Origin of the sequence: Streptomyces sp. NPDC002564 (genome assembly GCF_042889645.1) — a bacterium.
Lineage (GTDB): Bacteria > Actinomycetota > Actinomycetes > Streptomycetales > Streptomycetaceae > Streptomyces.
Genome location: NZ_JBIARE010000002.1, coordinates 475,646 through 590,988, shown reverse-complemented (window position 1 = coordinate 590,988; position 115,343 = coordinate 475,646). Strand labels below are relative to the sequence as shown.

Sequence of the window (115,343 nt, the reverse complement as noted above, 5' to 3'; positions counted from 1 at the left end):
CTCCAGGTAGTAGTCGCGCTCCTCCTCGGGGATCTGGTTCGCCGGGCGGTCGTCGCCCTTCGCCCTGGGCACCCAGATGCGGCCGTCGTTGCGCAGCGACTCGCTCATCAGCGTGAGCTTGGACTGGTGGTCGCCGGTGCGCGGGATGCAGGTGGGGTGGATCTGGGTGAAGCAGGGGTTGGCGAAGTAGGCGCCGCGCCGGTGGGCCCGCCACACGGCGGTGGCGTTGGAGTTCATCGCGTTGGTCGACAGGTAGAAGACGTTGCCGTAGCCGCCGGAGGCGAGGACGACCGCGTCCGCGAAGTAGGTGTCGATCTTTCCCGTGACGAGGTCACGGGCGACGATGCCCCGTGCCCTGCCGTCCACCACGATGACGTCGAGCATCTCCGTGCGGGGATGCATCTCCACGTTCCCGGCGGCGATCTGCCGCGACAGCGCCTGATAGGCGCCGAGCAGCAGTTGCTGGCCCGTCTGTCCGCGCGCGTAGAAGGTCCTGGACACCTGGACGCCGCCGAACGAGCGGGTGTCCAGGAGTCCGCCGTACTCGCGGGCGAACGGCACGCCCTGCGCGACGCACTGGTCGATGATCTCGACGGAGATCTGTGCCAGGCGGTGCACGTTGGACTCGCGGGCGCGGAAGTCGCCGCCCTTGACGGTGTCGTAGAAGAGCCGGTGGATCGAGTCGCCGTCGTTGCGGTAGTTCTTCGCGGCGTTGATGCCGCCCTGGGCGGCGATGGAGTGGGCGCGGCGCGGCGAGTCCTGGTAGCAGAACTGCACGACGTGGTAGCCCTGTTCGGCGAGCGTGGCCCCGGCGGAGCCGCCGGCCAGGCCGGTGCCGACGACGATCACGGTGTGCTTGCGGCGGTTGGCGGGGTTGACCAGCTTCGCCTGGAAGCGGCGGGTGTCCCAGCGCTCGGCGATCGGTCCTGCGGGCGCCTTCTCGTCGACGAGCGGCTCGCCCGTCGCGTAGGCGGAGAACTCACTGGAGTAGGTCATGGGTCAGCTCACCAGTCCGGTCATGACGGCCACGGGTACGGAGACGAAGCCCACGGTCAGGACCAGGGCGAGGCCGTTGGCCAGAGGCTTGAGGACGCGGTCGCGGGCCGCGGTGCCCACGCCCAGGGTCTGCGCGGCGCTCCACAGTCCGTGCCGCACGTGGAGACCGACGGCGACCACGGCGACGATGTAGATGACGTTGCCGTACCAGGTCGAGAAGGTGTCGATGATGTTCTGGTAGGGCTTGAGGTGCTGGTAGTCGCCCGGGTGCACGGTGCCGGTCGTCAGGTCGAGGATGTGCCAGACGATGAACAGCGCGAGGATGACGCCGCCCCAGCGCATGGTGCGGGTGGCGAAGCTCGCCTCGCGCCGCTTGTGCACGTACTTGGTCGGGCGCGCCTTGATGTCGCGGCGGCTCAGCTGGTACGCGGAGACGGCGTGCGCGACCACCGCGGCGACGAGCACCACGCGGAACAGCCAGAGCGTCCACTCGTAGTGCATGAAGGGCTCGCCGAGCGTGCGGAGCCAGTGCGCGTAGTCGTTGATCTCCGCCGGGCCGAAGAAGATCTTCAGGTTCCCGATCATGTGCAGGAACAGGTAGAGCAGCATGATCAAGCCGCTCACCGCCATCACCGTCTTCTTGCCGATGGTGGAGTCCCACAGCGTGCGGGTCATGGACGGCCGTTTGTCCGTCCGCGTTGCCAGAGCCATGTCAGCGACGCTACGGCCGAAAGTCCCGATCGGTCCAAGAGATGGATCGGCTCATCTCCATAGCCTGCGTCTATCGGCCCACGTACGCTGCCCTTATGCAATTCCAGCAGCTGCACTACTTCGTCGCCGTCGCCGAGACCCGGCACTTCACGCGGGCGGCGGAGGAGGTCCACGTCTCCCAGCCCTCGCTGTCGCAGCAGATCAGGGCGCTGGAGAAGGAACTCGGCGCGGAGCTGTTCAGCCGGGCGCGCGGCAACATCACGCTGACCGACGCGGGCGAGGCGCTGCTGCCGCTGGCCCGCCGGATCCTCGCGGACGCGGACACCGCCCGCATCGAGGTGCAGGAGCTGGCGCAGCTGCGCCGCGGGCGGATCCGGCTGGGCGCCACGCCCAGCGTCTGCACGGGCCTGCTGCCCGAGGTGCTGCGCGCCTTCCACGACCGGCACCCCGGCATCCAGCTCCTCGTCGAGGAGGGCGGCTCGCACGACCTCGTGCGGGAACTGGCCCGCGGCGCCCTGGACCTGGCACTGGTCGTCCTGCCGCTGCCGAGCCCGTCCCCCGCCCTCACCACCGTCGAGCTGCTGCGCGAGGACCTGGTGGTGGTCTCCTCGCCCGACGCGCGGGGCCTGGGGCGCTCGGTCCGCATCGCGGACCTGCAGGGCGAGCGCCTCGTCATGTTCCGGCACGGCTACGACCTGCGGGAGCTGACCGTGTCGGCGTGCCGTGCCGAGGGCTTCGAGCCGGAGTTCGCGGTCGAGGGCGGCGAGATGGACGCGGTGCTCGGCTTCGTGCGCGCGGGCCTGGGGGTGGCCGTGGTCCCGCGCATGGTCGCCGAGCGCTCGGGCGCGGGGCTGCGGATGACGCCCCTGGCGCGGCCGAGCCTGCACCGCACCATCGCCCTGGCCCACCGCAGCGACGTGGCGCCGCCGAGGGCCGCGCGGGAACTCCAGCGGATGCTCCTGGAGCGCTGAGCCTTTGCCGGGTGTCACTTCCCCGCCCGGGGAGACCCCGCCCCGGCCCCGTGCCCGTCAACCTCGCCGAACGACCCGCCCCGACACCGGATCGCGCCCCGTCAGGCAGTAAATGCCCCCGGCCGGGTCCCGCATGACGAGCCAGTCGGCGCCGGGGGCGACGAAGGTCGCGCCGTGGCGCTCGTGCCCGGCGCGGGTGGCGGACGGGTCCGTGCAGGCCAGGTCCAGGTGGGCGGTGGCCGGGGCGGGAGCGGCCAGACGTTGCAGGAGGATGCGGACGGGCAGCTCGGCGGGCGGTGCGAGCACGTGGAACTCGGGGTGCGCGCCGGGCGCGGAGTCCCAGCCCGTGAGCGCCGTCCAGAACTCGGCCTCCGCGTCGAACGCCTCCGCGGGCAGGTCCAGGCACACCTGGTCCAGCCGGCTGACGGACCCGTCGGGGGCCGTGACCGGGGCGGGGCGGGACTGCTCGCCGGCCCAGGGGACCAGGCAGAACAGCACGCCCCCGGGCGAGCGCAGCACCTCGAGGCCGTCCTCGGCGTGGACCGGTGCGGCGCCCAGTGCCCGCGCCCCCGCGGTCGTCGTCGCGAGGTCGTCCACCGCCAGGTCCAGGTGCGCGCCGCCGGGCCCGTCCACGGCCTGCGCCTTCAGGTGGGCGTCGGCGGGCCCCTCGGGCAGCAGGGTCACGAACTCGCCCGCCGGGCCGCGCGGCGGGGACGGCCGGGACCCGGTGACCGCCGCCCAGAAGGCGCACGCCTCGGGGAAGCGGTCACGGGGCCGGTCGACGAAGGCGTACGCCCAACGGATCACGGTCAGCTCGTCGCGTCCGCGAGGGCCAGCTCGTGCAGCCGGTCGGGCGGGCCGGGACGGGCGTAGTACCAGCCCTGGGCCGTGTCGCAGCCGAGCTCGCGCAGCTGGTCCGCCTGGGCGCCCGTCTCGACGCCCTCCACCGTGACCGCGAGGTCGAGGCTGTGGGCGAGCGCGACGATGCCCTCGACGATCTTCAGGTCGACGGGGTCGGCCGGGAAGTGCTGCATGCCCTGGGTGAACGAGCGGTCGAGCTTGAGCACGCTCACCGGAAGACGGCGCAGGTTGGCGAGGTTGGAGTAGCCCGTGCCGAAGTCGTCGAGCGCGATGTCCACGCCCATCTCGGCCAGCCTGCGCAGCGGCTTGAGCAGGTCGTCGTCGGCTCCTATCAGCGCGGACTCGGTGACCTCCAGGCAGAGCGCGCCGGGTTCGAGGCCCTCGCGCTCCAGGATGTCGACCGTGTCGGACACCAGGCCGGGGTGGGTGAGCTGCATGGGCGAGAGGTTGACGTTGACCCGCAGCGGCCCGGCGTCGGTGTGCCGTGCCTCCCAGAGCCGGGCCTGGCGGACGGACTCCTCGAGGACCCAGCGGCCCAGCGGGACGATCAGGCCGGTGTGCTCGGCGAGCGGGATGAACCGGTCCGGGCCGATGACGCCGTGCTGCGGGTGCAGCCACCGCACGAGCGCCTCGGCGCCGCGCACGCTGCCGTCGCCGAGGTGGACGAGCGGCTGGTACTCGATGAAGAACTCGCCGCGCTCCAGGGCCGCGGGCAGTGCCGTGGTCAGCCCGTGCCGGGTGATGGCGCGCGCGTCGGCCTCGGGGTCGGCGAGCTCGTAACGGTTGCCGCCCGCGGACTTGGCGCGGTACATCGTGATGTCGGCGCTGCGCAGCACCTCCGCTGCGCCGCGCTCGCCCGCCGGGCCCTCCACGATGCCGATGCTGCCGCGCACGGTCAGCTCGCGGCCGTCGACGCGGATCGGGGTGGCGAGGACGTTCATGATGCGTCCGGCGAGCTCGTCCACCTCGGTCTCGGTGTCGGGTCCGGTGGTGAGCGCGACGAATTCGTCGCCGCCGAGCCGGGCCACCATCTCGCCGGGCGCGGTCGCGCAGGACTGCAGCCGGTCGGCGACCTCGACCAGGAGCCGGTCGCCCGCCGCGTGCCCGAGGCTGTCGTTGACGGTCTTGAAGCCGTCGAGGTCCAGGTAGCACAGCCCGAACCGGGCGCCCTCCCCCGCGGCGAGCGCCTTCTCCAGGCGCTCGAAGAACAGGGTGCGGTTGGGCAGCCCGGTGAGGGCGTCGTGCGTGGCCTCGTACCGCAGGCGCAGGTTGAGCAGCCGGCGCTCGGTGGTGTCCTCCATCAGCGCCAGCTGATACTGCGGGACGCCGTCCGCGTCGCGCAGCAGCGAGACCGTCAGGTTGGTCCACAGGACCGTGCCGTCGGGGCGGTAGAAGGCCTTCTCCACGCGGTAGTGCTCGCGCTCGCCGCGCACCAGCTCCTCGTAGAGCTTCCAGACGTGCGGGGAGTCGTCGGGGTGGGTCCAGTCCCCCACGTTGCGTCCGCGCAGCTGGTGCTCCAGACCGCCGAACATGCGGATCAGCGCGTCGTTGACCTCGAGGACCGTGCCGTCGAGGTCGGCGATGCCGATGCCGATCGCGGCGCCGTGGAAGACGGCGCGGAAGCGGGCCTCGCTGGCGTGCAGGGCCTCGGCGACGGCGCTGCGCGCGCTGAGCGCGGCGCGCGAGATCGCCTCCTGCTCGGCGAGGGTGCGCTCCCGCAGGGCCTGGGCGAAGCCCGCGGCCATGGCGTGCTGGATGCGCGCGGAGCGGGCCCGCAGCTCCTCGCGCGGCCCTTCACCGCCGCAGTACAGGACGAGGTAGGCGTCCACGCAGTCGAGCGTGCGGCTGAGCGCCTCGGGGTCGGTGCAGTGCGTGCCGATGAGCGCGGCGCCGACGGCCTGGCTCTCCGCCGCGTCGAAGACGCGCTCCTGGAGCGCCTCGTGCAACCGTCGGGCGAGGGGGACCAGTTGCTGTTCGAACTCGGGACGGGTCAGCGAGGTGGCCGTCACCGGGAAGATCGCGCGGCTCCAGATGGTGGCGAACCGGCGAAGTCTGTCCTCGGGTCCGTCCTGCTCCGCGCTCAACGCTTTCGTCCCACGCCCGCGAATCCCGAGAAGGAATAGGGATCCTCCTCCTCGGGCGCGGTGTCGGGCCGCCAGTGCGGCATCGGCACCAGGCCGGGTTCCACCATGTCGTACCCCTCGAAGAACCGCGCGATCTCGTCGCGCGAGCGCATGATCAGTGGATTGCGGATGTCCTTGTATACACCGACCGTCCGGCCGGCCTGCTCGGGGGGAACGGGGATCCCTTCGTACGAGGCGTGGCTGACGACGACGAGGCTGCCGGGCGCGGTTGCCTCCCGCAGTTCCGCCACCGCCGCGTATGGATCGTACGCGTCCTCGACGAAGTGCAGGACGGCGACAAGGAGAAGAGCGACCGGGCGGTCCAGGTCGAGGACCGAGACGACCTCCGAACTGCCCAGAATGTCCCGCGGTTTGCGCAGGTCACCGGTGACGGCCGCGGTCCCTTCGGTGCCCTCGAGAACCGCTCGACTGTGCGCGACGGCGACCGGATCGTGGTCCACGTACACCACCCGGGCACCGGGGCTGGCCTGCTGCGCCACCTCGTGGACATTGCCGAACGTCGGGATTCCGGAACCGATGTCGAGGAACTGGGTGATGCCCTGCTCGACGGCGTGCCCCACCGCGCGCCGCATGAAGGCGCGGTTCGCCTGCATGACCTTGGGGAGCCCCGGCATGAACTCCATGGCCTTGCGGGCCGCCTCCCGGTCCACCTCGAAGTTGTGCGAGCCGCCCAGGTAGTAGTCGTAGATGCGGGACACGCTGGGCATCGAGATGTCGATGCCGAGCGGTGCCCAGGCGGGACGCTCCATCAAGACTCCAAGGCGTTGGGGGGTGGCGCAGACGATCCGGTGTTCGAGGGTGAGGCTACTGATCGTCCGCCAAGGGAGCGAGTCAAAACGGAAATTGGCCGTCCGTTCTCGGTCACTGCCTTTGGCAAGTGCCGTGCCGCCCACCGTGCGGCGGCCCGCCTCCCCCCTGTGGTATGGGGGGAGACGGGCCGTTTCGTCCCTACGCCGTCCGGGCTACTTGGCGGCGCCCACCGGCTTGCCCTGCGGGCTCGCGGCGTACCAAGTGCCGCCCACCCCCTGACCGTTGGTGTCACCGGGCTTCTTGTCGCCGGCGAAGGTGTACAGGGGCCAGCAGTCGATCGTCTGCTGCTTCTTGCCGTCCGGCCGGTCGAAGACCACGAAGCCCTTCTCGAGGATGCCCTTCGTGTCGTTCTTGGCCACCGGCTCCACGACCGGCCACTTGTCGAGACAGGCCCCGGTGCACGCCGACTTCATCGGCCAGGCGGAGTCCTTGGTGAAGCGGTAGACGGTCATGCCGTTCTTGTCGACGACGATCTCGCCGAGCTGGGGGTCCTTGCGGGTGGACAGACCGGCCGGGTCGACGGGGGCGGTGTCCGCGGCGGCGGCCGAGGCCTTCTTGCCGTCGGGAGCGGCGGCGTACCAAGTGCCGCCCACACCCTGGCCCTTGGCGTCGCCGGGCTTGGCGTCCTGGGCGTAGCGGTACATCGGCCAGCCGTCGAGGGTGAGCTGCTTGGTGCCGTCGGCGGTGGTGACCTCGCCGAGCAGGGACTCGTCGACACCGGGCGGCGCCTCGGCGCCGTCGGCGGCGACGGCGGGCCAGGCCTTCAGACAGGCGGCGTCGCAGTTCGACTTGGGCGGCTGGGCGGTGTCCTTGTCGAAGCGGTAGAGGGTGAAGCCCGCGCTGTCGGTGACGACCTTGCCGAGCTTCTTGCTGTCCCACACGGCGAGTTGCCCGGCGGGCTTCGCCTTGGCGCCCGCGCCCTTGTCGGCGGCGCCGGAGTCCGTGCCGTAGCCGTCGTCGGCGCCGTAGTCGTCGCTCTTGGCGGGCGCCTGGTTGCCCACGTTCTGGCCGTTCGGGGACTGGTCGCCCTTCTCCTGTCCGCAGGCCGTCGTCAGCGCCAGCAGGGCCGCGGCCGTCGCTACGAGCGAGGCGCTCCGCCAGGCCCGGGGGGATCCCCCACTTGGATGAAGCATTCCTGACTCCTAGCTGTCCGCGGAGGTGCCGTGGCGCCCGTTTGCGTCACGCATGGCCCTAGGTACGGGTGCGGGCCGCCGCCGCGTTCAACCGCCCGCCAAGATTCTTTGCGCTCGGCGGACGGGGGCGGGGAGCGGGGAGCGCGCCGTCAAACCTCGTCAGGGGCGCTTCCTCCCTTCGGGTCAATCGGGAGCATCTCCGGCGTGCCGGGCGTGCGCGCGGCCGATGATCCCGGTCGTGCACGGAACTCCGCGGGGCATATCGCCCCTAGTCACACGCGTGTTGACGCTGGTCGCCCTCGCCTTGCTGGTGGGCGCGTCGGCGGCGGGATCGGCCTCCGCCGACGCCTGCGCGTACGCCTCGATCGACGGGGGCGGCGACGCGGTGGCCGTGGCGGGCGGCGGCGCAGGCTGCCCCACCCCTCACCCGAAGCCACCATCGCCCAAGCCGCCGAAGCCGAAGCCGCCCAAACCGTCGCCCACGCCCCCACCACCGAAACCGACCCCGACCCCGCCGCCGAAGCCCAGACCGCCCGCGCCGAAGCCCCCCGCTCCGGAGCCGCCCCCGCCGCCGGCCCCCGCGCCGCCCGAGCCCACCGTCCGCCCCACACCTCCGCCGCCTCCCCCGCCCACGCCCGTCGTCAGGACGGTGCCGAAGCCCGACCCGAAGCCCACCCCGAAACCCAAGCCGTCCGTCCGTCCCCGGGTCGTGCCGACTCCCGTCAGCTATCCGGAGTACGAGACGCCGACCCGCAAGCGGCCGCCCCGCAGCGGCCCGTCCCTCGTCTCGCTCACCCTGCTCATCACGGCACCCGCGGTGCTGGCCGTCGCCGCGCTCCGTCCGCGCTGACCGTCGGAGGTCTCCATGTCGGAATGGCTTGTTCTCACCCTCGCGATGGTGGCGGCGTGCGGTGTCGTGCTCGTGGTGACGCTGTTGCGCCACCGCAGGACCGGCGCGGACTACGACGCGTCGGAGACGCCCGACGTCATCGAGTACATGACGATGATGATCGGCGTCGTGTACGCCATCGTCCTCGGCCTGGCCATCGCGGGTGTCTGGGAGGCGCGCGGCTCCGCCCAGGAGCACGTACGGCTCGAGGCCCAGGCGCTGCACGAGGTCTCGGAGCGGGCGCGGGTGTATCCGGAAGATGTCAGGGAGCGTATTCGCGCCGACGTCCACAGTTATGTCAGCCATGTCGTCACCACCGAGTGGGACACCATGAAGTCGAAGAACGAACTCACCGACCGTGGTGCGGAGTTGCTGGCGGTGGTCCGGCACGACGTGACGGACTACGAGCCGAAGTCGGACTTCGAGGCGCAGGCGTACCAGCCGCTGGTCGACGCGGTGGCGGCGGCGGACGACGCGCGCAGCGCCCGCGGGGACAGCGTGGGGGCGACCATGCCGGGTGTGGTCTGGTTCGGCCTGATCACCGGCGGGCTCGTCACCATCGGCATGATCTTCGCGCTGCAGATCCGCCGGACCCCACGGGAACTGATCCTGGCCGGGCTCTTCTCCGCGCTGTTCGCCTTCCTGCTCTTCCTCATCTGGGACTTCGACGCGCCCTACAGCCGCGGCGTCGCGGCGACGGCGGAACCCTTCCGGGCACTGTTCCCCGGACTGGGCGGCTGAGCTCCCCCGAAGAAGAAGAGGCCCCGTGGCGCGGGGAGCCGGTCAGCTCCTCGTGCCGCGGTCGCCGAACCGCAGCCGCCACGGCGTGACGGCCGACTCGGCCTGCACCCGCAGGCTCAGCTTCGACTCGCCGTGCACCCGTTCCTCGAAGGTGATCGGCACCTCGACGATCCGCAGGCCGCGGCGGATCGCGCGGTGGTTCATCTCGACCTGGAAGGAGTAGCCGTTGCTGCGCACCGAGGGCAGGTCGATCGCCGCGAGCGCCGTGCCGCGCCAGGCCTTGAACCCGGCCGTGGCGTCCTTGACGCCGAGCCGCAGGATGGCGTTGACGTAGAAGTTCGCCCAGGCGGAGAGCGCCTTGCGGTGCCAGGCCCACTCGGTGGCGAGCGCGCCGCCGGGCACATAGCGCGAGCCGAGGACGACGGCCACGTCGTCGTCCCCGAGCAGGGTGCGCACCATGAGCGGCAGCGTGTCCGCCGGGTGGGAGAGGTCGGCGTCCATCTGCACCACCACGTCCGCGCCGTCGGCCAGCGCCCGGGTCATCCCGGCGACGTAGGCGCGGCCCAGGCCGTCCTTCTCGGTGCGGTGCAGCACCGAGACCGTCCCCGCCGACTTGACGGCGATGGTGTCCGCGAGGTCACCGGTGCCGTCGGGTGAGCCGTCGTCGACCACGAGCACGTGCAGGTTCGCCAGTCCGAGGTCCGCGAGCAGCCCGACGAGGAGCGGCAGGTTCTCGCGTTCGTTGTACGTGGGGACGACCACCACGACCTTCGGGGACGTCGCACCGCCCTGCCGGGACGCCTGTTCCACGTTCACTCCCCCGTGCGATCGCCCTGCGGTGGGGCACCACAGTACGGCTTACTTGGCCGCGAACCGCGCTGCGCGGCGGAGCCGGACGGCGCACTCTGGTGCCATGACCTGGCAGACACCGATCGTCGTCCATCCGCCCGCCGCCGACGGCGGGCGGCGGGTCACGCTGCGCGGGCAGGACGTCGGCGCCGCGCACGACGACCGGGAGTTGGCGGACCTGCTGCGGAGCGCGGGGCTCGGCGAGGCCGACATCGCGCTGGACGACCCGCACCTCGTCGAGTGGCGCGGCGCACCGCACGGGTGGCCGACCACCTAGGGTCGCCCGATTTGCCACTTTTCATGTGATTGCTATGGTTTTTGGTGAGCGGGCAGATGGTGCGTTCAAGTCCACCCAGCTCCACTGCACGGGGCTGTAGCTCAAGGCAGAGCGGCCCGCTCACCTGACCTCCACCGGGGGCCGGCCCGCAGGCCGGCCCCCGGTCCGTGTCACCCGGAACCGGTCCGTGTGGCACGGCACCGAACGGAACGGGGACGCGCGTGGAGCGGGTGCCGATGGCCACCGGGCCGCTGGACTGGTCGCTGGTCGACGGAGCGGTGCCGCTCGTCGTCCAGATCCTCGGCAGCATCGCCCTCGCCGCCCTGCTCTTCTCCCGCGACCGCCGCTGGTGGACCCGCCTGCTCCCGCTGGCCGTGGTCCTGGCCGCGCTGCTGACCCTGTTGGTCAAGCTGACCGTCGACGACTGGTGGCAGCCGTTCCCCGACCAGCTCCCGGGCGATGTCGTGGTGTGGATCGGCGTCGCGCTCCTCGGCCTGTGCCTGGCGCTGTTCCGCCTGCCGACGCTGCGCTGGCGCGGTCGCCTCGGCGCCCTCCTGGCGGGCGCGCTCGTCGTGGTGCTCGGCGCGAGCGAGATCAACGTCCACTACGACAACTACCCGACCCTGCGGACCATGCTCGGCCCCCAGGACACCGTCAGCCTCAAGGACGCCACGGGCAAGAAGGAACCGACCCTCGACGTGCCCGAGGGCAAGGCGCTGTCCCAGGTGTGGAAGCCGCCGCCGGGGCTGCCCGCCAAGGGCACGGTCTCCACCGCCTCGATCCCGGGCACGAAGTCCGGCTTCAAGGCGCGTGACGCGTACGTCTACCTGCCCCCGGCCTACCGCGCCTCGCCCCGGCCGCTGCTGCCCGTCCTCGTCCTGATGGCGGGCCAGCCCGGCGCCCCGCAGGACTGGATCACCTCCGGTCAGCTGCCGGACATGATGGACGACTTCGCCGCGGGGCACGCCGGGCTCGCGCCGATCGTCCTGGTGGTCGACCCGCTGGGCTCCTCCTTCGACAACCCGCTGTGCATGGACTCGCGGCTCGGCAAGGTGCAGACGTACCTCGCCGAGGACGTCCCGGCCTGGGCGGCCGGCCATCTGCAGACGGCCCGGGGCCGCGCGCACTGGGCGGTGTCCGGGCTGTCCAACGGCGGCACCTGCTCCCTGCAACTGGCGGTGAACGCGCCGCGGCGCTTCGGCTCCTTCGTCGACATCTCCGGGCAGGACGAGCCGACGCTCGGGAGCCGGAAGAAGACGGTGGACGCGGCGTTCGGCGGGGACGAGGCCGCGTTCGAGAAGGTCAACCCGGTGGACGTGATGGCGCGGGAGAAGTTCCCGGACACCGCCGGGGTGTTCGTCGCGGGTACGGACGACTCGACGTACCGCCCCCAGGCCCGCACGGTGTACGCGGCGGCGAAGAAGGCCGGGATGAGCGTCGAGCTCGTCCAGCTGCCGGGCGGGCACAGCTGGCAGGTGTGGCGGCCCGGCCTGGAGAAGCAGCTCCCGTGGCTGGCGTCGCACACCGGCCTGACGCCCTGACGGCCCGTCGGCCGCACCCCGGCACACGGCCGCGGCGCCGCTTTCGCCCCTGACACGCCGTCCGGCTCCGGCACCGGCGCCGCGCCGTGCGGTTCCCCTGTCCGGCCCACACGATTGCCCCGTTCGCGCGACACGGATCGCGCGGCCCCGGGTCCGTACTTAGCGTTTCGGGCATCGAGGTGCATTTCAGGCGCCAGCGGAAGAAGGTCCGCAGCTGCTCCTCGGGGACCCGGAGGATCCATCATGCACGCGATACGCGTCGCCTCGGCCGCCCTGCTCACCGCTTCCGCCCTCGCCCTGACGGCCCCGACCGCGTCGGCGTCCTACCGGGGCGAGGAGAACGTGACCGCGTTCGGCTTCAGCATCGCCCCCACGACGATCGCCGCGGGCGGCCAGGTCACCCTGAACGTCGACGGCTGCGACGGCGACACCAAGGTCACCTCGGGCGTCTTCGACGACACCACGATCCCCAAGGGGCAGAAGTCCGCGACCGCCCACGTGTTCTGGGACGCGAAACCAGGGGCCATGTACGAGGTGACGTTCACCTGCAACGGCAGCAACCCCGGCAGCGACAAGACCGACCTCACCATCGCCACCGGCCGCCCCGACAACGACTCGGGCCACCACCCCGTCCACAAGGGCGTCAAGGCAGGCATCGGCGGCAGCCTCGGCGGGCTCGACCTGCAGGAGATCGCGCTGGGCGGCGCGCTGATCCTCGGCACGCTCGGCGCCGCCTACTACAAGACGCGCCGCCGCACCGGCGAGGACAACTCCTGACCGACGCCGGACGCGCCGCGCCCCCGGGACGTCTCCAGGTCCCGGGGGTGCGGCGCCGTCACGTGCGAGGCGGGTCGGGGCGGGGCGGAAGGGGGGGTCGCACCGGCCCGACGGGAGCCTCAGATCCGGTTCTCGGACCGGCGGCGCATCCAGAAGACACCGCCGCCGACCAGCGCGGCCGCGACCAGGGCGCCGCCGATCGCCATGTCGGTGCTGGTCGCGCCGGACGTCGTGGCGCCGCCGAGACCACCGCGCACGCCGCCGTGGATGACCGTGAAGGCCGCCGGGCGGGTCAGCGTCTTGCCGCCGCAGTGGGCGGTGATGTCGTAGGCGCCCGGGGTGGCGTGGGAGTGGATGACCGCGGTGGCACTCGCCGTGGTGCCGCCGTTGATGGTCTTCAGGTTCGTGTCGGGGAAGGCGGGCGAGGTCACCTTGCTGCCCGGGGCCTGGCAGGACGATCCGTCGACGGTGACCGTGAGGTGGCCGCCCCTCGGGATCACGCTGGGCATCGCCACGATGTTGGTCGGGTCGGCCCACGCGGACGCGGTCGGGGCGGCGAGCCCGACGACCCCGGCGGCCGCGGCGGCGACCGCGAGGGCACGAGTGGTCCGCATACGAGAAGTACGCATGGCAATCCTCCGCGGAAGACGCCCCGGGGATACCGTCCCCGGTCGATCGGCGAGAGCGCCTCCCAGACTAACCCTCAGATGCCGTGCGCGGCCCCGCATTTCGGCGCTCGGCCGTACCGGTGAGACGACACGCCGAAGCGCGTCCGCGCAACCCGACATCACCGCAGGTCACGGACCGTCAGAAATTTCCTGTCGGCGGCGACCCGGATGGCTCACCCCGGCCCGGGCGCCACCCGTTCGCTCCCGCCCTTTCGCACGCCGCGCGCCCCGCGCTTAGCGTGCTGGTACGCGCAACGGACGCGGCACGCCCGCCGCGTCTGAGAGGGGATAGAGAATGTCTTCGTCCCATCCGGCCGACGATTTCGAATTCCAGGAACTCCAGGAGGAGAAGCAGAAGAAGCGCGCCCCGTGGGGTGCGATGGCGCTTGTCCTGCTGACCGGTCTCGCACTGATCCGGAATGGTTCCGGGGAATTCGACGTGGGTCCGCCGCAGCCCGCGTCCGCCGCAGCCGCGGACCGCGCGCCCGCCGCGGGCCGGAGCGCGCCCGCGCCGCTGACGTTCTCCCCCGCCGAGCGCGTGCGCATCAAGGGCATTCAAGTGGACGCCCCCGTCATGCAGGTGGGACTGGACGCGGAGGGCTGGGTGGACGCCCCGCCGCCGGACGACCCGAACCTCGCGGGCTGGTTCACCGGCGCCGCGTCGCCCGGCGAGAAGGGCACCGCCGTGGTCGTCGGTCACGTGGACAACCAGCAGGGCCCCGCCGTCTTCTACGGCCTCGGTTCGCTGAAGAAGGGAAATCACGTCGAGGTCAGGCGAAAGGACCAGAAGACGGCGATCTTCCAGATCTACGGAATCGAGGTCTTCGACAAGGAGAATTTCCCCGGCGAGCGCGTGTACGGGAACGGCGGAACTCCTGAATTGCGGGTCATCACCTGTGGCGGCGGATTCTCGAAGCAGTCCGGCTACGACGGGAACGTGGTCGTCTTCGCCCGCCTGGTCGCCGTGCGCTGACACACGGGACCAGGGGGCGCGGCGGGCGGCCCCCGCTCAGGCCATGGCGGGGCTCGGCAGCGTGATGCGGTATCCGGAGTCGAGCAGCTCCGGGAGGTAGGTGTGCAGCGCGGCGACGCTGCCCGAGCGGTCGCCGCCCGCGTCGTGCGAGAGCACCACGACGCCCGGACCCGCGCCGGCGCGCACCCGTCGCACGATGGTCTCGGCGCCGGGTTCGGTCCAGTCGAGGGTGTCGACGGTCCAGGCGAGCGGTTCCATGCCGAGCTCGGCGCCCAGCTGGAAGGCGTTGCGGTTCCATGCGCCGTAGGGGGCGCGGAACCAGGACGGCGCCTCGCCGGTCGCGTCCTCGATGACGTCGCAGGTCCGCTCGATCTGCGCGCGCATGAGGGTCCGGTTCATGCGGGGCAGCAGCGGGTGGTCCCAGGTGTGGTTGCCGATCAGGTGCCCGTCGTCGGCCATCTCGCGCAGCAGGTCCTTGTTGTCGACGGCCATCTCGCCGCAGACGAAGAACATCGCGCGGACGTCGTGCCGGCGCAGCGTGCGCAGGATGTCCGGGGTGTAGCGGGGGTCGGGCCCGTCGTCGAAGGTCAGGACCATCGACCGGTCCCGGCCCGCCATGCGCAGGATCGGCGCGGTGCGCACCCGGGGCAGGGCGCGTGCGGCGCGCTGGGGGCCCGCTCCCGCGAAGGGCTGCAGGCGGTACGCCGAGGGCTTGAGGGGACGCGCGGCGGCCTGCGGGCCCCCGGCGGGCGCTCCCACGCTGCCGGAGGGGCCCGGGGCCGCCGGTCCTCCCGTGCCCATGCAGCCCGCCGTCGCGCCCAGGCCGAGCACCGCGGCGGCACGGAGCAGAACTCGACGCCCTGGAGTCAGCTGATCATCTTTCATGACTAATGCGTCGCATGGCCGAAGGCCCGCGCGGAACACCAACACCGCCACGGCCCCCGAAAGCACCCGATCAGACGCGGCGGACGAGCGGGAAGGGCAGGGTCTCCCGGATGGTGAGCCCGGTGAGGAACATGACGAGCCGGTCGACACCGATGCCGAGGCCTCCGGTGGGCGGCATCGCGTACTCCAGGGCGTCCAGGAAGTCCTCGTCGAGCTCCATGGCCTCCGGGTCTCCCCCGGCGGCCAGCAGCGACTGCGCGGTGAGGCGGCGGCGCTGCTCGACGGGGTCGGTCAACTCCGAGTAGGCGGTGCCCAGTTCCGTACCGAAGGCGACGAGGTCCCAGCGCTCGGCGAGCCGCGGGTCGGTGCGGTGCTGGCGGGTGAGCGGGGAGACGTCGGTCGGGAAGTCCTTGTAGAAGGTGGGCAGTGTCGTCTTCTCCTCGACGAGCCGCTCGTACATCTCCAGGACGACGTCGCCGCGGCCGTCGTCCGGTGTGAACGGGACGCCGGCCAGGTCGCAGAGCCGGTGCAGCGCCCGCAGCGGGGTGTCCGCGTCGACCTCCTCGCCGAGCGCTTCGGAGAGCGCGCCGTACACGGTCTTGACCGGCCAGGGCCCGGAGATGTCGTGCTCGACGAGCCGTCCGTCGGCGTCGGCCTTGCGGGCCACGGGTGCACCGAAGGCGGCGGTCGCGGCGCCCTGGATGAGGTCGCGGGTGAGGTCGAGCATCACGTCGTAGTCGGCGAAGGCCTGGTAGGCCTCCAGCATCGTGAACTCGGGGTTGTGCTTGTAGGAGACGCCTTCGTTGCGGAAGGTGCGGCCCATTTCGAAGACCTTCTCCATGCCGCCGACGCAGAGCCGCTTCAGATAGAGCTCGGGGGCGATGCGCAGATAGAGGTCGAGGTCGTAGGCGTTGATGTGGGTGGTGAAGGGCCGGGCGTTGGCGCCGCCGTGGATCTGCTGGAGCATCGGCGTCTCGACCTCCAGATAGCCCCGGTCGAGGAGCCCTTGGCGCAGGGCTTGTACGGCGGTGGAGCGGGCCCGCACCACGTCGCGGGCGCCGGGGCTCGCGACCAGGTCGAGGTAGCGGCGGCGGACCTTGGCCTCGGGGTCGGTCAGGCCGCGCCGCTTGTCGGGCAGCGGGCGCAGGCACTTGCCGGTGAGCCGCCAGTCGGTGACGAACACGGTGAGTTCGCCCCGGTCGCTGGTGCCGACGGTGCCGGTGGCCGTGATGTGGTCGCCGATGTCCGTGTCGGCGGTGAAGCGGTCCAGGACGGCGGGGCCCGAGACGTCGCGGGCGAAGGCCAGCTGCAGGTCGCCCGACCAGTCGCGCAGGACGGCGAAGACGATGCCGCCGAAGTCGCGCACGAGCATGACGCGGCCCGCCACGGTGACGGGGGTGCCGGCCATGTCCCGGGTGATGGCGGCCAGTTCGTGGGTGCGCGGGGGCAGGCCCACCGGGTAGGGGTCGGTGCCCTCGGCGCGCAGCCGGTCCAGGGTGCGGTGCCGGATGCGGATCTGTTCGGGCAGGCCCGCCGTCGGGTCGGCGTCGGCCGCGTCGCCCTGGCCCGCGAGACCGAGTGCGGCGATCGGGGGCAGCCCCTCGGTGGTGGCGGGCTGGGTGACGCCGCGGGCGACGTGGCCCTTGCCCCAGAGCTTGCGCAGGGAGGGCACGGAGACGAAGCCCTCGGCGATGCCGGAGGCCAGGCTGATCCGGGCCAGCGCCCCGCTGTCGCCGTAGCAGATGAAGCGCGGGTACCACTCGGGGTGGTACTTGGCGTTCGAGCGGTACAGGGCCTCCAGCTGCCACCACTTGGAGAAGAACAGGAGCAGCTTGCGCCACAGCCGCAGCACCGGCCCCGCGCCGATCCGGCCGCCCTCCTCGAAGACCGAGCGGAACACGGCGAAGTTCAGCGAGATGCGCCGCACGCCGGACTTGGGCGCGGCGGCGCACAGCTCGGCGACCATGAACTCCATGACGCCGTTCGGCGCGCTGCGGTCACGGCGCATCAGGTCCAGGGAGATGCCGTCCTTGCCCCAGGGGACCAGGGAGAGCAGCGCGAGCAGCCTGCCGTCGGCGTCCAGGGCCTCGACGAGCAGGCAGTCGCCGTCCTCCGGGTCGCCGAGCCGGTCCAGCGCCATCGAGAAGCCCCGCTCGGTCTCGGTGTCCCGCCAGGCGTCGGCCTTGTCGATGATCGCCTCCATCTCCTCGTCCGTGAGGGTGGAGTGTCGGCGGATGCGGGCGGTGGCCCCGGTGCGGCGGACGCGGTTGACGGCCTGGCGGGTGACGCGCATGTCGCGGCCGTCCAGGTCGAAGTCGGCGACGTGCAGGATCGCCTCGTCGCCGAGCTGCAGCGCGCCGAGTCCTGCCCGGGCGTACGCGGTGGCGCCGTCCTCGGACGCGCCCATCACGGCGGGCTGCCAGGCGTAGCGCCGGGCCACGTCCAGCCAGGCGCCGATGGCGTGCGGCCAGGCCTCGCGGTCGCCGACGGGGTCGCCGCTGGCCAGGCAGACGCCGGCCTCGACGCGGTAGGTGACGGCGGCCTTGCCGCTGGGCGAGAAGACGACGGCCTTGTCGCGCCGGGTCGCGAAGTAGCCGAGCGAGTCCTGCGCGCCGTACGCCCCGAGGAGCGCCCGGATGCGCGGCTCCTCGTCGCCGTGCAGCGCCGCCTCCATGCGCTGCGACCGGAAGAGGGTGGCGGCGGCGTTGAGGAGGGCGAGGGCGCCGAAGAGGCCGAGGAAGAAGAACAGGGGGCGGGGCGGCGCTCCGTCGAAGTAGTCGCCGCCGTGGATCAGCCCGCCGCACACCCGGTTGGCCGCCCACAGCAGCCGCTCCGTGCGCGGCAGCGTGCCGGGGAACAGCTCCACCAGGCCCCAGCCGAGCAGGATCGCGACGGCGAGCCCGGCGACGAGGACCGCGACGGCCCGGCGCACGGCGCCGCGCCGGGAGTCCGCGGAGAACTCCTTGCGGGCGAGGATCAGCAGGACGAAGGCGGCGGCGCAGACGATGAAGGAGGGCAGCGACTCGGCCCAGAAGCCGAGGGCCGCGCCGAGCACGTCGAAGGCGAGCAGCAGGCCCAGGTAGCTGACCACCAGCCACCAGGCGACCTTCTTGCGGGCGGCGGTGGCGGCGGCGAGCAGGAAGAGGAAGACGGCGTAGGCGAGGTTCGCGCTGACCGGCACGGTGACGAGGTCCAGGAAGCGGATCACCGGCAGGAGCAGGCGGCGCAGCGGGGCGATGACCGCGAGGATCGCGCAGAAGACGCCGAGCACACCGAAGAAGGCGGCGAAGCCCTCCGGGACCCGGCCGAGGAAGCCGCTCCTGGTGCGGATCTGCCCGCTGGCCTCTGGCTCCGCCGTGCTGACCGTCATGGGCACGACTCTAGGAAGAGGTGCGGCGGGGCGCGCGTCGAGCGGGGCGGGCCGGGGGCACGGTCCGCCCGGGACACAGGCGGTACGGCTGCCTCCGCTAACCTCTCGGCGTGAGCGCAGACCAGTCCCCAGCATTCGAACGCGGCACCGACGGGCCGAAGGTCATCGTCGTCGGAGTCGATGGCTCCGATTCGTCCCTCCGGGCGGCGGCATATGCCGGAGGCCTGGCGAGGAGACAGCGGGCGCTGCTCGCCGTCGTCTACATCCAGCCGGTGATGGCGGCGGGTGCCGCGTTCGGTGCCCCGGTGGCCGAGACCACCGACCAGATCGCGGAGGGGCTGATCGCGGAGATCCGGTCGGCGACCGAGCGGGTGAAGGACATATTCGACGTCCGGTGGGAGTTCCACACGTTCCGCGGCGACCCCTACACCGGCCTGGTCGCCGCCGCCGACGACCTGAAGGCCGACGCGGTCGTGGTCGGCGCGTCCGAACAGGCGGGGCACCGCATCGTCGGTTCGGTCGCCGTGCGCCTGGTCAAGGCGGGCCGGTGGCCGGTCACGGTGGTTCCGTGACCGGCCACCGTGACCCTGACCCGACCTGACCCGACCTGCAAGAACCGCGAGAACCCCCGGACGCCCGGGGTGTGGCGCCTTCCGTCGCGGCCCCGGCTGGGCCATCATGATCCGCCATCAGCCGACTGCCGCAGGCGAAGAAGGTGGAGCTCATGCCGGGACTCCGGATGGGGCAGGGCGTACTGCGCCGCAAGCCCATCGAGGACATCGAGGAGAAAGAGGGCGGGGCGGGCGGCGGACTCGCCAAGTCGCTCGGCCTCTGGCAGCTGACGGCCATCGGGGTCGGCGGCATCATCGGCGCCGGCATCTTCAGCCTGGCCGGCGCCGTCGCCAACGGCACGGCGGGCCCCGCGGTGCTCGTCTCCTTCCTGATCGCGGGGGTCGCGAGCGCGGCCGCCGCCTTCTCGTACGCCGAGTTCGCGGGCATGATCCCGAAGGCCGGCTCGGCGTACACCTACGGCTATGTGGTGCTCGGCGAGCTGACCGGCTGGTTCATCGGCTGGGACCTGCTCCTGGAGTACACCGCGATCGTCGCCGTCGTCGCGATCGGCATCTCCGGCTACTTCGGCTTCCTGGTCGAGGAGATGGGCGCCGAGCTGCCGAACTGGATGATGGGCGCGCCCGGCACCGGTGACGGGCACAAGGTCGACCTGTTCGCCGCGGTGCTGTGCCTGTTCATCGCGTACCTGCTCACCCTCGGCATCAAGAACGCCGCGCGCTTCGAGATGATCGTGGTCGTGCTGAAGGTGATCGTGGTGCTGATCGTGATCGCGGTCGGCTTCTTCCACATCGAGACCGGCAACTACGACCCGTTCTTCCCCTACGGGGTCAGCGGCGCCTTCACGGGGGCGGCGACCGTCTTCTTCGCCGTGTTCGGCTACGACGCCATGTCGACCGCCGCCGAGGAGTCCAAGGACGCGCAGCGGCACATGCCGAAGGCCATCCTCTACTCCCTGGCGATCTCGATGGTCCTGTACGTCCTCGCCTGCCTGGTCCTCACCGGCATGCAGAGCTACAAGGACGTCGACCCGGAGAGCGGCTTCTCCTCGGCGTTCAAGTCGGTGGGGCTCGGCGGCCTCGCGGACGTCATCGCGGTGGGCGCGATCATCGGCATCCTCACCGTGATGTTCACGTTCATGCTGGGCTGCACGCGCGTGTGGTTCTCGATGAGCCGGGACGGCCTCCTTCCCAAGTGGTTCGCCAAGACCCACCCGACGCGGCACGTGCCGACCCGCGTGACGTGGATCGTCGGGGTCGCGTCGGCCGCCATCGCCGGGTTCCTGCCGATCGGCGAGGCGGCCGAACTGACCAACATCGGCATCCTGCTGGCGTTCGTCGTGGTGTGCGTCGCGGTCATCGTGCTGCGCTACAAGCGCCCCGAGCTGCCGCGCACCTTCCGCTGCCCGGGGATGCCGGTGGTGCCCGCGCTGGGCGTGGTCTTCTCCATCTGGCTGATCACGTTCCTGCAGTGGCAGACCTGGGTGCGGTTCGCGGTGTGGTTCCTGATCGGCCTCGGCGTCTACTTCGGGTATTCGTACCGGAAGTCGGAGCTCGCCAAGGCCGACCGGACCACCGGGTCCTGACGTCCGTCCGGGCCGGGTTCAGGAGCTCCGCTCGATCGACTTCTGGAACTCGCGGGCCATCTGCTCCAGGCCCTTGTTCTTCCACTCGGCCCAGAACGGCTTCCACTCGGAGAGCTTCTTGCGCCCGCTCACGATGTCGTTGACCAGGTCGGTCGCCTCGGTGGACATGCGCCCGTAGTGCTGGGTGTACGCGTCCGAGTAGTGGCCGACCGTGGGGTTGCGGACCGCGGTCTCCAGGAGCTGCCGCTCGGCGGCGTACACGTCCTTGACGTCCTGGGCCCGGTCCGTGCCGGGGAAGGTCGACGCGATGAGCGCGAAGGGCGCGGTCGTCGCCGTCTGCAGTCCGCTGTAGAGGCCCTCGACCTGCTGCTTGCCCTGCTTGGTGCGGTCCGGGAAGCCGTTCTTGTCGTAGGTGAAGTCCTCGCCCTCGGTGCCGTACTCCAGGAACTCGCGCTCCTTGCTGCCGAAGGGGGCGGCGAGGTAGTCCAGGACGCGCAGCAGCATCCGCACCCGCTTCTCGTCGCCCTTCTTGATGGCGGTGTAGCCGATGGTGCCCAGGTGGTAGTGGTGGGTGGGCTTCTTGCCGCCCGCGCCGAAGGGGATCAGGATCTCGGCGGCGAGGCCCGGGTCCTGGACCCGGATCTCCTTGCGCGCGTTGTACGGATTGGCGTGCACGGTGGCGCCGATGGTGCCCTGCGCCATCTTGATGTACGCGTCGGCCATCTTGGGGTTGCCCGGGTAGAAGACGCCGGCCTTCTTCAGCTTCAGGACGAAGTCGAGCGCCGCCTCGTACTCGTCGGTGTCCTGGAACCAGGTGAGCGAACCGTCCTTGTTCTGGCGCCACTTGTTCGGTGCGCCGAAACACTGGCTGAGCACGCTCGCGGCGTTGACGTAGATCGGTTCGAGCGCCCAGACCTTGCCGCCGGTGACCTCCTTGCACTTGGCGAGGAACTCCTCGGGGCTGCTCGACCGGATGCCGTCCGCCTTGTCCCAGACCCGCGGGTTGCCCGCGTAGACCTGGCCGAACGCGGGATAGGGCACGGGGGCGCCCCAGATCTTGCCGTTGACGACCGCCGTCTTCCAGTGCGCCGGGGTCATCGCGGCGAGGTTCGGGTACTTCCTGACCGCGTCGCCCGATACGAACTCGGTGATGTCCGCGCACTTCGCCTCCAGGAGCTCGGCGACGTGCTGGATGCCCTGGTTGGGGGGTATCCACAGCAGGTCGGGCAGGTCGCCGCCGGCGATCGTCGCCGAGAACTTCTCCTCGTAGCCGGGGTCGGTGCCGAGGATCGCCGTCAGGTCGACGCCCAGCTCCTCGTCGAGCCGCTTCCAGTACGCGTTGGAGCCCTTGGGCGTCGGCGGCTGCGTCCAGATCTCCGTCAGCATGGTGATCTTCGAGCCGTCGCCGGGGGTCTTCGCGACGCTGCGGACCAGGTCCTTCGGGTAGGAGAGGAAGCCCGCCGAGAGGCCCTTCGCGTTCGGCGCGAGGTCGGGCTTGATCCTGGTGAAGGGGATGTGCGAGGGCAGCTTCACCTTCGAGGAGGCCGCCTCGCCCGTCTTCTTCGCGGACGAGCCGCAGCCGGTCAGGGAGGTGGCGGCCGCGCCCGCGGCGACGGCGGTGGAGAGGCTGAGGAAGCTGCGTCGGGACATGCCAGGCATGGGAATTCTCCGCGGATGAGGTCGTGTGGGGAGGGGTCAGCCCTTGATGGCGCCGGTGAGCACGCCCTTGGTGAAGTACTTCTGCAGGAAGGGGAAGAGCGCGAGGATCGGCAGCAGCGCGAGCATGACGACGGCCATGGACAGGGACTGCTGCGGCGGCATGTGCGCGATGCCGAGCTGATCGCTCGTCATGGACTTGTTCTGGACGACGTAGGTGCGCAGGACCAGCTGGATGGGCCACTTGCCGGAGTCGTTGAGGTACAGCATCGCGTTGAAGAACGCGTTCCAGTACGTCACCGCGTAGAAGAGGCCGACGACGGCGACGACGCCCTTGGAGAGCGGGAGCACGATGCGGGTGAGGATGCGCCAGTCCCCCGCGCCGTCGATGCGGGCGGCCTGGTAGAGCTCGTCCGGGATGTTCATGAAGAACGCCCGCAGGACGACGAGGTTGAAGGCGTTGATCAGCACCGGCAGGATCAACGACCAGTAGGAGTCGAGGAGTCCGAGCTCCTTGACCACGACGTACATCGGAACCATGCCCGGCGCGAAGAGCAGCGTGAACAGGACGAGCAGCAGCACCGGCTTGCTGCCCGGGACACCGCGCTTGCTCAGCGCGTACGCCAGGGCGATCGTCGTCAGGAGCGACAGCGCCGTGCCGACCACGGTGATCAGGACGCTGACGACCACGGCGCGGGAGACGATGCCGCCGGACAGGATCGTGCGGTACGCCTCCAGCGTCGGCTCCGAGGGGAAGAGCACGAAGCCGCCGGACTCGGTGATCTCCTTGCGGGAGGCGAGGCTGGTGGAGAGCACCGTGAGAAAGGGCAGGACCATCACGGCGCAGATCACGGTGATGACGACGGCCTTGGCCGCGGAGCCGATCCTGGTGGGCGGCTCCTCCCAGGCGGGGCGCTCCTCGCGGGGCCGCTGGGTGCGCAGGGGGAATCCGAAGCTGCTCATTTGCTGTACACCCCGTGCTCTCCGAAGGCGTGGGCGACCTTGTTGGCGCCCCAGATCATCAAGGCCCCGACGACGCCCTTGACCAGGCCGGCCGCGGCGCCGACGCCCCAGTCGCCGTAGACGACGCCGTGGTAGTAGATGTAGGTGTCGAGGACCTCCGCCGCGCGGGCGCCGACCGCGTCGCGCTGCAGCAGGAACTGCTCGAAGCCGACGGAGAGCACGTCACCGAGGCGGAGCACGAGCAGCATGATGGTGACGCCGCGCACGGCGGGCAGCGTCACGTGCCACATGCGGCGCCAGCGTCCCGCGCCGTCCACGGCCGCCGATTCGTACAGGCTCTGGTCGACGTTGGCGAGCGCGGCCAGGTAGATGATCATCCCCCAGCCGATGTCCTTCCAGATCACCTGGCCCGTGATCAACAGCGGGAAGGTGCCGGGGTCGCTCATCACGTCGAGGGCCGACATGCCGTGGTCGCGCAGATAGTTGCTGAACAGGCCCGCGCCACCGAGGACTTGCTGGAAGAGGGCGACGACAAGGACCCAGGAGATGAAGTGCGGCAGGTACACGATGCTCTGCACGAACTTCTTGATGCGCGGGCTGACCAGGCTGTTGATGAGGAGCGCCAGGGCCAGCGGGGCCGGGAAGAAGAAGATCAGCTGGAGCGCGGCGAAGGCGAGGGTGTTGCGGACCGACTCCCAGAACGCCGGATCGGCGAACAGCTCCTGGAAGTTGGCGAGGCCGACCAGCGGGCTCTCCTTGAAGCCGATGAAGGGCTGGTAGTCCTGGAAGGCGATGATGTTGCCCAGCATCGGCACGTAGAAGAAGCCGATGAAGAAGAGCACACCGGGCGCCATGAGGGCGAGCATCACCCAGTTCTGGCGCAGTCGGACCCGGAGCGGCGCGCGCATGCGCAGCGGTCGGCCGGGGCCCGACGAGGGGGAGTTCGGCGTCGTCTTCGACACGGACACGGGCGGTGACGCGGCCTGCGGCCTGCGTCGCGTTGCAGGGGATGTCACTCGTTCTCCCTGGCCTGGCGGCACGACGGAATGGGAAACCGGCAGCGGGCCTCGGGGCACGTCCCGGGGAGGACGTAATTAAGAAGCCAACTTTCCGAAAGTGAGCCACATCATGGAAGGGCAGCTCGCGCCCGTCAACCACCTGTGAGTCCTAAGGGGTTGGACTTTTCTGCGCGGCGCGGTCGGTGTGTTCCATCTGTTCCAGCTGGTCCAGTGCGAGGCGGGCTGCCCCGATTGCGGTCGATTCCTCACCGAGCACGGAGGTGCGCACCTCGGGTGCGTTCGGGCAGAGTTCGGCGAGGCGCCGCGCGAACGGCTCGCTCAGCAGCGCGCCCGCGCGGGAGATGCCGCCGCCCAGCACGACCGCGCGCGGGTCGAGCACGGCGACATGGCGGGTGAGGCTGTCGGCGAGGCACTCGGCGAAGGCCCGCAGCGTGTAGCGGGCGCCGCCGTCGCCCGCGGCCGCGGCGGTGACGACCGCGCGCGCCGCGTTCTCCCTGGTGGGCCGGTCGGCGCCCTGATGCCCCGCGTACCAGTCGAGAAGTCGCTGGTAGGAGCGTTCCCAGCCGTCACCCGCGACCATTTCGCCCGCCGCCCCGCGGTGGCCGCGGTGCAGTTCGCCGCGCAGCCACAGGCCGATGCCGAGGCGGTTGCCGACGTACAGGTAGACGCAGTCGCGCACGTCGACGGAGATCCCGCCGGTGCACTCGGCGAGGGTGGCCAGCTGGATGTCATTGCCCACGACCACGGGCCCCGGGGCGGCCCCGGAGAGCTCCTGGGCGAGGTCGAGACCGGTCCACTCGGGCAGCGAGTCGCTCTGGGCGACGCGTCCGCCGGTGTCGACCATGCCGCTGGTGCCGACGCCGGTGGCGAGCGGGCGCACCGCGGCGACGTCGGGCCCGGCCAGGCATCCCGTGATGGCGGCGCGGACGGCGGCGAGGCGTTCGCGCGCCGGGAGTTCGGGCGTGACGGCGACGCGCCGGGCGGCGACCGTGCGGCCGAGCAGGTCGGCGGCGAGCACGAGGATCTTGTGGGCGCCGATGTCGACGCCGAGCACGTGTCCGGCCTCGGCGCGGAAGCGGAACCTGCGGGCCGGCCTGCCGACGCTGCCGCTGCCCGGGGACAGCTCGACCAGGCGGCCCTCGCGCAGGAGTTGCGCGGTCAGGTCCTGGGCCGTGGGGCGCGAGACGCCGATCAGCGCGGCCAGCTCGGGCACGGTGATCTCGTCGCGTTCGCGCAGCACACGCAGGGCGGCCGCCGCGTTCAGCCGGCGCAGCAGTGACGGATCGCCACTCAACGGGTCGCCGCTCATGGGTCCCTCCCCCTTGACAGCAAGATCGGTTGCTCTCAGGGTGACCCGGAGCGATTGAGAAACTTACCTAATAAACAGCGCCCTTGGGGGAGCAACAGATGGGTGAGACAGAACCGCGGGCCGGTCATCCCGAGCTGGAGTGCGGCGTCGGGATCTGGGACCACGACGTCTACGGACATCATCGCCTGCTGGTGGACGTCAGGGCCGCGGTTCCCGCGGTGGCGACGGAACTGCCGTGGCGGCGCCAGGACTTGAGCCCGGGCTCGGGCACGGGCGAGGTGGACGTGATCGTCCTCGCCCCGTCCGGTCTGCGGGTGCACAACACCGTGACCGTGGAGGCGACCGAGGAGCGCGGGCGCATCGCCTTCGAGCCGTTGGAGGGCCCCGGCGCCTACGCCGTGCACTACCTGCCGTTCGCGCACACCGGCAAGCCGTACTACCCGCAGGCCGTCTACCGTCCGCCGACCAGGACCGCCGACCCGGGCTGGGCGCACCGCTGCGGTCTGGACGGGGCCGGGCTCGACGGGTCCGTGCACCGCGGGACGAGCGGCGGCTGGGACCGGCTCCCGCGCGCCGAGGCGTTCCGCTACGAGGCGGCGAGCGCGGTCGACTCGTTCGCGCCGATGGGCTTCGCGGCCACCGCCGCCGAGTGCCGGGAGCTGCACCGCGCCCACGAGGGCGAGCGGTTCCTGCTCTTCGGCGAGGACCGCGCGCATCCGCTGGGCCGCTACGGGAAGCTGCCCGCGCGCTGGGCCCGCGCCACCGCCGGGGCTCCGCTGACCGGCACGGCGGACCGCGGCGAGTTCTACGCGGTGCAGGTCGGCGTGTACGCGCTCGCCGACCTCACCGACGTCCGCGCCGAGGTGCGCGGCCTGCCGTTCTCCGTGCGGTCCCTGAGCACCGGCGGCGTCGACGCGCGCGGGGACGCCTTCCGGCGGCACGTCGAGGTCACCGAGGGCGGGGTGACCGCCCTGTGGTTCGGCGTGGACGTGCCCGAGCAGGCCCGGCCGGGCCGCTACGACGGGGAGATCGCCGTCCGCGCGCAGGGGGCCGCGGAGCAGGTGCTGCCGCTGCGGCTCACCGTCGGCGACGGCGTCGTCGCGGACCACGGCGCCGGGGAGCCGGAGCGGCTCGCCCGGCTCCGCTGGCTCGACTCGACGCTGGCCCAGGACGACGAAGTGGTCCCGCCGTTCACGCCCGTACGGGCCGACGGGCACCGGCTGACGCTCCTCGGCCGCACCGTCGACCTCGGCCCGGACGGGCTGCCGCACCAGCTGACCAGCACCTTCACCCCGTCCGTGACCCGGGCCGACGGACCCGGGCGGCCGCTGCTCGCCGCCCCGGTCGCCTTCGACGTCGGGCGCCCCCTGGAGTACGGCCCGCTCACCCACGACCAGCCGGGCCCCGCACGCGTGCGCTGGTCGACGACGGCCACCGGGGCGGACCTGCGCCTGGCCGTCGAGGGCGCGCTGGAGGCCGACGGCTTCCTCGTCGTGCGGGCGACCGTCGAGGCCACCGCCGACACCGAGCTCGACGTGACCCTGGACCTGCCGCTGCGCGCGGAGGTCGCCCGGTACGTGATGGGCCTCGGCCTGACGGGCCGCGCCTGCCCGGACACGTACGACTGGACCTGGCAGACCCCCACCCGCAACCAGGACGCCTGCTGGCTCGGCGACCCCGCTGCCGGGCTCCAGTTGTCGCTGCGCGACGAGCACTACGCGCGGCCGCTCAACACCAACTACTACCGCGAGAAGCCCCTGGTCACGCCCCGGTCCTGGGCGGGCGACGGGGACGGCGGGGTGCGGCTGCGCACGGCAGGCGGGGTGCGCGCGCTGACCGCGTTCAGCGGGCCGGTGCGGCTGGGGGCGGGCGAGAGCCGTCGCTTCGAGTTCCGGCTGCTGCTCACCCCCTTCAAGCCCCTGGACCCCGCGCGCCATCTCGGCGAGCGCTACTTCCACGCGTACGCCGCGCCGGAGGAGATCGCCGACTACGGCGCGAACGTGGTCAACCTGCACCACGCGACGCCGCCCAACCCGTACATCAACGACCCGCTGCTGGCCGCCCGGACGCTGCGCGCCTACACGGACGAGGCACACCGGCTCGGCGTCCGCGTGAAGGTGTACGACACGGTGCGTGAACTCACCCGGCACACGCCGGAGTTGCCGGTGCTCGCGGGGCTCGGGGACGAGATCTTCGCGCCGGGGCCCGGTGGCGGGCACGCCTGGCTGCGCGAGCACCTGGGCACCGGCTACGTGCCGGGCTGGGCGGCGACCGACGTCGGTGACGTCGCCGTCGTGACGTCCGGCGACTCGCGCTGGCACAACTCCTACGTGTGCGGCATCGAGCGGCTGCGCCGGGTGGTCGGCGTCGACGGGCTCTACCTCGACGACGTGGCGTACGACCGGACCACCATGAAGCGGGTCCGCAAGGTGCTCGCCGCCTCCGAACGGGGGGCGCCGCTGGTCGACCTGCACTCGTGCAACCAGTTCCGGGAGGCCGACGGGTTCGCCTCCAGCGCCAACCTCTACGCGGAGCTGCTGCCCTACGTCGACCGGCTGTGGCTGGGCGAGCTCTTCGACTACGACGGGACGGGCGGGGCCGACGGGCGCACGGACGGCGCCGATCCCGCCTACTGGCTCATCGAGATCTCCGGTGTCCCCTTCGGGGTGCTGGGCGAGATGCTGGAGGGCGGCGGCAATCCGTGGCGCGGGCTGGTCTTCGGCATGACCGCGCGTGCCCCGATGACCGACGTGCGGCCGCTGTGGCGGGCCTTCGACCTGCTGCGGCTGCCCGAGGCGGAGATGACGGGCTGGTGGGCGGGCGAGCCGCCGGTGCGGACCGGGCGGGACGACGTGCTCGCGACGACGTGGCACGGGCCCGGCGGCACGGCGACGGCACTCGCGTCCTGGGCCGCCGGGCCCGCCGAGGTCGTCCTGAGCACCTCGGCGGGGCCGGTCGCGGCGTACGCGCCCGCGATCGAGGGGTTCCAGCCGGAGCGGTCGTTCGCCGCGGGCGAGCCGGTCCCGGTGGCGCGGGGACGCGGCTGGCTGCTGCGGATCGGGACGCCCGGGGAGCCGCCTACTTCCCCATGACCAGGCCGTCCTTGGCGGCGCCCCGGCTCAGCACGACACGCCGGATGCGGTCGCGCACGTCGCTCACCTCGGCGCTGCGGTCGATCGCCCGGTTGAGGTTGACGACGCGGCCGGAGTCCGTGTCGAACCACATGGGCAGGAACTCGGCCTTCTTGACCTCCCACCGGGCGCCGGGGCGCGCGGGCGGGGCGAAGGTGAAGCGGCCGATGGTGCCCTGGTTGCCGCGCGGGTCGTGCGCACCGTCGTGGTTGATCATGTCGCCGGCGATCTGGTCGCCCATGCCGTAGATGACCCAGGTGCCGTTCACCTTCTCGTAGGCCTGCGGCACGTGGGCGTGCGTGCCCAGCAGGATGTCGATGTCCGGGCGCCCGGCCGTGCGGGACGACGTGAGCTGCTTGCCGAGGCTCAGCTGCTGCCGGTCGGGGCCGTCCTGCCACTCGGTGCCCCAGTGCAGGCTGACGACCACCACGTCGGCGCCGGCCTTCCGGGCGGCCCGGGCGTCCGCGACGATCTTGCCGCGGTCGATGAGGTCGACCGACCAGGGCTTGCCCTTCGGCAGGGGGTAGCCGTTGGTGCCATAGGTGTACGCGAGCTGCGCGACCTTCGCGCCGCCCGCGCGCAGCCACGCGGGTGTCCTGTCCTCGGCGGCGGTGCGGGCCGAGCCCGCGTGCTTGACGCCCGCCTTGTCGAGGGCGTCCAGGGTGCGGCGCACTCCGTCCGCGCCGTCGTCCAGAGTGTGGTTGGAGGCGGTGGAGCACGCGTCGTAGCCGGTCGACCTCAGGGCACGGGCCACCTGGGGCGGGGACTTGAAGCTGGGGTAGCCGGTGTAGTCGCCGTTCGCGCCGTAGACCGTCTCCATGTGGCAGATCGCCAGGTCGGCCTTGGAGACGACGGGCTTGGCGCCGGACAGCATCGGCCCGAAGTCGTAGCCGTCGCCGCCCGCGTCCGCGTTGGCCTTGCGGATGATCGACGCGTGCGGCAGGACGTCGCCGGACGCGACGAGCGTGAAGCCGCGCCGCTCGGCGCCGCCGGCCGCGGAGTGGGCGGGCGCCGGGCCGCGGTGCGGCTGCGCCTGCTTACGGCCCGGCTCCTTGTCGGTGGACGCCTGCTGGGGCGAGCAGGCCGCGGCGCCCGCGACACCGGCGAGCAGGAGGGCCGCCGCCGCGACCGTCGCGGGGCGCGGACGCGCAGCCCGACGTGGGGCCCGACGTGGGGTGACCGGGGTGGACGGGGTGGATGTGTGCCGTGTGTTCCGTGCGCTCTGCGACATGACCGGACTCCGTGGCTGGGGGCGATATTCGGCCAGATGAATCCACATCCGGAGCTAACGGCAAATCAAGGACCATTGCCGCCAAGGTCCCTGAAACGGCGTCAAACACGTGACACTGTGACGCGAACAACACGGGGCCGCTCACCTGCGCTGAAACCGTGGGCCGGGTCAAGGCTCCGTAAAGCGCCTTGCTCGCGACCCCCTTCGGGTAATCGGCTGTTCCTCACCGTGTGCCGGACAGGGGGGCCAGAGGCCGGTGACGCGCACGGACCGGAGGAAGGCGGAGCGGATGCGACACGGAAGCAGAGGGAACACGGACGACCCCCGGGACGGCGAACTGGCCGTCCCCATGGCGTGGTTGTACGCCGAGTACATCGCCGACGAACTGCTGCGCACCGGCGATCTGATGCCGCCCACGTCCTTCGAGTACCGGGCCGGCCGGGACGCGCTCGCGCTGACGATCTTCCTGTCGGACAGCGAGGGCGAGCTGTCCGGGATCCGGGTCATCTCGCAGCTGGAGACCTGGCTGACCCTCACCGCGTACAGCCAGCCGTGGCAGGACTGGGTCCGGGAGCGGATGGAGCTCCTCACGAAGGAGGCCGCGGCCGTCGCGGGACCCGCCCCCGACCTGGAGCTCGCCGATCGCGCGTGGCGCTGGCTGCAGGAGACCGAGCTGCTCGCACCCGACCTGGACGCGGTGCCCGGCCGCGCGGGACAGGACGAGGAGGACGAGCCGAAGGTGTGGACCCCGGCGTGGCGGCTCGGGCTGCCGCTGGGTCACCTGGCGATCCACCTGTTCTGACACCGGCTCCGACCCCCTCCAGTCCCCCCTTCCCTCACGTTCCGTTCCGACAGCCGTTCGACCCGCTCCGGCCGGCTCCCCCTCGCCCCGTCCCTCTTGAGTGTTTCGGCGGTCCCGTGCGTACCGGAGGACGTACAGCACCTCGCACCGACACGGAACGGCAAGGGACGTCATGAGGCCCCTGGAGCGGCATCGCGACGCGGGCGCCTACGCGCTCGGCGTCCTCGACGAGGCGGACGTCTTCCGCTTCGAGGATCACCTGGCGGGCTGCCCCGACTGCCTGCTCGCCCTGGACGAACTACACGTACCGGCATGCCAGTTGACGCTCTACGGGCGGGCGACACCGCCGTCCGTGGAGCCGTGTCCCCCGGCGGCCGACGGGCTCCTGGAGCGCCTGCTGCGGGAGGCGGGGCGGCTGCGCGGCGCCCGGCGCGGACGGCGGCTCGGCGCCCTGGCCGTCGCGGCGGCGCTGGCCGTCGGCGCCCCCGCCGCGGCGCTCCTGACGGCACCCGCGCCCGGCCCGGTGCGGATCAGCGCGCGGGACGCGCACAGCGGGGTGTCCGCCACCCTCACCGCGAAGGACCGCGCATGGGGCACGGAGATCGGGCTCACGGTCCGCGACGAGGCCGCCGGCGGGCGGGTCTGCGAGCTGGTCGCGGTCGGCGCGGACGGCTCCGAGCAGACCGTGACGACCTGGCGGGTGCCGCCGCACGCCGTGCGGACCGGGGGCGCCGCCGCCCTGCGGACCGCGCAGACCGTGCGCTACGAGGTGCGCACCGCCGCGGGTACGCCGCTGCTGACGCTGCGCCGCCGCTGAGCGCCCGCGGCGCACGGGGACCGGCGGATCCGCGGGCCGCTACTTCAGCAGCCGTGACATCCGCCGGTCCGCGAGCGGCTTCCCGCCCGTCTGGCAGGTCGGGCAGTACTGCAACGACGAGTCGGCGAAGGACACCTCCCTGATGGTGTCGCCGCACACCGGGCACGGCTCACCGGTGCGGCCGTGCACGCGCAGACCGCTCTTCTTCTCGGCCTTGAGGCGGCCCGCCGCGACCCCGCGCGAACGCTCCACCGCCTCGGTCAACGTAGCCAGCAGCGCCACATGCAGCCCATGGACTTCCTCCTTCGTCAGGCTCGACGTGAGCCGGAACGGGGACATCCGCGCCGCGTGCAGGATCTCGTCGCTGTACGCGTTGCCGATGCCCGCGATCAGACTCTGGTCGCGCAGTGCCCCCTTGATCTGCCGCCGTTCGCCCGCCAGCAGGCGCGCGAACCGCTCCTCGTCGAAGTCGGCGGCCAGCGGGTCCGGGCCCAGCCGTGCGATGCCCGGGATCTCCCCGGGTGCCTCGGTGACGTACACCGCGAGCCGCTTCTGCGTGCCCGCCTCCGTGAGGTCGAAGCCCTCGCCGGTCGCCAGGGCCACGCGCAGCGCGAGCGGGCCCTTGCCGGGGCGAGGGGCGCCGTCGGGGAGCCGGTCGTGCCAGCGCAGCCAGCCCGCGCGGGCCAGATGGGTGACCAGGTGCGTTCCGTCGGCGTCGATGTCCAGGAACTTGCCGTACCGCTCGACGGCGGTGACGGTGCGGCCCTCCAGGGCGGCGAGCGGGGGCTCGTACGTCTTGAGGACGCTGATGGCGGTGGGCAGCACCCGGACGATCTCCCGTCCCACCAGATGGTCCGTCAGGAAATCGCGCAGCGCCGCCACTTCGGGCAGTTCGGGCATGGCTTTCCCTCACTCCCTGCCTTCTCGGGCGGACTCCCGGGCGGGTACGACGAACTCGCACCACACGCACTTGCCGCTGCCGCGCGCGTCCACGCCCCACACGTCCGCGAGCCGGTCCACCAGGAGCAGGCCGCGGCCCGACACCCCCGACTCGCCCGCGTCCCGGCGGCGCGGCAGGGCGCTCGACGAGTCCTCGACGTCGACGCGCAGCCGCCGGTCGGTGCCGCTGAGCACCCGCAGGGTCACGATCGCGGAGCCGTCGGTGTGCATCAGCGCGTTGGTGATCATCTCGTCGGCGACGAGCTCGATCTCGTCGGCGCGCTCGCCCGCGCCCCAGGCCCGCACCGCGGCCCGGATCATGTGCCGGGCCTCGGCGAGCGCCTCCGGGTCGCTCGGCGCCACGTGCTGCTGGAGGCGGCCGCCGGACTGGGGGGCGTCGATCATGCGGCGGCGCATCAGGAGCAGCGCCGCGTCGTCGTCCCCGCCCCGGCCGTCGACGACACCGCACAGCCGGTCGGCGAGCTTCTGCAGGTCACGGGGGCCGACGGCGGCGATCTCGGACAGGGCGCGCATGCCGTCGTCGAGGTCGGCGCCCGGCTCCTCGACGAGGCCGTCGGTGCAGAGCAACAGGGTCTGCCCCGGGTCGAGTTCGAGTGTCGTGACCGGGTAGTCGAGGCGCCCGAACTCGGCGGAGAGGCCCAGCGGCAGGCCGCCGTCGACCGGTACCCGGCGGCAGGAGCCGTCGGTGAGCTGCAGGAGCGGGTCGAGGTGGCCGGCCCGTACGAACTGCACCACGCCGGTCGACAGGTCGGCCTCCGCGTACAGGCAGGTCGCGAAGCGGTCGGTGTCCAGCTCGTGCAGGAAGCTGGAGGCCCGCGCCATCACGGTGGCGGGGGTGTGGCCCTCGGCCGCGTAGGCGCGCAGGACGATGCGGAGCTGGCCCATGACGGCGGCGGCGTGCGTGTCGTGGCCCTGGACGTCGCCGATGACGGCGCCGACGCGGCCGCCGGGCAGCGGGATCACGTCGTACCAGTCGCCGCCGATGTCCCGGCCGAGGGCCGCCGCGCGGTAGCGGACGGCGATCTCCGCGCCGGGCACGCCGGGGATGGAGCGCGGCAGCATGGCCTGCTGGAGGCCCTGGGCGAGGTCCTTCTCCTGCTCGTAGAACATCGCGCGCTGCAGGCTCTGCGCGATGCTGCTGCTCAGCGCTACCAGGACGTTGCGCTCCTCGTCGGTGAAGCCGGTCTTGTCCTGGTAGAGCAGGCCGAGCACGCCGATGGGGCGGGCCTGCGCGATCAGCGGCAGGTAGGCGGCCGCGGTGATGCCGAGCTCGTCGATGTGCGGCCAGAGCGTCGGATAGGACTCGGCGAAGTCGTCCGCGGTCTCGATGTAGCGCGGCGCGAGGGTGCGCACGACCTCGCTCATCGGGTAGGCCTCGTCGACGCCCGTCACCCGGGTGCCGGGCACGAAGCTGCCCGCGGGCCCCTCCGCGACCAGCCGGATCCGCCCGGCCTCGACGAGGCCCATCACCAGGTTGGCGGCGCCCAGGTGCGCGAGGCCGTGGGTGTCGCGCAGCACGTCGATGACGTCGCGGACCGTGCGGGCGTGCGCCAGCGCGGCCGTGGTGCCCTGCACGATGCTGGTGGTGCGCCGCCGCTCGGCCTCCTCGTCGGCCCGCTCGCGCAGCGCGGCGGGGCTGTCGCCGAGTTCCTGGGTGGCGTCCCTGACGAGGCCCACGATGCGGCGCGGGCGGCCCGTGGCGTCCCGCTGGATGCACCCCTGGGTGTGCGTCCAGCGCAGCGTGCCGCTGCGGCAGCGGATGCGGAAGTACGCGCCGTACGTCTCGCTGCCGTCCTTCAGGGCGTGCGAGACGGCCTGGTCCAGACGGTGCGCCTCGACGGTGGGCACGCGGAAGGCGAGGGTCTCGGGGCGGTCGTCGTACTCCTCGGGGCGGACGTCGAAGACCTCGTGGGCGGTGGCGTCCATCCGCATCCGGCCCGTGTCCAGGTCCCAGTCGAAGCGGCCCATGCGCAGCGCGGCCCCGTACAGCGCGAGGAAACAGCCGACCGGCTCCCCGGCCGGCTCTCCACAGCGGCAGTTCCCCGCCGGGTCGTGCTCCATGGGCCCACGCTAGGCGGAGCCCCCGGAGCCCGCATGTGGGGAACGCGGCGGGGCGGCGGCGCGGGGCCGTCCAACCGCGGGCCGTGCCCACTTGGACGGCCGCGCGGGACCGGGCCCCCGCCGCCGCGGGGACCCGGTGGCCGCCGGGCAGGCGCTAGGCCGTCTCCGCGACCTTGCTCTGCACCCGCATGGCCACCTCCGTCCACCGCTCGGCGCTCTCGGCGGCGAGGTAGGCGACGACGCCCCGGCAGTGCGGCGGGACCTGGTCGATGATCCGGTCCCACTCCTCCATGCTGATCGTGTGCAGGTTGAGCAGCCGCAGCAGGGTGCGGCCGATCTCGCTGAAGCGCAGTGCCGGGTCGGCCTTGAGCCGCTTGACGGCGGCGGCCCGGTCCTGCGCCGCGTCCCGGTCGGGCACGGCCGAGGGCCGGCCGACGCGCGGGGCGACGGTATCCTCCCGGTCGGCCTGCCGGCCGCGCCGCGGCACGGGGTCCTCGCCGCGCATCATGCGGTTGCGCACGTCCCGCACCGTCTCCGGGGAGATGGCGGCGACGCGTGCCACCTGGCGGAGCGAGAGGGCGGGGTTCTGCGCGATCAGCTCGCTGGCCAGGCGGCGCCCCTCGGCGCCGTTGATCGGCCGGACCCGGCCGTCGTGCCCGATCCGGCTCTCCTCGCCCGCACGGCCGCCCGGCGCCCGTCTGCGGAGGTCCGCGACGGTGCCCGGGGCGATGCCGCTGACCGAGGCGATCATCCGGTCCGACCACTGCGGGTGCGAGGCGATGATGCGGGCGGCAGCCCGCTTGCGGTCCGCCGTGGTCAGCGGCAGGCCGTGGGTGACGTTCGACTCGACGGCGAGCACGAAGGCGTCGTCCGCCGCCCCGTCGAAGTACCGGACCGGGATCTTGGTCCGGCCCTGGAGCTCCGCCGCGCGGAGCCGGTGCAGTCCGTCGATGACGCGCATCGTCGGACGGTGGACGGTGATGGGCGGCAGCGGGGTCTGGACCACCGCCAGTGCCTGGACGTGCTCCGGATCGACTCCGGAGGTCCGTGGCGAGTCGGCGGTCGAGAGCGAACCGATCTCGACCTCGACGACCATGTGCCGGTCCATGTCCCCGATGTGCCGGTCCATGTCCCCGATGCCGTCGAGGTCGCCGAGGTCTTCGGCGTTCGTGGTGTTCCTGGCGGGTGCGCTCTCTCCGGTGTCTTCGATTGTCTGGGCGTCCGCGGGTGAGGCTGTCTGTGCGTCCGCGGGTGCGGCTGTCTGTGCGTCCGCGGGTACGACGGCGGGTGCGTCCGCGTACCCGGGTAATGCCTCTGCGTGCCCCGGTGTTGCCAACTCGACTCCCCCTCAAGCTCTGTTGTCCCCCGTGCGCGCGTCCCGGCACACCGACGGCCTCGCGCCGCACCGCGTGCCCCTCCGCCGCCGTCGGCCGGCTCCCGTCCTGCGGCGTCTGTCGGAGGAGGTCCGCGGCGGTGTGCGTCACGTACGCGTTCGCCCTTGGTCGAGGGCCCCTGAAGTGAATGCGTTGCGCGCTCTTCGGGTGTGCTCTCCCGGATCGCGGCGAAAGGTGCGGCGCGCGGGTGTGCGCCTCTCGCCGTCTTTGACGGCCGCGATGAATCCGGGACGAACATCTCGTCGGATCGCGGGAATTCACCCGTACCCATTATCCCGGTTTCCGGGCCGGCCCGGCCGTCAAGGGATTTCCCCCGGCCGGGCATGTTCACCTTAACAACGCGTTTTCGGCCCTGGTACCCCTCACTAGTGGCGCGCCACCGGTTCCGCCACCCCTATTCACCCCTACCGGCCCGCACACCGGCGACGGAGCGCGCGAGGGTGCGCCCCATCAGCGGCGACAGGTCGGCGACCGCGTCCGCCACCTCGCCGATCTCCGCCCGGGTCAGGGCCTGGTCGCCGTCGCAGAGCGCCGTGCCCGGCTCGGGGTGCACGTCGATCATCACCCCGTCCGCGCCGACCGCGAGGGCGGCCCGGGTGAGCGGCAGGACGAGGTCGCGACGGCCGCCGGAGTGCGAGGGGTCCACGATCACCGGGAGGTGGGAGAGCCGCTGCACGACCGGGACGGCGCTGATGTCCAGCGTGTTGCGGGTGGCGGTCTCGAAGGTGCGGATGCCGCGCTCGCACAGCACGATGTCGAGGTTGCCGCGCTGCGCCATGTACTCCGCGGCCATCAGCCACTCCTCGACGGTGGCGCCGAAGCCGCGCTTGAGGAGCACCGGCCGGCCGGCCGCCCCGACCGCCTGGAGCAGGGCGAAGTTGTGCATGTTGCGAGTGCCGATCTGCAGCATGTCGGCGTAGCGGGCGACCAGTTCGACGCTGCCCGGGTCGATGACCTCGGTGACCACGGGAAGTCCGGTCTCGGCCCGGACGTCGGCGAGGATGCGCAGTCCGTCCTCGCCGAGTCCCTGGTACGCGTACGGCGACGTGCGCGGCTTGAACGCGCCGCCCCGCAGCAGCGCGGCCCCCGCGGCCTGCGCGAGCCGTGCGGCGGCCAGGGTCTGCGAGGCGGTCTCCACCGCGCAGGGGCCCGCGACGACGGTCAGGGTGCCGGGGCCGATGGGCACGCCCCCGACGGTCACCACGGAGCGGTCGAGGTGGTGCTCCCTGCTGACGAGCTTGTACGGCACGGAGATGCGCACCACGTCGAGGACGCCGCGCAGGTGCGACAGGTTCAGGGCGCCGAACGCCGCCACGTCCCCCACCAGACCCACGATCGTGCGCGTCACACCCCGGCTGACGAAGGCGTCCCCGCCCGCCGTGCGCACCAGACCGACCACTGCGTCCACATCGTCCTGCGTGGCCTCCGGGGCCATCACGACAACCACGGGTTCCTCCCGTCCACGGACCCGGCTCGGCGGGACCTCTCGCACGTACGTGGAATCCCGTCGGACGGCGGCGGAATGCGCACTGAATTCCTCGCGCGCCGCGCCACCGTGCCGGAGGCGATCTTTCCGCGGTCCGTTCCGGAATGGGCACCGGATTCGCGCCGGACGCGCATCGGGGCGTGTCCGGCGGCCGTCGGGAAAACACGTCGGGCGACCACGGTAGGAGCGCCGGGACTTTTCCTCAACGAAGGCCCGCGTTCTTGTCCAACTGCGCAATGCCCGGGGAATCTTCGTGCGCCGCGGCTTCGTGCGGGACGTCTTTCGCCCGGGATCGGCGACGCGGAGCGCGGTGCGTGAGTGCGTGAGTGCGTGAGTGCGTCAGATCCGGTAGCCGCCCCGGGGAACGGTCTCGATCAGGGGCGGGGGGCCGAGCTTGGGCCGCAGGCGGTTGATCGTCGCCTTGACGGTGGTGGTGAACGGGTCCGTCGCCTCGTCCCACACCCGCTCCAGGAGTTCCTCGGCCGGGACGACCCGGCCCTGGGCCCCGAGCAGGTACTCCAGGACCGCGAACTCCTTGGGCGTGAGCGCCAGTCGCGCCCCGGCGCGCGAGGCGACCCGCTGCGCCGGGTCCAGACTCAGGTCGCCGCGGACCAGGACCGGGGGCAGCGCCGCCTGCGAGCGGCGGGCGAGCGCACGGATGCGGGCCACCAGCTCGGCGTAGGCGAACGGCTTGGGCAGGTAGTCGTCGGCGCCCAGGCCGAAGCCCGCGACGCGTGCGGCGATCGTGCCGGAGGCGGTGAGCATCAGCACGCGGGCGTGCGCGGGCCGTTCGGCGAGTCTGCGGCAGACCTCGTCGCCGGGGACGCCGGGCAGGTCCCGGTCGAGCACGACCACGTCGTAGTCGACCACCGCGGCGCGTTCGAGGGCGTCGGCGCCGTCCAGGACGACGTCGACCGCCATGCCTTCCCTGCGCAGCACCCGTGCCACCGAGTGCGCGAGCTCGGCGTGGTCCTCGACCACCAGGACCCTCATGGCCGGGGCACGGCCGGGCGCGGCGCGGCCGTCGGACGGGAGCGGGGGCGAGGGCGGTGGTGGTGGCGGGAACGGGAGCGGGAACGGGAGCGGGGGAAACCGATCATGCGTCCACGGTGCACGAATCGTCGTCACGCACCGGTCACAGCCCCTTTCCTGTGAGCCGGTCACAGATCTTCGGACCGCGGTGTGACCGGCCCCCGCGTAGAAACGGAACCGTGCCACCGCACATGCCGTCCAGGGCTTCGTGACGAGGAGATGCCGGCCGTGCTCAGCATCGGGGAGACGGACACATGACCGACGTCCGCGTGCTCCCCGCGCCCGCCGGGGCGGTGCCCCTCCACCGCCCGGGGCGGCACCGGCACCTAGCTCACGTGCAGCCGGTCGCAGGCGTCGTGCGCCGAGGGGCTCTCCCGGTCCCCCGGCCCGGTCCGGGGGCCGAGCTTCGCGGCGAGGTCCGCGCGGCGCTGGACGGCGAGCTTGCGGTAGGCACGCGTCAGGTGCTGCTCGACGGTGCTGACCGTGATGCAGAGCTTGTCGGCGATCTGGCGGTTGGTGTGGCCGCGGACGGCGAGCGTGGCCACCCGCAGCTCGGCGTTGCTGAGCTCGTCGGGATGCCGGCGGTTCCCGGTCGTCCACGGCTGCTCGGCGGGATGCGGACGGTCCGTGTCGGCCGCGAGCGGCCCGCTGGGCACCGGCACGCCGCACTCCCCCGCCAGCTGCTGGGCCTTGCGGGCCAGCGCCCGCGCCTGGCCGACCTTGCCGAGCTCGCGCTGCGCGCGGGCCGACTCGGCGGTGGCGCGGACCAGTTCGAGCCGGTGACCGCGCTCGCGCAGGATGTCCATGGCCTCGGCGAGCAGCGGCATCCGGTGGGCCGGGGCCAGGGTGCCGGCGAGGACCCGCAGCGAGACGGCGCGCACGCAGCTCTTCGTCCGCCCCGCCAGGACCAGTTGTTCCTCGGCGAGCGCCCGGGCCCTGCCGTCGTCGCCCAGCGAGAGGTGCGCCTCGGCCGCGTCGGTGCGCCAGGGCACCAGGGCGGGCAGGTCGAAGTCCCAGCGTCGCATCAGGTCCCCGCAGGTGAGGAAGTCGTCGAGCGCGGCGTAGGGGCGTCCGGCCGCGAGGTAGTAGTGGCCGCGCGCCCGCAGGTAGACCAGCCCGTCGGAGGTCTGGAACGACGCGTCGGGGACGGGCACGCTCAGCTCGGCGGCCGCCTCGTCGAGCCGGCCGAGGACCGTCTTGGTGAACAGGGCGCTGGCCACGGGCGAGGCCACGGCCACGCCCCAGCCGTCCGCGGGGACCAGGGCCAGCGCGGTGCGCGCCGACTCCTGCGCGGCGAGCAGCGCGCCCGCCCTGAGCTCGATGCGGGCCTTGGCCGCCGCGAGCTGTGCCTGCCACATAGGGGCGTGCCGCTCGGCGGCCTCCCCGAGCAGGGTCGCGCACCAGAACGCCGCCGCCTCCGGGCGGTCGGCGAGGACCAGCGAGTTCAGCGCGACCAGGAGCGGGATCACGGTGCCCTCGTCCAGGCGGGAGCTCTGCAGTATCTGCTCGGCCCGCACCACCACGTCCTCGTTCGCCCCGTCGAGGAGCGCCTTCACCAGGGTCGCCGCCCGCTGATGGGGGCTGCGGCCCAGGGCCTCGGCGTTCCGGACGGCCGCATGTTCGGGCGTGGCGTGTTCGGGCGTGGCGTGCTCGGGACTCCCGCCGGGGCAGCTGCGGGACACGGCGGGCAGCCCCGGATAGGCGTACGTCAGCCAGCGGCGCGGGCAGTCGTGCCGGACCTCGGCGCCGAACCGCGCGGCCGGCCCGGCGTCCCTGCGCTCGACGGCGCGGAGCACGTCGAGGGCGCGGTCCGCCTGGCCGAGCCAGAGGAGCTGGCCGACGAGTTCGTCGGCGTCCCGGGTGCCGAGCCGCCCGTCCAGGGTGGCGGCCGTGAGCTCGGGCAGGTGCTGGGCGACGGCGGCCGGATTGACGCGCCAGCCCGCCCGGGTCAGCGCCGCCCTGATCTCCAGGGACCGGCGTGCGTCGGTGCTGGTGTCGCGGGCGACCCGCAGGCAGTTCAGGGCGAGGTCGACCTCGTCGTCGGCCAGCGCGCGCTCGGCGGCGGCGACGAGCGTGCGCTGCGCCCAGGGCGCGTCGACCGTCCCGGCGGCGAGCAGGTGCTGGACGACGACGGTGGCGGCCGCGCCGTGCTCGTGCAGGACCTGGGCGCAGCGGGCCTCCACCCGGGCGCGGTCGGCGGGTTCCAGGCTCCTGAGCACGGCGGCCCGCCCCGCTTCGTGGCGGAACCAGCCGGCGTCGAGGAGGCCCGCCCCGTTCAGGGCGCGCAGGCTGCGCAGGAGCGACTCCCGGCCGGTGCCGAGGACCTCCATCAGCTCGGCGAGCGACATGTCGGGACCGGCCACCGCAAGGGCCCAGGCGGTGCGCCGGGTGGCGAGATCGCTGCGGTACAGGCAGGTCGCGACGGCCTGGACGAAGGCGTCGCCGGGCACCGGTCCGGGGCGGGACGCGGTGTCGGTGCCCGCGGCCCGGTGGTCCTCGATCAGGGCGCGGGTCAGCAGCGGGCTGCCGCCGCCCAGGTGGTGGAGGTCCGCGACGAGCTTGCGCGTCCGCCACCTCGGATCACCGAATAAGGAGATCATCTCTGCGACGTCCCGGCGCTGGAGCGGGCCGAGCCTGATATTTCGGCAGCCGGGCAGCCGCAGCAATTCGACGCGCAATCGCGTATTGCCGGTCAGGAAGCCGCTGTTCTCGCCCAGCACGACCAGAATGCGGCCGACCGTCAGCCGCCTGGCGAGGTACAGGAGACATTCCAGTGAGTCTCCGTCGGCGTGGTGCACATCGTCGACACTGAGCACCACTGGTTTTTCCCGGGACTTTTCGAGCACAATGCCACACAGGTCGGGAATCTCGTTCATCGCGACGCCCGGCGGTTCCCCGGCCGCCCGCCGGGACCGGGCCGAGTCCGCGGCGAGCGCGACGAGCCGGGCGGCGCGCCGTGCCTCCGGGCCCGGCAGCCCGGCTCCGAGCAGCAGTTGCCCCATCACCCCGAGCGGCAGGTCGCTCTCCGCATCCGAGGCTGTGGCCTGCAGATACAGTGCGTCCGCTGTTTCCACGCGCGCCCCGAAGGCGCGCAGCAGCGCGGTCTTGCCACTGGCCACCGCACCACTGACCAGAATGACCCCACCCTGCCCCTCCGCGCACGCGTCGAGCAGGTGCTCCATGATCGAGAGTTCTTCACCACGTTCCACCAAGTTCATGAGCCGACTTCTCCCCCGCGGCTGACGGCTGATCATCGAACGGCCGGAAGACCGGCTGGATCAATTGCCTCGACTTGACCGGCCACCCGACGGACGACTCTGCCATATCTGAAAATCAACCACCAGCGCCATTTGACTCAATGCCACCCCATTACCGTCGCGAATGCGCCATATCCGAGACAATCGGACGCACCCGCTCCATATCATTCGGAAACACTTGCGCATTTGCCTGATGACTGAACTCGGCGGCATTTAAGAACGCGCTTGCCCTCCGGGGAAAGGACGGGCGGGGTGAAAGGGACGGCAGCGACGGGAGGGCCGGGGAACGATTGGCCCGTTCCGCACGGGCCGTTCCCGCGCCGCCTGTCCGGTTCGGCCCCTCAGCTGTCGAAGGAGCCGGGATCACTGTCCGAGAGGGGGTTCTCGGACAGATTCGGGTCGTCGGGCACGGTGCTGTCCGGTTCCTGCTCCTGCGTGGTCAGGTCCGGCGAGGACGGCAGGTCCGTCGACGGCGGCGGGCAGCCCGGCGGCAGCGGCGAAGCGGGGTCCGTCGGCGTGCCGGAGGGGCAGCCGCTCGACGAGGCACCCGGGTCCTGGTCGGGGCTCGTGGGCGTCCGCGGAGTGTCGCCGGAGTCCGTCCCGTCGGGCTCCGAGATGTCGGGGTCCACCGGATCGGTGGGCGACACGCTGGTGGGCGGCGTGGACGTGGAGGGCGTCCTGGTGGTCGGCGTCGGCGTCGAAGGGGTCGGCGTGGACGGCGACGGCTTCGGCGGGGGCGGCGGCACCGGCGGCTTGGTCCGCCGGTCCTGGTCCGCGTCGCCGTCGCCGATCTTCCGCTCGATCCAGGTGTTGTTGACGATGTTGATGATCGTGATGTTGGTGATCGGCCGCGGCGCGGGGGTCACCACCACGACCGTCGTCGGCCGGTAGTCGCGCCACGGCTGCCCGTTGTGCCGGGGCGTGCCCTTGAGGGCGACCGGCGGCTTGAGCGGGTTCCCGCACGCGCAGCGCACGCGCGGCAGGCCCCGGTCGTCCACCAGGACGGCCGTGCCGGCCTGGAGGACGGACTGGAAGCTGGTCGCCGAGCCGCCGCGGAAGCCGTGGTTGGTGACGCGGGTGTCCGCCCGCAGGACGACGGGGGTCAGCCCGCGCAGGAAGCCCGGCACCGACGCCTCGTCGATCCCGGAGGCCTGCGCGAAGGCGCGCTCCTTGGTCCGGTCACCGGTCAGGAACCGCACCTGCCGGTCGACGTCGCAGCTGCCGACGGCGTGCGTGCCCCCGTACAGGCCAGGGGTGCCGCCCGAGAGGGAGCGGGTGCCCTGCGGCGTCGCGGAACCGGAGGGCGCCGGCTGCGGCGAACGGGTGACGGGCGGCGGTGCCGCGTCGCTCTTCGCGGTCGAGTCGGTGAAGGGGTCGGGGCCCTGGGCGGCGACCGGCTGCATGAACAGTTCGCCGTCGCCGCCGGCCGTCTTCCGGTCGCCGTCGCCGGAGCAGCCCGCGACTGCGAGGGCCGCGGATATCGCGAAGACGAACGCGTGGGTCCTGGTGAGTGCGCGCACCGGTTCTCCCGCCGTTGCCGTGCCGTGCGCCCCCGGTTGCCGGGAGGCGTGCCGTCATTGTCTGCAGGGCGCCCGGCGGGCCCGCAAACGGAAGGCGCGCGCGGGACGAACCCGCGAATGCGGGTGACCTGCGGTACGAAGGGCCTGCTCAGCGGCACAATGGACGCGTGCAGTGGTTCACCTCGGACGCGTACTGGCTCAGTCGGCTGATCTTCCAGCGGGCGCTCGCCGCGCTGTACGTGACGGCGTTCCTCGGGGCGGCCCTGCAGTTCCGGGCGCTCATCGGCGGGCGCGGGATCCTGCCGGTGCCGCGGTACGTGGCACGGGTGCCGTTCCGGCGGGCACCGAGCCTCTTCCAGCTCCACTACTCGGACCGGTTCTTCGCGCTCTGCGCCTGGACGGGCTGTGCGGTGGCGCTGGCGCTGCTCGCCGGCGTGGACGGCCTGCTGCCGCTGTGGGGCGCGATGCTGCTGTGGCTGGTCCCCTGGGCGCTGTACCTGTCCATCGTGAACGTGGGCCAGGCCTGGTACGGCTTCGGCTGGGAGTCGCTGCTCCTGGAGGTGGGGTTCCTCGCGGTGTTCCTCGGCAACGACCGGGTCGCGCCGCCCGTGCTCGTCCTGTTCCTGCTGCGCTGGGTGCTCTTCCGGGTGGAGTTCGGTGCCGGGCTGATCAAGATGCGCGGCGACGCGTGCTGGCGCAGGCTCACCTGCCTGGACTTCCACCACGAGACACAGCCCCTGCCGGGTCCGCTGAGCTGGTTCTTCCACCATCTGCCCCGGCCCGTGCACCGGCTGGAGGCCGCGGCCAACCACGTCACCCAACTCGTCGTTCCCGTACTGCTGTTCACCCCGCCGCCGGTGGCGACGGGCGCGGCCTCCCTGATGATCGTCACCCAGCTGTGGCTCGTCCTCTCCGGCAACTTCTCCTGGCTGAACTGGCTCACGACCGTGCTCGCGGTGTCCGCCCTCGACCTCTCCGCCCGGCACCCGGCCCCCGCCTTCGGGAACACACCCCTCTGGTACGAGGTGGTGGTCGCCGTCGTCGTCGCGGCCCTGCTCGCGCTCAGCGTGCGCCCAGTACGCAACCTGCTGTCCCGGCGCCAGGTCATGAACCGCGCCTTCGACCCGCTGCACCTGGTCAACTCCTACGGCGCGTTCGGCAGCGTGAGCCGCGTCCGTCAGGAGATCGTCGTCGAGGGCACCGCCGATCCCGTGCCGCGGGAGGAATCCGACTGGCGGGCCTACGAGTTCCGGGGCAAGCCCGGTGACGTACGGCGGTGGCCGCGCCAGTTCGCCCCCTACCACCTGCGCCTCGACTGGATGATGTGGTTCGCGGCCCTCTCCCCCGCCTACGCCCGGTCGTGGTTCGGCCCGCTGGTGGAGCGGCTGCTCGACGGCGACCGCGACACACTGCGGCTGCTGCGCCACGTCCCCTTCCCGCCGGACGAGCCGCCCGTACACATCCGGGCCAGGGTGTACCGCTACCGGTACACGACCTGGCGGGAGCTGCGTGCGACGGGCGCCTGCTGGGAGCGCACCTACGTCCGTGAGTTCCTGCCGCCGACCGGGCTCGCCCCGCCCGCGCGGGAGCCGTAGCCGTAGCTCAGAGGCCGTAGACGCGCCGGGCCGTGCCGCCGAAGACCTCCCGCCGTTCGCCGGGCGCCAGTCCGCCGGTCAACAGCCGTGCCGCGTCGAGGACTTCGGCGTACCGGGCCGCGAGCGTGCTGACCGGCCAGTCGGAGCCGAACATCAGGCGCCGGGGGCCGAAGGCGTCCAGGACGGTGTCCGCGTAGGGGCGCAGGTCGTCCACCGTCCACGTGGCGTGGTCGGCCTCGGTGACCATTCCGGAGAGCTTGCAGACGGTGTTGGGGCGGGCGGCCAGCGCACGGACCGCCGACGCCCAGGGTTTGCGGGCGCCGGTCACGATGGGCGGCTTGCCCAGGTGGTCGAGGACGAAGGTGAGGCCGGGCAGCTCGGCCGCGATCCGGGCGCAGGCGGGCAGTTGGTGGGGCAGGACGACCAGGTCGTGGGCGAGACCGGCGGCGGCGAGCGCGGCCAGGCCCCTGCGGACGTCGGGGCGCAGCAGCCACTCCGGGTCCGGTTCGCCCTGTACCTGGTGGCGGATGCCCACCAGGTGTTTCCCGCCCGGGAGTTCACGCAGGGCGGCCAGGGTGTCGGCGACGTCCGGGCGGGTGAGGTCCGTCCAGCCGACGACGCCCGCGACGAGGTCGCTTCCGGCGGCGAGGGCCAGCAGCTCCGGAGTCTCCTGCGGGACGGTCACGGTCTGGACGACGACGGTCGCGCCGACGCCCGCCGCGCGGAGCTCGGGCGCGAGGTCGGCGAGCGAGAAGTTCCTGCGGATCGGCGCGAGCTCCGCGCCGGTGATCCACTCCTGGTCGCGCACGGAGAGGTCCCACACGTGGTGGTGGGCGTCGACGACGAGGGGCCGGTCCGCGGCGGCGCCCTCCCGTGCCGCCGCCGTCACGGCAGCTCCCACACGACGGGCAGGCCGGCGCCCGCGCCCTCGGCGGAGTAGTCGTGCACGACGTCGAGGAGCTCCGCCATCCGGGCCTGCCAGGCGATGTTGACCGGGAGCCGGTCCAGCTCGGCGAGCATCCGGGCGTAGTCCTCGCACTCCAGGACGTGGAAGAGGTCGGTGCCGCTGCGCCAGATCGTCCAGGAGGTGGCGCCCGCGGCGCGGATGGCGGCGGTCAGTTCGGCCGGGACCTCCCGGTGTGCCGCGTCGTACGCCTCGACGCGGTCGGCGCGGACCGTGGTGTGCAGGGCGATTCTCACGGTCGGTCCCTTCCCGGCACGGGGCCGGTCATGTCGTCCCGTATGTCTCTGGGGGCGGGGACCCGCGCGTCACCGGGCAGCGGGACGCCTTCGGGGAGCAGGCCCCTCTCCCGAATCTCCTGCCAGAACCCGGCGGGCACCGGGGCCGCGAACTGTGCGGCGGCGTCGGTGACCTGCTCGGGGGCGTGGATGCCGACCAGCACGCTGGCGACGGCCGCATGGCCGAAGGGGAAGGCGAGGGCGGCGGCCCGCAGCGTGGTGCCGTGACGCTCGGCGACCGCGGCCAGGGCGCGGGCGCGGGCCAGGAGCTCGGGCGGCGCCTCGGTGTAGTCGAACCGCGCGCCGGGTCGCGGGTCCGCGAGCAGCCCGGAGTTGAAGACGCCGCCGATGACGACCGACGCGCCCCGCGCGCTCGCCGCGGGCAGCAGCTCGGCGAGGGCCCGGTGGTCGAGGAGCGTGTAGCGGCCCGCGCAGAGCACGGCGTCGACGTCGGTGTCGCGCACGAAGCGGGTGAGCATCTCCGCCTGGTTCATGCCCGCGCCGATCGCCCCGACCACGCCCTCCGAGCGCAGCTTCTCCAGCGCCGGGTAGCCCTCGCGGAAGGCCTCCTCGCCGTGGTCGTCGGGGTCGTGCAGGAAGACGACGTCGACGCGGTCGACGCCCAGGCGGGTCAGGCTGGCGTCGAGGGAGCGGCGCACGCCGTCCGCGCTGAAGTCCCATACCCTGCGGTGGGTGCGCGGCACGGCGAACCCCCCGTCGGCGAGGTCGTCGCCGGACACCTCGGCCACCGGCTCCAGGATCCTGCCGACCTTCGTCGAAAGGACGTACGAGGAGCGGTCCCGGCCGCGCAGCGCCTCGCCGAGGCGGCGCTCGGACAGTCCCAGGCCGTAGTGGGGTGCGGTGTCGAAGTAGCGGATGCCCGCGGTCCAGGCGTGGTCCAGGGCCGTGGCGGCCTGGTCGTCGGTGATCGGCGAGTAGAGGTTGCCGATGCCGGCGGCGCCGAAGGACAGCTCGGTCACCTCGACGCCGCCGGAGCCGAGGCGGCGGCGTGCCGGGGCGCTCACCGGCCCACCGGCCGCAGGCGCAGGCCCTGCATGCCGCCGTCGACGGCGAGCGCGGTGCCGGTGGTGGCGCCGGACAGGGGGCCGGCCAGGTAGGCGACGGCGCCCGCGACCTCGTCGGCGGTGACGAGGCGGCCGGTGGGCTGGCGGGCGGCCAGCGCGGCCCGTTCGGCGGCGGGGTCCGGGGCGGCGTCCAGGAGGCGGCCGACCCACGGGGTGTCGACGGTGCCGGGGTTGACGCAGTTGACGCGCACCCCTTCGCGTACGTGGTCGGCGGCCATCGCGAGGGTGAGGGAGAGGACCGCGCCCTTGGACGCCGCGTACAGGGCGCGCTGCGGCAGCCCGGCGGTCGCGGCGATGGAGCAGGTGTTGACGATCGCCGCGTGCGCGGAGGCGCGCAGGTGGGGCAGGGCGGCGCGGGTGGTGCGGACGATGCCGAGGACGTTGACGTCCAGGACGGTGTGCCACTGGGCGTCGTCGTTGTCCTCGACGGTGCCCTGGGCGCCGATGCCCGCGTTGTTGACCAGGACGTCGAGGCCGCCGAGGTCGGCGGTGGCCGCCGCGACGGCGGCCCGTACGGACGCGTCGTCGGTGACGTCGGCGGTGTACGCGTGCAGGGGATCGTCGACGTCACTCGGGTCGAGGTCGAGGACGGCGACCCGGGCGCCGCGTTCGGCGAGGAGTTCCGCGGTGGCCCGGCCGATGCCGGACGCGCCCCCGGTGACCAGGGCCGTGAGTCCTGCGAAGTCCTGCGCGACGGTCATGCCGCGGCTCCCTTCTCGTGCGTCGGGTGGGCGAGGTCGGCGGCCCAGAAGGTGCCGTCGGGGTAGGTGAACTCGGCGACGGACTCGGCCCGCATGGTCGCCGAGAAGCCCGGTGCGGTGGGCGCCAGGTAGTGGCCGGCGCGCATCACGACCGGGTCGTTGAAGTGCTCGTGGAGGTGGTCGACGTACTCGATGACGCGGTTCTCGGTGGTGCCCGCGAGGGCCACGTAGTCGAACATCGACAGGTGCTGGACGAGTTCGCACAGGCCGACGCCGCCCGCGTGCGGGCAGACGGGGACGCCGAACTTGGCGGCGAGCAGCAGGATCGCGAGGTTCTCGTTGACACCGCCGACCCGTGCCGCGTCGATCTGCAGGATGTCGATGGCGCCCGCCTGGAGGAGCTGTTTGAAGACGATGCGGTTCTGCACGTGCTCGCCGGTGGCGACCTTGACCGGGGTGACGGACGTGCGGATCGCGGCGTGGCCGAGGACGTCGTCGGGGCTGGTGGGCTCCTCCACCCAGTAGGGGTCGAACTCGGCGAGCGCGCGCGTCCACTCGACGGCCTCGTCGACGTTCCAGCGCTGGTTGGCGTCGATGGCCATGCGGATGTCGGGGCCGATCGCCTCGCGCGCGGTGCGGCAGCGGCGGATGTCGTCGGCGAGGTCCGCGCCGACCTTCAGCTTGATCTGGGTGAAGCCGTCGGCGACGGCCTGACGGGCGAGGCGGGTGAGCTTCTCGTCGCTGTAGCCGAGCCAGCCGGGCGAGGTGGTGTAGCCGGGGAAGCCGTGTTCCCCGAGCCGGGCCGTGCGCTCGGCGGCGCCCGCCCGTCCGGCGCGCAGCAGGCCGAGGGCCTCGTCGGGGGTGAGGGCGTCGGCGATGTAGCGGAAGTCGACCTGGGAGACGAGCCATTCGGGGGTGGCGTCGGCGAGCAGTCGCCACAGGGGTGTGCGGGCCCGCTTCGCCGCGAGGTCCCAGACGGCGTTGACCACCGCGCCGATCGCCATGTGCATCACGCCCTTCTCGGGGCCGAGCCAGCGCAGCTGGCTGTCGCCGATCAGGGCCCGGTTGACGGTGCCGGGGTCGGCGCAGAGCTCGTCGACCGTGCGGCCGACGACGTGGTGGCGCAGCGACTGGATGGCGGCGACCTGGACGTCGTTGCCGCGGCCGATGGTGAAGGTGAAGCCGTGTCCCTCCAGGCCGTCGCCCGCGTCGGTGCGCAGCACCACGTAGGCGGCGGAGTAGTCGGGGTCCGGGTTCATCGCGTCGGACCCGTCGAGCTCCCGTGAGGTCGGGAACCGGATGTCGAAGGTGTCGACCGCGGTGATGCGGGCGGGGGTCGGGGACACAGGAGGCCTTTCCGGAGAGGGGCGGGGAAGCGGCGGACCGTTGCGGGTCAGTCCTGTGCCCGGCCGGTGGTGACGCGCGCGATCATCAGGGCGACCAGGATGATGCCGCCGTAGATGGCCTGGATCCAGAAGGACGGCACCTGGGCGAGGGTGAGCAGGTTCTGGACGACGCCGAGGAGCAGGACGCCGGTGAGGGCGCCGACCATGGTGCCCTTGCCGCCGTCGAGGCTGATGCCGCCGATGACCGCGGCGGCGAACACCGTGAAGATCATGTTCTGGCCCTGGTTGGCGTTGATGGCGCCGACGTAGCCGGTCTGCATCAGGCCGCCGACCGAGGCGAGCACCCCGGCGGCCACGAACACGCCGAGCATGACGCGTTCGACGCGGATGCCTGCGGCGCGCGCCGCGTCCGGGTTGCCGCCGATCGCGTACAGGGCGCGGCCCACGCGGTGGTACTTGAGGATGAATCCGGCGGTGCCGAAGGCGGCCGCGGCGAGCCACACGGACAGGGGGATGCTCAGGAAGGTGGAGGTGGCCAGGGTGTAGAAGGCGTCGGGCATGCCGAAGAGGGTCTTGCCCTCGGTGGCGCCGACGAGCAGGCCGCGCAGCACGATCAGCATGGCGAGCGTGACGATGAACGCGTTGAGCTTGAGCTTGACGACGAGGATGCCGTTGAAGGCGCCGATGGCCGCGCCGACGAGCAGGATGGCGACGATGCCGGCCGCGGCGGGCAGGTCGGTGCCGAATCCGGCCTCGGCGGCGGGCAGGACGAGCAGGGCGCCGACGGCGGGCGCGATGCCGACGACCGACTCCAGGGACAGGTCGAACTTGCCGGTGATCAGAACGAGCGACTCGGCGAGGACGACCATCGCGAGGGCCGCGGAGGCGCCGAGGATGGAGATGAGGTTGCGCTCGGTCAGGAACGAGTCGTTGACCAGCGCGCCGAGCAGGATGAGCAGCAACAGGGCTGGTACGAGGGCGAGTTCACGGGCGCGGCGCAGCGCGATGCCCTTCGCTCCGCGCGCCCGGGCGGGGTGCTGTGGTGCGCCGGTCTTGACGGCCTGCCGGGCCGAGGGGGCCCTGGTGTCAGCCACGGTTCTCTCCTTGTTCTGCGGCCGCGGGCCGGTGGGGGTCTGTCGCGTGGTTCCCCGTGCGCTCGCCGGGGCCGGTCCGGCCGACGCCTTCCACCGACGCGATCAGGTCGTGGTCGGTCCATCCCGCCGCGTGCTCCGCGACGATCCGGCCGTGGAAGAGGACGAGGACGCGGTCGCAGCGGCGCAGGTCGTCCAGTTCGTCGGAGACGACGAGCACGGCGGTGCCGTCCTCGCGGGCGTGGTCCATGCGGGCGAGGAGGGACTCCTTGGACTTCACGTCGACGCCCGCGGTCGGGTTGATGAGGACGAGGAGACGGGGGTCGGAGGCGAGGGCGCGGGCCATCACGACCTTCTGGGCGTTGCCGCCGGACAGGTCCGAGACGGGCTGGTCGGGGCCTTCGGCGTGGATGTCCAGGCGGGCGATGAGGTCATCGGCGAAGCGGCGCCTGGTGTCGGTGCCGATGAAGCCGTGCCGGCCGAGCCGGTCGAGGACGCTCATGGTGGCGTTGTCGCCGATGCTCATGCCGAAGACGAGGCCCTGGCCGTGCCGGTCGCGCGGCACGCAGCCGACCCCGGCGCGCAGGGCCGCGGTGACGTCGCCGAACGGCAGGGGCCTGCCGTCCAGGTGGGCGGTGCCCGCGGTCGGCGTGTGCAGTCCGGCGAAGCTCTCGGCGAGGTTGATCTTGCCGCTGCCGCTGGATCCGGCGAGGCCGACGACCTCGCCCGTGCGGACGGTCAGGTCGATGTCGGCGTACGACGGGCTGGTCAGGCCCTTGACGTCCAGCATGACCGGGGCGTCGGCGGGGACCCCGGAGCGCGCCACGGCCCGTTCGGCCTCGGCCTGTTCGGCGATGACCTCGCCGGCCATGGCCGCCACGAGGGCGCCGCGCGGCAGGTCGGCGACGGGGGCGCTGGTGATCCAGCGGGCGTCGCGCAGCACGGTGACGGTCTGGCACACCTCGTACACCTCCTGGAGGTGGTGCGAGATGAAGAGGAAGGTGACGCCGGACTCCTGCAGGGCGCGCATCCGGGTGAAGAGGCGCTCGATCTCCCGGTTGTCGAGCTGTGCGGTCGGTTCGTCGAGCACGATGAAGCGCGCTCCGAAGCTCAGCGCCCGGGCGATCTCGACCATTTGGCGGTCCTCGACCGTGAGGTCGGCGGTGCGCGCCTCGGGGTCGACGCGCACGTCCCAGGTGTCGAGGACCCCGGCGGCCTCGGTGCGCAGTCTGCGCCAGCTGATGATGCCGCCGCGGCCCTCGGGCTGCCGGTTGATGAAGAGGTTCTCGGCGACGGTCAGTTCGGGGACGACGGTGGGCTTCTGGTAGACACAGGCCACCTTGCGGCGCCAGGCGTCGCGGTCGGCGAGGGGCGGCGCGGGTTCGCCGTCGAAGCGGACCGTCCCGGCGTCGGGCGCCTGGAGCCCGGTGAGGACGGTGACGAGGGTGGACTTGCCCGCGCCGTTGCGGCCGACGAGGGCGTGGGACTCGCCGGGCAGGACGGTCAGGCGGCCGTCCCGCAGTGCGACGGTGGGTCCGTAGCGTTTGACGATGCCGGACGCCTCGACGAGCGGGGGCGTCCCGGGCCGGCCGGTGGGGGGCGTGGTCGTCGGCATGCTCATTTGACCGTGTTGCCCCACAGCTTGGTGTCGTCGACGTTCTCCTTGGTGACCAGCGGGGCGGGCAGCTGGTCCTCCAGGATGCCGCTGGGCAGCTCGACGATCTCGGAGTCGTGGTCGGTGGGACCGGGCTTGAACTTCTTCCCGTTCATCGCGGCCTTGATGTAGTACATGCCGTACTTGGCGTAGGCGTCGGCGGGCTGCGAGACGGTGGCGTCGATCCGGCCCTTGCGGATCGCGTCGAACTCCTGCGGGATGCCGTCGTTGGAGATGACGGTGATGTGGCCCTTCCGGCCCGCCGTCTTGAGCAGTCCCTTCGACTTGAGGGTCTGCAGGGTGGGCGCGAGGTAGACGCCGCCCGCCTGCAGGTAGATCCCCTTGATGTCGGGGTTCGAGTTGAGCAGGGTGTCGAGCTTGGCCGCGGCCGTGTCGGACTCCCACTTGGCGGGGATCTCCAGGACCTTCAGCGCGGGGTACTTCTTCTTCACGCAGTCGCGGAAGGCCTTGGAGCGCTCGCGGCCGTTGACGGAGGCGAGGTCGCCCATGACCTGCACGACCTTGCCGGTCCTGACCTGTTTCCCCAGGTAGTCGCAGGCCTTCTCGCCGTACGCGACGTTGTTCGCGCGGACGACCATGGCGACCTTGCCCTTCTCGGGCGCGACGTCGACGGCGACCACGGGGACGCCCTTGCGCTCGGCCTGGTCGAGTCCGGCGGATATCGCGGCGCTGTCGAGCGGGGCGACGACGAGGCCCTTCACGCCCTGGTTGAGCTGGTTGTTGATGTCGGTGATCTGCTGCGAGGGGTCGCTGTTGGAGTTGACGGTCTTCATCGCGTCGACGTCCTCGGACGTGGCCATCTTCGGCACGTAGTCGTTGTACGACTGCCAGAACGGCGAGGTCAGCAGGGGCAGGACCACCCCGACCTTGCCCTCTCCGCCTCCTTCGCCGCCGGGTGCCGCGGTGTCCTTCGTGCTCCCGCACGCGGCGAGCACGAGGGATGCGCAGGCGGCCGCGGCCGCGCCGCGCACCGCCCGCGAGGTCCGCGTCCTGCTGGGCCTGTTGCGCACTTTCCTGCCGGCCATCTGACGGCTCCTCATCGATGGAGAGCGAACGGATCGGGGGTGATCAAGCGGTTTCCAGGACCTGCTGACGCGAATATTTATCAGACCACTTGCGGCCCACAACACCCCTCGTCGTCGACTTTTCGCGGTTTCCGGCCGTAGTGGTCGGACCACATCTCTGACTAGACTGCGGCGCACCCGGCCAGTGGAGGAGCGTTACGTGGACCAGCCAGAGCAGTCCGCCCCGCAGAAGGGCACCGTGACGCAGCGGGCCATCGAGCAGATCAAGGCGATGATCGGCGAGGGCCGCCTCGAACCGGGCCAGCGCCTGCCCACGGAGCGGGACCTGGCCGTGCGACTGGGCATCTCGCGCAGCTCGATGCGGGAGGCGATCCGCGCGCTGACCGTGCTCGGCGTCCTGGAGGCGCGGCACGGCTCGGGCATCTACGTCACGCAGTTGGAGGCCGGGGATCTCCTGGAGACCTTCGGGGTGGTGGCGGACCTGTCGCGCGGCCCGCGCCTGGTCGAGCTCCTGGAGGTGCGGCGGGTCCTGGAGTCCACCGCCACCGCGCTGGCGGCCGCGCGGATCACTCCGGACCAACTGGCCGACGTCGAGAAGCACTTGGCGGCCATGAGCGCCACCGACGACCCGGAGGAGATCCTCTCCCACGACCTGGCGTTCCACCGCACGATCGCGTTCGCCGCGGGCAACGACACGATGGCCGCGATCCTGGAGGGCCTGTCCTCGCGCACGTTCCGCGCCCGGGTCTGGCGCGGCTACCAGGAGGAGGGCGCCTTCGAACGCACCCGCCGCGAGCACGCCCGCATCCACCGCGCACTGGTGGCCCGCGACCCGGAGGCGGCCCGTGCCGCCGCGGCGGCGCACGTCGGCGAGGTCGAGGAATGGCTGCGCGCGCAGTTGGACGGGTGAGGCGTACGGGGCCTTGCGGGTGTACGGGACCTCGCGGGTGTACCGGCGAGGAGACGTAGGCAACGTACTTCAGCGGATGAGCCGGGGACGTCGGGCGGCGGTGACGGGAACGAAATAAGGGCGACGCGTCCGGGGCGGGTCTGACACCATCCCCGCGTGATCACCGACCCGCGCGCCGCCTCACCCCTGACCGCCGCCGTCCACAACAACGTCGCCTGGTGCGACGCCGTCTGCCGCTCCCACGGGACGCCCGGCGAGATCAAGGCGGGGGTGTGGGCCAGCCCGCGCCGCACTCCCCCGCTCTACCCCGACGCCGTGACGCTCTCCCCGGACGTGGTGCCCGAGGACGTACCGGGCCGCATCGATCTCACGTCGTCCGGCGCGAGCGTCAAGGACAGCTTCGGCTCGCTCGACCTCTCCGCGGCCGGCTTCGACGCCCTCTTCACGGCACAGTGGATCCACCGCCCGGCGACGGGCGGCGCACCCGGCGCGGAGGGCTGGCGGCCCGTCGGGGCCGAGCGGCTGTCCGCCTGGGAGAGCGCCTGGAGCGGCGGGGCGGAGAGCGAGGGCCTCTTCCGGCCCGTGCTGCTCGACGACGGCGCGGTCTTCCTCGCGGACACGTCCGCGGGGCGGATCACGGCGGGTGCCGTCGCCTACCCCGCCGCCTCGGTGATCGGCGTCTCCAACCTCTTCACGGCCGACGCCGGCCCGGACGCCGCCTGGCGCTCCTGTCTGGCCGCCACCGACCGGCTGTGGCCGGGCGTGCCCGTCGTCGGGTACGAGCACGGCGACGACCTGGCGGCCGCGCTCCGCCAGGGGTTCGCGCCCGTCGGCCCGCTGCGCGTGTGGCTGCGGGCCGACGGGTGAGGGCGGCGGGGGCCGCACCGCGCGGCGTCAGCCCCGCGTGAACCGCAGCGTGACCAGCTCGAACGGGCGCAGCGTCACCGTGACCGCGTCCGCCGCGAGCTCCGGTGCCGCCACCCCGTCGAGGGGCCGCTCCAGCAGGTCGGTCACGGCGACCGAGGCCGCCGTGAACCCGGCCGTCAGGGTGGGCTTGGCCCGCCCGCCGCGCGACTCGTGGAAGCGGACCACCACGTCCCCGCTGCCGTCGTCGGCGAGCTTGACCGCCGTGACCACCACGGCGTCGTCGTCCACCGTCACCAGCGGCGCCACGTCGGCGCCGCCGGTCACCCGGCGCTCGGGCAGGTTGATGCGGTAGCCCTCGCGCACCGCGTCGCCGATCGCCGCACCCGGCGCCAGGGCGTGCCGGAAGCGGTGCACGCCCTGGTCCGTCTCCGGGTCGGGGAAGCGCGGGGCGCGCAGCAGGGAGACCCGGACCGTGGTGGTCGTGCCGGAGTCCTCGGTACGGACCGTGCGCGTCACGTCGTGGCCGTACGTCGAGTCGTTGACCAGCGCGACGCCCCAGCCCGGCTCCTCGATGTGCACGAAGCGGTGGTTGCACGCCTCGAACTTGGCGGCTTCCCAGCTCGTGTTGGTGTGCGTGGCGCGGTAGAAGTGCCCGAACTGGGTCTCCGACGCGTAGCGCTCCGCGTGGATGTCCAGCGGGAAGGCCAGCTTGAGGAACTTCTCCGTCTCGTGCCAGTCGACCTCGGTGTCGATGTCCAGGCGCCGGGTTCCGGGGCTGAGCGAGAGCACCTGGGTGAGCCGGGAGGCGCCGAAGGTGCGCACGACCCGGACCGACGCGCCCTCGCCCGCCTCGACCGTGTCCGCCGTCACGAGGTCGGTGACGGTGTTGCGGTAGAACTCGTCGACGTCCCACGCGTCCCACATGTTCGGGAAGTCGGCGTGGATCTGCGGCAGGTTCGCCGCCTGCCCCGGTGCCACGGTCTCCCGCCCCGCCACCAGGTCGTACGCGGACACGACCAGGCCGCGCCCGTCGATCTCGACCCGCAGCAGGCCGTTGTCGAGGACGAAACCGCCCCCGGCGCGGGTCGCGATCGCCGCCTGGCCCTCGACCACCGCGCTCCGGGCGCCGCCCGCGGGGACGCCGTCGCGGGTGTGCGGCGTGGAGTTGAAGACCAGCGCGCCGGAGCCCTCGCCGGCCAGGGCGCGCTGCGCCGCGCCGATGATGCCGTCCAGTTCCCGGGCGAGCGCCGCGTAGGTCGCGCGGGCCTCGCGGTGCACCCAGGCGATCGACGAGCCCGGCAGGATGTCGTGGAACTGGTGGAGCAGCACCGTCTTCCAGATGCGGTCCAACTGCTCGTAGGGGTAGACGAATTCCGTGCCGCGCACGGCGGCGGTCGCGGCCCACAGCTCCGCCTCGCGCAGCAGGTGCTCGCTGCGGCGGTTGCCCTGCTTGGTGCCCGCCTGGCTGGTGAGCGTGGCGCGGTGCAGCTCCAGGTAGAGCTCGCCGACCCAGACGGGCGGGTTCGGGTACTCGGCCTCGGCCTTCTCGAAGAACTGCTCGGGTGTCTCCCAGCGGACGGTCGCCGAGCCCTCCAGGTCGTGCAGGCGGGCGGCCTTGGCGATCATCTCGCGGGTGGTGCCGCCACCGCCGTCGCCCCAGCCGGTGGGCGCGAGGGAGTGCCGGGCGACGCCCTTGTCCTTGAAGTTCTTCGCCGCGTGGGCGATCTCGCTGCCCTTCATCGAGCAGTTGTACGTGTCGACGGGCGGGAAGTGCGTGAAGATGCGGGTGCCGTCGATGCCTTCCCAGTTGAAGGTGTGGTGCGGGAAGCGGTTGGTCTGCGACCAGGAGATCTTCTGGGTGAGCAGCCACTTGGAGCCGGCCGCCTTGATGATCTGCGGCAGTCCGGCGGCGAACCCGAAGGTGTCGGGCAGCCATGCCTCGTCGTTCTCCACGCCGAACTCGTCGAGGAAGAACCGCTTGCCGTGCACGAACTGACGGGCCATCGCCTCCGAACCCGGCATGTTCGTGTCCGACTCGACCCACATGCCGCCCGCCGGCACGAACCGCCCGTCGGCGACGGCCTTCTTGACCTTCGCCCACACCTCGGGGCGGTGCTCCTTGATCCACGCCCACTGCTGGGCCTGCGACATGGCGAAGACGAAGTCGGGCTCGTCCTCGATGAGCGCGGTCATGTTGGACGTCGTCCGCGCCACCTTGCGCACCGTCTCGCGCAGCGGCCACAGCCAGGCGGAGTCGATGTGGGCGTGGCCGACGGCGCTGATGCGGTGCGCGGAGGGCTCGGCGGGGGTGCTGAGCACGCCCGCCAGGAGCGCGCGTGCCGCCGCGGCGGTGCCGCCCACGTCCTGGAGGTCGACGGCGTCCAGGGCGCGGCCGACGGCGCGCACGATGTCGTAGCGCCGCCCAGAGTTCTCCGGCAGCTCCTGCATGAGCTCGCCGAGGACCTCCAGGTCGATGACGAGCTGCCACACCGTCTCGTCGAAGACGGCGAGGTCCATGCGCTCCAGCGTGTACTGGGGTTCGCCGCCCGCGGTCTCCTTGTCGCCCAGCTGCGTGGGCAGGAAGGGGTGGTAGTCGAGGATGACCGGGTTGGACGCGGCCTCGACGTGCAGCCGTACCTCCTCGCCGCCCTCGGCGGGGGCGGCGATCCGCACCCACTGGTTGCGCGGGTTGAGGCCCTTCACGGGCGTGCCGTCGGGGCGGTAGACGAGGCCCTCGCACTGGAATCCGGGCATGTTCTCGTCGAAGCCGAGGTCGAGGATCGCCTCGACGGTCCGGCCCGCCCACTCCTTGGGCACGGTCCCGGTCACCCGGAACCAACTGGTCCCCCAGGGCGCGCCCCAGCGCTCGCCGACCGCGGTGGGCGAGGGCTCGGCGGCGAGCCCTTCACTCACCGGAACGGGCTCGCCGGGCGCGTTCCACACGGCCACGTCGAGCGGCACGGAAGCGGGGTACACGGCGGGCCTGATGCGCTCGTCCAGAACGCGCTTGAGGCGGGCTTCGACCAGGGTGCGGTCGTCATGCATGAGGGTTCTCCCGATTGGATCGATCGATGGGACACATCCGGCCCCTCCGGCCTCGGAGGAACCGGGCACACATTTGGCCCCTCCGGCGTTTGAGGAGCGGGGTCCGGGGCGGAGCCCCGTGGCGGTCGGCCGTCGGAGCGCCCACCCGACACGCGGAGCCCCGTGGCGGTCAGCCGCCGGAGCGCCTACCCGACATCCCGCGGCAGCAATACGTCGCGAATGCCCCGCGCAGCAAGATGCCCCGCATCGGACGCCCGGCTCGCGAGGACGGCCGTCGGCCGCACCCCGTCCGCCGCGAGCCGGGCGAACGCCTCGAAGACCACCCCGCCGGGGGCACACTCGGACCGCCGCCCGGGAGCGTCGTCCACGACCACCGCCGTGGTCCGGACCGCCGGCGCGTACGCCCGCCCGCGCCACTCCTCCGCGATCCGGGCGATCGCCGCCCCCGCGGGCTTGACCTTGCCGTCGTTGGTGAGCAGACCGAGGCTGTACTCCAGCTCGGGGAAGTCCGCGAGGTCGCGCGAGACGTCGTGGGAGCACCACCACGTCACGCCCCACACGTCCTGGCAGTCGAGCGCCGCCGCGACGGTGTCCTCGGTGAAGGCCGCCGCGTGCTCGGCGGGGATCAGGGGCGCGGGCGCGCCGACCTCCTGGAGCCAGATCGGCCGCCGGGGGTCGTCCGCCCAGGCCCTGGACAGTTCGATCATGTACGCCGCATGGCCGCGGGTGGCCGCCCCGGTCCGCCCGTGCCGCTGGGCCGTGCCGTTGAACACCCAGGAGTGCACGGCGGTCACGGCGCCGAGCCGGGCGGCCTGCGCCGGGGTGAACGGCTGGTCGTCCTGGTACCAGGCGGCGTCGTACTCCGCGTGCAGGTGCAGCTTGCCGGGGGCGCCCTCCGCGCACGCGGCGAGGACGGTGCGCAGCCAGGTCTCGGCCTGCTCCGGGGTGATCCGGTCGGGGTCGGGGTGCGGGCCCGCCGAGAACTGGTTGATCTCGTTGCCGATGGTCATGCCGATGAAGTTCGGCCGGTCGGCGAGGGCCGCGGCGAGGGTGCGCAGGTACTCGGCCTGTCCGGACACCACGTCGGGGTCGGTGAAGATGTTGCGGCGGTGCCAGGTCTGCGTCCACGCGGGCAGGAAGTCGAAGCTGGACAGGTGCCCCTGGAGGCCGTCGACGTTGACGTCGAGGCCGCGTTCGGCGGCCGCGTCGGCGAGCTGGACCAGCTGGTCGACGGCGCGCGGGCGGATCAGGGTGCGGTTGGGCTGGAAGTACGGCCAGATCGGGAAGACGCGGATGTGGTCGAGGCCCAGCGCGGCGATCGCGTCGAGGTCGGCGCGTACGGCGTCGAGGTCGAAGTCGAGCCAGTGGTGGAACCACCCTTGGGCGGGCGTGTAGTTGGCGCCGAAGCGCGGGGTGCCCGGGGTCGGGCCCGGGGGCGTGGGGGAAGGCGATGCGGAAGGCAAGTGCGGATCCTGGTTCTGGAGAGTTCGGGTGGGCCGCTCAGCCCTTGACGGCGCCCTCGCCGACCCCGCGGAAGAAGTACCGCTGCAGACAGGCGAAGAGGACGATCAGCGGGAGCACGGCGATGACCGTGCCGGCCGCGACGAGGCGCTCGTCGTTGGCGAACGTGCCGTGCAGGTAGTTGAGGCCGATGGTGAGGGTGAACCGGTTCGGGTCGCTGAGCACGATCAGGGGCCACAGGAAGTCGTCCCAGGCGCCCATGAAGGCGAAGATCGCGACGACCGCGAGGGTGCCCTTGACCGCGGGCAGCGCGATCCGCAGGAACCGCTGCCAGACGTTCGCGCCGTCGACGAACGCGGCTTCCTCGATCTCGTAGGGCACGTTGAGGAAGGCGTTGCGCATCAGCAGGACGTTGAGCGCGGAGACGCAGCCTGGCAGCAGGACACCGATGAGGGTGTTGTTCAGGCCGAGCTCACGCATGGTGGTGAACTGGGCGATGATGATGCCCTCGACGGGCACCAGCATGGCGAGGATGAAGACGACGGTGGCCGCCTTGCGGCCCCGGTAGCGCAGCCGGGCGAGGGCGTATCCGGCGAGCGTCGCGCCGACGCAGTTGGTGACGACGTTGGCGGCGGCGACCTTCAGGGAGTTGAGCGCGTAGTCCCAGACGGGGATGGTGTCGGCGACCCGCTCGTAGTTGTGGAAGGTCGGGTCGGAGGGCAGGAACTTCGGCGGGGAGCTGAAGATGTCCTCGTGCGGCCCCTTCAGGGACGTGGAAAGCTGCCAGAGGAACGGGCCGATCATCAGCGCGAGGACGGCGAGCAGGAGTCCGTAGCGCAGCACGATCTCCCACACGGGCATCCGGCGGCCGTTCCCGTCGGTGGGCCGCCCGCGGCGGCCGGTCCTGGCGCGGCCGCCGCGCTCGGGGCGCACGGCGTCCCGGCCGCGGGTCCCGCTCTCGGTGGTGCTCACGAGGCGTCCTCCTTCCGGTCCGCCCGCAGCACGAGCAGCATCAGTGCGACGGTGACGACGAAGACGACGACCGAGATGGCCGAGGCGTAGCCGACCCGTCCGGTCAGTCCGGTGCCGACGCGCTGCACCAGCATCACGAGCGTGGTGTCCTCGCCCGCCGGGCCGCCGGTGGGGCCCGCCATCAGATAGACCTCGGAGAACACCTTGAAGGCGGCGACCGAGGAGAGTGCGCCGACCAGGACCATCGTGGAGCGCACGGCGGGCACGGTGACGGTGAGGAAGCGGCGGAACGCCCCCGCGCCGTCGACCGCTGCCGCCTCGTGGAGCTCACGCGGCACGTTGGCGAGCGCCGCGAGATAGATGATCATGTAGTAGCCGAGGCCCTTCCAGACCGTCACGGCCATGGCGCTGAACAGCAGCAGCCACTGGTCGCTGAGGAAGCCGACCTTGCCGACGCCCACCGCTTCCAGGACGGCGTTCACCAGGCCCCGCTCGTCCAGCATCCACACCCAGATCAGGCCCACCACGACGATGGAGGCGACGACCGGGGTGTAGAAGGCGGACCGGAAGAAGGTGATGCCGGGGATGTGCTTCTGGACGAGCATCGCGAGCAGCAGGGGCAGCAGCACGAGCGCGGGGACGACCACGAGGACGTAGATCGTGCTGTTGCGCAGGCCGATCCAGAACATGTCGTCGTGCAGCAGCTCACGGAAGTTGGCCAGGCCCACGTACTCGCCGGGCAGCAGCGTCCGCTTGTCGGTGAAGGCGTTGTTGAGCGTGCTGAGGAACGGATAGAGGATGAAGACGGCGACGATCACCAGTCCGGGTGCGGCGAACAGCCATGGGCTGGTGGGGAGTTGGCGTCTGATCGTGGCCGCGCGGCCCCGGCCGCCCGCCGCCGCGACGGGGGCGGCGGGGGCGTCCGGGCTGCTCGGGGCTCGGTTGCTCGTGGTGCTTTTCATGGCTGACGTTCCCTGGTCATGACTCTCGGCCCGGCGCCCGGCGCTCAGCTCTGCTGGAGCAGTCGGTCACAGTTCTTGACAGCGTTGTCAAGCGCTTCCTTCGGGCTTTCCTTGCCCTGCAGCGCCCGTGCGACGGCGTTGCGCAGCTCGACCTTCATCTGCTCGCTGAACAGGACCGGGGTGTAGTTGACCGCGGTCTTGATGGACTGGGCGGCGGCGACCCGGACCCGGGTCTCCTCCTTGCCGTCCTGCTCGGTGAAGTACGGGTCGTCCAGGGAGCCCTGGGTGCTGGGGAAGATCGCGACCTTCTTGGCGAACTCCATCTGGTGCCGGGCGTCGGTGACGAAGTGCGCGAAGGCGACGGCGGCGGGGGTCTGCTTGGTGCGGGCGTTCACCATCACGCCCATCACGTACATGTTGTCCTTGCCGGTGTTGCTGATCTGCGGGGTGATGCCGATGTTCTTGTAGAGCTTCGGCGCGTCCTTCTTGAACTTCTCCAGGTCCAGCGCGCTGCCCGGGTTCATGGCGACGGCCTCGGTGAGGAACTTCTTGCCCGTGGACTCCGGGGTGGCGGTCAGCGCCTGCCCGTCGAGCGCCTTCGCGTCGTACAACGTCTTGTACTTGGTGAGGAGTTCGACACCCTTGGCGTCGTTGAAGGTGAAGCCGGTGCCCTCCTTGTTCATCAACGGGACGCCGTAGCGGCCGAAGTCCTCGATGGTGGGGACGTTGGCGAGCGTGGCGACCTTGCCGTCGCTCTTCTTCGCCAGCGCCAGGGCGTCGTCGAAGAGCTGGCCGTAGGTCTTCGGGGGCTTGCTCCCGTCGAGGCCGGCGTCCTTGAAGAGGCGCTTGTTGTAGAAGAGCGGCCCGGTGTTGAGGTACCAGGGGAAGGCGTACGTGCCGTCCGTGCCCGGTATCTGGTGGCTCTTCCAGGCGCCGGGGAGGTACTCCTTCTCGTACTTGCCGGCCGCCTTGCCGAGGTCGAGGGCGATGCCCGCCTTGGCGAGCGGCGCGACCAGGTCGGGCGAGACGTTGACGACGTCCGGCAGCGTGCCGGCGGCGGCGTCGGCGCTGATCTTGTCGGCGTAGCCCTCACCGGGCTGGTCGACCCAGTTGACCTTCGTGCCGGGGTACTTCTTCTCGAACTCGTCGACCAGGCCCTCGAAGTAGGGCTTGAAGTTGGCCTTCAGGTTCCAGGTCTGGAAGGTGATCTTGCCTTCGATCTTGCCCGACGCGTCCGGGGAACCGCTGTCGTCACCTCCGTCGCCACAGGCGCTCAGCGGCAGCAGGACGGCGAGGACGGCGCCTGCGGCGACCGCTCTGCGGGGGATACGGGAGATACGCACGGTGAAACGGCTCCTTTGCTCGGCCCAGCGTGAGACGGCGGTGACTGCAACCGTCCGAGTCGGGCAATCCACGCCGAGGCAGACCCTGCATGGAACGGTGGAGCAAAGTCAATGGATTCGGGGAAAAGAATGCGAAGATCGGTCGATCGTCCGACCAACACCGCAGGTCAGAAGCGCCTGTTGGCAGGGTTGCGGCAGATGACTAATGCGCTTTAGAGTCTGACAGCTCAAGCGCATTAGTATCCGGGAGCCAGGAAAGGGGCAACGGGTGCAAGGCAAGCGGTCACCGGCGCGCCGGCCGACCATGAAGGACATCGCGCGCCGCGCCGGGGTCTCCGAGAGCGCCGTCTCCTTCGCGCTCAACGACCGGCCCGGCGTCTCCGCCATCACCCGCGACCGCGTCCGCCGGGTCGCCGAGCAGTTGGGCTGGCGGCCCAGTACGGCCGCGCGTGCCCTGTCCGGCGAGGGCTCGGCGACGGTCGGCCTGGTCGTGGCCCGCCCCGCGGCGACCCTGGGCGTCGACTCGTTCTTCCTGCAGCTCATCTCGGGCATCCAGGAGGTCCTCGCGGAGCGGCACTTGGGCCTGCTCTTCCAGGTGGTGGAGGACGTGGACGCCGAGTGCGCGGTCTATCGCCGCTGGTGGGCCGAGCACCGGGTGGACGGCGTCCTGGTGGTGGACCCGCGCACGGACGACCCGCGGCCGGCGCTCCTCGACGAGCTGGGCCTTCCGGCGGTGGTGACGGGCGGTGTGCCGGACCCGGACGCCGGACACCCCGGGCTCTCCACGGTGTGGGCGGACGACGCGGGCGCGATGGCGACGGTCGTGGGCCATCTGCACGCCCTCGGGCACCGCCGCATCGTGCACATCGCGGGCCTGGAGGGTCTCGCCCACACCGAGCGCCGCATCCGCACGCTCCGCGTGGAGGCGGAGGGCCGGGGCCTGTCGGGGGTGCGTTCGGTGACGACGGACTACTCGGACGCGGAGGGCGCCGCCGTGACCCGGCGCGTCCTGGAGTCCGCGGACCCGCCGACGGCGCTCGTGTACGACAACGACGTGATGGCCGTCGCCGGGGTCGCCGCCGCCACCTCCCTGGGCTACGCGGTCCCCCAGGACGTGTCCGTCGTCGCCTGGGAGGACTCGGCGCTGTGCCGCATGGTGCACCCGTGGCTGACGGCCCTGTCCCGCGACACGGTGTCGTTCGGCCGCACGGCCGCCCGCGAACTCCTCGCCCTCCTCGACGACGGCCCCGCGGCGACGGTCCAGGTACCGCTGCCACGGCTGATCGAACGGGAGAGCACCGGCCCGGTCAGGGGCTGAAACGGGTCCCCGACCGGGCCGTGCGGCGGGTCGCGGAGATCGCGGGCTTCGAGTGCTTCGAGTGCTTCGAGTGCTTCGGCTCAGCCTTCGTGGGCTCCGGGTCCGTCCTCGGGTGTGCTGCCCGGGGGTGCGGGAGGCCACGGGAGGGTCGCGAGGATCGGCAGCAGGGATTCCTCCTCGTAGTCGAGGTGTGCGGTCAACTCGTCGGACATTGCTTCCAGTTCGGCGCGGAATCGGGTCGGTTCCGCTTCCCCGACGTGTGCGAGGAGCCCGGCCAGTCGACCCTGGATGCGGGCGATGGTGCGGTGTTCCTCGGCGAGCCGGTCGAAGGTGTCGCGCAGCTCGGGGTGGTAGCCCGCCATCGTCGGGAAGAGGTGCGCGTCCTCGCCGGTGTGGTGGAACTCCAGCGCGTCGCAGAACGCCAGGCAGTGCTGGCGGATCTGCAGGCCGAGGCCCGGCTGCGGAGGCGCCCCCGGCCCCCGGTGGGCAGCGAGCCCGGCGAAGTACGCGTCGGTCTCCGCGCGCACGTGCCGCAGCTGGCCGCGCAGCCAGCGGTGGACCTGGATCATCTTGTCCGCGAAGTTCGCGGGCTGCGCGGGGATGTCCGCCTCGTGCGCGGGCCGTTCCAGGACGACGACCGGCAGGAGCCTGCCGGTCCCCGCCTGGTAGTCGCCGTATCCGGGCTCGGTGTCGACCACCCGCCCGAAGAGCCGGTCGCGGCGCTCCCCCTCGGCGGGGACGGCGACGGCCTCGAACTCCTCGGTGCCGAGCTCCACGGTCACCGTGGGGTGGGCGAGGACGTTGTGGTACCAGTCGGGGTGGTGCGGCCCGCCGAGGTTCGACCCGACGACGAGCAGCAGGTCGCCGTCGCGGACGAAGCCGAGCGGGGTCGTGTGCCGCTTGCCCGACCGGGCGCCGGTGGTGGTGAGCAGCAGCAGGTCGCCGCCCTCGAAGGGGCCGCCGACCTGTCCGCCGCGGGCTCGGAACTCGTCGATGACGGACTGGTTGAAGGGTGTGGGCATGACGGTGTCGGATCTCCGTACGGGGTGTTCGGGACCGCGCCGGGCGCGGTGAAGGAAGGGGAGGGCGCGGCGAGAGGTGTGGCCGGGGCGCACGAGGGCACCGAGGATCCGCGGTGCGCGCAGGCCGTACGACGGACGCGCACGGACGCACGGAGCGGACGCGCACGCATAGGCGCATGGGTGCACGGACGCACGGACGCACGGACGCACGGACGCACGGATCAGGCGAAGGCCTCGGGAGCCCTGACGGGTGAACTCACCGAACTCACTGACTCACTGGCTCACTGAACTCACGACGTATTCATCGGCGTCGTCCTCGAGTGAAGGTGCTCGCCCGGACCGCCGACCTGCCCACTGCTCTTTGGTCGGCGCCACGCGGCACGAGCACCATTACAGTCACCCGCTCCCCCTCATGTCAACGCGGCTCTACTCGTCCCGACGCGGGTCCGGCGTCACCTGCGACCGGTAGAGCCCGAACCGCGCGATCCGCACCGTGCGCCGCGATCGCGTCACCCGCACCCGCCACCGCCGCGCCGTCACCGGGGCGGCGAGCGTCAGGACGCGGCTCGCGCCCACCGTGTCGACCTCGGTCACGGTCCGCCAGGCGTCGCCGACCCGGGCCTCGACGACCGCGTGCTCCAGTTGCTGGCCGTGCCGGATGTCCTCGGCGAGCCGGATGCGGTCGACCTCGCGCGCCCGCCCGAGGTCGACGGTGACCGTACCGGCCGCACGGTCGTGCCGCGGGCCCCGGCCCGCGGCGAGGTCGGCGGGCAGCTCGCGCCGGATCCGCTCGCGGAACGCGCGCAGCCGTGCCACATCGGCGTCCGGCAGGAGACCGCGCCGGTCCGGCGGGATGTTCAGGAGCAGCACCGAGTTGCGTCCGACCGAGCGGAACCAGATGTCGGTCAACTCGTCGACGGTCTTGGGCTGTTCGTCGTCGTGATGGAACCAGCCGGGCCGGATGGACACGTCGCACTCGGCCGGCCACCACTGCAGGTACTGGGCGACCGTGCGGGCCTCGGCGAGTGCTTCGCGGCTGCCCTGGTCGGGTGCGTCGTAGGCGAGGGCGTAGTCGACGCTGCCGTTCCCGGAGTCCTTGACGGGGACGACGCTCCACTCGTTCTCGCGGGCCAGCCCGCCCTCGTTGCCGACCCAGCGCACGTCGGGGCCGCGCACGGCCATCGTGGCGGCCGGGGCGAGCGCGCGGATCAGCGCGTACCAGCTGTCCCAGTCGTACGTCTCCACCTTGTCCGGCGGGATGCGTCCCTGGGCCCCGTCGAACCACACCTCGTCGACGGGGCCGTACTCGGTGAGGACTTCGTAGAGCTGGTTGAGCATGTGGGCGCCGTAGTCGGTGGCGTCGAGCGTGAAGGTGCGGGGTTCGCGGCCCGCCCGGTCGTCGTCGGGCCCCAGGGTGGGGATGGTGCGGGCGGCACGCTTGCTGCCGTTGGCGTAGACACCGTCGAGGTACTGGTTCTCGTCGGCGGGCGAGATGTAGACGCCGACCTTGATGCCGTACCGGCGCAGCGAGTCGGCGAAGGCGCGCAGCACGTCGCCCTTGCCGTCGCGCCAGCTGCTGCCGGCCACGCTGTGCCCGGTGTAGCGCGAGGGGTAGAGGACGAAGCCGTCGTGGTGCTTGACGGTGAGGATGGCGAGCCGGAAGCCGCCGTCACGCAGGGCGCGGGCCCACTGGTCGGTGTCGAGTTCGTGGGGCTGGAAGACGTCCGGGTCCTCGTCGCCGGTGCCCCATTCGAGGCCGGTGAAGGTGTTGACCCCGAAGTGCAGGAAGGCGGTCTGCTCCAGCTTCTGCCAGGCGATCTGCCGTGCGGTGGGCCGGACTTGGGAGGCCTTGTCGACGAGGGTGGCCGGTGTGTCGCCGGGGTCGACGCGGATGCGGTACGGGGGCTCCGCGCCGCCGGGCCGGGTGGCGGCCGTCGCGGTGGGCGGGGTGAGTGAGGTGCTCGACGCGGCGACGGCCGTGGTGACGGCGGCGGCCATGAAGAGGCGTCTGCTGACGGTCATGGGGGCCGATCTCCTTCGTGGGGGCGTGGCACGGTCAGGCGTCGGGGGTCAATGCCCAGACGGTGGGGGTGCGTTGGTCGGCCGGGTACTGGACGAGCCGTCCGTCCTGCGTGACGTGGGCGGCCATGCGGGTGATCGCGTTGGTGAGGCGGTGGCCGCCCCGCACCTCGGTGAGCTGCCACCGCTGCAGGGTGTTCTTCGCGTCGCAGGCCTCTTCGGTGACGGAACTGCCGGGCTGCAGCGGCACGTTGAGCGTCAGCTTGCCGCTGCGCGTCTCCAGGCATCGTCCGCTCGTCGTGGACGTGAGCGTCGCGTAGCCGTCGGGGGTGTGCCCGATCCGGATGCCGCGGGGTCCGGCGCGGCCCGAGGTGTCGCGCAGGGTGTACGTCCCGTCGGGGACGGAGACCTCCGTCAGGTCGTGCAGCCCGGGTGCGGGGCCGACGGCGCGGGCCCGGGAGGTGAACGCCTCGTACGTCGGGTCGGGGTGCGCGGCGCCCCAGGTGACCTGGGCGATGTGGGCGAGGGGTGGTGCCGTCGCGGCGGCGACCTCGTTCTCGGTCTCGCCGCGGCCGTCGTCGGGCCAGAGGCTGATCTTCGCGCCGGTGATGCCGTCGCGCGACGCGAGCTTCTCGCCCTCGAAGGTGCGCGGGTCCCACCGCTGCTCGTACAGCTTCTCGGTGTCGGTGTGGAAGCCGCCCCGTACGAGGTAGAGGGAGTAGGCCGCGTTCATGACCGGGTGGCCCTGCGCGATGAGCCGGCTGGGTTTCGTCGGCACGTCGAGCCAGTGCTCGACGGTCGTGCCGGGAGCGACGGGCACGGTGTTGTCGCCGGTCAGGCCGTCGTTCCAGATGCGCAGGTGCTTGCCCTTGCCCGTCACGTGCGCGTGCACGCGGTTCACGAAGTCGATGAACGCGTCCTGCGGGGTGGCGTTCTTCCCGTACTTCTTCTTCGCGTACGCGAGGACGTGCGGGTACTTCGCGAAGTCGGAGCCGAGCATGTACTCGTCGGCGCCCATGTGCCAGGTGCGTGCCGGGAAGACCTCGGCGTACTCGTCGACGAGGCTCGTGTAGTAGGCGAAGGACGCGTCCTTGGTGATGTCGAGGCGGGACGGCTGCGGCTTCCCGTCGGAGTCGGTGAGCTGGAGGTCGGGGCGGTTCTCCAGCCACGGGTCCATGTGGCCGGGGGAGTTGATCTCCGGGACGATCGTGACGTGGTACTTCTCGCCGAGCGCGACCAGGCGGCGCAGCTCGCTCTTGGTGTAGTAGCCCCAGGAGTTGGCCTCGGGGTGGCGGTCGCTCTTCACCTTGAGCTCCAGGAGGAGCTGGTTCTGCTTCCGGTAGGCCATGTCGCGCACGAGGTTCTCCAGCCACGGCGTGGAGATGTGGACGTAGCAGGCGCACACACCGACGCCGCGCTCCTCGTAGCGCGGCACGTCGACGGTCCGTCCGGCCGGGACGCGGTCGCCCCGGGCGAGGAGCTGGAGGAGGGTCCGGGTGCCGTAGAAGGCGCCGGCCTCGCGGGCCCCGGTGATCTCCAGGCGGCGGCCGGCCCGGAGCTCGTACCCCTCGCGCCCGAGCGGCTCGCGCGCCCGGTCGACGTCGATGACGATGTCCCCGGCGTGGGCGGCCCCGCGGGACAGGACCGGGCGGCCCTTCCCGGCCGCCCGCAGGTCCTCGGCGAGCGTGTGGGCGACGCGGCGCGAGGCGGGGTCGCGGGCGATGATCCGGGATCCGGGCCCGTAGCGGTAGCTTCCGGTCGCGGGCGTCCAGTCGGTGAGCGCGGGGACGGTCAGCGGGACGTCGGGGGTCCTCGCCGGTGCGGCGGCCCCGGCGACCGGGACCGCGGCCGCGAGCAGCAGGAGGGCGGAGACGATTCCCCGCACCCTGGCCGGCCACGGCCCGCGGGACGGCCGGTGCGCAGAGGAGGGCGGGTCCGGGGCGAGCGAACGCAGTTCGGTCATGAGGTCCGATGATTCAAGCGCCCCATGAGGGTGTCAATGCATCGCACCCGACGAGGACTTGGACATTTGCGCCGCTGATTCTCCCCGTCCCGGCCGGGTCCTCCACCGACCCCTCGGATGACTCCCGGACGAACCCCGCCGCCGTCCCGGCCGAAGCGACGACGGAACACACCCGTGCCCCCTGCCACCGGGAGGGGCAGGGGGCACGGGGGCGAAGCGGACCGGTTCGGTACCGCCGCGGCACCGGGCGGGCGCCGGGTCAGTCGATACCGGGGAGGATGTGCGGCTCGGCGAGGTCGTCCTCGTAGCCGGCCAGGCGGATCGGGGCCGCCTTGGCCCAGGCCTCCAGGTTGCGGAGCTTCTGGGGCCGGGCGGCCCGTTCACCGCCGCGTTCCGCCGGTCGCTTCTCGTGCTTCGTCAGATCTGGTGTCACCGCGCACTCCTTTGTGTCGCGTAACGGGAAGGTCAGGGGCAGTTCGGTCGCGGTGGCGCCGGTCTCTGGCGGGACCGCGGCCGTGGTCGCCGGCCTGTCCCGGGGCGGCCGAGGGAGGTTTGTGGCTCCCCGATGGCTGCCCGTTCGCCTTAGATTAACCAAATGAGCAGAGCCTCGCTCGATGGGGCTTGGAGGCTGGGGGCTGATTCCGGACAATGAAGGACCAGACGGGCCATGACGGAGAGACACCACGCGTGGCATTGGTGACGGGCGCCTCGCGTGGGATCGGGTTCGCGACCGCCGGAGCCCTCGCCCGGGCCGGGCACCGCCTCGTCGTCACCGCGCGTGACGAGGGCGGGGTCGCGGCCGCCGTGGCGGCACTGCGCGCGACTGGCGCGAAAGCGGTGGGCCGGGCGGGCGACGTCTCAGCACCCGGACATCTGGAGGCGTGCGTGGACCTCGCCGTGCGCGAGTACGGGCGGCTGGACGTCGTGGTCAACAACGCCGCGACGAACGTGCCCTACGGCCCGCTGATGGACGTCGACCCCGACCAGTGGCGCACGGCCTTCGCCGTGAACGTCGACGCGGCCCTGCGCCTGACCCAACTCGCCTGGCGCGCCGGCCTGGCGGAGCACGGCGGAGCGGTCGTCAACATCTGCACGGAGGGCGCCGGACACGTGGGACCGAACGTCGGCGCGTACGGCACGAGCAAGGCCGCGCTGCTGCACCTGACCGCCCAGCTGGCGGGCGAACTCGCCCCGTCGGTGCGGGTCAACTCCGTCTCCCCCGGCCTGGTCCGCACGGAGATGGCCCGCTTCGTCTGGGCGGGGGCCGAGGAGCAGGTGGCCGCCGGACTGCCGCTGGGGCGCATCGGGGAGCCGGAGGACGTGGCGCGTGCCGTGTGCTGGCTGGTCTCCGACGCCGCCGCGTGGATCACCGGCGCGGACCTCGTCGTCGACGGCGGCACGCGGGTACGGGCGGCGGCGACGGGCGGGGGCCCGTCGTACGCGGTGCACGAGCGCCTGCGTACGACGGGCCCCGAAGCCCGCTGAGGCCTGTCGGCCCCCGCTCCTACCACTTGCCGGGTTCGTAGTCCTTCAGGAAGATCCCGTACAGGTCGTCGCCCGCCTCGCCGCGCACGACCGGGTCGTAGACGCGGGCGGCGCCGTCGATCAGGTCGAGCGGGGCGTGGAAGCCCTCCTCGGCCAGCCGCAGCTTGTCGTAGTGCGGGCGCTCGTCGGTGATCCAGCCGGTGTCCACCGACGTCATCAGGATGCCGTCGCTCTGGAACATCTCCTGGGCGCTGGTCCGCGTCACCATGTTCATCGCGGCCTTCGCCGCGTTCGTGTTCGGGTGGCCCGCGCCCTTGTAGCCGCGGCCGAAGACGCCCTCCATCGCCGAGACGTTCACGACGTAGGCCCGGCCGCTCGACGCCTTCTTCGCGGCGTCGGCCATGGCCGTGCGCAGCGCGCTGATCAGGATGAACGGCGAGGTGTAGTTGCACAGCTGGGTCTCGAGGAGCTCCACCGGGGAGATCTGCTCGATGGTCTGCACCCAGGTGTTGCTGTCGACCACGTCCGGGACCAGGCCGCCCGCGTCGATGGCGGTGCCGTCGAGGTGCCGGGCGACGCTCGCGTTGCCCGCGACGAGCGCGAGGTCGGCGACCTTCTGCGCGTCCAGGCCGCTGGTGCCCAGCGGCAGTGCCGCGAGCCCGTCGACCGCGCCCGAGTTGAAGGCGCCGATGACGGAGTGGGCGGGCAGCTCGCCCGCGGGCAGCGGCGCGCCCTCGCCGTCGACCAGAGCCGCGTAGGCGGACGGCAGCCGGCGCACGGTCTGCGTCGCGTTGTTGATCAGGATGTCGAGCGGGCCCGCGGCGGCGACCTGCTCGGCGAGGGCCACCGACTGCGCCGGGTCGCGCAGGTCGATGCCGACGACCTCCAGGCGGTGCAGCCAGTCCGCGGAGTCGTCCATCGCCTTGAAGCGGCGGATGGCGTCCTTGGGGAACCGGGTGGTGATCGTCGTGTGGGCGCCGTCGCGCAGCAGCCGCAGCGCAATGTACATGCCGATCTTGGCGCGGCCGCCGGTGAGCAGGGCGCGCTTGCCGGTGAGGTCGGCGCGGGCGTCGCGCTTCTCGCGGTTCAGCCGGGCGCAGTCCGGACAGAGCTGGTGGTAGAAGTAGTCGACTTCCACGTACCGGGTCTTGCAGGTGTAGCAGGAGCGCGGGCGCTGGAGTATCCCCGCGATCCGGCCCTCCTGGGTCTGCGAGGACGGCAGCAGGCCCTCGGTCTCGTCGTCGATGCGCTGCGCGGAGCCGGTGGCGGTGGCCTCGGTGACGGCCTTGTCGTGGGCCGTCTTGGCGGCGCGGCGCTCCTGGCGGCGGCGCTGCTTCACGGTGCGGTAGATCCCGGCGGTGGCACGGCGCACGGCGATCGCGTCCGGGTGGTCGACGTCGAGCTTGTCCAGCTCGTCGAGCACGCTCAGACAGACGGCGAGACGGTCCGGGTCGATGCCGGGCCCGTGGGTCACGGCCCCCTCGTGGCTTTCGTCTGTCACCGTCATCGCCGCTGTCCTCGTGTCATTCCGTGCCACGGCGCATCTGGTCGTCCGCGGAAGCTCCAAAAGCGGAAGTTTACGTAGCGCCGGCCCCGGTCACCAAACCCGTCTCCCGCGCGCACACCGCCACCAGCCCGTCGAGCTCGTCCCGCAGGCTCCGGGCCAGGAGCTCCAGGTCCGGCACGGCGGTGGCGTCCGCGATCAGGCCGTAGTGCACCCGGCCCCGGTAGGTGGAGACGGCGACGGCCAGGGACTGGCCCCGGGCGAGCGGCGCGAAGGGGTAGACCTCGGTGAGCCGGCAGCCGCCGAGCCGCAGTCCGATGCCGGGCAGCGGGACGCTGGTGACCAGGATGTCGAAGAGCAGCCGGGCGGCCTGCGCGACGACGGGCCCGCCGATCAGGTGGCCCAGCGGGGGCAGGTGCTCGGCGAGCAGCGCCACGGCGCCCGCCCCGCGCTCGGGGCCCGCGTCCTTGTTGCGGTCCATGGCGGCGCGCACGCCGCGCAGCCGGATCAGGGGGTCCTCGTCGCCGACGGGGAGGCGGACCAGATAGCCGGAGAGCCGGTTGCCCGGCGGCTGGGCGGTGCGGGGGCGGCGGCGCGAGACGGGGATGAGGGCGCGCGGCTCGACGCCCTCGCTGCAGTCGCCGCGCTCGTCGAGCCAGCGGCGCAGGGCGCCGGCGACCACGGCGATCAGGACGTCGTTGACGGTGCCGCCCACGGCCTTGCGCACCTGGTGGATGTCGTCCAGGTCGAGGACGGCGCCCGCGGTGCGGCGGGTGCCGGTGGCGGCCGCGGTGAGCGCGGCGCAGGAGCGTACGCCGAGGGCCGCGCGGGCGACGGAGGTGCCGATGCCGAGGGCCTGGCCGAGCTCGGCGACCGTGCCGCGCACGCGTCCGGGAAGCGTGCGCGGGTCCAGGGCGGCCCACGGGGGGACGGCGGGAGCCTGCGGGCGCGGCCGGGACGGGGGCAGGTCGACGGGGTCGAGGAGGGCCGCGCCGAGCGTCAGGGCGCGCAGTCCGTCGGCGAGCGCGTGGTGGAACTTGAAGAGCACGGCGAAGGACGTGCCGTCGGCGCCGGGCAGCACGTGCGCCTCCCACGGGGGCAGGTCGCGGTCGAGCCGACGTGCCATCAGCTTCCCGGCCTCGGCGTGGAAGTCGGCGACGGGCGCCGCGAGCCGCACGTGCTCCAGCGGGTCGAACGCGGACACGGGCACGCGCGTCGCGCCGCCGACGGGCAGCAGGACGGACCGTATGCGCATGCGAAGCCCGGGCACGGCCGTCGCACGGGCGGCGAGCAGCTCGGCGGCGCGGTCGGCGGCGTCGGGCCCGTCGGCCTCGAAGACGCCGAGGGCGCCCAGATGCATGGGGTGTTCGGCGGTCTCCATGTTCCAGAAGGCCAGATCGAGAGGTACGAGCAGGTCGGAGCTCTGAGCAGACGATGAAGTCACGGACTCGCTCTCGCGTCGACGACGATGCGGGGGATGACGAACGAGCAGTCAACCGCTCCGGGCAACTACGGTCAAGTACGATCAAGCTACGCTGAGTTAACAACGGATTAAGACCCACGGCCCCGGAAGCGGCGGGACCGGTGCGCCTCATGTGGTGCAGAAGTGAACGGCCCCGCGCACCGCACGGCCGGGTCGCCCCGCGGTGTCCCCTTCCGCCGGATATCGGCACGCCTTCAATGAACCTGCACATCGAATGTGCACTCCGGTCACGCCATTCGCCCCCGTCTCTCGGTGAATTTCCGTGCAGCGACCATCGGACATGCTCATCGGCGGCGGAGTGTCCGATTTGTTGGCGGATTTGTCGACGGGAATGCCGAGGCTCTCCGCTTTCCTTCTGTGAAGCTTGTGAAGGAGCTGCCACCGACCCGTGAACCCGACTGCACGCAGCGGTGATTCACGTCAGCACCGCTCATGGACGAGCACTTCACCGATTGGATGTACGTGCTGCGAACGTGATTTGATCCTGGCTCCGCGGAATTCGAATCCCCAGGTTCCGCGGAACTGGAAACACCTCTGCAATATTCATGAGAAGGGCAGCTCACACCATGAACAACGTCCCCCAGGTCGAGACCCTCGAGATTTCCGACGCCGACCTCGACAACGTCTCCGGCGGCCTCGTCGCGGGCGTGACGAGCAACGTCACCAGCACCGTCGACTCCATCGCCCCCGTCTCGGGCGTCGTCGGCGGCGTCGTGGACACGGTCGAGGGTGCCACCGGCCTCAACACCGGCGCCGTCACGGGCCTGGCCTCCGGCCTGACCGCCGGTCTCTGAGCCTCCCGCTCATCAAGACGCCGTGACGCGTGAGCCCCGGAACCGCACGGTTCCGGGGCTCACGGACGCCACAGACCTGACGCGGTGGCGTCCCCGGCACAGTGAGGAAAGCGTTCCGTGCAGTTCCGCCAGCAGGCCCTGTCCAAGATGCAGTCGCCCGAGGAACTGGACCTGCCGGTGCGCTACGCCCGTCCCCAGGGCATCCTCGTCCTCGCCGTCACCCTCGCCGTGCTGGCGGGGGCGGCGGTCTGGGCCGTGACCGGCTCGGTCTCCGCCACGCTCCGCGCGCCCGGCATCCTCACCCACGGCCGGGGCAGCTACGTCCTGCAGAGCCCCGTCACCGGTCAGGTGACCCGCGTCCTGGCCGAGGAGGGCGAACGGCTGCCCGCGGGCGCCCCCGTCCTGAAGGTGCGCACCGAACGGGGCGACAAGGTCGTCCGCGCGATCGCCGCGGGCCGCGTGCACGCGATCGCCGCGAGGATCGGCACCGTCGTCACCACCGGCGCCGACGTCGCGACCCTGGAGCGGGTGTCGGGCGCCGACGACCCCCTGCTCGCGATGCTCTACGTACCCGCCGACAGCGCGGCCGGTGTGCCGGTGGGCGCCTCGGTGGACCTCACCGTCCCGTCCGTGCCGGCCGAGCGGTACGGGACGCTGCGCGGCCGGGTCAAGGCGATCGGGCGGACCGCGCAGACCCGGCAGAGGATCACCGGCTTCCTCGGCGACAAGGAACTTGCCGGGCGATTCACCGAGGACGGCCCGCCCGTGGCCGTCCTCGTCCGCCTGGAGACGTCCTCCCGCGGCACATCCGGCTACGCCTGGTCCAAGGGCGAGGGGCCGCCCTTCCGGCCCGCCTCCATGACCCCGGCAACCGGCACCCTCCACCTCGCCGAGCAGCACCCGATCGATTGGCTGCTTCCGTGACCGCACCGCACCCCTCCCCCGCGCACCAGCAACAACTGCCGCCCCCCGGAGGCCGCCGCAGGCACCGCCCCGAACCCCCGCCCCGAGGCCGCCGCCGCGCCGCGCCCCGCCCCGCGCCGAAGAGCAGGCGGCCCCGGACCGTCCGCACGCCCACCGTCCTGCAGATGGAGGCCGTGGAGTGCGGCGCCGCCGCCCTCGCCATGGTCCTCGCCCACCACGGACGGCACGTCCCGCTGGAGGAGCTGCGCATCGCGTGCGGCGTCTCCCGCGACGGCTCCCGGGCCAGCAACGTCCTCAAGGCGGCCCGGAGTTACGGCCTGACCGCCAAGGGCATGCAGATGGAGCCCGCCGCGCTCGCCGAGGTCGCGGCGCCCGCGATCCTCTTCTGGGAGTTCAACCACTACGTCGTGTACGACGGCACGGGCCGCCGCTTCGGCCGCCGGGGCGTGTACATCAACGACCCGGACAAGGGCCGCCGCTTCGTGCCCGCGGAGGACTTCGACACCAGCTTCACCGGGGTCGTCCTGGTCCTGGAGCCGGGCGAGGGCTTCCGGCCGGGAGGGCGCAGGCCCGGCGTCCTCAACGCGCTGCCCGCGCGGCTGCGCGGCACGACGGGCACGATGGCCGCCGCGCTGCTGGCCAGCCTGCTGCTCGTCGCGGTCGGCGCGGCGCTGCCCGCGCTCAGCCGGACGTACATCGATCTCTTCCTGATTGGCCATCAGACATCGCTGCTCGGCGCCCTGTTCGCCTCGATGGGCACCATGGTGGCGCTCACCGTGGTGCTCACCTGGCTGCAGCAGGCGAACCTGCTGCGCGGCCGGATCATCTCCTCCACCCTCGGCGGCGCCCGCTTCCTGCGCCACCTGCTGCGTCTGCCGGTCACCTTCTACGCCCAGCGCAGCCCCGCCGACCTGGTGCAGCGCCTCGCGTCCAACGACGCCGTCGCCGAGACCCTGGCCCGCGACCTCACGGCCGCCGGGGTGGACGGCATCGTCGTCCTGCTCTACGCGGCGCTGCTGTGGACGTACGATCCGCAGCTGACCCTCGTCGGCGTCGGCATCGCGCTGCTGAACGTCGTCGCGATGCGCGTCGTGGTCCGGCTGCGGGCCACCGGCACCCAGAAGCTCCGGGCGGACAGCGCCAGGCTCACCAACACCTCCTACACCGGCCTGCAGTTGATCGAGACGATGAAGGCCACCGGCGGCGAGAACGGCTACTTCCGGCGCTGGGCCGGACAGCACGCCACCACCCTGGAGGAGCAGCAGCGGCTCGGGGTGCCCAGTGCCTGGCTCGGTGTCGTCGCGCCGACGCTGGCGACCCTCAACAGCGCGCTGATCCTGTGGATCGGCGGGCTGCGCGCCGTCGAGGGCCAGCTGTCGATCGGGCTGCTCGTCGCGTTCCAGGCGCTGGTGACCCGCTTCACCGCGCCGATCACCCGGCTCAACGGTGTCGCGGGCCGCATCCAGGACTTCGGCGCCGACGTCGCCCGCCTCAAGGATGTCGAGAACTTCCCCGTCGACCCGCTGTACTCGCGCGACGAACCGGCCGTGAGCACCCGCCGCCTCACCGGGCACGTCACCCTCGACGCCATCACCTTCGGCTACAGCCCGCTCGACAAGCCGCTGCTGACCGGCTTCTCACTGGCGGTCGGACCGGGGCAGCAGGTGGCGCTCGTCGGCGGCTCCGGCAGCGGCAAGTCGACCGTCTCCCGGCTGATATCGGGGCTCTACAGACCGTGGGAGGGCACGATCCGCATCGACGGGCAGCGGCTGGCCGACATTCCGCGGGGCGCGCTGTGCGCCTCGGTCTCCTTCGTGGACCAGGACGTCTTCCTCTTCGAGGGAACCGTCCGCGACAACGTCGCCCTGTGGGATCCCTCCCTCACCGACGACGCGGTCGTCGACGCGCTCAAGGACGCCTGCCTGTACGAGGTCGTCGCCCGCAGGCCCGGCGGCATCCACGGCCGGGTGGAGCAGGACGGGCGGAACTTCTCCGGCGGACAGCGCCAGCGTCTGGAGATCGCGCGGGCCCTGGTCCGCCGCCCGAGCATCCTCGTCCTCGACGAGGTGACCAGCGCCCTGGACGCCGAGACCGAGCGGGTCATCATCGACAACCTGCGCCGCAGGGGCTGCGCCTGCGTCGTCATCGCGCACCGGCTGAGCACCGTGCGCGACAGCGACGAGATCGTGGTGCTCGACCACGGCCGGGTCGTCGAGCGCGGCCGCCACGAACAGCTCGTCGCCGCCGGCGGCCCCTACGCCGACCTGGTCAAGGAGCACTGAGGTGACCTCCGTACCGCAGCCGCACACCCCGTACGCATCCGACCCGGTCGCCGCCGCCTTCGGCCCGCTCGGCACCCCGGTCGACTGCGCCGGGCTGCGCAGCGTGCACCTGGCGGGCCCGCAGGTGCTGTGGCTGGTGGAGGCGGGCGCCCTCGACCTGTTCGCCGTCGACGCGGCACAGCAGGGCCACTGGCACTACCTGGGCCGTCTCGAACCGGGCACGCTGCTCCTCGGCCCGGTCGAGGGCCCCCGGCACACCCTCGTCGGCCGCCCCCTCCAGGGCTGCGAGCTGCGCCGCGTCCCGCTGCGCGAGCTGTACCGCCCGGAGTACGGCGACACCTGGTCCCACGAGCAGCCGTACCCCACCGGCTACGACACCCAGGACGCGGCGCTGAGCATCCTGGAGCACGCCTTCGCGCTCGGCATCGGCCGCGGGCACCGGGTCCTGTTCGAGGCGCCGCTCGACGGGCGCACCATGGGCGACGACGTGGTGGCCGACGACGACATCCTCTGGATGCCGGTGGCACCGGGGAGCGTGCGGTACGGGTCGGCCTACAGCGCCGAGGCGGCGGGCGACCTGCTCGTCGACGCGGCGATGTGGCAGCGGATGGTCAACCAGCAGTACCGGCTGCTCGCCACCCTCGACCGCTGGATCGAACGCCTGGAGCGCGCCCACGAGGACCGCACCGCGGCCGGGATCAAGGCGGGCGAGAGCGTCCGCGCGGAGGCCGACCGCACCCTGATCGCCTCCATCGGCCGCTCGCGCGGGCGGAGCGCGCGCCGCACGCAGGGCGGCGGGGGCGGCCACGACGCGACGTACGCCGCATGCCGCCTGGTCGCCGGGGCGGCGGGCATCACGCTCGCCGACGCCACCCGGGGCGGCGCGGTCGGCGACCGGATCGACCCGGTGGAGCAGGTGGCGGTGGCCGCGCGGATCCGCACCCGCGCGGTGCGTCTCGACGGCCGCTGGTGGCGCGAGAACGCGGGTCCGCTGGTGGGCCACCGGGCGGCGAGCGGGGCGCCGGTCGCGCTGCTGTGGCGGCGCGGCGGGTACGAGTCGGTGCATCCCGGCTCCGGCCGGCGCACCCGGGTCGACGAGGGCAACGCCGACGAGTTCGAGCCGCAGGCCGTGATGCTCTACCGGCCGCTGCCCGAGGGGCCGTTGACGCCGTGGCGGCTGTTCCGCTTCAGTCTGCGCGGCAACGGCGGCGACGTGCGCAACCTCGTGCTCGCCGGTCTGGTGACGGTCGCGGTCGGCGCGCTGGTGCCGATCGCGACGGGACAGGTGCTCGGCGTGTTCGTGCCGGACGCGCGCAAGAGCCTCATCGTGCAGGTGTCCCTGGCCGTCATGATCACGAGCATCGTCTCCGCGGCGTTCCTGCTGCTGCAGAACCTCACCGTGCTGCGGATGGAGGGACGCATGGAGAGCGCCCTGCAACCCGCCGTCTGGGACCGCCTGCTGCGCCTTCCCACCCGCTTCTTCGCCGCGCGTTCCACCGGGGAGCTGGCCAGTGCGGCGATGGGTGTCAGCGCGATCCGCCGGGTCCTGTCGGGGATCGGCCCCGTCGCCCTGCAGGCCGGGTCGGTCGGCGCGATGAACGTCGTCCTGCTGCTGGTCTACAGCGTGCCGCTGGCGCTGGCCGCACTCGCGATGCTGGCCGTCATCGCCGCCGTCTTCCTGACCCTCGGGCTGGGGGAACTGCGCTGGCAGCGCCGCCTGGTGGAGCTCGGCAACAAGCTGAACAACCAGGCCTTCCAGACCCTGCGCGGCCTGCCCAAGCTCCGGGTGGCCGGGGCGGAGAGCTTCGCGTACGCGGCCTGGGCCGGGGAGTTCGCGCGCAGCCGGGAGCTGCAGCGGCGGGCGGGCCGCATCAAGAACGTGACGACGGTCCTGAACTCGGTCTATCTGCCGCTATGCACGCTCATCATGTTCGTGCTGCTCGCGGGCCCGGCCCGGGGCAGTCTGACCGCGGGCGAGTTCCTCACCTTCAGCACCGCCGTGACCATGCTCCTGACGTCCGTCACCCAGCTGACCGGCGCGCTGATCTCGGCGGCCTCGGTGCTGCCGATGTTCGAGCAGATCAGGCCGGTCCTCGACGCGGCGCCGGAGGTCCGCTCCGGAAGCACGCAGCCGGGCGAGCTGCGGGGCGGGATCGAGGCGCGCTCGCTGTCCTTCCGGTACGGCGACGACGGTCCGCTGGTCCTCGACGACGTGTCGCTGTCGATCGGCCCGGGCGAGTTCGTGGCCGTCGTCGGCCCCAGCGGCTGCGGGAAGTCGACGCTGCTGCGCCTGCTGATCGGCTTCGACGAGCCGGTCGCGGGCAGTGTGCTCTACGACGGCCAGGACCTGGCGGCCCTCGACCAGTCGGCGGTGCGCCGCCAGTGCGGGGTGGTCCTGCAGAACGCCCAGCCGCTCACCGGCTCGATCCTGGAGTGCATCTGCGGCGCCGAGTCGTACACGCAGGAGGAGGCCTGGGAGGCGGCGGCGATGGCCGGGCTCGCCGAGGACATCGAGCGGATGCCGATGGGCCTGCACACGATGATCTCGGGCGGCGGCGCGGTCTCCGGCGGCCAGCGCCAGCGTCTGATGATCGCGCAGGCCCTGATCCGCCGCCCCCGTGTGCTCTTCTTCGACGAGGCGACGAGCGCCCTGGACAACGAGACGCAGCGCACGGTCATCGACAGTACCCGCGCCCTGAACGCGACCCGCGTGGTGATCGCCCACCGGCTGTCCACCGTCCTCGACGCCGACCGTGTCGTGGTGATGGCGCAGGGACGCGTCGTGCAACAGGGCCCGCCCGCGCAGCTGTTGGCCGACACGGGCGGGCAGTTGCACGAGCTGGTGCGGCGGCAGCTGCGCTGAGCGGGTCAGGGGCCGCGGGTGCGGGGCGGCCGTCGCGGTGTCCCGCGGTGCGGTGTCCCCGGCCCGCCGGGGCGGGCGGGCCGGGGACGGCGGGCTCAGGAGCTCGGGCAGCCGGGCACCGTCGCCTGCGACGCGTCGCGGATCAGCGCCTCGTGCGCCGCCTTCACCCGCCGCACGTCCGGCTTGACGACCTTGCGGTCATAGGTGAGCAGACCGTTCAACTCGCCCTCCACATCGGTGATCTGGGTGTAGACGGCGCCGTTGTTCCCCTTGCAGGCCAGGGCGCGCACCTCGGCCAGCTTGGCGAGGTAGTCGTCCGTGTACGTCGCCGGGTCCACGTCGACGTAGCTCTGCTGCACGGCCCAGGCGTGGCCGGGCACCGCGAGCCCCAGACCGCCGTACTCGCCGCTCACCAGGGCCCGCTTGCCGTCGGGGCGCGGCGGCAGCGCGGGGCTCGGGTAGCCGTGCTCGTCCATGATGTCGCCGGCGTTGCCGTCGGCGCCGAGGTTCAGCCCGGACATGTTGTTCACCAGCCGGGTGGGGTCCCAGGCCTTCGCCCGGTCGGCGACGCGGCCCACGTCGTACTGGCCCCAGCCCTCGTTGAAGGTGACCCACATGACGACCGAGGGGCTGCTCGCGTGCTCGTCGATCATCTCCTTCAGCTCGTGCTCGTACTGGGCGCGGGCGGCCGTGTCCGGGGTGCGTCCCGCCTCCATCGCGGGCATGTCCTGCCAGACGAGCAGACCCAGCTTGTCGGCCCAGTAGAACCAGCGGTCGGGTTCCACCTTGATGTGCTTGCGGACCGAGTTGAAGCCCATCTCCTTGTGCATCTTCAGGTCGTACGCGAGGGCCTCGTCGCTCGGCGCGGTGTGCAGGCCGTCGGGCCAGAAGCCCTGGTCGAGCGTGGCCATCAGGAAGACGGGCTTGCCGTTGAGGACCGTGCGCGGGGTGCCGTTCACCTTCTCGACGGCGATCGAGCGCATCCCGAAGTAGCTGGTGACGCGGTCACCGCCGACCCGCACCGTGAGGTCGTAGAGGAAGGGGTCGTCCGGCGACCACAGACGCGGGTCCGCGATCTTCAGCCGGAGCGGTGTTCCGGTGCGCCCGGCGACCTCGGCGACCTTCTTGCCCTTCGCGTACGCGGTGGCCGTGACCGGCACGCCGTCGCGCACGCCCCGGGCCTCGACGGCGACCTGCTTGCCGGGCACGTCCGGCGTGATCTTCAGGGAGTCCGCGTGGTCGGCGGCGACCGGCTCCATCCACACCGTCTGCCAGATGCCGGAGGAAGGGGTGTACCAGATGCCGCTGGGGTCCAGGCGCTGCTTGCCGACGGGCGGGTTCGCGCCGTCCTCGGCGTCGGTCGGGTCGTAGACGCCGACGATCAGTTCCTGGGTGCGGCCGGGCTTGAGGGCGTCCGTGACGTCCGCGCCGAACTTGTCGTAGCCGCCCTTGTGTTCGGTGACCTTCTTGCCGTTGACGTACACCTCGGACTGCCAGTCGACGGCGCCGAAGTTGAGGTTGAGCCGCTTGCCGTCGCCGATGTGCCAGTCCTTGGGGACGGTGAAGGTGCGGCGGTACCACATGCGGTCCTCGTGCCGCTCGACGCCGGAGAGCTGGGACTCCACCGGGTAGGGGACGAGGATCTTCTCGGCGAGCTTCTTGCCGACCGGGGGCCGCTCCCCCGCCGTGGCGGCGGCGAACTCCCAGGAGCCGTTGAGGTTCTGCCAGTCGGGGCGCTTCAGCTGCGGCCGGGGGTACTCGCGGTGCGCGGTGCCGGGGGTGACGTCGTCGGCCCACTTGGTGCGCAGCTGGTACTCGGAGTGGTTGGGCCCGCTGGTCCAGAACTGGCCGACGGCCTGGCCGTCCGCGCCGGTCAGGCCGCCCTTTCCGTCGTAGCTGATGTCGGCGAGGCCGGGAGCGTCGCCGCCCTTCTTGCCGACGACGGGCTCCTTGAGGCCGACGATCAGGCTGCGGTCGTCGGCGGGGTCCGGCCTGACCGTGCCGAGGGGCCACTTCGCGCCGCCGATGACGGCGTCGAGGTGGTCGGTGAGGCCGGCCGGCGGAGCGGTGAGCCGCTGGGCGAAGTCCAGCTTCAGGCCGCGGCCGTCCTTGAGGACGGTGGCGTCGATGGCGCCGTCGTAGGCGAAGTCCGCGGGGATGCGCAGGGCGGAGCGCGGCACGGCCTTCTTCTCGGCGCCGGGCGGGGTCCACCGCAGGCGCAGGTTGGAGCCGCCGAAGTGCTCGAAGTACTCGACCTTGATGTCGTAGGCCTTGCCGGCCTCCAACTGGACCGGCTGGGAGGTCTGTTCCTTGTCCCAGTCGTCCTGCCAGTGGTCGATGACCGGCTTGCCGTCGACCCACAGCCGGAAGCCGTTGTCGCCGATCATCGAGAAGGTGGTGGCGCCGGTCTTCTCCGGCACGATCCGGCCGGTCCAGCGGACGCTGACGTCGTCGGCCTGTCCGGTGGTGGCCTTGAGGCGGGACTCCAGGTTGCCGAAGTCGATGCCGGGGTCGAGGCCGGTGGCCTTGAGCTCGTCGAAGTCGAAGGCTCCCGGGGCGGACTGGGTGTAGTACTCGCCCTTGAGCCCGTGGATCTCCACGGGATCGTCGGCGGCGGTGGCGGCGGGGACCGCGGTCAGGCCGGCGACGCCGAGAGCCCCTGCGAGCAGCAGGGCGAGGCGTCGGCCGAGTCGTCCGGGGCGTGCGGGATGGCGTCTGGTGCGCACGGATCCTCCTTGATGAGGAAGGGTGGCGGCTCGTCGCTGCAGTCTGTACAACGAATCTGTACAACGTTGGAAGGAACGGCAGTTGGCATGACAGCACGCCCTCCGGCGCGCTGTCCAGGGTCATGACAAACCCCCCGGACGACCGGGGCGGCCACCGACGCAGGGAGCTCAGGTGCGGGTAAGCCTCAAGGACGTCGCGGAGCGTGCGGGCGTCTCGATCAAGACCGTCTCCAACGTGGTGAACAAGTATCAGCACGTCACCCCGGCGATGCGGGCCCGCGTGCAGGAGGCCATCGACGAGCTCGGCTACCGGCCGAACCTGACCGCGCGGCATCTGCGCAAGGGGCGTACCGGCATCATCGCCCTGGCCGTCCCCGAGCTCGGCAACCCGTACTTCGCCGAGCTCGCGGGCGCCGTCATCGACGCCGCGGGCGAGCACGACTTCACCGTGCTGCTCGACCACACGCGCGGCACGCGTGAGCAGGAGGTCCTGGTCAGCCAGGGCTTCCGGGCCCGGGTGATCGACGGTCTGATCCTCAGCCCGCTGGAGCTGGACGCGGAGGACCTGCGCGGGCGCGAGGACGACGTCCCGCTGGTGCTCCTCGGCGAGCGCCAGTACGACCTGCCGCACGACCACATCGCGATCGACAACGTCGCCGCGAGCCGCGTCGCGGTGCGCCACCTCGTGGGCCGCGGCCGCACCACCATCGCCTTCCTCGGCGCCCGTACGGATTCCGCGAACCGGCCCGCCCACCTGCGACTCGCGGGCTGGCGCGAGGAGTTGACGGCGTCCGGGCTGGCCGCGCCGGAGAGCCTGGTGGGGCCGGTCGGCGGCTGGGACCGGTGGGACGGGGCGAAGGCGATGGCGCGGATGCTGGACGCGGGGGTGCGGCCCGACGCGGTGTTCGCGTACAACGACTTGGTGGCGATCGGCGCGATGCGGGTGCTGCACGAGCGCGGGCTGCGGGTGCCGTGGGACGTGGCGGTGGTGGGCTTCGACGACATCGCCGAGGGGCAGTTCGGGGCGGTCACGCTCACCACCGTGGCGCCGGACAAGCAGGCCATCGCCCGGCTCGCGGTCGAGTCGCTGCTGCACAGCCTGGCGCACCCCGACGAGCCCGCCGGGCGCGAGATCACCGCCGAGTTCCGGCTGGTGGAGCGGGAGAGCACGCTGGGCAGACGCTGATCCGCCGCCACCCGCGCGCCGGTCACCGGTCGGCGATGCGTGCGCGGAGGGTTTACAGGCCACTTTCAACGATGTAAAAAGCTCCCCGTACCGCCGAGTCGACCGTAAGTGCCATCTCTCCCGTGAGCGCTCTCAGTGCCGGGGCCGTGCCGTTTGGGGACTTCGATGAAGCCGACCACACTCCTCAGCCGTACCTCAGCAAGAACTCTTGTCGCCGCCGGGCTCACCGCGGGCCTCGTGTTCACCGCCGGCTGCGCCAAGTCCGAGGACGACGACGCCAGTTCCGACAGCTCCGCCTCGCAGGAGCGCGGCGACGCCGGGCAGGAGGTGGCCTCGGACGGCGGCGGCGACAAGACCTGCGGCATCGACGCCTACGGCGCCAAGAAGCTGGACCTGAAGTCCGCCACCGTCGGCTTCTCCCAGTCCGAGAAGGAGGCCAACCCCTTCCGGATCGCGGAGACGGCCTCGATGCGGGCGGAGGCGAAGAAGCGCGGGGTCAAGCTCCTCACCGCCAACGCCCAGTCGCAGTTCTCCAAGCAGATCAGCGACGTCCAGGACCTGATCGCCAAGGGCGCGGACCTGCTCGTCATCGCCCCGCTGAACTCCGACGGCTGGGAGCCGGTGCTGCGCGCCGCGGGCGCCAAGCACATCCCGATCGTCACGATCGACCGCAAGATCAACGCGACCGCCTGCAAGGACTACGTGAGCTTCATCGGCTCGGACTTCGTCGCCCAGGGCAGGCGGGCCGCGGACCGGATGATCGAGGCCACCGGCGGCAAGGGCAAGATCGCGATCCTGCTCGGCGCCGCGGGCAACAACGTCACCACCGAGCGCACCAAGGGCTTCGAGGAGCGCATCAAGGAGAAGGCCCCGGACCTGAAGGTCGTCTTCAAGCAGACCGGCGAGTTCGCCCGCGAGAAGGGCCAGCAGGTCACCGAGCAGCTGATCCAGTCCAAGCCCGACATCACCGGGATTTACGCCGAGAACGACGAGATGGGCCTCGGCGCCGTCAACGCCCTCAAGGGCGCGGGCAAGAAGGCCGGGGACGTGAAGATCGTGACCATCGACGGCACGAAGGGCGCCGTGCGGGGCATCGTCGACGGCTGGATCGACGGCGTCGTCGAGTCGAACCCGCGCTTCGGACCGCTCGCCTTCCAGACCCTGGACACCTTCACCAAGGGGCAGAAGGTCGCGCCTGACATCGTTATCAAGGACAACGCCTACACCAAGGACAACGCCGAGTCGGACCTCGGGAAGGCCTACTGACATGCTGTCGGTGACCGGCCTGACCAAGACCTTCCCGGGCGTGCGCGCCCTGGACGGGGTCGACTTCACCGCCCGCGCGGGCGAGGTGCACGCGCTGATCGGCGAGAACGGCGCGGGCAAGTCCACGCTCATCAAGGTCCTGACGGGGGTGTACCGGCCGGACACGGGCACCCTGGCGTACGACGGCCGCCCGGTGTCGTTCGCGACGCCGCTGGAGGCCCAGCACGCGGGCATCTCCACCATCTACCAGGAGGTCAACCTCGTCCCGCTGATGAGCGTGGCCCGCAACCTCTTCCTCGGCCGGGAGCCGCGCGGCCGGCTCGGACTGATCGACTTCCGGCGCATGCACCGGGAGGCCGACGAGGCGCTGCGCGGCCTCGGGGTGCGGGTCGACGTGCGCCGCCCGCTGCGCGAACTGGGCGTCGGGGCCCAGCAGATGGTGGCGCTGGCCCGCGCGGTGTCGGTCGACGCGCGCGTCGTGGTGATGGACGAGCCGACGTCCTCGCTCGAACCCCGCGAGGTCCAGACCCTGTTCGGCGTGATCCGCATGCTCCGGGAGCGCGGCATCGCGGTCATCTACGTCAGCCACCGCCTGGACGAGCTGTACGAGGTGTGCGACGCGGTCACCGTGCTGCGCGACGGCAAGGTGGTGCACACCGGCACCCTCGCCGCGCTCGACCGGCTGCGCCTGGTGGCCCTGATGCTGGGCCGCGAGATCGAGACCGTGCAGGACGAGGGCCTGACCCGCTTCACCGGCGACCACGAGGCCCTGTCCGAACCGGTGCTCCGCGCCGAGGGACTGACGGTCCGCCACCAACTGGACGGGGTGTCCCTCACCATCCGGCCCGGCGAGGTCGTCGGCCTCGGCGGACTGCTCGGCTCGGGCCGCAGCGAGACGGCGAAGGCCATCGCCGGGGCGCTGCCGCCCGATGCGGGGCGGGTCGTCCTCGCGGGCACCCGGATCCGCACCGGCTCCACCCCGGCCGCCATCCGGGCCGGCATCAGCCTGCTCCCGGAGGACCGCAAGGCGGAGGGCATCGTCCCCGGCCTCTCGGTCCGCGAGAACATCGCCCTGGCCGCGCTCCCCCGCCTGTCCCGCTTCGGCCTGGTCCACGAGGACCGCATCGACGCGATCGTGGACACCTTCATGAAGCGGCTGCGCATCAAGGCCTCCAGCCCGCACCAGAAGGTCGGCGAGCTCTCCGGCGGCAACCAGCAGAAGGTGCTGCTGGCCCGCTGGCTCGCGATGCACCCCAAGGTGCTGCTGCTCGACGAGCCGACCCGGGGCATCGACATCGGCGCCAAGGCCGAGGTCCAGTCCCTGATCGACGAGCTGGCCAAGGACGGGCTCGGAGTGCTGCTGATCTCCTCCGACATGGAGGAGCTGATCGAGGGGTCGGACCGGGTCGTCGTCCTCAAGGACGGGACCGTCGTGGAGGAGCTCACCGGCACCGAGGTCACCGAGGACCGGCTGCTCCGCGCCATCGCCGCCGCACCGACCGCCGCCGGAGGCCGCGTTGACTGACTCCGCCCCCACCGCTCTCGCCGTCCCCCCGGGCCCGCCCCCGGACGGCGGCACGGTCCCGCGCGACCGGGAGCGCGCGCTCCGCCTGCTCCAGGACTACGGCGTCTATCTCGGCGTCGCCGTGCTGCTGCTCGTCAACATCCTGTTCACCCCGCACTTCCTGTCCGGCGAGAACTTCCGCACCCAGGCCGTCCAGGTCGCCCCCGTGCTCGTGGTGGCACTCGGGATGGCGCTGGCCATCGGCAGCGAGGGCGTGGACCTGTCGGTCGGCTCGGTGATGGCGCTGTCCACCTCCCTGGTCTCGCTCTACCTGGGCTACGGGATGTGGATCGCGCTGGCCGTGGCGCTGCTCGGCGGCATGGTGGTCGGCGCGGCGAACGGCTCGCTCATCGCCTTCGTCGGGGTCCAGCCCATCGTCGCGACGCTCGCGCTGATGGTCGCGGGCCGGGGCCTCGCCCTGGTCCTGCTCCCCCAGCTCAAGGACGTGCGCGACCCGACCATGGCCTCGCTCGGCTCCGGCGACGTGCTCGGCGTCCCCTATCTGGTGCTGATCGCGGCCGGCCTCGCGCTGCTCGTCGCCTTCGTCGTGCGCCGCACCACGTTCGGCCGCCAGCTCCTCGCCATCGGCGACAGCCGTCCCGCGGCCCTCCTCGCGGGCCTGCCCGTGCGGCGCGTGCTGATCGTCGTGTACGTGGTCTCCGGCGCCCTCGCGGCGCTCGCCGGAGTCCTCGCGACGGCCCGGCTGAGCGCGAGCGACCCGACGTCGCTGGGCAATCTGATGGAGCTGTCCGCCATCACCGCGGTGGTGGTCGGCGGCACCCCGCTGAGCGGCGGCCGCGTCCGGATCGGCGGCACCGTGGCGGGCGCCGTCCTCATCCAGTTGCTCACGGCCACGCTCATCAAGCACGACCTGCCGCCCTCGTGGACCCAGATCGCCCAGGCCGTGGTGATCGTCCTCGCGGTCTACGCGGCACGCGAGAGGGGCAGGCGATGACCACCGACACGAGGAGTCCGGCGGACCCGATGGGCAAGGCCCTCCAGGAAGAGCCCGCCATGGGCCCGTCCCGCTCCGAGCGGCTGAGCGCGCTGGCCCAGCAGCACGGCGCGCTGGTCACCCTGGTCGTCGCGGTGGTCGCCGCGTCGATCGGCTTCGACACGTTCCTGACGGTCGACAACCTGCAGAACATGGCCGTGTCCTCCGCGTTTCTCGCGGTGGTGGCGCTCGGCATGACGTTCGTGATCGTCACCGGCGGCATCGATCTGTCGGTCGGTTCGCTGTTCGCCCTCGGCGGGGTGCTCGCCGCCTGGGGCTCGCGGTACGGCACGGTGGTGGCGCTGGTCCTGCCGCTCGCCGTGTGCGGTCTGATCGGCCTGGTCAACGGCCTGCTGATCGCCCGCTCCCGGCTCGCCCCCTTCATCGTGACGCTCGCCGCGATGCTCGGCGCCCGCGGCATCCTGCTGTCCGTCACGGACGAGGGGTCGCGGACCTACCTGGTCGACAAGGACTCCTTCTTCGCGACCCTCGGCCAGGACGAGGTGCTGGGCGTCGCCGCCCCGGTGTGGATCACCGTGGCCCTGTTCGTCGCGGGCGCGGTCGTGCTGCGCAGGACCCGGTTCGGGCAGTACGTGTACGCGGTCGGCGGCAACGAGGACGCGGCGGCGCTGATGGGCGCGCCGGTGGCCCGTACGAAGATCGCCGTCTATACGGTGTCGGGGCTGTGCGCGGGCCTCGCCGGGGCCCTCAACGCGGCCTGGCTGGTCTCCGGGGTGACGATCCTCGGCTCCGGCATGGAGCTGGAGGCGATCTCCGCGGTCGTCATCGGCGGCACGCTGCTCACCGGCGGCTTCGGCTTCATCAGCGGTTCCCTGGTCGGCGTGCTGCTCCTGAAGGTGATCCAGAACGTCATCAACCAGATCGGCTCACTCGGCTCGGCCTACCAACAGGTGGTCAGCGGCGCCTTCCTCGCGCTCGTGGTGATCGCGCAGACGTGGCTGGGGCGCCGGCGCAGGGTGCTGTGAACGCGGGGGCGGGTGGCGTCACAAGGGCACCACCTGTCCCTTGCCCAGGGCGATGACGCCGCCCGGGGACACCGTGTAGAGCTCCTCGTCGCGCTCCGGGTTGACGCCGATCGTGGCGCCGGGCGGCACGTCGACGTTCTTGTCGAGCACCGCGCCCCGCACCACGGCGCCCCGCCCGATGCGGACGTTGTCGTGCAGCACGGAGCCCTGGACGACCGCGCCCTCCTCGACGGTCACACCCGGCGAGAGGACGGAGCGGGTGACCTGGCCGCGGATGACGCAGCCGGGGCTGACGATCGACTCGCCCGCGATGCCGCCCGCGCAGAACTTCGCGGGCGGCAGGCCGCCGGGGTGGGTGTAGATGGGCCAGCGCCGGTTGTCCAGGTTGAAGACGGGGTGCTCGGAGATCAGGTCCATGTGCGCTTCGTAGTACGAGTCGAGGGTGCCGACGTCGCGCCAGTAGCCGTGGTCGCGGGGGGTCTCGCCCGGGACGTGGTTGCTGTCGAAGTCGTAGACCTGGGCCAGGCCGCGTTCGGTGAGCAGCGGCAGGATGGAGCCGCCCATGTCGTGCGCCGAGTTCTCGTCCTCGGCGTCCTGCTGGAGGGCGTCGACGAGGGTCTTGGTGGTGAAGAGGTAGTTGCCCATCGACGCGTAGACCTGCTGCGGGGCGCCGGGTAACCCGGGCGGGTCGGTGGGCTTCTCCAGGAAGCCCTCGATCTTCGTGCCGTCGCGGGCGGGCGTGATGACGCCGAACTGCGACGCCTCGGCGCGCGGCACGCGGATGCCCGCGACGGTCACCGCGGCGCCGTTGTCGATGTGCTGCTGGAGCATCTGCCGCGGGTCCATGCGGTAGACGTGGTCGGCGCCGAACACCGCTATGTAGTCCGGCTGTTCGTCGTGCACCAGGTTGAGGGACTGCAGGATGGCGTCGGCGCTGCCCAGGTACCAGCGCGGCCCGAGGCGCTGCTGGGCGGGGACGGGGGTGACGTAGTTGCCCAGCAGGCTCGACATGCGCCAGGTCGTCGTCACGTGCCGGTCCAGGGAGTGCGACTTGTACTGGGTCAGGACGCAGACGCGCAGGATGTCGCCGTTGACGAGGTTGGAGAGGACGAAGTCGACGAGGCGGTAGGTGCCGCCGAACGTGACCGCTGGTTTGGCCCGGTCGGCGGTGAGCGGCATCAGCCGCTTCCCTTCACCGCCGGCCAGCACGATTCCGAGCACCGAAGGTCCACCGCGCATCCCGGCCTCCTACTTGTCGGCTATCTGTCGGCGTGCAGGATCTCCTCGTACAGCTCGGCGGTCCGCCGGGCGACGGTGTCCCAGCCGAATTCCCTGACGGCGCGGTGGCGTCCGGCCGTGCCCATCGCTCCCGCCCGTTCCGGGTCGGTGGCCAGCCGGTCGAGGAGCAGTCCGAGGTCGTGCTCGAAGCCCTTGGGGTCGCTCTCCCGGTAGGGCACGAGCAGTCCCGTGGTGCCGTCGCTGACGACCTCGGGAATGCCGCCGACACGTGAGGCGACGACGGCGGTGCCGCACGCCATCGCCTCCAGGTTGACGATGCCCAGCGGCTCGTACACCGAAGGGCAGACGAACACCGCAGCGTGGGTGAGGAGTTGGACGACGTCCGGGCGCGGCAGCATCTCGGGGATCCACCGGACGCCCGCGCGGGTGCGGTCGAGCTCGTCGAAGAGCGTGCGGAACTCGGCGTCGATCTCCGGGGTGTCGGGGGCTCCCGCGCAGAGGATCAGCTGGACGTCGCGGTCCAGCATGCGGGCGGCGCGCAGCAGGTGGGGCACGCCCTTCTGGCGGGTGATGCGGCCGACGAAGAGGACGTAGGGCCGGTCGGTGTCGATGCCGAGCCGGTCCAGGACGTCGGTGCCGGGGTCGGGGCGGTACAGGTCGGCGTCGATGCCGTTGTGCACGACGTGGACCTTCGCGGGGTCGACGGCGGGATAGCAGGTGAGGATGTCCTCACGCATGGCGCCGGACACCGCGATCAGCGCGTCGGCGGACTCGGCGGCGGTGCGCTCGGCCCAGCTCGACAGGGCGTATCCGCCGCCCAGTTGCTCGGCCTTCCAGGGGCGCAGCGGTTCCAGGGAGTGCGAGGTCATCACGTGCGGGATGCCGTGCAGCAGCTTGCCGAGGTGGCCGGCGAGCGCGGCGTACCAGGTGTGGGAGTGCAGCAGTTCGCGCCCGGCGAGGGCCGCGGCCATGGACAGGTCGACGGAGAGGGTGCGCAGCGCGTCGTTGGCGCCGTCGAGCGCGGGCCAGGCCCGGTGCCGCCGGAGGCCGTCGGCCGTGCCCTCGCCCCAGCAGTGCACGTCGAGGTCGACGAGGGAGCGCAACTCCCGTGCGAGGAACTCGACATGGACGCCCGCTCCGCCGTAGACGTCCGGTGGATACTCCCGCGTGAGCAGCCCCACCTTCACGTAGAACCCTCCGTCGTCCGTCGGATGCCGGCCGCGCACCTCATGGTCACCCAGACGGGGCCGCGGGGGAAGACCGCGTCGGCGGGCGTTCGAAGCAGCAGTCGCCGCACAGGCCGCCGCCGGGGCAGCGGTAGTAGAGGCAGCAGCTGCGGCGCCGGAAGGCGGTGCCGCTCAGGGTGCCGGTGCCGCGCAGGTCGGGATGGTCGAAGAGCTCGGCGGCCAGGGCGAGGGCCCGCTCCCCGACCTCCGGGCGGCCCGACCGGGCGGCCCAGCCGTGCAGTTCGCGCGCGGCCCCCGCGAGCGCGGAGCCCGCGTTGCCGCGCAGCAGCCCGGCGGAGATCCGGTAGCGGGCGCGCAACACGTCGGCGAGCGGCGCCAGATGGCCGTGCTGCACGGCGTCCCGGACGGCCGCGGCGTCACCGGGTCGGGTGCGTACGCCGGTCAGCCACAGGTCGTCGGGCGAGCTGCCGTCGGCGTCCCAGTGCAGCAGGGCGGGGTCGAGGTCGGGCACCCGGCCGTACAGCGCGGCGGAGCCGAGCGCCACCGACCAGAGGCGGGCGGCGAGTCCGAGCTGTGCGACGGACACCGCGACACGGTCCTCGGGGGCGCCGAGCCGGGCCGCCACCTTCGCGACGCGGAAGCCGATCGGATCACCGGATTCCGGTCCGGCGTACACCTGGGCGAACGGCCGCGCGGCGGCGGGCGCCGGGCCGGTGCGCAGGGCGAAGAATCCGCCGACGGAGCCGAGTTCTGCCAGGTCGATGAGGGTGGTCACGACAGAAGTACAGCAAGCCGCGCCGCGGGAGCCGACGCCGGGTCCCCCGGTGGGGTCACTCTCCGCGCCCGCGGGGTAACCCCTCCGGGGGAGGACATGGCCAAGGTCGTACTCCATCGGTAGTAGGACCGATTGCCTGCTCAGGGACGACGACGCGGAGGCGATCCGGCGTCATCGTTGTCATCATGGAAGCAGACCGATCGCCAGACCGGGATCACCGGACGCACCGCACCCCGCGGAGCACCTCATGAGTGCTTTGGCACTGTCCGTGCTGCTCTCCCTCGTCTCCGCCGTCGCCTACGCGGGCGGGGCGATTCTGCAGGAGCGCGTGGCGGCGACGACACCGGGGCAGGGCTACGCACCCCTGCGCCGCGGTGCCTGGTGGGTCGCCATCGCCCTGAACGGCCTGGGCGCCCTGCTGCACGTCGTGGCGCTCGCCTACGGCCCGCTGAGCGTGGTCCAGCCGCTGGGCGCGCTGACCATCGTCTTCGCCCTGCCCATGGCCGCCGTCTTCGTACGGCGCCGGGCCGGGGCGACCGCCTGGCGGGGCGCGCTGATGGCGACGGTGGGGCTGGCCGGGCTCCTCTCGCTCACCTCGTCGTCCGACTCGCAGACGCTGTCCGGTGCGGAGCGCCTGATGCTCGGCCTGATCACGGGCGGTGGCGTGCTGGCACTGATGGTGACGGCGCACGCGGTGCACCGGCACCCGGTGGTGCGCAGCGTCCTGCTGGCCTGCGCGGCCGGCGCGGCCTTCGGCATCGCCTCGGTGTTCACGAAGACGGTGGCGGTGGACTGGGACCGGAACGTGGCGCTCGTGGAGCAGCTGCCGAGCCTCGCGGTGATCGCGGTCCTCGCGGCGGCCGGTGTGCTGCTCTCGCAGGCCTCCTACCGGGGCGCGGGCCTTGCGGCACCGCTGTCGACGGTGACCGTCGTGAACCCGGTGGTCGCCGCCGCGGTGGGGCTGACCCTGTTCGGCGAGTCCTTCCGGCACGGCGCGACCGGCACCGTGCTGGCGCTGGGCTGCGGCGTCGTGGCCGCCTGCGGCCTGATCCTGCTCACCACGGAGCGGATCGCCCGGGAGACCTCGACCGTGACCGTGGCCGAGGGGCGTCCGGCCGCGCACGGCGGTCCGTCCGAGCGCGTGGCGGCCTCGGAGCCCGCCTCCGGCGCGGCGGACGGGTCCGGGGCCCGGACGTCCGTCGATGCGCTGCCCGCGGTCCCGACCCAGCAGCCCGCCTCCCCGCACCGCCGGGTCCGGCACTCGGGGCGCCGGGAGCGCATCAAATCCTGACCACGGCGGACACGGCGGACACGGCACACAGGTGAGGGGCCCGGGCGGAACCCGGGCCCCTCACCTGTGTGCCGTCGCGGACGCCGAGGCGCCCGCTCAGATCCGTACGCCGCGCGCCCTCAGGTATGCCAGGGGATCCACGTCGGAGCCGAAGCCGGGTCCGTTGCGCACCTCGAAGTGCAGATGGGGACCCGTGCTGTTGCCGGTGGAGCCGGACCGGGCGATGCGCTGCCCGGCGCCGACCTGCTGCCCCGCCTTCACGGACAGCGCCGACAGGTGGCCGTACTGGCTGTACTTGCCGTCGGCGTGCCGGATGACGACCTCGTACCCGTAGCTGCCGCCCCAGCCCGCGGAGACGACCCGGCCGGCCGCGACGGCCTTCACGGAGGTCCCGGTGGGCACGGGGAAGTCGACGCCGGTGTGATAGCCCTTCGACCAGGAGCCGCCCGCTGCCCGGTACGGCGTGCTGGGCGAGGAGGCGACGGGGGCGACGGCACCGGCCGACGCCTTCTGTTGGCCCTGCGGCTTCGGCTTCTGGCGCTGCTTCTCGGCCGCCGCCGCGGCTGCCCTCTTCTCGGCGGCGCGCTTGTCGGCCGCCTTCTTCTCCGCGGCGCGCCTCTCGGCCGCCTTCTGCCGCGCCTGCTCCTCGGCGCGGTCCCGCGAGCGCTGCCCGGCCCGGTCCTCGGCGCGGTCCCTGCCCCGGTCCGCCGCACGGTCCTTGACCGCCTCACGGCCGTGCACGGAGAGCCGCTGGCCCGGGGTGATCAGGTCCGGGTCGCCGCCGATGACCCGCCGATTGGTGTCGTAGAGCCGCTGCCAGCCGCCCCGCACCCGGCGGTCGTCGGCGATGCCGGAGAGCGTGTCGCCGCGCACCACCGTGTACATCTCGGCGGAGCCCGCGGCGGACTGCGGGGTCACCTCGGGCTTGACGTCCTTGACGGCCCGCCCGGGCCGCTCCGGCTTGCTCGGGGCCTTGGCGGGGGTGACGTCGGGCGAGGCGCCGCCCCTGGCCAGGCCGGCCTTGGCGGCGCAGACCGGCCAGGCCCCGGGGCCCTGCGCGTCGAGGACCTTCTCGGCGACGGCGATCTGCTGGCCCTTGGTGGCCCGGTCGGCGCGCGGGGCGTACGCCGTGCCGCCGTAGGCCTCCCAGGTGGACTGCTTGAACTGGAGTCCGCCGTAGAAGCCGTTGCCGGTGTTGATGCTCCAGTTGCTGGTGGACTCGCAGGCCGCCACCTTGTTCCAGGTGTCGACGTCGGCGGCGCCCGCGGTGCCCGCGACGGTCAGCGGGAGCGCCATGCCCGCACCGCCCGCCGTGACGGTCAGCGAGGCACGGTTGATGCGGTTCGGCTGATACCGGCGATGCCGACCCCGAACGGCCATGGGAAGCCCCCTCAGACACACGTCATCACGAATTGCGCACAGCGGTCACACGACAAGGCCGCAAGCTAGCGGGTCGGACCAATCCGTGACAAGAGGCGGGCACCGAGGGGGCGTTGGGCGGATCAGCGGTTCAAGTGTCCCTTCAGCCACCGAAGTTGGACACCTTGCTGGTAGGGGCCGCCGCCCTCGTGATCGTTGAAGGCGTACACCTCCATCGAACGCTCGCTGCCCGCGTACGCGTTGAAGGCGGCGAACACCGTCGAGGGCGGGCAGGTCATGTCCTGGAGGGCCGCGGAGAAGAGGGCGGGTGCCCGGCCGCGCGCGGCGAAGTGCACGCCGTCGAAGTACGACAGGGTCCGCAGGACCCGCTCCTGGCCGTCCCTGCGCGCCTTGAGGTACTGGGCGATCTCGCTGTACGGGAGCCGGTCGGTGAGGGTGATGGCCCGCGGGAAGTCGCAGAGGAAGGGCACGTCGGCGGCGACGGCCGCCAGGTCGGGCACGAGCCCGCCGACGGCGAGGGTGAGGCCGCCGCCCTGGCTGACGCCGAGCGCGGCGACCCGTACGGAGTCCACGCACGGGTGCGCGCGGACGGCGTCGACGGCCCGCACGGCGTCGACGTACAGGCGCCGGTAGTAGTAGTCGTGCGGGTCCTCGATGCCGCGGGTCAGGAAGCCGGGGTGGGCGGGGCCGCTGCCGACCGGGTCCGGGGTGTCGCCCTGCGCCCAGCCGCCGCTGCCCTGCCCCCGGGTGTCCATGACGAAGTGCGCGTATCCGGCGGCGGCCCACAGCAGGTGCATGTGGGGCAGCCCGCGTCCGCCGCCGTACCCGATGTACTCGACGACCGCGGGCAGCGGCTCGCCGTCCTCCGCGCCCGCGGGCAGCACCAGCCATCCCTTGACGTCGTGCCCGCCGAACCCGGCGTAGGTGACGTCGAGGACCCGTACGCCCGTCAGCGGCAGTTCGACCGGCTCGAACCGTGCGTCGAGCTCGTGCTCCCGCGCCGCCAGCAGCGTCTTCTCCCAGAAGGCGTCGAAGTCCTCGGGTTCGGGCAGCTCGGGGCGGTAGCGGCGCAGTTCTTCGAGGGGCAGGTCGAACTGGGGCACGGGCGGCTCCTCCTTGGTTGACGGTCTTGCTTCACCGCCATGGTTCACGGCGTCGGGGGTCACGCTATGCCGACCGCCGGAGGTCCGACAGGGGCGGATTCCCGGCGGCGGCGCCAGGGCCGGGGCCTGGTCACGGCCGCACGGCGACACGGTGATGGGCGTGGACCGGTCGGTCCACGCCCATCACCGCTGTCAGGCGCTCCGGGGCGCCGCGAGGCCTGGTGAGGCGGCCTCAGGACCCCGTCATCGGCACCGTCACATGCCGTTTCGCGCCGTCAGGAACGTCAGGAGATCGGGCCCGGCTGGGGCTCGGGCACCGGGTCGGGACCCGGCGGCTGCGGGATCGGGGACGGCGGCTGCGGGTCCGGCCCCGGGGCGGGCGGCTGCGGGTCCGGACCCGGCCGGGGCCCGGGGCGCGGCACGGGATCGGGATCCGGGAAGGGCCGCTCCGGTTCCGGCGGCGGCACGGGGTCAGGGTCCGGGAAGGGCCTGACCGGGCCCGGCGTCGGCGCGGGATCGGGAAACGGTTGAGTCATCGCACTCCTCCAGCAGTGGTACGCCAGCGGCTCCTCCCCGCGTACCCGACTCCCCCGCGCCCAAGCCTTCCACGGTTCCCGGCACCCTGCCCGTGGCGGGCCGCCGGAGGCGGGACCTACCCGGCGGCCAGCGCGGCGGCGGCCGCGAGCCCCGGCCGGGGGCTGGACAGCACCGGGACGCGCACCTCCGGCACCAGCGCCGCGGCCCCGGCCATGGAGGCCTGCGCCAGCACGATCACGTCGGCGTCGCGCACCTCGCGCACGGCCCGGGCCACGCCCCGGGCGTACCCCTCGGCGTCGCCCGCCTCGAACCGCGCCCATACCTGGTCCACCAGTTCGGCCCGTACCGTCACGTCCCGTCCGGCGCGCCGGGCCTCCTCCTCGACCAGCGCGGAGGTGGGTCCGACCGTCGAGGCGACCGCGGCGAGCACGACGACCCGGTCACCGGCGGCGACGGCGGCGGCCGCCATCGGCCGGTCCACGCGGACCACGGGGAGTCCCAGGTCCGCCCCGGCCCGCTCCGCGACGCCCCCGATGGTCGAGCAGGTGCAGAGCACCGCGGCGGCACCGTCGCGCGCGGCCTGCGCGAGGGCGGCACGGACGGCGGGCGCGACGGCGTCGGGGCCCTCGCGCCGCGCCCGGGCCAGGAGTTCCTCCGCCACGTGGTGGCGGAGTTCGAGCCCGGGATGGTCCGCGTCCCGCAGTCCGTCGAAGACGGGGACGTGGACCGCGGACGTGTGCAGCAGTCCCAGGGTCACCACGTCGAGGGGTCCTTCGCGACCTTGTCCAGGGCGGCCCGCAGGAGTTCATCGGAAGCGGGCGGCGCCTGCTCCGGGTGCCGCCCGGCCCACGCGACGACGTACGGGCACAGGGGCGCCACGGCGAGGCCCTCGCGGGCCGCGACGGCATAGAGCTCGGCGGCGAGCGCGCCCGCGATGCCCTTGCCCTCGTGGGCGGATCCGACCTCGGTGTGCACCGGCACGAGGGCGGCCTGCGGGGCGTCCAGCGTGAAGTACACGATGTGCCCGACGACTTCTCCGTCCTCGACCGCTTCGAGTACGCCCCGGTCCCGCTCGTCGCGGATCTCGATTCCGCTCATGACCTCTCCTCGTGCCGGGAGCCGCCCCGGACCGCGGTGACGGATCAGACGGGGAGCGGGCGGCTCGACGGGTTCCGCACCATGTCGGGGGCGCCCGGCACGGGCTCGGCCGGATCGTCGCCGAGGGCCACCGCGCGATTGCCCTCGTCGACGTGCACGACCCGCGGCCGCAGCGCCCGCGCCTCGGCGTCCTCGACCTGGGCGTAGCTGATGATGATCACTTTATCGCCGGGGTGCACGAGGTGCGCGGCCGCCCCGTTGATCCCGATCACGCCGCTCCCCCGCGCACCCTCGATGGTGTACGTCTCCAGGCGGGCGCCGTTGGTGACGTCGACGATGTGCACGAGCTCGCCGGGCAGCAGGTCGGCGGCGTCGAGCAGGTCCGCGTCGATGGTCACGGATCCCACATAGTGCAGGTCCGCCTGGGTCACCGTGGCGCGGTGGATCTTGGACTTGAACATGGTACGCAGCATCGGGGCGCTCCCAAAGTAGGCTCCCTGCCTGCTCTCTCGCAGGTCAAGGGCTGTTTCGAAGACCAGCACGAGTCGCCCGTCCGGACCCGGGCGCGGCGACGGCCCGAAGCTTACGCAGTCCTCCTGCGGAGCCGCTCGTTCCGCAGCGGTCCGGAAGGGCTCCCGTGCGGTGCCGCGCACACCTTCGGGTGAAGCCGCACCCCCATCGAGTGACCGCGGGCGGGACTTTCGGGGGCGTCGTGGTCGAGTGGATCCTTCGGCCGTCTCGTCTCTCCCAGGAGTACTTTGTGCCTTCCGACACCTCCTCGGTCCACATTCCCTCCCAGGCGCTGGGGGGCGGGGCGTTTCCGGACGCCGAGGAACGTCGGCTCTCGTGGCAGGGGTATGCGTACACCGCCCGGATCGTCCGGCGGGGCACCCCGGTCACGGAGCCGCTGCTCGTGCTCGGCGGCTCGGACCAGACCCGGTACTCCTGGGTGCGTCACGAGCGGTGGCTCGGGGAGCTGGGCACCGTCATCACCGTCGATCTGCCGGGCTTCGGGGACGCCGACTTCCTGCCCGCCGAGCACGGCATCGACTTCCTCGCCGAGTGTGCCCACCACATGCTGCGCGAGCTGGGGCTCGGCCCAGTGAACCTGTACGCGGGCTGCTACGGCGGGGCGATCGGCCTCCGGCTCGCGCAGCGCCACCCGGAGCATCTGCGGCGGGTGGCCGTCCAGGGCATGCCGGACCAGGTCCCCGGCTGGTTCGCCGAGGCGATCGTGGGCTGGGTGCGGATGCTGCGGGAGGGGCGCGTCGAGGAAACGGCCCAGGAGTTCGTCCGGTGCTTCGTGCCGCCGGCGGGTGACCTCACCGTACGCAAGCAAGCGGCGCTGGCCCGCCTGATGTACCAGCAGTTCATGGCGCAGACCCCGCGGGACGTGACGGTGACGGTGGAGCGGAACCGGCGGCTGCTCGCCCACGAGTGGTACCGGCGGGCGTCCGTGCCCGCCGTGCCGTATCTCGTCTTCACCGGCGAGCACGACACGCTCACCACACCCGACATGGTCCGTGCGGTGGCGGCGGACCTGCCGGGCTCACGCTTCACGACGATCGCGGAGTGCGGGCACCTCGCCCACCTCCAACGCCCGCAGGACTTCTGTGATCTGCTCGTCCGGTTCTTCCGCGACGAGCCGCTGGAGAACATGGCTCTCCCCTACTGCGGCCCCTTCGAGTACTGCGGCGCCCTCGAGAAGAACTGATCTTACGGAGCGGTGACGTGTGCGGCGCGGCGCTGGGCGGGCCGTGGCGCGCGGCCTAGCGTGCGGGGCATGCGTGTACTGGTCACCGGCGGTGCCGGCTTCATCGGGTCCCATGTCGTCGAGGCGCTCGCGGCGCGCGGGCACGAGCCCGTCGTGTTCGACGTGCGCGAGGACGCGGGCGCGGACGTGCGCGACGGCGACGCGGTCCGTGGCGCGCTGTCCGGCGTGGACGCCGTCTGCCACCAGGCGGCGATGGTCGGCCTCGGCAACGGCTTCGCCGACGCGGCGGAGTACGTCTCGCGCAACGACCTGGGCACGGCCGTCCTGTTGGGCGCGATGGCGGAGTCCGGGGTGCGGCGCCTGGTGCTCGCGGGGTCGATGGTCGTGTACGGGGAGGGGCGGTACGCGTGTGAGCGGCACGGCGTCGTACGGCCGGGCCCCCGGGCCGTCCACGACCTGGCGGCGGGCCGCTTCGAGCCCACGTGTCCGGCCTGCGGCGCCGCGCTGACGCCGGGTCTGGTCGGCGAGGACGCCCCGGTGGACCCCCGCAACGTGTACGCCACGACCAAGCTGGCCCAGGAACATCTGGCGGCCGCGTGGGCCCGCTCGACGGACGCCTCCGCCGTGTCGCTGCGCTACCACAACGTGTACGGCCCCCGGATGCCCCGCGACACCCCGTACGCGGGCGTCGCCTCCTTCTTCCGCTCGTCGCTGGCCCGCGGCGAGGCCCCGCGGGTCTTCGAGGACGGCGCGCAACGGCGGGACTTCGTGCACGTGCGAGATGTGGCGGCGGCCAACGTGGCGGCGCTGGAGGACAGTTCGGGCGACGGGGGCGCGCTGCGGGTCTACAACACGGGCAGCGGGCGGCCGCACACCGTCGGCGAGATGGCACATGCCCTGTCCGCGGCGTGCGGCGGCCCCGCGCCCGTCGTCACCGGCGAATACCGGCTCGGCGACGTCCGCCACATCACGGCGGACTCGTCCCGCCTCCGCGCCGACCTGGGCTGGAAGGCCGAAGTGGGCTTCCAGGAGGGGATGGTGGAGTTCGCGGGGTCGGGCCTGCGGGAGGCGTAGCGGCGGTGGGGCGGGCCGCTCACGGACACGGGTTCCGCACGGTCCGCCGGCGTCGCGGGGCCGCTGGGCCGCTGGGCCGCTGGGCCGCTGGGCCGCTGGGCCGAGCAGACGGGACTTTCGCAACACGCCCTAGGCCTCGGCCGTCGGGAGGGTCACCTCGAAGCGGCAGCCGCCCGGGATGTTGCGCACGGCGGCGCGGCCGTGGTGGGCCTCCACGATGCCGCGGACGATGGCCAGGCCCAGGCCCGCGCCCGCCGGGGGCGTCCGGGCGTGGGTGCCGCGCCAGCCGGTGTCGAAGACGCGCGGCAGGTCCTCCTCGGGGATGCCGCCGCAGCCGTCGGTGACGGACAGGACCACGCCCTCGGGCGAGCGTTCGGCCGCGACGGCGACCGTGCCGTCGGCGGGGGTCCGGCGGATCGCGTTGACCAGCAGATTGCCGAGGACCCGGCTCATCTCCTTGCCGTCCACCTCCACGGGCACCGGCTCGACCCGGTCGCCGACGAGCCGGACGCCGTGCTCGCGGGCGAGCGGGTCCGCGCCCGCGAGGGCGTCGCCGACGAGGTCGTACAGCGACATGCGGGACGGTGTCAGGACGAGGGCGCCGACGTGGATGCGGGAGAGTTCGAACAGGTCGCCCACCATGTCGTTGAGACGTTCGACCTCGCCGCGGATCTGGCGCAGATAGCGGTCGGGGTCGGTGGCGACGCCGTCCTCCAGCGCCTCGGACATCGCGCGCAGGCCCGCGAGCGGGGTGCGCAGGTCGTGCGAGATCCAGGCGACCAGCTCCCTGCGCGAGGCCTCCAGGGCCCGCTCGCGGTCGCGCGACTCGGCGAGCCGGGCGCTGGTGGACGCCAGTTCCCGGCTCAGCTCCTCCAGCTCGGCGGTGGCCGGGACGCCCGGTGCGGCGAAGGCGCCGCCGTCGCCGAAGGAGCGGGCCGCGACCGCCAGTTCACGGCTGCGGGCGACCACCCAGCGGCCGAGCAGCAGCGCGGTGGCCAGGGAGACCACGGCGGCCATCGCGACGACCGTGGTCACCACGGTCAGGTCGTGCGAGGACAGGAACATCGCCCGGGCGACGGCCAGCGTCCCCGCGAGCATCGCGCCGACGGCCACGGAGGCGACGACCGCCAGGGACGCCGTGAGCGAGCGGCGGCGCAGCAGCCGCAGCGCGACCGCGCCGAGCACACCGGCCGCGGCGGCGCCGAGGAAGGCGAACAGGGCGATGAGGAGGGTGTCGCGCACGGTCAGTTCCCCCCGGGGACGCAAGGTCCGGCGACCGGCTCGCCCGTGGGGTCGAAGCGGTAGCCGACGCCCCAGACCGTCTGGATCAGACGGGGGCGGGCCGGGTCGTCCTCGATCTTGCCGCGCAGCCGCCGCACGTGCACGGTGACGGTCGACAGGTCGCCGAAGTCCCACCCCCACACCTCGCGCATCAGGTCCTCACGGCCGAAGGCCCGGCCGGGGTGGGCGAGGAAGAAAGCGAGGAGGTCGAACTCGCGCAGGGTCAGGGCGAGTTCGGTGCCGTTCTTGGCGGCGCGCCGGGCGGCGGGGTCGGCGGTCAGGCCGGCCGCGGCCAGCCGCCGCACACCGGGCCGGGGCCGTACGCGGCGCAGCACCGACTCGACGCGCAGGACCAGCTCCCGGGGGCTGAACGGCTTGGTGACGTAGTCGTCCGCCCCCACTTCCAGGCCCAGGATGCGGTCGTCCTCGTCCCCGCGGGCGGTCAGCATGATGACCGGCACGGGGCTCTGACCGCGCAGCCGGCCGCACACCTCCAGGCCGTCCATGCCGGGCAGCATCAGGTCGAGCACCACCAGGTCGGGTCGGTGCGCGGCGGCCCTGGCCAGGGCCTCCGGACCGTCTCCCGCACGGTCCACGACGTATCCGGCGCGGTCGAGGTATCCGGAGACGACCTCGGCGACGGTCGGGTCGTCGTCGACGACCAGGATCCGCTCGGCTCCGGCTGCCCGGTGCCGAGCGGGTCCGGCGGCCGTCGGGTCATGCGGCTGTTGCTCCATGCCGCCAGCGTCGCACCGCGCGCCCGCCGGCGCCGCCTCCGGAGCGCGCGGGGCCGGCGACGTCCGCGTTTCGTAAGGAACTGAGGCCCGATATGCCCGATTCTCGCTCGTAGGGTGAAAGCCGTGACGACCTCTCCCCCGGATCCGACGGATCCCCCACGACCGGCAGCGGATTCCTCCTCGCCGGACGTCGACGTGGTACTCCCCTGCCTCGACGAGGCGGACGCTCTTCCCTGGGTGCTGGCCCGCATCCCGCGCGGCTGGCGCGCCCTCGTCGTGGACAACGGCTCGACCGACGGCTCCGCGGAGATCGCCCGCGGGCTCGGCGCCACCGTGGTCCGGGAGGCGCGCCGCGGCTTCGGGGCCGCCTGCCACGCGGGCCTGACGGCCGCCACCGCCGACATCGTCTGCTTCTGCGACTGCGACGCCTCCCTCGACCCGTCCCTGCTCGTGCCGTTCGTCCGCGCGGTGCGCGAGGGCGACGCCGATCTGGTGCTCGGGCGGCGGCGCCCGCAGGGCCGGGGCGCCTGGCCGCCGCACGCCCGCGCCGGCAACCTCGCGCTGGCCCGCATGCTGCGCCGCCGCACCGGACTGCGCCTGCACGACCTCGGGCCGCTGCGTGCCGCCCGCCGCGAGCCGCTGCTCGGGCTCGGCCTCACCGACCGGCGCAGCGGCTACCCGCTCCAGATGGTGGTCCGCGCGGCCGACACGGGGTGGCGGGTGGCCGAGCACGACGTCCCGTACCTGCCGCGCACCGGCGCGTCGAAGGTCACCGGCACCTGGCGCGGCACCTGGCAGGCCGTACGGGACATGAGGCGCGTCCTGGCCGAGACCCCGACGACACCGCGGACCCGCACCGCGCCGCCGCCCTCTTCACCGCCCCCGCGCGGCTGACCCGCCGCCCCCCCCTGTGCCCGTATCCCACTTCCTGTTCCTCCGGGAGGACATCCCCGTGACCACGCTCCTCGTCATCGCCAAGGAGCCCCTGCCGGGGCGCGTGAAGACCAGGCTCACCCCGCCCTTCACCCCGCCCGAGGCCGCCCGCCTCGCCGAGGCCGCTCTCGCGGACAGCCTGCGAGCCGTCGCGGCGGCGCCCGCCCGGCGCCGCGTCCTGGTCCTCGACGGGGCACCCGGCCCCTGGCTGCCGGCCGGCTTCGAGGTCGTGCCGCAGCGCGCGGGCGGCCTCGACGAACGCCTCGCCGCGGCCTTCGCGGGCTGCTCGGGGCCCGCCCTCCTCATCGGCATGGACACCCCGCAGGTCACCCCGGAGCTGCTGACCGTGGACTTCGCGGACTGCGACGCGTACTTCGGTCCGGCCTACGACGGCGGCTTCTGGGCGCTCGGTCTCGCCGAGCCCGACCCCGCGCTGCTGCGGGGCGTGCCGATGTCGACGCCCACGACGGGTGCCGTGCAGCGTGCGCGGCTGGTCGACGCCGGGCTGCGCGTGCGCGATCTGCCGCGGCTGCGCGACGTGGACACGGCGGCCGACGCGACCGCGGTCGCCGGGACGGCGCCGCACGGCATGTTCGCGGCCGAGCTCGCCCGGCTCGGGGCGGTCACCGGCCGATGAGCACCGCACACGAGGCCGCCGCGCCGTCCGCCGGTTCCGGCCGCCTGCTCGACCTCCCCGCGCCCACGTGGGGCGCCGATCCCTACGCCGACGCGCTGCGCGCCGGGCGCGGCCCCCTCTTCCTGCGCCGCGCCGACGGGTGGCTGCTGCCGCTGGACGTGGAGCGCTGGTGCGCGCACGCCGATCCGGCCGACCTGGAGGTGGTGGAGCGCTGCGAGGGCGCCGTGCTCGACATCGGGTGCGGGCCCGGCAGGCTGGTCGCCGCGCTGGGCGCCCGGGGGCGGCAGGCGCTGGGCATCGACGTCAGCCCGGCCGCCGTCGCCCGCACCGTGGGGCTCGGTGGCCAGGCGCTGCGCCGTTCCGTCTTCGAGCCGCTGCCCGGCGAGGGCCGCTGGGGAACCGCGCTGCTCCTGGACGGCAACGTCGGCATCGGCGGCGACCCGGCCGCGCTCCTCGCGCGCACCGCACGACTTCTCGCGCCCGGCGGCCTGCTGATCGCCGAGACGGCCCCCGTGGACCTCGACGAACGCGTCGACGTGCGCCTGGTGCCCGCATCCGACGCGCACGGCGGGTCCGAGCGGCCGTTCCCGTGGGCCCGCCTGGGCACGCCCGCCCTCCTCCGGTACGCCCGGGACGGGGGCTGGCGTGCCGCCGGTCAGTGGAGCTCGGGCGGCCGTTGCTTCGTCGCCCTGCGCAGCCGCAGCACGAGGAGGATCCCCGAGCCGCCGAACAGCACCGCGGTGATCAGCAGCCACCGGGCCAGGAAGCCGTCCCCGGGCAGGCCGGTCGCGGACGCGTAGCGCTCGGACGCGGACCCGCCGATCAGCGGGAACCAGACGAGCAGGAGCAGCCCGGAGAGCACGGCGGGCACCCGCACGTACCCGATCCGCTCGCGGCGCCCGCCCACCCCCCGCACGAGCACCCGGTCCAGCGCCGCGTACAGCGGCACCAGCACTAGGTCGTGCAGCAGGGCCGCGCCGACGAACCACAGCGCGACACCGAGCCAGTCGTCGCCGAGCAGCCGCACCCCCGCGTAGCCGGCCACCGCGAACGAGCAGCTCAGGAGCAGGAGATGGAGCGGGCTGCCGAGCGGCGGGCGGCGGCGCGGGCGGGGCGACTGCGGGATCGCACGGGCGGGGCGAGGGCGCATCACAGGTCTCCGAACGTCATGCGGGCCACCCACTTAGTGTTGAGCACGCCGGGTGCGGCGGGCACGATGATCCGCGCCGGGTAGCCGTGGTCGGGCGTCAGGTCCTCGCCGTTGACCGACAGGGCCAGCAGGGAGCGCGCGTCCCCGACCTGGTTGGCGCGCAGGGCGGCATGCCGGAAGGCGCCGTGCCGCTGGAGGGACTCGACCAGGACGTCCGGCGGCTCGTCGTGGCCGACGAGCGCGGCGAGGTCCCGCAGCCGTACGCCCCGCCACTCCTGGTCGGACGTCGACCAGCCCTCCACGCAGGCGATGGGCAACGCCGCGTCGTGCAGGGGGCGTTCGAGGAGCTGGGAGCGGCTGAGGCGGACCGTGCCGCGGCGTCCGACGAGGACGAGCCGCCAGGCGTCGGCGCCCGTGTCGCGCTCGCGGATGCCCGCGTACGCGGCCGTCTTGTTGATCTGGAACCCGCCGGGGCCGCTCCCCGGCTCCGGGCCGCCGTGCGGTGCCAGTACGGCGGTCTCGCGCAGCGGCCCGTCGAAGCCGCGGCCCGCGGTCGTCCCGAGGAGGAGCAGCGAGCCGCCGCCGACGAGCCCGAAGGCGCCGCGCCGGGACACCGTGGGCGCGGCGGGCCGCGGTGACACCAACTCGCCCTCCTCCGGCGGGGCTTCACCGGCGGGCGCGCGCAGGGCGCGCACCTGGCGCAGGGCCTCGGGCAGGCGCAGCGCGACGTGGGCGAGGAAGGCGGCGAAGAACACCCACGCCCCGTAGAAGTGCAGCGGGTAGAAGGAGCCGGGGAAGAGGTAGTCGAGCTGCACGTTCAGGACGCCGGTCACGAATTCGAAGAGCACGCCGCCCACCAGCAGGAGCAGCGAGAGGCGCTCCAGCGCGTGGGTGAGCGAGCGGGCGGGCGGCAGCGCGAACAGCTTCGGCACGACCGACCAGAGCTTCGCCAGCAGGACGGGGATCAGCGTGATGCCGAGCGTGACGTGCACGCCCTGGGTGAGCCGGTACAGCCAGGGCGGGTCGGTCGGCCACGCGAAGAGGTAGAAGCCGAGCAGCCCCTTGTCCGGGGTCTTGTCGTTCACCGCGGCGAGATCCGGGTTGTACGCGGCGTACGAGAGCAGTCCCGTCACGAACAGCACGGTGATGCCGCCGAGCAGGACCAGGCCGAGCACGGCGGTGAACCGGGGACCGCGCAGGGGGCTGCGCCAGAAGCCCGGGGACGTGGGGAGCGAGTGGTCGCGCATGCCCCGACCGTAGGCCGGGACCGGCCCGCCCGGGCGGGTGCGACTCATGACGAAACGCTGACGTCCCGGCCGGGATCGGGCCCGTCGGGCCGGTCGCGGCCTAGCGTTCCGGTGTGAACCGCGATCTTCTGCGCGACCTGGGCACCGCCCTGGCCGCCGCCCTGCTCGTCGTGACGGCCGTCCTGGTCGGCACCGCCATCGAGGAATCCGACGGCACCCTGCGCGTCAACTGGCCCCCGCTCTACGCCCGCTGGGATCCGCACGTCGGCCCGGGGACACCGGCCGCGCTGATCGTCGCGGTCGCCGTCGTGGCGTACGGCCCGCGCCTCGCCACCCGACTGCCGTGGCGCGCGCTGCTGAGCACGGCCTGGGGCGGCGCCCTCGCCTGGACGTGGTCGCTCGCGCTGGTCGACGGCTGGCAGCGGGGCATCGCCGGGCGGCTGACCACGAAGTACGAGTACCTGCGGGTCGTCGACCGCTTCGACGACATCCCCGGCACCCTGCGGGACTTCACCGGGCACATCCTGATCGACTCCCCCGGCCACTGGCCCGCGCACGTCGCCGGGCATCCGCCGGCCTCGACCCTCACGTTCGTGCTGCTCGACCGGGCGGGCCTGGGCGGTGGCGCCTGGGCCGGGGTCTGGTGCATCACCGTCGGCGCCACCGCCTGCGCGGCCGTCCTGGTGGCGGTGCGGTCGCTCGCCGGGGAGCGGCAGGCACGGCGGGCCGCGCCGTTCCTGGTCCTGTCGCCCGCCGCCGTGTGGATGGGCACGTCCGCGGACGGCTACTTCGCGGCGGTCGCGGCCTGGGCCGTGGCACTGCTCTCGCTGTCCGTGACCGGGCAGCGGCCGCGGCTCACCGCGCTCGGCTCGGGGCTGCTGTTCGGCCTGACCTGCTATCTGTCGTACGGGCTCACGCTGTTCGCGCTCCTCGCGGCGGCCGTGCTGCTGCTGGGCCGGAGCCGTGCCGGGGGCGGCGGGCTCCGCGACCGGCCGCGGCTCCTCCCCCGCGCCCTCTGCTTCCTGGCCGGGCTCTCCGTCGTCCCCCTGCTGTTCACGCTCGCGGGGTTCGACTGGTGGGAGGCGTACCGGATCCTGGTGGAGCGCTATCACCAGGGCGCGGGGGGCATCCGGCCGTACGGCTACTGGGTCTGGGCCAACCTGGCGTGCACGGTGCTCGTCGTGGGCCCGGTCACGGTGGCGGGCCTGCGCCGGGCCGTGGTGACGCTCGTCCGGCGGCGCGCCGAGCTCCTGCCCCGGTCCGGCGGCGCGCCCTCGGACACGTCCGGGCGTGCCGCCGGGCCGCGCCTGGCGCTGCTCGTGCTCGCGGCGCTGGCGGCGCTGCTCGTCGCCGATCTGTCCGGGATGAGCAAGGCGGAGACGGAGCGCATCTGGCTGCCCTTCGCCCTGTGGCTGCTGCCCGCCGGCGCGTTCCTCACCCGGCCCCGGCCCTGGCTCGCGGCGCAGGCCGTCCTCGCCCTGCTCGTCAATCACCTGCTGTTCACCGGCTGGTGACGTCCGGCGCCGCGACGGCCCGCCCGGCGCGGGTGCGCTCGGCCGGACCGGGTGACCGGCCGCTCCGGGGCGCTACCGACCCTGCGAACCGGGGACGGCCTCGCCCGCCGGGCCCGCGTCCTCGGGGAAGTCCCCCTCCGGGCCGAGCGGCGCGCCCTCCCACTGGACGGCGCGCCAGCCGTCGGCGGGCGAGCCCTCCAGGACGACGACGCCGGTGTTGCCGAGCGGGTGGTCGGCCGCGAAGGCCACGTCGAGGTTGACCGCCCGGGCGGCCACCCACGAGCGGATCATCGCGCCGTGGCTGACCAGGGCCACCGTCCCCGCGCCCGTCCCGGCCGCTTCCGCGACGACCGCGTCGAAGCGCCCCAGGGCCTCCACGCCGTCCTCGGCGCCGGGCATCCTGCGGCCCGTGTCCCCGGCGGACCAGGCGAAGGCGGTGGCGAGGTAGAGGGCGGCGGCCTCCTCGTCGCCGCGCATCTCCAGGTCCCCGGCGATCAGCTCCCGCAGCCCGTCCCGGATCTCGACGTCGAGGCCGGTGGCCGCGGCCAGCGGGGCGGCGGTCAGCTGGGTGCGCACCAGGGTGGAGGCGTACAGCGCGTCGATCCGCTCGTCCGCCAGGGCCTGCGGCAGCGCCGCCGCCTGCTCCTGCCCCAGGGGCGTGAGGCCAGGGCCCGGGGCGCCGGTGTCCAGCAGGTGCTTGAGATTGGACGGGGTCTGGCCGTGGCGTATGAGCAGCAGACGCATTCGGGGGTACCTCCAGACGACGGAATAAGTACTTCCACTCTGCCATCGGAATCCGGGGGCCGGACGTGCGGGCCGGGGCGGCAGGGACGCCCACCGTGGCGCGATCACCACACCCGGAGAAGTGATGCACGTCACACATTTTTCGTGTACCAGGCAATCAGTCACCGGCGCATCCCGCGATGGAGCCCCTGGCGGACATGGCCCCCATGCCCCTTTTGCGGTACTGCCTCCCCTTTCGGGGCGGCGCAATGCAGCCCCGTCCCCGCGCGACGACATACCGAAATGGCGATCGGGTACTCGCAAGGAATTACCTGTGTCTCCTCCACCGCCTTTCTTGACGTTGAATCACGGCCTTTCCTAGAGTTCACCGGAAGTTCACGACGAGATCCGGCGTGATGCCCCGCCACCTTTCGTGAACCGGCAGCACACCCTCTTGAGAGACATGCCGTACGGCATTCCGAAGGAAGGCACCATGACTGCTGTGGAGCACACCGCCGTCCCCCCGATGCTGCGCGAGGGCGGCGTGATCTGGGTGACCGGTCTCGCCGAGTCGGGCAAGACGACGGTGTCCAGAGAACTGGCCCGGAAGATCCGGCGGTTCGGCGTCAAACCGGTCCACCTCGACGGAAACGTCGTCCGCGAGGCCATCGGGGAGACCAGGTCCTTCGACCGCGAGGGCCGACGCAGGATGGCCTACACCTACGCCCGCTTCAGCCGCATGCTGGCCGGCCAGGGACAGCTCGTCATCTGCTCGACGATCTCCCTCTTCCACGACGTGCACGAGTGGAACAGGGAGAATATCGATCCCTATTTCGAGGTGTTCCTCGACGTACCCCTCGAAGAGCTCAAGAAAAGGGACAGCAAAGGGGTCTACAGCGAGGCGGACGACGCGGAGATCGTCGGAATCGGCGTGCAGCCGGAATTCCCGGTGAATCCCGACCTTCAGATACCCAACTTCTCCGCCGTGCGCCCCGACGCCGCAGCCGCTCGCATTCTCACGGCCTGCACGGCAGGGACGAACCGCTGACGAGGCACAGCAGGGACAACCCGCTGACGAGGAAGGAAGCGCACGTGAGCACGACACTCAAGCACGGTGATTTCACCAGCCTGGCCGAGGACTACTCCAAGTACCGTGAGGGATACGCGCCCTCCGTCGTCTCCGCGTTGACCGGACTGCTCGGCGGCTCCGCAGAGGCCTGCGACGCCGTCGACGTGGGGGCCGGCACCGGAATCTGGAGCCGGATGCTCGCCGAGGCCGGTTTCCGCTCCGTGACCTCCGTCGACCCGAACGAGACGATGCGGGCCACCGGCAAACGGGACTCCGCACGGCACAACATCACTTGGCGCGCGGGCAGCGGCGAGGACACCGGTCTGCCGTCCGCATCGGCGGATCTGCTCACCATGGCCTCGTCCTTCCACTGGGTGGACTTCGACAAGGGGACGCGGGAGTTCGGCCGCGTCCTGCGCCCCGGCGGCTGGTTCGTCGCGCTGTGGAACCCCCGCCATCTGCGGGCGAGCCCGCTGCTCACGGACATCGAGGCGGAGCTGGACCGGCTCAAGCCCGGCATGAAGCGGGTCTCGTCGGCCCGCCAGGGACTGATGGACGAGCTGTCGGACCGGCTGGCCGCCAGCCCCGAGTTCGACGACGTCATCCTCCTGGAGGGGCGCCACGAAGTCCGGCAGACCGTCGAGCAGTACATCGGGGTGTGGCGCTCGGTGAACGACGTACGGGTGCAGCTCGGCGAGGAGAAGTTCGAGCGCTTCCTCGCCCATGCCCGAGAGCGCATCGGCGACGCGGAAACGGTGGAGACCACGTATCTCACCCGCGCCTGGGCCGCCCGGCGCGCCACCCTTTGAACCTGCCGCACCGACGGAGCATGGTCGGACGGGTGATCGTGCGACTCGGCACGGCCACCCGTGTCCGGCGGATCGAGGAACATGACTGGCTCCCGTACCGACCAGCGAACGCATCGTCATCATGCGCTCCTGCTCACGGCGTTGCTCACCACGACCAATTTCCTCGTCGTCTTCGACGGTCTGGTCGTCACCGTGGCGCTGCCCGCGCTGCAGCGCACCTTCGACCTGGGCCAGGCGGGTACGCAGTGGGTCATGACCGCGTACACCCTCCCGCTGGGCGGCATGCTGTTGCTGGGCGGCCGGTGCAGCGACCGGTTCGGACGCCGTCCGGTGCTCGTGACCGGCCTCGGCCTCTTCATCGCCGGTCTGCTGCTGGCCGGACTCGCCCCCGCGCCGTGGCTGCTGCTGACGGGGCGCATGCTCCAGGGCGCGGGCGCCGCGCTCGCGGTCCCGACGTCCTTCGCGATCATCAGCGCGCAGGAGTCGCCCGGGGAGCGCAACCGGCTGTTCGCGGCGGTGGCGGTCGCCGGCGGCCTGGGGGCGGCGGGCGGCGCCGTCATCGGTGGCGTCGTCACGCAAGGCCTCGGCTGGCGGTACGTCTTCCTGCTCTCCGTGCCCGTCGCACTGCTCGCCGCCCTGGCCGCGCCGCGCCTCCTGGAGAGCCGGCAGCGGAGCGCCCGGACCGGCGGGCTCGACCTGCCGGGTGTGGCGCTGTCCATGGCCGGTCTCATGCTGCTGGTCTTCGCCATCACGCACACCGAGCAGAGCGGCCTGCTCTCGCCGGGCACCCTCGGCCCGCTGGCCCTGTCCGTCGTCGCGTTCGCCGGGTTCTTCCGCCACGAACGCAGGACGGACACGCCCCTGCTGCGGCTCGGCATGCTGCGCGTGCCGTCCTTCCGCACGGCCGTGCTCGCCATGCCCGCCAACGAGTTCGCGTACCAGGGCAGCGTCTTCATCGGGCTGCTCTTCTTCCAGCAGGCCCTCGGCTACAGCCCGCTGATCGCCGGTCTCGCCTTCAGCCCCCTGGGCGTGGTGGTCCTGGTCGGCTCCTCCCTGGCCAGCCGCCTGCTGCGCCGCTACCGCTGGACGGTGGTCGCGGCCGTCGCCCAGTTCGTCAGCGCCGCGGGGCTCGCCCTGCTCGCCCTGGCCGGGCGGGGCAGCGCCTACGTGCCGCACATCCTGCCGAGCATGCTGCTGCTGGGCCTCGGAACCGTGGTGGGCGCGGTCGCCTTCAACGTCGCCGCGGGGAAGGACGTGGCCGCGCGCGACAAGGGCGTGGGATACGGCGTCTTCGAGACCGCCAAGTACGTCGCGGGCGTCTTCGCCGTCGCCGGTCTCGGCAGCGTCGCCGCGGCACGAGCCGGTTCCATGACGGCCACGAGTCACGCGTCGGCCCTGACCGCGGGATATCAACTGGCGTTCCTCGTCGCGGCGGTGGTCTCGGTCCTCGGCGGGCTGCTGGTCGCCGTGCTCGGTGACTCCCGGGAGCCACCGGCGGGGCACGCCACCACCGGCCCGACGACGACCCGGGAACGCGCCTCCGGGACAACGACAAGGGGAGAGGAATGAGCGAGAAGATCCACTACCTTCTGCACGGGATACAGGACCGCTACAGCGCCCTCTACCAGGAGAACCTCAAGGAGCTCGGCGACCAGGACATCGCGGTCGCCAGCATCGGGGGATCCGGACAGTCGCTGCTCGGCAACATCCTGCTGGAGCTGGGGCTCAACTACGCGGATCCGTACATCGACTGCCTGAGCGCGGACGGCAGCAGCAGGCCCGACCCCGCGTACGCCGACTACCGCAGCAGGCTGTCCGCCACCGACCGCACCGACTGGGCCGAGGCCGACGCGCACGGGGCGCGCTGGCCGCGCTTCGTGAAGACGCACCTCACCCCGGACTTCCTGGCACACCGGCCGCTGCTCGGGGCATGGATCCTGGTGCGCGACCCGCGCGACTCCCTCTACTCGTGGCACAAGTTCCGCACCGACTTCGCCAAGGACCCCCTGGACCTGCGGGCCGGCAGCTTCGAGGAGTGGCTGGAACAGCCGGGTCCCACCGGGCACGACCGCCTCGACGACTGGGCCTCCTTCTACGACGCCTGGGGCGCGGCACGCGACCGGTTCCGGCGCACCACCGTCACGACCTTCGAGGACCTCAAGCAGGACCCGGTGCCCGCGCTGCGCAGGAGCCTCGGGGAACTCGGCATCGAGACGGACGAGGCCGCACTCGTGCGGGCCGTGGAGCAGAGCAGTTTCGACAAGATGCGCTCCCACGAGGAGAAACACCCGGACAACGAGGCCCGCGCGCCGATGGCGAGGACCCGCATCATGCGCAGCGGAACCCCCAACGAATGGCAGGGCTGGATGACGTCGAGCCTGCGCCGGAAATTCGCGACCGGGGACATCGCGGACGTGGCCGAACGCTTCGGCTACCGGCTCACCGCGGCCACCTGAATCGAGCGCACGGTCGACAGATAACCCGTGCGGCGGACATTCCCCCGGGCGTGTTTCGTCCCTTGCCCCGCGGACCACCCGCCCTCGTGGCGCGTCGCCGTGCGGGGCGCCCTGGATCGGTTCCATGAGTCCCATGGCCGTCACGGTGACCGTGGGGGCAGCCATACCGGAAGGGGCAGTCAGATTTCGGTTCCGCATGAGTGGGGTCAGTTGCGTGCCGAGACGGCAGTGCTGGCGGAGCAGGGCACGATCTCCCTGTCCGGGGAGATGGACCTCAGCACCGTCGGTGTCCTGTACGAGGCGGTCCGCTCGTGTCTGGACGCCCGCCCGGCCCGCGTCCTGATCGCCCTGGACGAGGTGTCGTTCTGCGACTGCGTGGGCATCCGTGCCCTGCTCCAGGCCCAGGCCGAGGTGGTGCGGGCGGGTGCGGTCTTCGAGCTGCGCGGTCCGCTGCGGCCCCTGCTGGCCCGGCTCGTCGACCACACCCGCACCGCCGAACAGCTCGGCCTCTCCCCGCCTCCCGCCACCGCTCCGCCCGGGCCCGCCGAGAGGCCCGAAGGGGCGGAGCGGAGCTGAACCCGCGAAGTGGCCCTGCCGCTCGGCGCGGGCGGCCGAGGATCGGTGCCGGGCACACGCGGGGCGCGCACGCGGCACCCAGGCACCCGGACATCAGCCCAGCGGCAGCGGAGCCGTCACCATCAGGTGCACGAAGGCGCCCCACATCACGACCCCGAGGGCCACGCGCCGCAGTCTGCGCACGCGGCGGGCGCAGACCGGGTCGGGCGGTCCCAGAACCGGCCGCCCGTACACCGTCGGGGCCGCGCCCGGCCGCATCGCGACGGGAGTCGGGGTGAGGACCCGGGGGCCCGCGGGCCGGGGGCGGCTGCGCGGGAGCGGCGATGCGGCAAGGCCCCGCAGGAACTGCGCGTACGCGGCGCGGCGCGCGCCGACCGGCGCGGTCCTGCCCGCCTCCCAGGAGCGGACCGTCGCGGCCGTGACGCCGAAGGCGGCGGCCACCTGGTGCGGGGTGAGACCCCACTGCTCACGCACCCGGCGCCGCTCGGCGGGCGGCGGAAGCGGGGTGGTGCGCGGCGCGCGTGCGGGGATCACGGTGCGTGTCGAGGACGGGACGACGGCGAGGTTCGTGGAGTTCATGGTCATACGACAATCCGCCCGATGCGGACCGTACGGGCAGGGGTGAAAGATCCCCCGAATGGCCCCACCTCACCCCGGGGGCAAGCCGCTCCCCCGCAGTGCCGCTGCGCACGGTCGGCACCGGAGTCACAATCGTGCACACGACCCATCCGTGGGCCCGCCGGCGACGAATCACCAGTGAAGAGACGGTGTGAGGTGAGTGCGGTGACGGACGAGGAGTTCGACGAGCTGATGGCCCGCCTGAGGGCGGAAGCACGCAGGGGGACGTTCCCCGCACCGCCGCCCTCCGAGGCGTTCGGCGACGGCCGGGTGGTCGCGCACGCGGAGTACGGAGCGGGCGCGCACTGAGCAAGCTCCGGCCGAAAGGGGCCGGTCGTACAAGATTTTTCACATTCGATCGGACTGCGACCAATCCGCGCCCGGAGCGGCTCCGGATCAGAGGCATCAATGACCGAACTCGGCCCGATATCAGTTCAGTTGGGCCTCGGAAGGGGATGCCGGATCGTGACAGCTCAGCGCACCGTCCGAACGACAGCACTGCTGGCCCTGCCCTCGGCGTTCTGCCTGGCAACGGCGGCGCCCGCGCTCGCCCATGACGGGCACGCCTCCGGACACTCCGCCTCGGCGTCGGCCGAGCAGGCGTACCAGATCAATCTGGAACAGCTCAACAAGTCCGGCGCGCAGGGCACCGTCCTGCTCAGCCTGGACGGCACCAAGATGACCGTGAAGATAGAGGCCAAGGGGCTCGTCCCCGGGCAGCCGCACGCCCAGCACATCCACGGCTCGACCGACGGGCACGACTTCCACTGCCCGGACGCGAGCGCGGACAAGAACGGCGACGGCATCGTGACCACCGCCGAGGGACTGCCCGCCTACGGGGACATCAACATCTCCCTGACCACCAAGGGCGACACCTCCAAGAAGAGCGGCCTGGCCGTGGACCGGATGCCCGCCGCCAAGAAGGACGGCACGCTGTCCTACTCGCGGACCATCACCGTGTCCCAGAAGGTCGCCGACCACATCAAGGACCTGCACGTGGTCCAGCACGGCATCGACCCGAACAGCAACGGCAAGTACGACTTCGGCAAGGGCAAGAGCGAGCTCGACCCCAAGCTGCCCCAGGAGGCCACGGCCCCCGCCGACTGCGGG

Annotated in this window: 95 protein-coding genes (2 of these 95 running past the window's edge); 40 read left to right on the top strand and 55 right to left on the bottom strand. The window is 72.6% G+C overall.

Going from position 1 to position 115,343, the window contains the following annotated elements; all coding sequences use genetic code 11:
- Together ACFYXE_RS09100 and ACFYXE_RS09095 are read right to left on the bottom strand one after the other, a co-directional pair.
- On the bottom strand, window positions 1-996 hold the 5' portion of the coding sequence (locus ACFYXE_RS09100) for a fumarate reductase/succinate dehydrogenase flavoprotein subunit (protein WP_389310512.1). It extends 963 nt beyond the left edge of the window; the window shows 996 of its 1,959 coding nt (coding positions 1-996); it begins with the start codon at window positions 994-996; its stop codon lies off the left edge, out of view.
- A gap of 3 nt (window positions 997-999) precedes the next feature.
- Entirely contained in the window at window positions 1,000-1,707 is a 708-nt protein-coding gene (locus tag ACFYXE_RS09095; RefSeq protein ID WP_361168124.1) for a succinate dehydrogenase, read from the bottom strand.
- Between the two features lie 95 nt (window positions 1,708-1,802).
- On the opposite strand from ACFYXE_RS09095, the gene ACFYXE_RS09090 reads away from it, so the two are divergent.
- Window positions 1,803-2,678 carry a LysR substrate-binding domain-containing protein gene (locus ACFYXE_RS09090; RefSeq protein ID WP_361168121.1) on the top strand — a complete coding sequence of 292 codons (876 nt, stop codon included), beginning with the start codon at window positions 1,803-1,805 and terminating at the stop codon, window positions 2,676-2,678.
- A gap of 57 nt (window positions 2,679-2,735) precedes the next feature.
- Here the strand turns inward: ACFYXE_RS09090 and ACFYXE_RS09085 are convergent, their stop codons facing one another.
- The 4 genes from ACFYXE_RS09085 to ACFYXE_RS09070 form a co-directional block, all read right to left on the bottom strand.
- Complete coding sequence (locus ACFYXE_RS09085) at window positions 2,736-3,485, bottom strand: VOC family protein (protein ID WP_389310509.1); 750 nt, start codon at window positions 3,483-3,485, stop codon at window positions 2,736-2,738.
- A gap of 2 nt (window positions 3,486-3,487) precedes the next feature.
- Window positions 3,488-5,623, bottom strand: coding sequence for a putative bifunctional diguanylate cyclase/phosphodiesterase (locus ACFYXE_RS09080; RefSeq protein ID WP_389310507.1), 2,136 nt, complete (start codon window positions 5,621-5,623; stop codon window positions 3,488-3,490).
- A complete protein-coding gene (locus ACFYXE_RS09075; protein WP_389310505.1) occupies window positions 5,620-6,432 on the bottom strand; it encodes an SAM-dependent methyltransferase in 813 nt (270 codons plus the stop codon). Before ACFYXE_RS09075 ends, ACFYXE_RS09080 begins: the two co-directional genes overlap by 4 nt.
- 213 nt (window positions 6,433-6,645) lie before the next feature.
- Window positions 6,646-7,626, bottom strand: coding sequence for an SCO0930 family lipoprotein (locus tag ACFYXE_RS09070; protein ID WP_389310503.1), 981 nt, complete (start codon window positions 7,624-7,626; stop codon window positions 6,646-6,648).
- Window positions 7,627-8,335: 709 nt separating this feature from the next.
- Between ACFYXE_RS09070 and ACFYXE_RS09065 the strand changes: the two genes are divergently transcribed.
- Window positions 8,336-8,476: a hypothetical protein gene (locus tag ACFYXE_RS09065; RefSeq protein ID WP_361168106.1), complete on the top strand. Its 141-nt coding sequence runs from the start codon at window positions 8,336-8,338 to the stop codon at window positions 8,474-8,476.
- Window positions 8,477-8,491: 15 nt separating this feature from the next.
- A complete protein-coding gene (locus ACFYXE_RS09060) occupies window positions 8,492-9,256 on the top strand; it encodes a hypothetical protein (RefSeq protein WP_389310501.1) in 765 nt (254 codons plus the stop codon).
- A gap of 42 nt (window positions 9,257-9,298) precedes the next feature.
- On the opposite strand, the gene ACFYXE_RS09055 is transcribed toward ACFYXE_RS09060, so the two are convergent.
- Window positions 9,299-10,066 (bottom strand): polyprenol monophosphomannose synthase, encoded by a 768-nt coding sequence (locus tag ACFYXE_RS09055; RefSeq protein WP_389310499.1) that lies wholly within the window; start codon window positions 10,064-10,066, stop codon window positions 9,299-9,301.
- Window positions 10,067-10,169: 103 nt separating this feature from the next.
- On the opposite strand from ACFYXE_RS09055, the gene ACFYXE_RS09050 reads away from it, so the two are divergent.
- From ACFYXE_RS09050 to ACFYXE_RS09040, 3 genes are all read left to right on the top strand, one after another.
- Window positions 10,170-10,382 (top strand): hypothetical protein, encoded by a 213-nt coding sequence (locus ACFYXE_RS09050; protein ID WP_389310497.1) that lies wholly within the window; start codon window positions 10,170-10,172, stop codon window positions 10,380-10,382.
- A 236-nt stretch (window positions 10,383-10,618) separates the two neighbouring features.
- Window positions 10,619-11,923 (top strand): alpha/beta hydrolase, encoded by a 1,305-nt coding sequence (locus tag ACFYXE_RS09045; protein WP_389310495.1) that lies wholly within the window; start codon window positions 10,619-10,621, stop codon window positions 11,921-11,923.
- A gap of 243 nt (window positions 11,924-12,166) precedes the next feature.
- Window positions 12,167-12,700 (top strand): hypothetical protein, encoded by a 534-nt coding sequence (locus ACFYXE_RS09040; RefSeq protein ID WP_389310493.1) that lies wholly within the window; start codon window positions 12,167-12,169, stop codon window positions 12,698-12,700.
- Window positions 12,701-12,819: 119 nt separating this feature from the next.
- Here ACFYXE_RS09040 and ACFYXE_RS09035 read toward each other — a convergent pair whose 3' ends face one another.
- Window positions 12,820-13,314, bottom strand: coding sequence for a hypothetical protein (locus tag ACFYXE_RS09035; RefSeq protein ID WP_361168088.1), 495 nt, complete (start codon window positions 13,312-13,314; stop codon window positions 12,820-12,822).
- A gap of 349 nt (window positions 13,315-13,663) precedes the next feature.
- On the opposite strand from ACFYXE_RS09035, the gene ACFYXE_RS09030 reads away from it, so the two are divergent.
- A complete protein-coding gene (locus ACFYXE_RS09030; protein ID WP_361168085.1) occupies window positions 13,664-14,341 on the top strand; it encodes a class F sortase in 678 nt (225 codons plus the stop codon).
- 36 nt (window positions 14,342-14,377) lie between these two features.
- Here the strand turns inward: ACFYXE_RS09030 and ACFYXE_RS09025 are convergent, their stop codons facing one another.
- Window positions 14,378-15,226 (bottom strand): polysaccharide deacetylase family protein, encoded by an 849-nt coding sequence (locus ACFYXE_RS09025; protein WP_389310490.1) that lies wholly within the window; start codon window positions 15,224-15,226, stop codon window positions 14,378-14,380.
- Window positions 15,227-15,296: 70 nt separating this feature from the next.
- Window positions 15,297-18,596, bottom strand: a complete 3,300-nt coding sequence (lysX, locus tag ACFYXE_RS09020; RefSeq protein WP_389310488.1) for a bifunctional lysylphosphatidylglycerol synthetase/lysine--tRNA ligase LysX — start codon at window positions 18,594-18,596, stop codon at window positions 15,297-15,299.
- 110 nt (window positions 18,597-18,706) lie between these two features.
- On the opposite strand from lysX, the gene ACFYXE_RS09015 reads away from it, so the two are divergent.
- Entirely contained in the window at window positions 18,707-19,168 is a 462-nt protein-coding gene (locus ACFYXE_RS09015; RefSeq protein WP_361168075.1) for a universal stress protein, read from the top strand.
- Window positions 19,169-19,320: 152 nt separating this feature from the next.
- Window positions 19,321-20,751 (top strand): amino acid permease, encoded by a 1,431-nt coding sequence (locus ACFYXE_RS09010; protein WP_389310486.1) that lies wholly within the window; start codon window positions 19,321-19,323, stop codon window positions 20,749-20,751.
- 18 nt (window positions 20,752-20,769) lie between these two features.
- Here the strand turns inward: ACFYXE_RS09010 and ACFYXE_RS09005 are convergent, their stop codons facing one another.
- The 4 genes from ACFYXE_RS09005 to ACFYXE_RS08990 form a co-directional block, all read right to left on the bottom strand.
- Entirely contained in the window at window positions 20,770-22,401 is a 1,632-nt protein-coding gene (locus tag ACFYXE_RS09005) for an extracellular solute-binding protein (protein ID WP_389310484.1), read from the bottom strand.
- A gap of 45 nt (window positions 22,402-22,446) precedes the next feature.
- Window positions 22,447-23,370: a carbohydrate ABC transporter permease gene (locus tag ACFYXE_RS09000; protein ID WP_361168066.1), complete on the bottom strand. Its 924-nt coding sequence runs from the start codon at window positions 23,368-23,370 to the stop codon at window positions 22,447-22,449.
- Entirely contained in the window at window positions 23,367-24,386 is a 1,020-nt protein-coding gene (locus ACFYXE_RS08995; RefSeq protein WP_389310482.1) for an ABC transporter permease, read from the bottom strand. Before ACFYXE_RS08995 ends, ACFYXE_RS09000 begins: the two co-directional genes overlap by 4 nt.
- A 151-nt stretch (window positions 24,387-24,537) precedes the next feature.
- Entirely contained in the window at window positions 24,538-25,698 is a 1,161-nt protein-coding gene (locus ACFYXE_RS08990) for an ROK family protein (RefSeq protein WP_389310480.1), read from the bottom strand.
- 98 nt (window positions 25,699-25,796) lie between these two features.
- Here ACFYXE_RS08990 and ACFYXE_RS08985 point away from each other — a divergent pair, with 98 nt between their 5' ends.
- A complete protein-coding gene (locus ACFYXE_RS08985; RefSeq protein WP_389310478.1) occupies window positions 25,797-28,790 on the top strand; it encodes a glycoside hydrolase domain-containing protein in 2,994 nt (997 codons plus the stop codon).
- On the opposite strand, the gene ACFYXE_RS08980 is transcribed toward ACFYXE_RS08985, so the two are convergent.
- Window positions 28,777-30,060: a CapA family protein gene (locus ACFYXE_RS08980; protein WP_389310476.1), complete on the bottom strand. Its 1,284-nt coding sequence runs from the start codon at window positions 30,058-30,060 to the stop codon at window positions 28,777-28,779. The genes ACFYXE_RS08985 and ACFYXE_RS08980 overlap by 14 nt on opposite strands.
- A 289-nt stretch (window positions 30,061-30,349) precedes the next feature.
- Here ACFYXE_RS08980 and ACFYXE_RS08975 point away from each other — a divergent pair, with 289 nt between their 5' ends.
- Together ACFYXE_RS08975 and ACFYXE_RS08970 are read left to right on the top strand one after the other, a co-directional pair.
- Window positions 30,350-30,862 carry a hypothetical protein gene (locus ACFYXE_RS08975; protein ID WP_389310474.1) on the top strand — a complete coding sequence of 171 codons (513 nt, stop codon included), beginning with the start codon at window positions 30,350-30,352 and terminating at the stop codon, window positions 30,860-30,862.
- Window positions 30,863-31,034: 172 nt separating this feature from the next.
- Window positions 31,035-31,679: a zf-HC2 domain-containing protein gene (locus ACFYXE_RS08970; RefSeq protein WP_389310472.1), complete on the top strand. Its 645-nt coding sequence runs from the start codon at window positions 31,035-31,037 to the stop codon at window positions 31,677-31,679.
- 39 nt (window positions 31,680-31,718) lie between these two features.
- Here the strand turns inward: ACFYXE_RS08970 and ACFYXE_RS08965 are convergent, their stop codons facing one another.
- The 7 genes from ACFYXE_RS08965 to ACFYXE_RS08935 form a co-directional block, all read right to left on the bottom strand.
- Complete coding sequence (locus tag ACFYXE_RS08965) at window positions 31,719-32,579, bottom strand: DNA-formamidopyrimidine glycosylase family protein (RefSeq protein WP_361170382.1); 861 nt, start codon at window positions 32,577-32,579, stop codon at window positions 31,719-31,721.
- Between the two features lie 9 nt (window positions 32,580-32,588).
- Entirely contained in the window at window positions 32,589-34,700 is a 2,112-nt protein-coding gene (locus ACFYXE_RS08960) for a SpoIIE family protein phosphatase (RefSeq protein ID WP_389310470.1), read from the bottom strand.
- A 154-nt stretch (window positions 34,701-34,854) separates the two neighbouring features.
- Window positions 34,855-35,829 carry a ParB/RepB/Spo0J family partition protein gene (locus ACFYXE_RS08955; RefSeq protein WP_389310468.1) on the bottom strand — a complete coding sequence of 325 codons (975 nt, stop codon included), beginning with the start codon at window positions 35,827-35,829 and terminating at the stop codon, window positions 34,855-34,857.
- A gap of 659 nt (window positions 35,830-36,488) precedes the next feature.
- Window positions 36,489-37,541, bottom strand: a complete 1,053-nt coding sequence (aroF, locus tag ACFYXE_RS08950) for a 3-deoxy-7-phosphoheptulonate synthase (RefSeq protein WP_389310466.1) — start codon at window positions 37,539-37,541, stop codon at window positions 36,489-36,491.
- A gap of 378 nt (window positions 37,542-37,919) precedes the next feature.
- Window positions 37,920-38,573 (bottom strand): response regulator transcription factor, encoded by a 654-nt coding sequence (locus tag ACFYXE_RS08945; RefSeq protein ID WP_389310464.1) that lies wholly within the window; start codon window positions 38,571-38,573, stop codon window positions 37,920-37,922.
- 365 nt (window positions 38,574-38,938) lie between these two features.
- Window positions 38,939-41,830, bottom strand: coding sequence for an AAA family ATPase (locus ACFYXE_RS08940; RefSeq protein ID WP_389310462.1), 2,892 nt, complete (start codon window positions 41,828-41,830; stop codon window positions 38,939-38,941).
- Between the two features lie 380 nt (window positions 41,831-42,210).
- On the bottom strand, window positions 42,211-43,389 hold the full coding sequence (locus tag ACFYXE_RS08935) for a DUF6777 domain-containing protein (protein ID WP_389310460.1): 1,179 nt from the start codon (window positions 43,387-43,389) through the stop codon (window positions 42,211-42,213).
- Window positions 43,390-43,556: 167 nt separating this feature from the next.
- On the opposite strand from ACFYXE_RS08935, the gene ACFYXE_RS08930 reads away from it, so the two are divergent.
- The gene (locus ACFYXE_RS08930) at window positions 43,557-44,984 is read left to right on the top strand and encodes a lipase maturation factor family protein (RefSeq protein WP_389310458.1); all 1,428 of its coding nucleotides are present in this window, start codon (window positions 43,557-43,559) and stop codon (window positions 44,982-44,984) included.
- 7 nt (window positions 44,985-44,991) lie between these two features.
- Here ACFYXE_RS08930 and ACFYXE_RS08925 read toward each other — a convergent pair whose 3' ends face one another.
- From ACFYXE_RS08925 to ACFYXE_RS08890, 8 genes are all read right to left on the bottom strand, one after another.
- Window positions 44,992-45,873 (bottom strand): amidohydrolase family protein, encoded by an 882-nt coding sequence (locus ACFYXE_RS08925; protein WP_389310456.1) that lies wholly within the window; start codon window positions 45,871-45,873, stop codon window positions 44,992-44,994.
- Window positions 45,870-46,184, bottom strand: coding sequence for an L-rhamnose mutarotase (locus tag ACFYXE_RS08920; RefSeq protein WP_389310454.1), 315 nt, complete (start codon window positions 46,182-46,184; stop codon window positions 45,870-45,872). The genes ACFYXE_RS08925 and ACFYXE_RS08920 overlap by 4 nt, the downstream gene beginning before the upstream one ends.
- Complete coding sequence (locus tag ACFYXE_RS08915) at window positions 46,181-47,248, bottom strand: aldo/keto reductase (protein ID WP_389310452.1); 1,068 nt, start codon at window positions 47,246-47,248, stop codon at window positions 46,181-46,183. Before ACFYXE_RS08915 ends, ACFYXE_RS08920 begins: the two co-directional genes overlap by 4 nt.
- Complete coding sequence (locus tag ACFYXE_RS08910) at window positions 47,245-48,009, bottom strand: SDR family NAD(P)-dependent oxidoreductase (protein ID WP_389310450.1); 765 nt, start codon at window positions 48,007-48,009, stop codon at window positions 47,245-47,247. The genes ACFYXE_RS08915 and ACFYXE_RS08910 overlap by 4 nt, the downstream gene beginning before the upstream one ends.
- Window positions 48,006-49,355: an L-fuconate dehydratase gene (locus ACFYXE_RS08905; RefSeq protein WP_389310448.1), complete on the bottom strand. Its 1,350-nt coding sequence runs from the start codon at window positions 49,353-49,355 to the stop codon at window positions 48,006-48,008. The genes ACFYXE_RS08910 and ACFYXE_RS08905 overlap by 4 nt, the downstream gene beginning before the upstream one ends.
- Before the next feature lie 47 nt (window positions 49,356-49,402).
- Entirely contained in the window at window positions 49,403-50,362 is a 960-nt protein-coding gene (locus ACFYXE_RS08900) for an ABC transporter permease (protein ID WP_389311391.1), read from the bottom strand.
- A gap of 79 nt (window positions 50,363-50,441) precedes the next feature.
- Window positions 50,442-52,067 (bottom strand): sugar ABC transporter ATP-binding protein, encoded by a 1,626-nt coding sequence (locus tag ACFYXE_RS08895; protein ID WP_389310446.1) that lies wholly within the window; start codon window positions 52,065-52,067, stop codon window positions 50,442-50,444.
- Window positions 52,064-53,146 carry a sugar ABC transporter substrate-binding protein gene (locus ACFYXE_RS08890; protein WP_389310444.1) on the bottom strand — a complete coding sequence of 361 codons (1,083 nt, stop codon included), beginning with the start codon at window positions 53,144-53,146 and terminating at the stop codon, window positions 52,064-52,066. Before ACFYXE_RS08890 ends, ACFYXE_RS08895 begins: the two co-directional genes overlap by 4 nt.
- 199 nt (window positions 53,147-53,345) lie before the next feature.
- Between ACFYXE_RS08890 and ACFYXE_RS08885 the strand changes: the two genes are divergently transcribed.
- Complete coding sequence (locus ACFYXE_RS08885; RefSeq protein ID WP_361170349.1) at window positions 53,346-54,056, top strand: FadR/GntR family transcriptional regulator; 711 nt, start codon at window positions 53,346-53,348, stop codon at window positions 54,054-54,056.
- Between the two features lie 156 nt (window positions 54,057-54,212).
- A complete protein-coding gene (locus ACFYXE_RS08880; RefSeq protein ID WP_389310442.1) occupies window positions 54,213-54,923 on the top strand; it encodes a hypothetical protein in 711 nt (236 codons plus the stop codon).
- A 27-nt stretch (window positions 54,924-54,950) separates the two neighbouring features.
- On the opposite strand, the gene ACFYXE_RS08875 is transcribed toward ACFYXE_RS08880, so the two are convergent.
- From ACFYXE_RS08875 to ACFYXE_RS08855, 5 genes are all read right to left on the bottom strand, one after another.
- Complete coding sequence (locus ACFYXE_RS08875; protein ID WP_389310440.1) at window positions 54,951-57,968, bottom strand: alpha-mannosidase; 3,018 nt, start codon at window positions 57,966-57,968, stop codon at window positions 54,951-54,953.
- A gap of 185 nt (window positions 57,969-58,153) precedes the next feature.
- Window positions 58,154-59,431, bottom strand: a complete 1,278-nt coding sequence (locus ACFYXE_RS08870) for a glycosyl hydrolase (protein ID WP_389310438.1) — start codon at window positions 59,429-59,431, stop codon at window positions 58,154-58,156.
- 37 nt (window positions 59,432-59,468) lie between these two features.
- A complete protein-coding gene (locus ACFYXE_RS08865; RefSeq protein WP_361170394.1) occupies window positions 59,469-60,290 on the bottom strand; it encodes a carbohydrate ABC transporter permease in 822 nt (273 codons plus the stop codon).
- 107 nt (window positions 60,291-60,397) lie between these two features.
- A complete protein-coding gene (locus ACFYXE_RS08860; RefSeq protein ID WP_361170337.1) occupies window positions 60,398-61,363 on the bottom strand; it encodes a sugar ABC transporter permease in 966 nt (321 codons plus the stop codon).
- Between the two features lie 44 nt (window positions 61,364-61,407).
- On the bottom strand, window positions 61,408-62,706 hold the full coding sequence (locus tag ACFYXE_RS08855; protein WP_389310436.1) for an extracellular solute-binding protein: 1,299 nt from the start codon (window positions 62,704-62,706) through the stop codon (window positions 61,408-61,410).
- Between the two features lie 268 nt (window positions 62,707-62,974).
- Between ACFYXE_RS08855 and ACFYXE_RS08850 the strand changes: the two genes are divergently transcribed.
- Window positions 62,975-64,024, top strand: a complete 1,050-nt coding sequence (locus ACFYXE_RS08850) for a LacI family DNA-binding transcriptional regulator (protein ID WP_389310434.1) — start codon at window positions 62,975-62,977, stop codon at window positions 64,022-64,024.
- Between the two features lie 80 nt (window positions 64,025-64,104).
- Here ACFYXE_RS08850 and ACFYXE_RS08845 read toward each other — a convergent pair whose 3' ends face one another.
- The 4 genes from ACFYXE_RS08845 to ACFYXE_RS08830 form a co-directional block, all read right to left on the bottom strand.
- The gene (locus ACFYXE_RS08845) at window positions 64,105-65,046 is read right to left on the bottom strand and encodes a nitroreductase/quinone reductase family protein (RefSeq protein ID WP_389310432.1); all 942 of its coding nucleotides are present in this window, start codon (window positions 65,044-65,046) and stop codon (window positions 64,105-64,107) included.
- Window positions 65,047-65,472: 426 nt separating this feature from the next.
- The gene (locus ACFYXE_RS08840) at window positions 65,473-67,068 is read right to left on the bottom strand and encodes an alpha-L-fucosidase (protein ID WP_389310430.1); all 1,596 of its coding nucleotides are present in this window, start codon (window positions 67,066-67,068) and stop codon (window positions 65,473-65,475) included.
- Window positions 67,069-67,102: 34 nt separating this feature from the next.
- Entirely contained in the window at window positions 67,103-69,028 is a 1,926-nt protein-coding gene (locus ACFYXE_RS08835; protein WP_389310428.1) for a family 20 glycosylhydrolase, read from the bottom strand.
- Window positions 69,029-69,287: 259 nt separating this feature from the next.
- Window positions 69,288-69,461 (bottom strand): hypothetical protein, encoded by a 174-nt coding sequence (locus tag ACFYXE_RS08830; protein WP_361170318.1) that lies wholly within the window; start codon window positions 69,459-69,461, stop codon window positions 69,288-69,290.
- 215 nt (window positions 69,462-69,676) lie between these two features.
- On the opposite strand from ACFYXE_RS08830, the gene ACFYXE_RS08825 reads away from it, so the two are divergent.
- Window positions 69,677-70,513 (top strand): SDR family oxidoreductase, encoded by an 837-nt coding sequence (locus tag ACFYXE_RS08825; protein WP_389310425.1) that lies wholly within the window; start codon window positions 69,677-69,679, stop codon window positions 70,511-70,513.
- Window positions 70,514-70,532: 19 nt separating this feature from the next.
- Here ACFYXE_RS08825 and ACFYXE_RS08820 read toward each other — a convergent pair whose 3' ends face one another.
- Both ACFYXE_RS08820 and ACFYXE_RS08815 read right to left on the bottom strand, forming a co-directional pair.
- Window positions 70,533-72,020, bottom strand: coding sequence for an SDR family NAD(P)-dependent oxidoreductase (locus ACFYXE_RS08820; protein ID WP_361170312.1), 1,488 nt, complete (start codon window positions 72,018-72,020; stop codon window positions 70,533-70,535).
- A 70-nt stretch (window positions 72,021-72,090) separates the two neighbouring features.
- On the bottom strand, window positions 72,091-73,398 hold the full coding sequence (locus tag ACFYXE_RS08815; protein WP_389311389.1) for a wax ester/triacylglycerol synthase family O-acyltransferase: 1,308 nt from the start codon (window positions 73,396-73,398) through the stop codon (window positions 72,091-72,093).
- 668 nt (window positions 73,399-74,066) lie between these two features.
- Here ACFYXE_RS08815 and ACFYXE_RS08810 point away from each other — a divergent pair.
- From ACFYXE_RS08810 to ACFYXE_RS08795, 4 genes are all read left to right on the top strand, one after another.
- A complete protein-coding gene (locus ACFYXE_RS08810; RefSeq protein ID WP_361170391.1) occupies window positions 74,067-74,294 on the top strand; it encodes a type A2 lantipeptide in 228 nt (75 codons plus the stop codon).
- 117 nt (window positions 74,295-74,411) lie between these two features.
- Window positions 74,412-75,218, top strand: coding sequence for an HlyD family efflux transporter periplasmic adaptor subunit (locus ACFYXE_RS08805; RefSeq protein ID WP_389310423.1), 807 nt, complete (start codon window positions 74,412-74,414; stop codon window positions 75,216-75,218).
- Window positions 75,215-77,500, top strand: a complete 2,286-nt coding sequence (locus ACFYXE_RS08800) for an NHLP family bacteriocin export ABC transporter peptidase/permease/ATPase subunit (RefSeq protein WP_389310421.1) — start codon at window positions 75,215-75,217, stop codon at window positions 77,498-77,500. The genes ACFYXE_RS08805 and ACFYXE_RS08800 overlap by 4 nt, the downstream gene beginning before the upstream one ends.
- Window position 77,501: 1 nt before the next feature.
- Complete coding sequence (locus tag ACFYXE_RS08795; protein WP_389310419.1) at window positions 77,502-80,363, top strand: NHLP bacteriocin export ABC transporter permease/ATPase subunit; 2,862 nt, start codon at window positions 77,502-77,504, stop codon at window positions 80,361-80,363.
- Between the two features lie 95 nt (window positions 80,364-80,458).
- Here ACFYXE_RS08795 and ACFYXE_RS08790 read toward each other — a convergent pair whose 3' ends face one another.
- Window positions 80,459-83,089: a PA14 domain-containing protein gene (locus ACFYXE_RS08790; RefSeq protein ID WP_389310417.1), complete on the bottom strand. Its 2,631-nt coding sequence runs from the start codon at window positions 83,087-83,089 to the stop codon at window positions 80,459-80,461.
- 172 nt (window positions 83,090-83,261) lie between these two features.
- Here ACFYXE_RS08790 and ACFYXE_RS08785 point away from each other — a divergent pair, with 172 nt between their 5' ends.
- The 5 genes from ACFYXE_RS08785 (at window position 83,262) to ACFYXE_RS08765 (ending at window position 89,085) form a co-directional block, all read left to right on the top strand.
- Window positions 83,262-84,275, top strand: coding sequence for a LacI family DNA-binding transcriptional regulator (locus ACFYXE_RS08785; protein WP_389310415.1), 1,014 nt, complete (start codon window positions 83,262-83,264; stop codon window positions 84,273-84,275).
- A 165-nt stretch (window positions 84,276-84,440) separates the two neighbouring features.
- Entirely contained in the window at window positions 84,441-85,541 is a 1,101-nt protein-coding gene (locus tag ACFYXE_RS08780; RefSeq protein ID WP_389310413.1) for an ABC transporter substrate-binding protein, read from the top strand.
- 1 nt (window position 85,542) lies between these two features.
- Entirely contained in the window at window positions 85,543-87,066 is a 1,524-nt protein-coding gene (locus ACFYXE_RS08775) for a sugar ABC transporter ATP-binding protein (RefSeq protein ID WP_389310411.1), read from the top strand.
- Window positions 87,067-87,151: 85 nt separating this feature from the next.
- A complete protein-coding gene (locus ACFYXE_RS08770; RefSeq protein WP_389311387.1) occupies window positions 87,152-88,060 on the top strand; it encodes an ABC transporter permease in 909 nt (302 codons plus the stop codon).
- A 29-nt stretch (window positions 88,061-88,089) separates the two neighbouring features.
- On the top strand, window positions 88,090-89,085 hold the full coding sequence (locus ACFYXE_RS08765) for an ABC transporter permease (protein ID WP_389311385.1): 996 nt from the start codon (window positions 88,090-88,092) through the stop codon (window positions 89,083-89,085).
- A gap of 18 nt (window positions 89,086-89,103) precedes the next feature.
- Here ACFYXE_RS08765 and glgC read toward each other — a convergent pair whose 3' ends face one another.
- The 3 genes from glgC to ACFYXE_RS08750 are packed head-to-tail and all read right to left on the bottom strand — an operon-like array spanning window position 89,104 to window position 92,286.
- Window positions 89,104-90,324, bottom strand: coding sequence for a glucose-1-phosphate adenylyltransferase (glgC, locus tag ACFYXE_RS08760; protein WP_361170285.1), 1,221 nt, complete (start codon window positions 90,322-90,324; stop codon window positions 89,104-89,106).
- 20 nt (window positions 90,325-90,344) lie between these two features.
- Window positions 90,345-91,511 carry a glycogen synthase gene (gene glgA, locus ACFYXE_RS08755; protein WP_389310408.1) on the bottom strand — a complete coding sequence of 389 codons (1,167 nt, stop codon included), beginning with the start codon at window positions 91,509-91,511 and terminating at the stop codon, window positions 90,345-90,347.
- Window positions 91,512-91,557: 46 nt separating this feature from the next.
- Window positions 91,558-92,286 carry a (2Fe-2S)-binding protein gene (locus ACFYXE_RS08750; protein ID WP_389310406.1) on the bottom strand — a complete coding sequence of 243 codons (729 nt, stop codon included), beginning with the start codon at window positions 92,284-92,286 and terminating at the stop codon, window positions 91,558-91,560.
- 247 nt (window positions 92,287-92,533) lie between these two features.
- Between ACFYXE_RS08750 and ACFYXE_RS08745 the strand changes: the two genes are divergently transcribed.
- Entirely contained in the window at window positions 92,534-93,577 is a 1,044-nt protein-coding gene (locus tag ACFYXE_RS08745; protein ID WP_389310404.1) for a DMT family transporter, read from the top strand.
- Window positions 93,578-93,673: 96 nt separating this feature from the next.
- Here the strand turns inward: ACFYXE_RS08745 and ACFYXE_RS08740 are convergent, their stop codons facing one another.
- The 5 genes from ACFYXE_RS08740 to panD form a co-directional block, all read right to left on the bottom strand.
- Entirely contained in the window at window positions 93,674-94,957 is a 1,284-nt protein-coding gene (locus ACFYXE_RS08740) for a transglycosylase family protein (protein ID WP_389310402.1), read from the bottom strand.
- Between the two features lie 122 nt (window positions 94,958-95,079).
- On the bottom strand, window positions 95,080-96,060 hold the full coding sequence (locus tag ACFYXE_RS08735) for an acetylxylan esterase (RefSeq protein ID WP_389310400.1): 981 nt from the start codon (window positions 96,058-96,060) through the stop codon (window positions 95,080-95,082).
- Window positions 96,061-96,712: 652 nt separating this feature from the next.
- Window positions 96,713-97,354 (bottom strand): aspartate/glutamate racemase family protein, encoded by a 642-nt coding sequence (locus ACFYXE_RS08730; protein ID WP_389311383.1) that lies wholly within the window; start codon window positions 97,352-97,354, stop codon window positions 96,713-96,715.
- Window positions 97,351-97,695: a GNAT family N-acetyltransferase gene (locus ACFYXE_RS08725; RefSeq protein ID WP_389310398.1), complete on the bottom strand. Its 345-nt coding sequence runs from the start codon at window positions 97,693-97,695 to the stop codon at window positions 97,351-97,353. The genes ACFYXE_RS08730 and ACFYXE_RS08725 overlap by 4 nt, the downstream gene beginning before the upstream one ends.
- Window positions 97,696-97,739: 44 nt before the next feature.
- On the bottom strand, window positions 97,740-98,168 hold the full coding sequence (gene panD / locus ACFYXE_RS08720; RefSeq protein WP_389310396.1) for an aspartate 1-decarboxylase: 429 nt from the start codon (window positions 98,166-98,168) through the stop codon (window positions 97,740-97,742).
- A gap of 287 nt (window positions 98,169-98,455) precedes the next feature.
- Here panD and ACFYXE_RS08715 point away from each other — a divergent pair, with 287 nt between their 5' ends.
- Both ACFYXE_RS08715 and ACFYXE_RS08710 read left to right on the top strand, forming a co-directional pair.
- Window positions 98,456-99,409 (top strand): alpha/beta fold hydrolase, encoded by a 954-nt coding sequence (locus ACFYXE_RS08715; RefSeq protein WP_389310394.1) that lies wholly within the window; start codon window positions 98,456-98,458, stop codon window positions 99,407-99,409.
- Between the two features lie 69 nt (window positions 99,410-99,478).
- On the top strand, window positions 99,479-100,483 hold the full coding sequence (locus ACFYXE_RS08710) for an NAD-dependent epimerase/dehydratase family protein (protein ID WP_389310392.1): 1,005 nt from the start codon (window positions 99,479-99,481) through the stop codon (window positions 100,481-100,483).
- A gap of 129 nt (window positions 100,484-100,612) precedes the next feature.
- Here the strand turns inward: ACFYXE_RS08710 and ACFYXE_RS08705 are convergent, their stop codons facing one another.
- Together ACFYXE_RS08705 and ACFYXE_RS08700 are read right to left on the bottom strand one after the other, a co-directional pair.
- A complete protein-coding gene (locus ACFYXE_RS08705) occupies window positions 100,613-101,725 on the bottom strand; it encodes a sensor histidine kinase (RefSeq protein WP_389310390.1) in 1,113 nt (370 codons plus the stop codon).
- A 2-nt stretch (window positions 101,726-101,727) separates the two neighbouring features.
- Complete coding sequence (locus tag ACFYXE_RS08700) at window positions 101,728-102,501, bottom strand: response regulator transcription factor (protein ID WP_389310388.1); 774 nt, start codon at window positions 102,499-102,501, stop codon at window positions 101,728-101,730.
- Between the two features lie 114 nt (window positions 102,502-102,615).
- Between ACFYXE_RS08700 and ACFYXE_RS08695 the strand changes: the two genes are divergently transcribed.
- The 3 genes from ACFYXE_RS08695 to ACFYXE_RS08685 are packed head-to-tail and all read left to right on the top strand — an operon-like array spanning window position 102,616 to window position 104,871.
- A complete protein-coding gene (locus ACFYXE_RS08695; RefSeq protein ID WP_389310386.1) occupies window positions 102,616-103,395 on the top strand; it encodes a glycosyltransferase family 2 protein in 780 nt (259 codons plus the stop codon).
- Window positions 103,396-103,453: 58 nt separating this feature from the next.
- A complete protein-coding gene (locus tag ACFYXE_RS08690) occupies window positions 103,454-104,071 on the top strand; it encodes a DUF2064 domain-containing protein (RefSeq protein ID WP_389310384.1) in 618 nt (205 codons plus the stop codon).
- A complete protein-coding gene (locus ACFYXE_RS08685; protein WP_389310382.1) occupies window positions 104,068-104,871 on the top strand; it encodes a class I SAM-dependent methyltransferase in 804 nt (267 codons plus the stop codon). The genes ACFYXE_RS08690 and ACFYXE_RS08685 overlap by 4 nt, the downstream gene beginning before the upstream one ends.
- A gap of 349 nt (window positions 104,872-105,220) precedes the next feature.
- Here ACFYXE_RS08685 and ACFYXE_RS08680 read toward each other — a convergent pair whose 3' ends face one another.
- Window positions 105,221-106,468, bottom strand: a complete 1,248-nt coding sequence (locus tag ACFYXE_RS08680) for a molybdopterin-dependent oxidoreductase (RefSeq protein ID WP_389310380.1) — start codon at window positions 106,466-106,468, stop codon at window positions 105,221-105,223.
- Between the two features lie 113 nt (window positions 106,469-106,581).
- On the opposite strand from ACFYXE_RS08680, the gene ACFYXE_RS08675 reads away from it, so the two are divergent.
- Window positions 106,582-107,982 carry a hypothetical protein gene (locus ACFYXE_RS08675; protein ID WP_389310378.1) on the top strand — a complete coding sequence of 467 codons (1,401 nt, stop codon included), beginning with the start codon at window positions 106,582-106,584 and terminating at the stop codon, window positions 107,980-107,982.
- A gap of 72 nt (window positions 107,983-108,054) precedes the next feature.
- On the opposite strand, the gene ACFYXE_RS08670 is transcribed toward ACFYXE_RS08675, so the two are convergent.
- Complete coding sequence (locus ACFYXE_RS08670; RefSeq protein ID WP_389310376.1) at window positions 108,055-108,726, bottom strand: histidine phosphatase family protein; 672 nt, start codon at window positions 108,724-108,726, stop codon at window positions 108,055-108,057.
- A gap of 472 nt (window positions 108,727-109,198) precedes the next feature.
- Between ACFYXE_RS08670 and ACFYXE_RS08665 the strand changes: the two genes are divergently transcribed.
- The 5 genes from ACFYXE_RS08665 to ACFYXE_RS08645 all read left to right on the top strand — a co-directional run bounded on the left by ACFYXE_RS08665 (window position 109,199) and on the right by ACFYXE_RS08645 (window position 113,615).
- Entirely contained in the window at window positions 109,199-109,753 is a 555-nt protein-coding gene (locus tag ACFYXE_RS08665; protein ID WP_389310374.1) for an adenylyl-sulfate kinase, read from the top strand.
- 44 nt (window positions 109,754-109,797) lie between these two features.
- Window positions 109,798-110,583: a class I SAM-dependent methyltransferase gene (locus tag ACFYXE_RS08660; RefSeq protein ID WP_389310372.1), complete on the top strand. Its 786-nt coding sequence runs from the start codon at window positions 109,798-109,800 to the stop codon at window positions 110,581-110,583.
- Between the two features lie 81 nt (window positions 110,584-110,664).
- Window positions 110,665-112,152 carry an MFS transporter gene (locus tag ACFYXE_RS08655; RefSeq protein ID WP_389310370.1) on the top strand — a complete coding sequence of 496 codons (1,488 nt, stop codon included), beginning with the start codon at window positions 110,665-110,667 and terminating at the stop codon, window positions 112,150-112,152.
- The gene (locus ACFYXE_RS08650; protein WP_389310368.1) at window positions 112,149-113,039 is read left to right on the top strand and encodes a sulfotransferase domain-containing protein; all 891 of its coding nucleotides are present in this window, start codon (window positions 112,149-112,151) and stop codon (window positions 113,037-113,039) included. Before ACFYXE_RS08655 ends, ACFYXE_RS08650 begins: the two co-directional genes overlap by 4 nt.
- A 210-nt stretch (window positions 113,040-113,249) precedes the next feature.
- On the top strand, window positions 113,250-113,615 hold the full coding sequence (locus ACFYXE_RS08645) for an STAS domain-containing protein (protein WP_389310366.1): 366 nt from the start codon (window positions 113,250-113,252) through the stop codon (window positions 113,613-113,615).
- A gap of 93 nt (window positions 113,616-113,708) precedes the next feature.
- Here ACFYXE_RS08645 and ACFYXE_RS08640 read toward each other — a convergent pair whose 3' ends face one another.
- Window positions 113,709-114,194, bottom strand: coding sequence for a helix-turn-helix domain-containing protein (locus ACFYXE_RS08640; RefSeq protein ID WP_389310364.1), 486 nt, complete (start codon window positions 114,192-114,194; stop codon window positions 113,709-113,711).
- Between the two features lie 204 nt (window positions 114,195-114,398).
- Between ACFYXE_RS08640 and ACFYXE_RS08635 the strand changes: the two genes are divergently transcribed.
- Both ACFYXE_RS08635 and ACFYXE_RS08630 read left to right on the top strand, forming a co-directional pair.
- The gene (locus tag ACFYXE_RS08635) at window positions 114,399-114,542 is read left to right on the top strand and encodes a hypothetical protein (RefSeq protein WP_361167244.1); all 144 of its coding nucleotides are present in this window, start codon (window positions 114,399-114,401) and stop codon (window positions 114,540-114,542) included.
- Window positions 114,543-114,698: 156 nt separating this feature from the next.
- Window positions 114,699-115,343, top strand: partial view of a hypothetical protein gene (locus ACFYXE_RS08630; protein WP_361167241.1) — the 5' portion only. Its footprint extends 186 nt past the window's final position; the window shows 645 of its 831 coding nt (coding positions 1-645); its start codon is at window positions 114,699-114,701; the stop codon falls past the right edge of the window.

Bases quoted from the DNA above. Each gene is read 5' to 3' on its own strand.
- ACFYXE_RS09095 (WP_361168124.1), bottom strand. From the start codon at position 1,707: ATGGCTCTGGCAACGCGGACGGACAAACGGCCGTCCATGACCCGCACG.
- ACFYXE_RS09090 (WP_361168121.1), top strand. From the start codon at position 1,803: ATGCAATTCCAGCAGCTGCACTACTTCGTCGCCGTCGCCGAGACCCGG.
- ACFYXE_RS09075 (WP_389310505.1), bottom strand. From the start codon at position 6,432: ATGGAGCGTCCCGCCTGGGCACCGCTCGGCATCGACATCTCGATGCCC.
- ACFYXE_RS09070 (WP_389310503.1), bottom strand. From the start codon at position 7,626: ATGCTTCATCCAAGTGGGGGATCCCCCCGGGCCTGGCGGAGCGCCTCG.
- ACFYXE_RS09060 (WP_389310501.1), top strand. From the start codon at position 8,492: ATGTCGGAATGGCTTGTTCTCACCCTCGCGATGGTGGCGGCGTGCGGT.
- ACFYXE_RS09050 (WP_389310497.1), top strand. From the start codon at position 10,170: ATGACCTGGCAGACACCGATCGTCGTCCATCCGCCCGCCGCCGACGGC.
- ACFYXE_RS09045 (WP_389310495.1), top strand. From the start codon at position 10,619: ATGGCCACCGGGCCGCTGGACTGGTCGCTGGTCGACGGAGCGGTGCCG.
- ACFYXE_RS09040 (WP_389310493.1), top strand. From the start codon at position 12,167: ATGCACGCGATACGCGTCGCCTCGGCCGCCCTGCTCACCGCTTCCGCC.
- ACFYXE_RS09035 (WP_361168088.1), bottom strand. From the start codon at position 13,314: ATGCGGACCACTCGTGCCCTCGCGGTCGCCGCCGCGGCCGCCGGGGTC.
- ACFYXE_RS09030 (WP_361168085.1), top strand. From the start codon at position 13,664: ATGTCTTCGTCCCATCCGGCCGACGATTTCGAATTCCAGGAACTCCAG.
- ACFYXE_RS09025 (WP_389310490.1), bottom strand. From the start codon at position 15,226: ATGAAAGATGATCAGCTGACTCCAGGGCGTCGAGTTCTGCTCCGTGCC.
- lysX (WP_389310488.1), bottom strand. From the start codon at position 18,596: ATGACGGTCAGCACGGCGGAGCCAGAGGCCAGCGGGCAGATCCGCACC.
- ACFYXE_RS09010 (WP_389310486.1), top strand. From the start codon at position 19,321: ATGCCGGGACTCCGGATGGGGCAGGGCGTACTGCGCCGCAAGCCCATC.
- ACFYXE_RS09005 (WP_389310484.1), bottom strand. From the start codon at position 22,401: ATGTCCCGACGCAGCTTCCTCAGCCTCTCCACCGCCGTCGCCGCGGGC.
- ACFYXE_RS09000 (WP_361168066.1), bottom strand. From the start codon at position 23,370: ATGAGCAGCTTCGGATTCCCCCTGCGCACCCAGCGGCCCCGCGAGGAG.
- ACFYXE_RS08990 (WP_389310480.1), bottom strand. From the start codon at position 25,698: ATGAGCGGCGACCCGTTGAGTGGCGATCCGTCACTGCTGCGCCGGCTG.
- ACFYXE_RS08985 (WP_389310478.1), top strand. From the start codon at position 25,797: ATGGGTGAGACAGAACCGCGGGCCGGTCATCCCGAGCTGGAGTGCGGC.
- ACFYXE_RS08980 (WP_389310476.1), bottom strand. From the start codon at position 30,060: ATGTCGCAGAGCGCACGGAACACACGGCACACATCCACCCCGTCCACC.
- ACFYXE_RS08975 (WP_389310474.1), top strand. From the start codon at position 30,350: ATGCGACACGGAAGCAGAGGGAACACGGACGACCCCCGGGACGGCGAA.
- ACFYXE_RS08970 (WP_389310472.1), top strand. From the start codon at position 31,035: ATGAGGCCCCTGGAGCGGCATCGCGACGCGGGCGCCTACGCGCTCGGC.
- ACFYXE_RS08965 (WP_361170382.1), bottom strand. From the start codon at position 32,579: ATGCCCGAACTGCCCGAAGTGGCGGCGCTGCGCGATTTCCTGACGGAC.
- ACFYXE_RS08960 (WP_389310470.1), bottom strand. From the start codon at position 34,700: ATGGAGCACGACCCGGCGGGGAACTGCCGCTGTGGAGAGCCGGCCGGG.
- ACFYXE_RS08955 (WP_389310468.1), bottom strand. From the start codon at position 35,829: ATGGACCGGCACATCGGGGACATGGACCGGCACATGGTCGTCGAGGTC.
- ACFYXE_RS08945 (WP_389310464.1), bottom strand. From the start codon at position 38,573: ATGAGGGTCCTGGTGGTCGAGGACCACGCCGAGCTCGCGCACTCGGTG.
- ACFYXE_RS08940 (WP_389310462.1), bottom strand. From the start codon at position 41,830: ATGAACTTGGTGGAACGTGGTGAAGAACTCTCGATCATGGAGCACCTG.
- ACFYXE_RS08910 (WP_389310450.1), bottom strand. From the start codon at position 48,009: ATGACCGTCGCGCAGGACTTCGCAGGACTCACGGCCCTGGTCACCGGG.
- ACFYXE_RS08895 (WP_389310446.1), bottom strand. From the start codon at position 52,067: ATGAGCATGCCGACGACCACGCCCCCCACCGGCCGGCCCGGGACGCCC.
- ACFYXE_RS08890 (WP_389310444.1), bottom strand. From the start codon at position 53,146: ATGGCCGGCAGGAAAGTGCGCAACAGGCCCAGCAGGACGCGGACCTCG.
- ACFYXE_RS08875 (WP_389310440.1), bottom strand. From the start codon at position 57,968: ATGCATGACGACCGCACCCTGGTCGAAGCCCGCCTCAAGCGCGTTCTG.
- ACFYXE_RS08865 (WP_361170394.1), bottom strand. From the start codon at position 60,290: ATGCCCGTGTGGGAGATCGTGCTGCGCTACGGACTCCTGCTCGCCGTC.
- ACFYXE_RS08860 (WP_361170337.1), bottom strand. From the start codon at position 61,363: ATGAAAAGCACCACGAGCAACCGAGCCCCGAGCAGCCCGGACGCCCCC.
- ACFYXE_RS08845 (WP_389310432.1), bottom strand. From the start codon at position 65,046: ATGCCCACACCCTTCAACCAGTCCGTCATCGACGAGTTCCGAGCCCGC.
- ACFYXE_RS08840 (WP_389310430.1), bottom strand. From the start codon at position 67,068: ATGACCGTCAGCAGACGCCTCTTCATGGCCGCCGCCGTCACCACGGCC.
- ACFYXE_RS08835 (WP_389310428.1), bottom strand. From the start codon at position 69,028: ATGACCGAACTGCGTTCGCTCGCCCCGGACCCGCCCTCCTCTGCGCAC.
- ACFYXE_RS08825 (WP_389310425.1), top strand. From the start codon at position 69,677: ATGAAGGACCAGACGGGCCATGACGGAGAGACACCACGCGTGGCATTG.
- ACFYXE_RS08820 (WP_361170312.1), bottom strand. From the start codon at position 72,020: ATGACGGTGACAGACGAAAGCCACGAGGGGGCCGTGACCCACGGGCCC.
- ACFYXE_RS08815 (WP_389311389.1), bottom strand. From the start codon at position 73,398: ATGGAGACCGCCGAACACCCCATGCATCTGGGCGCCCTCGGCGTCTTC.
- ACFYXE_RS08810 (WP_361170391.1), top strand. From the start codon at position 74,067: ATGAACAACGTCCCCCAGGTCGAGACCCTCGAGATTTCCGACGCCGAC.
- ACFYXE_RS08780 (WP_389310413.1), top strand. From the start codon at position 84,441: ATGAAGCCGACCACACTCCTCAGCCGTACCTCAGCAAGAACTCTTGTC.
- ACFYXE_RS08775 (WP_389310411.1), top strand. From the start codon at position 85,543: ATGCTGTCGGTGACCGGCCTGACCAAGACCTTCCCGGGCGTGCGCGCC.
- ACFYXE_RS08765 (WP_389311385.1), top strand. From the start codon at position 88,090: ATGGGCAAGGCCCTCCAGGAAGAGCCCGCCATGGGCCCGTCCCGCTCC.
- glgC (WP_361170285.1), bottom strand. From the start codon at position 90,324: ATGCGCGGTGGACCTTCGGTGCTCGGAATCGTGCTGGCCGGCGGTGAA.
- ACFYXE_RS08745 (WP_389310404.1), top strand. From the start codon at position 92,534: ATGAGTGCTTTGGCACTGTCCGTGCTGCTCTCCCTCGTCTCCGCCGTC.
- ACFYXE_RS08740 (WP_389310402.1), bottom strand. From the start codon at position 94,957: ATGGCCGTTCGGGGTCGGCATCGCCGGTATCAGCCGAACCGCATCAAC.
- ACFYXE_RS08725 (WP_389310398.1), bottom strand. From the start codon at position 97,695: ATGAGCGGAATCGAGATCCGCGACGAGCGGGACCGGGGCGTACTCGAA.
- panD (WP_389310396.1), bottom strand. From the start codon at position 98,168: ATGCTGCGTACCATGTTCAAGTCCAAGATCCACCGCGCCACGGTGACC.
- ACFYXE_RS08710 (WP_389310392.1), top strand. From the start codon at position 99,479: ATGCGTGTACTGGTCACCGGCGGTGCCGGCTTCATCGGGTCCCATGTC.
- ACFYXE_RS08700 (WP_389310388.1), bottom strand. From the start codon at position 102,501: ATGGAGCAACAGCCGCATGACCCGACGGCCGCCGGACCCGCTCGGCAC.
- ACFYXE_RS08685 (WP_389310382.1), top strand. From the start codon at position 104,068: ATGAGCACCGCACACGAGGCCGCCGCGCCGTCCGCCGGTTCCGGCCGC.
- ACFYXE_RS08680 (WP_389310380.1), bottom strand. From the start codon at position 106,468: ATGCGCGACCACTCGCTCCCCACGTCCCCGGGCTTCTGGCGCAGCCCC.
- ACFYXE_RS08670 (WP_389310376.1), bottom strand. From the start codon at position 108,726: ATGCGTCTGCTGCTCATACGCCACGGCCAGACCCCGTCCAATCTCAAG.
- ACFYXE_RS08665 (WP_389310374.1), top strand. From the start codon at position 109,199: ATGACTGCTGTGGAGCACACCGCCGTCCCCCCGATGCTGCGCGAGGGC.
- ACFYXE_RS08655 (WP_389310370.1), top strand. From the start codon at position 110,665: ATGACTGGCTCCCGTACCGACCAGCGAACGCATCGTCATCATGCGCTC.
- ACFYXE_RS08650 (WP_389310368.1), top strand. From the start codon at position 112,149: ATGAGCGAGAAGATCCACTACCTTCTGCACGGGATACAGGACCGCTAC.
- ACFYXE_RS08640 (WP_389310364.1), bottom strand. From the start codon at position 114,194: ATGAACTCCACGAACCTCGCCGTCGTCCCGTCCTCGACACGCACCGTG.